Origin of the sequence: Pseudomonas sp. MPFS, assembly GCF_022537035.1 — a bacterium.
GTDB lineage: Bacteria > Pseudomonadota > Gammaproteobacteria > Pseudomonadales > Pseudomonadaceae > Aquipseudomonas > Aquipseudomonas sessilinigenes.
On sequence record NZ_CP066123.1, the window covers coordinates 343,021 to 454,966 of the forward strand.

The 111,946-nt window shown below is 63.2% G+C and carries 107 protein-coding genes and 2 tRNA genes (2 of these 109 running past the window's edge); 46 read left to right on the forward strand and 63 right to left on the reverse strand.

What is annotated here, in order from left to right:
• Nucleotides 1–1,000, reverse strand: the beginning of a protein-coding gene (locus I9018_RS01455; RefSeq protein WP_241108570.1) for a Tex family protein. The gene continues 1,325 nt to the left of window position 1, outside the view; only the first 1,000 of its 2,325 coding nucleotides appear in the window; its start codon is at nt 998–1,000; its stop codon lies off the left edge, out of view.
• A 348-nt stretch (nt 1,001–1,348) separates the two neighbouring features.
• On the opposite strand from I9018_RS01455, the gene ompR reads away from it, so the two are divergent.
• Both ompR and I9018_RS01465 read left to right on the forward strand, forming a co-directional pair.
• On the forward strand, nt 1,349–2,089 hold the full coding sequence (gene ompR / locus I9018_RS01460) for a two-component system response regulator OmpR (RefSeq protein WP_022644207.1): 741 nt from the start codon (nt 1,349–1,351) through the stop codon (nt 2,087–2,089).
• 101 nt (nt 2,090–2,190) lie between these two features.
• Nucleotides 2,191–3,504 carry an ATP-binding protein gene (locus I9018_RS01465; protein WP_068580175.1) on the forward strand — a complete coding sequence of 438 codons (1,314 nt, stop codon included), beginning with the start codon at nt 2,191–2,193 and terminating at the stop codon, nt 3,502–3,504.
• Nucleotides 3,505–3,572: 68 nt separating this feature from the next.
• On the opposite strand, the gene rimK is transcribed toward I9018_RS01465, so the two are convergent.
• Both rimK and I9018_RS01475 read right to left on the reverse strand, forming a co-directional pair.
• Nucleotides 3,573–4,478 carry a 30S ribosomal protein S6--L-glutamate ligase gene (gene rimK / locus I9018_RS01470; RefSeq protein WP_007931744.1) on the reverse strand — a complete coding sequence of 302 codons (906 nt, stop codon included), beginning with the start codon at nt 4,476–4,478 and terminating at the stop codon, nt 3,573–3,575.
• The gene (locus I9018_RS01475; protein ID WP_068580177.1) at nt 4,475–4,957 is read right to left on the reverse strand and encodes an ATP-dependent zinc protease; all 483 of its coding nucleotides are present in this window, start codon (nt 4,955–4,957) and stop codon (nt 4,475–4,477) included. The genes rimK and I9018_RS01475 overlap by 4 nt, the downstream gene beginning before the upstream one ends.
• A 390-nt stretch (nt 4,958–5,347) precedes the next feature.
• On the opposite strand from I9018_RS01475, the gene I9018_RS01480 reads away from it, so the two are divergent.
• Nucleotides 5,348–5,758, forward strand: a complete 411-nt coding sequence (locus I9018_RS01480; RefSeq protein WP_068580178.1) for a S4 domain-containing protein — start codon at nt 5,348–5,350, stop codon at nt 5,756–5,758.
• A 58-nt stretch (nt 5,759–5,816) separates the two neighbouring features.
• Here the strand turns inward: I9018_RS01480 and I9018_RS01485 are convergent, their stop codons facing one another.
• Complete coding sequence (locus tag I9018_RS01485) at nt 5,817–6,629, reverse strand: phosphatase PAP2 family protein (RefSeq protein ID WP_241108571.1); 813 nt, start codon at nt 6,627–6,629, stop codon at nt 5,817–5,819.
• A 101-nt stretch (nt 6,630–6,730) separates the two neighbouring features.
• Here I9018_RS01485 and hslO point away from each other — a divergent pair, with 101 nt between their 5' ends.
• Both hslO and I9018_RS01495 read left to right on the forward strand, forming a co-directional pair.
• Nucleotides 6,731–7,633 carry an Hsp33 family molecular chaperone HslO gene (gene hslO / locus I9018_RS01490; protein ID WP_068580182.1) on the forward strand — a complete coding sequence of 301 codons (903 nt, stop codon included), beginning with the start codon at nt 6,731–6,733 and terminating at the stop codon, nt 7,631–7,633.
• A 179-nt stretch (nt 7,634–7,812) separates the two neighbouring features.
• On the forward strand, nt 7,813–9,354 hold the full coding sequence (locus I9018_RS01495) for a phosphoenolpyruvate carboxykinase (protein ID WP_068580183.1): 1,542 nt from the start codon (nt 7,813–7,815) through the stop codon (nt 9,352–9,354).
• Nucleotides 9,355–9,487: 133 nt separating this feature from the next.
• Here the strand turns inward: I9018_RS01495 and I9018_RS01500 are convergent, their stop codons facing one another.
• Nucleotides 9,488–10,342, reverse strand: a complete 855-nt coding sequence (locus tag I9018_RS01500) for a DMT family transporter (protein WP_176719718.1) — start codon at nt 10,340–10,342, stop codon at nt 9,488–9,490.
• A gap of 41 nt (nt 10,343–10,383) precedes the next feature.
• On the reverse strand, nt 10,384–10,737 hold the full coding sequence (locus I9018_RS01505; protein ID WP_241108572.1) for a DUF1493 family protein: 354 nt from the start codon (nt 10,735–10,737) through the stop codon (nt 10,384–10,386).
• A 209-nt stretch (nt 10,738–10,946) separates the two neighbouring features.
• Between I9018_RS01505 and I9018_RS01510 the strand changes: the two genes are divergently transcribed.
• From I9018_RS01510 to I9018_RS01530, 5 genes are all read left to right on the forward strand, one after another.
• Nucleotides 10,947–12,119, forward strand: a complete 1,173-nt coding sequence (locus tag I9018_RS01510) for a tetratricopeptide repeat protein (RefSeq protein WP_241108573.1) — start codon at nt 10,947–10,949, stop codon at nt 12,117–12,119.
• A 64-nt stretch (nt 12,120–12,183) separates the two neighbouring features.
• A complete protein-coding gene (locus I9018_RS01515; protein ID WP_124345500.1) occupies nt 12,184–13,314 on the forward strand; it encodes a polysaccharide deacetylase family protein in 1,131 nt (376 codons plus the stop codon).
• Nucleotides 13,315–13,451: 137 nt separating this feature from the next.
• Nucleotides 13,452–15,386 (forward strand): ATP-dependent DNA helicase RecQ, encoded by a 1,935-nt coding sequence (locus I9018_RS01520; RefSeq protein WP_241108574.1) that lies wholly within the window; start codon nt 13,452–13,454, stop codon nt 15,384–15,386.
• A gap of 103 nt (nt 15,387–15,489) precedes the next feature.
• Nucleotides 15,490–16,716 (forward strand): 3-hydroxyacyl-CoA dehydrogenase, encoded by a 1,227-nt coding sequence (locus I9018_RS01525; protein ID WP_241108575.1) that lies wholly within the window; start codon nt 15,490–15,492, stop codon nt 16,714–16,716.
• A 56-nt stretch (nt 16,717–16,772) separates the two neighbouring features.
• Nucleotides 16,773–17,207 (forward strand): thioesterase family protein, encoded by a 435-nt coding sequence (locus I9018_RS01530; RefSeq protein ID WP_241108576.1) that lies wholly within the window; start codon nt 16,773–16,775, stop codon nt 17,205–17,207.
• Nucleotides 17,208–17,256: 49 nt separating this feature from the next.
• On the opposite strand, the gene I9018_RS01535 is transcribed toward I9018_RS01530, so the two are convergent.
• The 4 genes from I9018_RS01535 to I9018_RS01550 form a co-directional block, all read right to left on the reverse strand.
• Nucleotides 17,257–18,231 carry a transposase gene (locus tag I9018_RS01535; RefSeq protein WP_241107265.1) on the reverse strand — a complete coding sequence of 325 codons (975 nt, stop codon included), beginning with the start codon at nt 18,229–18,231 and terminating at the stop codon, nt 17,257–17,259.
• Between the two features lie 379 nt (nt 18,232–18,610).
• Nucleotides 18,611–19,084, reverse strand: coding sequence for a YMGG-like glycine zipper-containing protein (locus tag I9018_RS01540; protein WP_124345504.1), 474 nt, complete (start codon nt 19,082–19,084; stop codon nt 18,611–18,613).
• Nucleotides 19,085–19,288: 204 nt separating this feature from the next.
• Nucleotides 19,289–21,637, reverse strand: a complete 2,349-nt coding sequence (locus tag I9018_RS01545; RefSeq protein WP_068580200.1) for an FdhF/YdeP family oxidoreductase — start codon at nt 21,635–21,637, stop codon at nt 19,289–19,291.
• Between the two features lie 267 nt (nt 21,638–21,904).
• A complete protein-coding gene (locus tag I9018_RS01550) occupies nt 21,905–22,792 on the reverse strand; it encodes a LysR family transcriptional regulator (RefSeq protein WP_241108577.1) in 888 nt (295 codons plus the stop codon).
• 135 nt (nt 22,793–22,927) lie between these two features.
• Here I9018_RS01550 and lysM point away from each other — a divergent pair, with 135 nt between their 5' ends.
• Nucleotides 22,928–23,368 carry a peptidoglycan-binding protein LysM gene (lysM, locus tag I9018_RS01555; RefSeq protein ID WP_068580204.1) on the forward strand — a complete coding sequence of 147 codons (441 nt, stop codon included), beginning with the start codon at nt 22,928–22,930 and terminating at the stop codon, nt 23,366–23,368.
• Nucleotides 23,369–23,420: 52 nt separating this feature from the next.
• Here lysM and yrfG read toward each other — a convergent pair whose 3' ends face one another.
• Entirely contained in the window at nt 23,421–24,089 is a 669-nt protein-coding gene (gene yrfG, locus I9018_RS01560) for a GMP/IMP nucleotidase (protein ID WP_068580205.1), read from the reverse strand.
• Nucleotides 24,090–24,241: 152 nt separating this feature from the next.
• Here yrfG and nudE point away from each other — a divergent pair, with 152 nt between their 5' ends.
• Together nudE and cysQ are read left to right on the forward strand one after the other, a co-directional pair.
• Nucleotides 24,242–24,808, forward strand: coding sequence for an ADP compounds hydrolase NudE (nudE, locus tag I9018_RS01565; protein ID WP_124345505.1), 567 nt, complete (start codon nt 24,242–24,244; stop codon nt 24,806–24,808).
• A gap of 8 nt (nt 24,809–24,816) precedes the next feature.
• Nucleotides 24,817–25,644 carry a 3'(2'),5'-bisphosphate nucleotidase CysQ gene (gene cysQ, locus I9018_RS01570; RefSeq protein WP_241110100.1) on the forward strand — a complete coding sequence of 276 codons (828 nt, stop codon included), beginning with the start codon at nt 24,817–24,819 and terminating at the stop codon, nt 25,642–25,644.
• Nucleotides 25,645–25,680: 36 nt separating this feature from the next.
• Here the strand turns inward: cysQ and I9018_RS01575 are convergent, their stop codons facing one another.
• The 7 genes from I9018_RS01575 to rfbB form a co-directional block, all read right to left on the reverse strand.
• On the reverse strand, nt 25,681–26,136 hold the full coding sequence (locus I9018_RS01575) for a YiiD C-terminal domain-containing protein (RefSeq protein ID WP_241108578.1): 456 nt from the start codon (nt 26,134–26,136) through the stop codon (nt 25,681–25,683).
• Nucleotides 26,137–26,176: 40 nt separating this feature from the next.
• The gene (locus tag I9018_RS01580) at nt 26,177–27,583 is read right to left on the reverse strand and encodes a sigma-54 dependent transcriptional regulator (RefSeq protein WP_241108579.1); all 1,407 of its coding nucleotides are present in this window, start codon (nt 27,581–27,583) and stop codon (nt 26,177–26,179) included.
• Nucleotides 27,584–27,662: 79 nt separating this feature from the next.
• The gene (locus tag I9018_RS01585; RefSeq protein WP_124345508.1) at nt 27,663–29,471 is read right to left on the reverse strand and encodes an ATP-binding protein; all 1,809 of its coding nucleotides are present in this window, start codon (nt 29,469–29,471) and stop codon (nt 27,663–27,665) included.
• 92 nt (nt 29,472–29,563) lie between these two features.
• Entirely contained in the window at nt 29,564–30,445 is an 882-nt protein-coding gene (gene rfbD / locus I9018_RS01590; protein ID WP_241108580.1) for a dTDP-4-dehydrorhamnose reductase, read from the reverse strand.
• Nucleotides 30,442–30,987, reverse strand: coding sequence for a dTDP-4-dehydrorhamnose 3,5-epimerase (gene rfbC, locus I9018_RS01595; RefSeq protein WP_068580221.1), 546 nt, complete (start codon nt 30,985–30,987; stop codon nt 30,442–30,444). The genes rfbD and rfbC overlap by 4 nt, the downstream gene beginning before the upstream one ends.
• A complete protein-coding gene (rfbA, locus tag I9018_RS01600; RefSeq protein WP_241108581.1) occupies nt 30,984–31,859 on the reverse strand; it encodes a glucose-1-phosphate thymidylyltransferase RfbA in 876 nt (291 codons plus the stop codon). Before rfbA ends, rfbC begins: the two co-directional genes overlap by 4 nt.
• On the reverse strand, nt 31,856–32,938 hold the full coding sequence (rfbB, locus tag I9018_RS01605; protein WP_068580226.1) for a dTDP-glucose 4,6-dehydratase: 1,083 nt from the start codon (nt 32,936–32,938) through the stop codon (nt 31,856–31,858). Before rfbB ends, rfbA begins: the two co-directional genes overlap by 4 nt.
• A 238-nt stretch (nt 32,939–33,176) precedes the next feature.
• On the opposite strand from rfbB, the gene I9018_RS01610 reads away from it, so the two are divergent.
• The 4 genes from I9018_RS01610 (at nt 33,177) to I9018_RS01625 (ending at nt 38,792) form a co-directional block, all read left to right on the forward strand.
• On the forward strand, nt 33,177–36,095 hold the full coding sequence (locus I9018_RS01610; protein WP_241108582.1) for an aminotransferase: 2,919 nt from the start codon (nt 33,177–33,179) through the stop codon (nt 36,093–36,095).
• 259 nt (nt 36,096–36,354) lie between these two features.
• Complete coding sequence (gene aguB, locus I9018_RS01615; protein WP_124345513.1) at nt 36,355–37,233, forward strand: N-carbamoylputrescine amidase; 879 nt, start codon at nt 36,355–36,357, stop codon at nt 37,231–37,233.
• 5 nt (nt 37,234–37,238) lie between these two features.
• Nucleotides 37,239–38,345, forward strand: a complete 1,107-nt coding sequence (aguA, locus tag I9018_RS01620; protein ID WP_068580233.1) for an agmatine deiminase — start codon at nt 37,239–37,241, stop codon at nt 38,343–38,345.
• Between the two features lie 246 nt (nt 38,346–38,591).
• Nucleotides 38,592–38,792, forward strand: a complete 201-nt coding sequence (locus tag I9018_RS01625; RefSeq protein ID WP_068580235.1) for a hypothetical protein — start codon at nt 38,592–38,594, stop codon at nt 38,790–38,792.
• Nucleotides 38,793–38,861: 69 nt separating this feature from the next.
• Here the strand turns inward: I9018_RS01625 and I9018_RS01630 are convergent, their stop codons facing one another.
• The gene (locus I9018_RS01630; RefSeq protein ID WP_241108583.1) at nt 38,862–40,952 is read right to left on the reverse strand and encodes a TonB-dependent siderophore receptor; all 2,091 of its coding nucleotides are present in this window, start codon (nt 40,950–40,952) and stop codon (nt 38,862–38,864) included.
• Nucleotides 40,953–41,236: 284 nt separating this feature from the next.
• On the opposite strand from I9018_RS01630, the gene I9018_RS01635 reads away from it, so the two are divergent.
• The 5 genes from I9018_RS01635 to I9018_RS01655 all read left to right on the forward strand — a co-directional run bounded on the left by I9018_RS01635 (nt 41,237) and on the right by I9018_RS01655 (nt 45,400).
• The gene (locus tag I9018_RS01635; RefSeq protein ID WP_241108584.1) at nt 41,237–41,932 is read left to right on the forward strand and encodes a DsbA family protein; all 696 of its coding nucleotides are present in this window, start codon (nt 41,237–41,239) and stop codon (nt 41,930–41,932) included.
• A gap of 27 nt (nt 41,933–41,959) precedes the next feature.
• Nucleotides 41,960–42,349, forward strand: coding sequence for a nuclear transport factor 2 family protein (locus I9018_RS01640; RefSeq protein WP_241108585.1), 390 nt, complete (start codon nt 41,960–41,962; stop codon nt 42,347–42,349).
• Nucleotides 42,350–42,587: 238 nt separating this feature from the next.
• Entirely contained in the window at nt 42,588–43,877 is a 1,290-nt protein-coding gene (locus I9018_RS01645; protein ID WP_241108586.1) for an OprD family porin, read from the forward strand.
• A gap of 156 nt (nt 43,878–44,033) precedes the next feature.
• Nucleotides 44,034–44,699: a hypothetical protein gene (locus tag I9018_RS01650; RefSeq protein ID WP_225926552.1), complete on the forward strand. Its 666-nt coding sequence runs from the start codon at nt 44,034–44,036 to the stop codon at nt 44,697–44,699.
• 5 nt (nt 44,700–44,704) lie between these two features.
• The gene (locus I9018_RS01655) at nt 44,705–45,400 is read left to right on the forward strand and encodes a tetratricopeptide repeat protein (RefSeq protein WP_241108587.1); all 696 of its coding nucleotides are present in this window, start codon (nt 44,705–44,707) and stop codon (nt 45,398–45,400) included.
• 70 nt (nt 45,401–45,470) lie between these two features.
• Here I9018_RS01655 and I9018_RS01660 read toward each other — a convergent pair whose 3' ends face one another.
• The 8 genes from I9018_RS01660 to I9018_RS01695 all read right to left on the reverse strand — a co-directional run bounded on the left by I9018_RS01660 (nt 45,471) and on the right by I9018_RS01695 (nt 51,457).
• The gene (locus I9018_RS01660) at nt 45,471–46,601 is read right to left on the reverse strand and encodes a hypothetical protein (RefSeq protein ID WP_241108588.1); all 1,131 of its coding nucleotides are present in this window, start codon (nt 46,599–46,601) and stop codon (nt 45,471–45,473) included.
• A gap of 31 nt (nt 46,602–46,632) precedes the next feature.
• Nucleotides 46,633–47,019 carry a cytochrome c family protein gene (locus I9018_RS01665; RefSeq protein ID WP_068580251.1) on the reverse strand — a complete coding sequence of 129 codons (387 nt, stop codon included), beginning with the start codon at nt 47,017–47,019 and terminating at the stop codon, nt 46,633–46,635.
• A 389-nt stretch (nt 47,020–47,408) separates the two neighbouring features.
• Nucleotides 47,409–48,008: a hypothetical protein gene (locus tag I9018_RS01670; RefSeq protein WP_241108589.1), complete on the reverse strand. Its 600-nt coding sequence runs from the start codon at nt 48,006–48,008 to the stop codon at nt 47,409–47,411.
• Nucleotides 47,977–48,537, reverse strand: a complete 561-nt coding sequence (locus I9018_RS01675; RefSeq protein WP_241108590.1) for a hypothetical protein — start codon at nt 48,535–48,537, stop codon at nt 47,977–47,979. The genes I9018_RS01670 and I9018_RS01675 overlap by 32 nt, the downstream gene beginning before the upstream one ends.
• Nucleotides 48,538–48,701: 164 nt before the next feature.
• Nucleotides 48,702–49,034 carry a hypothetical protein gene (locus I9018_RS01680; protein WP_241108591.1) on the reverse strand — a complete coding sequence of 111 codons (333 nt, stop codon included), beginning with the start codon at nt 49,032–49,034 and terminating at the stop codon, nt 48,702–48,704.
• A 136-nt stretch (nt 49,035–49,170) separates the two neighbouring features.
• A complete protein-coding gene (locus I9018_RS01685) occupies nt 49,171–50,154 on the reverse strand; it encodes an AraC family transcriptional regulator (RefSeq protein ID WP_241108592.1) in 984 nt (327 codons plus the stop codon).
• Nucleotides 50,155–50,459: 305 nt separating this feature from the next.
• Nucleotides 50,460–50,535 (reverse strand) — tRNA-Thr (locus I9018_RS01690).
• A gap of 130 nt (nt 50,536–50,665) precedes the next feature.
• Nucleotides 50,666–51,457: an SDR family oxidoreductase gene (locus I9018_RS01695; RefSeq protein ID WP_022639205.1), complete on the reverse strand. Its 792-nt coding sequence runs from the start codon at nt 51,455–51,457 to the stop codon at nt 50,666–50,668.
• A 128-nt stretch (nt 51,458–51,585) separates the two neighbouring features.
• Here I9018_RS01695 and I9018_RS01700 point away from each other — a divergent pair, with 128 nt between their 5' ends.
• The 3 genes from I9018_RS01700 to I9018_RS01710 all read left to right on the forward strand — a co-directional run bounded on the left by I9018_RS01700 (nt 51,586) and on the right by I9018_RS01710 (nt 54,147).
• Entirely contained in the window at nt 51,586–52,482 is an 897-nt protein-coding gene (locus tag I9018_RS01700; RefSeq protein ID WP_068589583.1) for a LysR substrate-binding domain-containing protein, read from the forward strand.
• 159 nt (nt 52,483–52,641) lie between these two features.
• Complete coding sequence (locus tag I9018_RS01705) at nt 52,642–53,652, forward strand: aldo/keto reductase (RefSeq protein ID WP_103324651.1); 1,011 nt, start codon at nt 52,642–52,644, stop codon at nt 53,650–53,652.
• An 84-nt stretch (nt 53,653–53,736) separates the two neighbouring features.
• On the forward strand, nt 53,737–54,147 hold the full coding sequence (locus I9018_RS01710) for an SRPBCC family protein (protein ID WP_022639208.1): 411 nt from the start codon (nt 53,737–53,739) through the stop codon (nt 54,145–54,147).
• Nucleotides 54,148–54,213: 66 nt separating this feature from the next.
• On the opposite strand, the gene I9018_RS01715 is transcribed toward I9018_RS01710, so the two are convergent.
• From I9018_RS01715 to I9018_RS01745, 7 genes are all read right to left on the reverse strand, one after another.
• A complete protein-coding gene (locus I9018_RS01715; protein WP_068589574.1) occupies nt 54,214–55,686 on the reverse strand; it encodes an aldehyde dehydrogenase family protein in 1,473 nt (490 codons plus the stop codon).
• Nucleotides 55,687–55,733: 47 nt separating this feature from the next.
• Nucleotides 55,734–56,777 carry a zinc-dependent alcohol dehydrogenase gene (locus tag I9018_RS01720; RefSeq protein WP_068589571.1) on the reverse strand — a complete coding sequence of 348 codons (1,044 nt, stop codon included), beginning with the start codon at nt 56,775–56,777 and terminating at the stop codon, nt 55,734–55,736.
• A gap of 105 nt (nt 56,778–56,882) precedes the next feature.
• A complete protein-coding gene (locus tag I9018_RS01725) occupies nt 56,883–57,476 on the reverse strand; it encodes a DUF3156 family protein (protein WP_068589568.1) in 594 nt (197 codons plus the stop codon).
• Between the two features lie 15 nt (nt 57,477–57,491).
• On the reverse strand, nt 57,492–58,919 hold the full coding sequence (locus tag I9018_RS01730) for an APC family permease (protein WP_241108593.1): 1,428 nt from the start codon (nt 58,917–58,919) through the stop codon (nt 57,492–57,494).
• A 167-nt stretch (nt 58,920–59,086) separates the two neighbouring features.
• Nucleotides 59,087–59,878 (reverse strand): helix-turn-helix transcriptional regulator, encoded by a 792-nt coding sequence (locus tag I9018_RS01735; RefSeq protein WP_241108594.1) that lies wholly within the window; start codon nt 59,876–59,878, stop codon nt 59,087–59,089.
• 106 nt (nt 59,879–59,984) lie between these two features.
• On the reverse strand, nt 59,985–60,941 hold the full coding sequence (gene speB, locus I9018_RS01740; RefSeq protein WP_068589559.1) for an agmatinase: 957 nt from the start codon (nt 60,939–60,941) through the stop codon (nt 59,985–59,987).
• A gap of 28 nt (nt 60,942–60,969) precedes the next feature.
• Nucleotides 60,970–62,355: a sodium:solute symporter gene (locus I9018_RS01745; RefSeq protein WP_241108595.1), complete on the reverse strand. Its 1,386-nt coding sequence runs from the start codon at nt 62,353–62,355 to the stop codon at nt 60,970–60,972.
• A gap of 217 nt (nt 62,356–62,572) precedes the next feature.
• Between I9018_RS01745 and I9018_RS01750 the strand changes: the two genes are divergently transcribed.
• Entirely contained in the window at nt 62,573–63,217 is a 645-nt protein-coding gene (locus tag I9018_RS01750; protein WP_124345523.1) for an amidase, read from the forward strand.
• A 49-nt stretch (nt 63,218–63,266) separates the two neighbouring features.
• On the opposite strand, the gene I9018_RS01755 is transcribed toward I9018_RS01750, so the two are convergent.
• From I9018_RS01755 to I9018_RS01795, 9 genes are all read right to left on the reverse strand, one after another.
• Nucleotides 63,267–63,488 carry a formate dehydrogenase subunit delta gene (locus tag I9018_RS01755; RefSeq protein ID WP_124345524.1) on the reverse strand — a complete coding sequence of 74 codons (222 nt, stop codon included), beginning with the start codon at nt 63,486–63,488 and terminating at the stop codon, nt 63,267–63,269.
• The gene (fdhF, locus tag I9018_RS01760) at nt 63,485–66,382 is read right to left on the reverse strand and encodes a formate dehydrogenase subunit alpha (protein ID WP_241108596.1); all 2,898 of its coding nucleotides are present in this window, start codon (nt 66,380–66,382) and stop codon (nt 63,485–63,487) included. The genes I9018_RS01755 and fdhF overlap by 4 nt, the downstream gene beginning before the upstream one ends.
• Nucleotides 66,379–67,932: a formate dehydrogenase beta subunit gene (locus tag I9018_RS01765; protein WP_241108597.1), complete on the reverse strand. Its 1,554-nt coding sequence runs from the start codon at nt 67,930–67,932 to the stop codon at nt 66,379–66,381. The genes fdhF and I9018_RS01765 overlap by 4 nt, the downstream gene beginning before the upstream one ends.
• The gene (locus I9018_RS01770) at nt 67,929–68,405 is read right to left on the reverse strand and encodes a formate dehydrogenase subunit gamma (protein WP_022639215.1); all 477 of its coding nucleotides are present in this window, start codon (nt 68,403–68,405) and stop codon (nt 67,929–67,931) included. Before I9018_RS01770 ends, I9018_RS01765 begins: the two co-directional genes overlap by 4 nt.
• Before the next feature lie 371 nt (nt 68,406–68,776).
• A complete protein-coding gene (locus I9018_RS01775; protein ID WP_241108598.1) occupies nt 68,777–69,595 on the reverse strand; it encodes an ABC transporter permease in 819 nt (272 codons plus the stop codon).
• A 7-nt stretch (nt 69,596–69,602) separates the two neighbouring features.
• Nucleotides 69,603–70,439, reverse strand: a complete 837-nt coding sequence (locus I9018_RS01780; RefSeq protein ID WP_068589540.1) for an ABC transporter permease — start codon at nt 70,437–70,439, stop codon at nt 69,603–69,605.
• 10 nt (nt 70,440–70,449) lie between these two features.
• Nucleotides 70,450–71,562 carry an ABC transporter substrate-binding protein gene (locus tag I9018_RS01785; protein WP_068589537.1) on the reverse strand — a complete coding sequence of 371 codons (1,113 nt, stop codon included), beginning with the start codon at nt 71,560–71,562 and terminating at the stop codon, nt 70,450–70,452.
• Nucleotides 71,563–71,760: 198 nt separating this feature from the next.
• Nucleotides 71,761–72,852, reverse strand: coding sequence for an ABC transporter ATP-binding protein (locus I9018_RS01790; RefSeq protein WP_241108599.1), 1,092 nt, complete (start codon nt 72,850–72,852; stop codon nt 71,761–71,763).
• Nucleotides 72,853–73,023: 171 nt separating this feature from the next.
• Nucleotides 73,024–73,941 carry a LysR substrate-binding domain-containing protein gene (locus tag I9018_RS01795; RefSeq protein ID WP_241108600.1) on the reverse strand — a complete coding sequence of 306 codons (918 nt, stop codon included), beginning with the start codon at nt 73,939–73,941 and terminating at the stop codon, nt 73,024–73,026.
• Nucleotides 73,942–74,244: 303 nt separating this feature from the next.
• Between I9018_RS01795 and I9018_RS01800 the strand changes: the two genes are divergently transcribed.
• Complete coding sequence (locus I9018_RS01800) at nt 74,245–75,828, forward strand: amidohydrolase (protein ID WP_241108601.1); 1,584 nt, start codon at nt 74,245–74,247, stop codon at nt 75,826–75,828.
• Between the two features lie 353 nt (nt 75,829–76,181).
• Here the strand turns inward: I9018_RS01800 and I9018_RS01805 are convergent, their stop codons facing one another.
• From I9018_RS01805 to I9018_RS01830, 6 genes are all read right to left on the reverse strand, one after another.
• Complete coding sequence (locus I9018_RS01805; RefSeq protein ID WP_241108602.1) at nt 76,182–77,813, reverse strand: BBE domain-containing protein; 1,632 nt, start codon at nt 77,811–77,813, stop codon at nt 76,182–76,184.
• Between the two features lie 192 nt (nt 77,814–78,005).
• A complete protein-coding gene (locus tag I9018_RS01810) occupies nt 78,006–79,217 on the reverse strand; it encodes a methyltransferase (protein ID WP_241108603.1) in 1,212 nt (403 codons plus the stop codon).
• 48 nt (nt 79,218–79,265) lie between these two features.
• The gene (locus I9018_RS01815; RefSeq protein ID WP_068589516.1) at nt 79,266–79,955 is read right to left on the reverse strand and encodes an ABC transporter permease; all 690 of its coding nucleotides are present in this window, start codon (nt 79,953–79,955) and stop codon (nt 79,266–79,268) included.
• Nucleotides 79,952–80,647 (reverse strand): ABC transporter permease, encoded by a 696-nt coding sequence (locus I9018_RS01820; RefSeq protein WP_068589513.1) that lies wholly within the window; start codon nt 80,645–80,647, stop codon nt 79,952–79,954. The genes I9018_RS01815 and I9018_RS01820 overlap by 4 nt, the downstream gene beginning before the upstream one ends.
• Nucleotides 80,648–80,720: 73 nt before the next feature.
• A complete protein-coding gene (locus tag I9018_RS01825; protein ID WP_068589510.1) occupies nt 80,721–81,482 on the reverse strand; it encodes an ABC transporter substrate-binding protein in 762 nt (253 codons plus the stop codon).
• 13 nt (nt 81,483–81,495) lie between these two features.
• Nucleotides 81,496–82,269 carry an ABC transporter ATP-binding protein gene (locus tag I9018_RS01830; RefSeq protein WP_068589507.1) on the reverse strand — a complete coding sequence of 258 codons (774 nt, stop codon included), beginning with the start codon at nt 82,267–82,269 and terminating at the stop codon, nt 81,496–81,498.
• Nucleotides 82,270–82,824: 555 nt separating this feature from the next.
• Here I9018_RS01830 and gabP point away from each other — a divergent pair.
• Complete coding sequence (gene gabP / locus I9018_RS01835) at nt 82,825–84,216, forward strand: GABA permease (RefSeq protein ID WP_068589504.1); 1,392 nt, start codon at nt 82,825–82,827, stop codon at nt 84,214–84,216.
• 381 nt (nt 84,217–84,597) lie between these two features.
• A complete protein-coding gene (locus I9018_RS01840) occupies nt 84,598–84,918 on the forward strand; it encodes a hypothetical protein (protein ID WP_068589502.1) in 321 nt (106 codons plus the stop codon).
• An 80-nt stretch (nt 84,919–84,998) separates the two neighbouring features.
• Here I9018_RS01840 and I9018_RS01845 read toward each other — a convergent pair whose 3' ends face one another.
• The 3 genes from I9018_RS01845 to I9018_RS01855 form a co-directional block, all read right to left on the reverse strand.
• The gene (locus I9018_RS01845; RefSeq protein ID WP_068589499.1) at nt 84,999–85,409 is read right to left on the reverse strand and encodes a hypothetical protein; all 411 of its coding nucleotides are present in this window, start codon (nt 85,407–85,409) and stop codon (nt 84,999–85,001) included.
• Between the two features lie 134 nt (nt 85,410–85,543).
• Nucleotides 85,544–86,518 carry an alpha/beta fold hydrolase gene (locus I9018_RS01850; protein WP_241108604.1) on the reverse strand — a complete coding sequence of 325 codons (975 nt, stop codon included), beginning with the start codon at nt 86,516–86,518 and terminating at the stop codon, nt 85,544–85,546.
• A gap of 40 nt (nt 86,519–86,558) precedes the next feature.
• Nucleotides 86,559–86,888 (reverse strand): hypothetical protein, encoded by a 330-nt coding sequence (locus I9018_RS01855; RefSeq protein WP_241108605.1) that lies wholly within the window; start codon nt 86,886–86,888, stop codon nt 86,559–86,561.
• A 120-nt stretch (nt 86,889–87,008) separates the two neighbouring features.
• On the opposite strand from I9018_RS01855, the gene I9018_RS01860 reads away from it, so the two are divergent.
• The 5 genes from I9018_RS01860 to I9018_RS01880 all read left to right on the forward strand — a co-directional run bounded on the left by I9018_RS01860 (nt 87,009) and on the right by I9018_RS01880 (nt 90,379).
• Nucleotides 87,009–87,329 carry an isochorismate lyase gene (locus I9018_RS01860; RefSeq protein WP_241108606.1) on the forward strand — a complete coding sequence of 107 codons (321 nt, stop codon included), beginning with the start codon at nt 87,009–87,011 and terminating at the stop codon, nt 87,327–87,329.
• Between the two features lie 115 nt (nt 87,330–87,444).
• On the forward strand, nt 87,445–88,026 hold the full coding sequence (locus I9018_RS01865; protein WP_241108607.1) for a hypothetical protein: 582 nt from the start codon (nt 87,445–87,447) through the stop codon (nt 88,024–88,026).
• Nucleotides 88,027–88,258: 232 nt separating this feature from the next.
• Complete coding sequence (locus I9018_RS01870) at nt 88,259–88,714, forward strand: carboxypeptidase regulatory-like domain-containing protein (RefSeq protein ID WP_241108608.1); 456 nt, start codon at nt 88,259–88,261, stop codon at nt 88,712–88,714.
• A gap of 86 nt (nt 88,715–88,800) precedes the next feature.
• Nucleotides 88,801–89,820, forward strand: coding sequence for a MerR family transcriptional regulator (locus tag I9018_RS01875; protein ID WP_124345537.1), 1,020 nt, complete (start codon nt 88,801–88,803; stop codon nt 89,818–89,820).
• Between the two features lie 34 nt (nt 89,821–89,854).
• The gene (locus tag I9018_RS01880) at nt 89,855–90,379 is read left to right on the forward strand and encodes an ATP-binding protein (protein ID WP_068589481.1); all 525 of its coding nucleotides are present in this window, start codon (nt 89,855–89,857) and stop codon (nt 90,377–90,379) included.
• 194 nt (nt 90,380–90,573) lie between these two features.
• On the opposite strand, the gene I9018_RS01885 is transcribed toward I9018_RS01880, so the two are convergent.
• The 4 genes from I9018_RS01885 to I9018_RS01900 form a co-directional block, all read right to left on the reverse strand.
• A tRNA-Phe gene (locus I9018_RS01885) sits at nt 90,574–90,649 on the reverse strand.
• 106 nt (nt 90,650–90,755) lie between these two features.
• Nucleotides 90,756–91,028: an oxidative damage protection protein gene (locus I9018_RS01890; RefSeq protein WP_068589478.1), complete on the reverse strand. Its 273-nt coding sequence runs from the start codon at nt 91,026–91,028 to the stop codon at nt 90,756–90,758.
• Entirely contained in the window at nt 91,025–92,092 is a 1,068-nt protein-coding gene (mutY, locus tag I9018_RS01895; RefSeq protein ID WP_068589475.1) for an A/G-specific adenine glycosylase, read from the reverse strand. The genes I9018_RS01890 and mutY overlap by 4 nt, the downstream gene beginning before the upstream one ends.
• Nucleotides 92,089–94,314, reverse strand: coding sequence for an AsmA family protein (locus I9018_RS01900; protein ID WP_068589472.1), 2,226 nt, complete (start codon nt 94,312–94,314; stop codon nt 92,089–92,091). The genes mutY and I9018_RS01900 overlap by 4 nt, the downstream gene beginning before the upstream one ends.
• 493 nt (nt 94,315–94,807) lie before the next feature.
• On the opposite strand from I9018_RS01900, the gene I9018_RS01905 reads away from it, so the two are divergent.
• The 7 genes from I9018_RS01905 to I9018_RS01935 all read left to right on the forward strand — a co-directional run bounded on the left by I9018_RS01905 (nt 94,808) and on the right by I9018_RS01935 (nt 100,661).
• Complete coding sequence (locus tag I9018_RS01905) at nt 94,808–96,469, forward strand: OFA family MFS transporter (RefSeq protein ID WP_068589470.1); 1,662 nt, start codon at nt 94,808–94,810, stop codon at nt 96,467–96,469.
• Between the two features lie 182 nt (nt 96,470–96,651).
• On the forward strand, nt 96,652–97,245 hold the full coding sequence (hisB, locus tag I9018_RS01910; RefSeq protein WP_010453482.1) for an imidazoleglycerol-phosphate dehydratase HisB: 594 nt from the start codon (nt 96,652–96,654) through the stop codon (nt 97,243–97,245).
• A complete protein-coding gene (gene hisH / locus I9018_RS01915; RefSeq protein ID WP_068589465.1) occupies nt 97,245–97,883 on the forward strand; it encodes an imidazole glycerol phosphate synthase subunit HisH in 639 nt (212 codons plus the stop codon). Before hisB ends, hisH begins: the two co-directional genes overlap by 1 nt.
• Nucleotides 97,884–98,144, forward strand: a complete 261-nt coding sequence (locus I9018_RS01920) for a DUF2164 domain-containing protein (RefSeq protein WP_068589463.1) — start codon at nt 97,884–97,886, stop codon at nt 98,142–98,144.
• 102 nt (nt 98,145–98,246) lie between these two features.
• A complete protein-coding gene (gene hisA / locus I9018_RS01925) occupies nt 98,247–98,984 on the forward strand; it encodes a 1-(5-phosphoribosyl)-5-[(5-phosphoribosylamino)methylideneamino]imidazole-4-carboxamide isomerase (RefSeq protein ID WP_241108609.1) in 738 nt (245 codons plus the stop codon).
• 87 nt (nt 98,985–99,071) lie between these two features.
• Nucleotides 99,072–99,842 (forward strand): imidazole glycerol phosphate synthase subunit HisF, encoded by a 771-nt coding sequence (gene hisF / locus I9018_RS01930; protein WP_068589458.1) that lies wholly within the window; start codon nt 99,072–99,074, stop codon nt 99,840–99,842.
• A gap of 63 nt (nt 99,843–99,905) precedes the next feature.
• On the forward strand, nt 99,906–100,661 hold the full coding sequence (locus I9018_RS01935; protein WP_241108610.1) for an ABC transporter substrate-binding protein: 756 nt from the start codon (nt 99,906–99,908) through the stop codon (nt 100,659–100,661).
• Nucleotides 100,662–100,738: 77 nt separating this feature from the next.
• Here I9018_RS01935 and I9018_RS01940 read toward each other — a convergent pair whose 3' ends face one another.
• From I9018_RS01940 to gpmI, 4 genes are all read right to left on the reverse strand, one after another.
• The gene (locus tag I9018_RS01940; protein WP_176719738.1) at nt 100,739–101,503 is read right to left on the reverse strand and encodes a divergent polysaccharide deacetylase family protein; all 765 of its coding nucleotides are present in this window, start codon (nt 101,501–101,503) and stop codon (nt 100,739–100,741) included.
• 143 nt (nt 101,504–101,646) lie between these two features.
• Nucleotides 101,647–102,957, reverse strand: a complete 1,311-nt coding sequence (locus I9018_RS01945; RefSeq protein WP_124345538.1) for a S41 family peptidase — start codon at nt 102,955–102,957, stop codon at nt 101,647–101,649.
• Nucleotides 102,958–102,988: 31 nt separating this feature from the next.
• Nucleotides 102,989–104,275 (reverse strand): murein hydrolase activator EnvC, encoded by a 1,287-nt coding sequence (locus I9018_RS01950; protein ID WP_068589445.1) that lies wholly within the window; start codon nt 104,273–104,275, stop codon nt 102,989–102,991.
• Between the two features lie 135 nt (nt 104,276–104,410).
• Nucleotides 104,411–105,940: a 2,3-bisphosphoglycerate-independent phosphoglycerate mutase gene (gpmI, locus tag I9018_RS01955; protein WP_241108611.1), complete on the reverse strand. Its 1,530-nt coding sequence runs from the start codon at nt 105,938–105,940 to the stop codon at nt 104,411–104,413.
• A gap of 150 nt (nt 105,941–106,090) precedes the next feature.
• Between gpmI and I9018_RS01960 the strand changes: the two genes are divergently transcribed.
• The 3 genes from I9018_RS01960 to secB are packed head-to-tail and all read left to right on the forward strand — an operon-like array spanning nt 106,091 to nt 107,282.
• Nucleotides 106,091–106,504, forward strand: coding sequence for a rhodanese-like domain-containing protein (locus I9018_RS01960; RefSeq protein ID WP_068589440.1), 414 nt, complete (start codon nt 106,091–106,093; stop codon nt 106,502–106,504).
• Entirely contained in the window at nt 106,504–106,758 is a 255-nt protein-coding gene (gene grxC, locus I9018_RS01965; RefSeq protein WP_068589437.1) for a glutaredoxin 3, read from the forward strand. Before I9018_RS01960 ends, grxC begins: the two co-directional genes overlap by 1 nt.
• A gap of 41 nt (nt 106,759–106,799) precedes the next feature.
• A complete protein-coding gene (gene secB / locus I9018_RS01970) occupies nt 106,800–107,282 on the forward strand; it encodes a protein-export chaperone SecB (RefSeq protein ID WP_241108612.1) in 483 nt (160 codons plus the stop codon).
• Nucleotides 107,283–107,449: 167 nt separating this feature from the next.
• Here the strand turns inward: secB and trmL are convergent, their stop codons facing one another.
• Nucleotides 107,450–107,905: a tRNA (uridine(34)/cytosine(34)/5-carboxymethylaminomethyluridine(34)-2'-O)-methyltransferase TrmL gene (gene trmL / locus I9018_RS01975; protein ID WP_068589431.1), complete on the reverse strand. Its 456-nt coding sequence runs from the start codon at nt 107,903–107,905 to the stop codon at nt 107,450–107,452.
• Between trmL and I9018_RS01980 the strand changes: the two genes are divergently transcribed.
• The gene (locus I9018_RS01980; RefSeq protein WP_241108613.1) at nt 107,904–108,344 is read left to right on the forward strand and encodes a hypothetical protein; all 441 of its coding nucleotides are present in this window, start codon (nt 107,904–107,906) and stop codon (nt 108,342–108,344) included. The genes trmL and I9018_RS01980 overlap by 2 nt on opposite strands.
• A gap of 508 nt (nt 108,345–108,852) precedes the next feature.
• On the opposite strand, the gene ntrC is transcribed toward I9018_RS01980, so the two are convergent.
• Both ntrC and glnL read right to left on the reverse strand, forming a co-directional pair.
• Nucleotides 108,853–110,289 carry a nitrogen regulation protein NR(I) gene (ntrC, locus tag I9018_RS01985; protein ID WP_068589425.1) on the reverse strand — a complete coding sequence of 479 codons (1,437 nt, stop codon included), beginning with the start codon at nt 110,287–110,289 and terminating at the stop codon, nt 108,853–108,855.
• Nucleotides 110,286–111,371 (reverse strand): nitrogen regulation protein NR(II), encoded by a 1,086-nt coding sequence (glnL, locus tag I9018_RS01990; protein WP_241108614.1) that lies wholly within the window; start codon nt 111,369–111,371, stop codon nt 110,286–110,288. The genes ntrC and glnL overlap by 4 nt, the downstream gene beginning before the upstream one ends.
• A gap of 363 nt (nt 111,372–111,734) precedes the next feature.
• On the opposite strand from glnL, the gene I9018_RS01995 reads away from it, so the two are divergent.
• Nucleotides 111,735–111,946, forward strand: the 5' end (the start) of a protein-coding gene (locus I9018_RS01995) for a trifunctional transcriptional activator/DNA repair protein Ada/methylated-DNA--[protein]-cysteine S-methyltransferase (protein ID WP_241108615.1). It continues 922 nt past the right edge of the window; only the first 212 of its 1,134 coding nucleotides appear in the window; its start codon is at nt 111,735–111,737; its stop codon lies off the right edge, out of view.

Genomic DNA, 111,946 nt, shown 5'->3' on the forward strand with positions numbered 1-111,946 from the left:
TGCGCAGGCCCGGGTCCAGGCCCAGGGTGGCGCGCGGGCCGGCCGGGGCGGCCAGCAGCAAGTCGTGCAGGTTGTGGGCGAAGACGTTGATCGCCTCGGTCTCGGCGCCGTCGCGCAGCTCGCCCAAGAGGTCGGTCTCCAGGTGGGTGTAGAGCTTGACCTTCCAGGTCCAGCGCACCACTTCGCCGAGCCACTTGTCGGCCGGGCGGTTCTGGTTCTGGATGCCCACGTGCTGGCCGATCATGCCTTCGCAGGGGTGCATGGTGCCTGGTAGCTCGTCGCCGACCTTCAGCGCGGAGCTGAGGATGCCTTCGTTGCGCCCGCGGAAGATCGCCAGGGCGCGGTGCGACGGCATGCTCTTGAGCGGTTCGTCGTGTTCGAAGTAGTCGCGGAACTTCGCGCCTTCTTCTTCCTTGCCAGCCACCACGCGGGCGCTGAGGGTGGCTTCCTGCTTGAGGAAGGTGCGCAGCTTGTCCAGCAGGCTGGCGTCTTCGGCAAAGCGCTCCATGAGGATGTACTTGGCGCCTTCCAGGGCGGCCTTGATGTCGGCCACGCCTTTTTCCCCATCGACGAAGCGCGCGGCTTCGGCTTCCGGAGCCAGGCTCGGGTCGTTGAACAGGCCGTCGGCCAGTTCGCCCAGGCCGGCTTCCAGGGCAATCTGGCCCTTGGTGCGGCGTTTTTGCTTGTACGGCAGGTAGAGGTCTTCGAGGCGGGTCTTGGTGTCGGCCAGCTTGATCTCGCGGGCCAGTTCCGGAGTCAGTTTGCCCTGCTCCTCGATGCTGGCCAGGATGCTGGTGCGGCGATCGTCCAGCTCGCGCAGGTAGCGCAGGCGCTCTTCCAGATGACGCAGTTGGGTGTCATCGAGGCTGCCGGTGACTTCTTTACGGTAACGGGCGATGAAGGGCACGGTGGAGCCTTCATCCAATAGGGCTACGGCCGCTTCGACCTGTTGTGGGCGTACACCGAGTTCCTCGGCAATGCGGCTGTTGATGCTGTCCATAAAACCACCTGACAAATATGTGAAAGCAGGCTCGCGGGAACGAAAAAAGACCCGGCGAGTCTGGTTGAGCGGCTTGGTTCGCGCCGCCACCTGGATCAAAAGGCTGCCTGTTGACCCCTGTAATCGTGGAAATACTGCCGGCCGGGGCAAATAAACAAGCCGACGCAGGGTACCGATCAGAGACTGCCCAACACAAAAGGCGGCGCATTATACCCACCTGCGGGACGATCGCCGACCTCAGGCCGACAGCGGGTTTGCTGGCGATAGAGGAAAAATCTGCTAACAATGCACACGGTGCGTATAACGGCAGCTACGCCATAATGCGCACCGAGATTAGAGGAGCATCCAATGAGCAGCACTGCACAAACTGCTGAAGGCGAAAAAATTCTTATTGTTGACGATGACCCAGGGTTGAGCAGCCTGCTGGAGCGTTTCTTCGTCAGCAAGGGCTACCGTGCCCGCGCAGTCCCGAACACTGAGCAAATGGACCGCCTGCTGGGTCGCGAAGTGTTCAACCTGGTCGTCCTGGACCTGATGTTGCCTGGCGAGGATGGCCTCACCGCCTGCCGCCGCCTGCGCGGCGCGAACAACCAGATCCCGATCATCATGCTGACTGCCAAGGGCGACGAGCTGAGCCGTATCAAGGGCCTGGAACTGGGCGCCGACGACTACCTGGCCAAGCCGTTCAACCCCGACGAGCTGATGGCCCGGGTCAAGGCCGTGCTGCGTCGCCAGTCGGCCCCTGTCCCCGGTGCCCCCGGCAGCGAAGACGAAAGCGTGACCTTCGGTGATTACGAGCTGTCCCTGGCTACCCGTGAGCTCAAGCGCGGCGACGAGGTGCACATGCTCACCACCGGTGAGTTCGCGGTACTCAAGGCGCTGGTGATGAATGCCCGCCAGCCGCTGACCCGCGACAAGCTGATGAACCTGGCCCGTGGCCGCGAGTGGGACGCCCTGGAGCGCTCCATCGACGTGCAGATCTCCCGCCTGCGCCGGATGATCGAGCCCGATCCTTCCAAGCCACGTTATATCCAGACCGTCTGGGGCGTGGGTTATGTGTTCGTGCCGGATGGCACAGCGACCAAGTGATCGGTGATTTGTAGGAGCGAGCGCCCGGGCCCTGGTCCGGGCGTTCGCATTCCGCAACGCTGCGAGCGCGACTCGCTCCTGCAAAGTGTGTATTGGCTGTCATGAAAACTCCGCTGTGGTTCCCCCAGAGTTTCTTCTCCCGCACCCTGTGGCTGGTGCTGATCGTGGTGCTGTTCTCCAAGGCATTGACTCTGGTTTATCTGCTGATGAACGAGGACGTGCTGGTGGACCGGCAGTACAGCCATGGCGTGGCCCTGACCTTGCGTGCCTACTGGGCCGCGGATGAATCCAACCGCGACCAGATCGCTGAAGCCGCCGGCCTGATCAAGGTGATCGGCAGCGGCGTGCCGGCCGGTGAACAGCATTGGCCGTACAGTGAGATCTACCAGCGGCAGATGCAGGCGGAGCTGGGGGCCGACACCGAGGTACGGCTACGCATGCACGCTCCGCCGGCACTCTGGGTCCGGGCACCGAGCCTGGGCGATGGTTGGCTCAAGGTGCCGCTGTACCCACACCCGTTGCGCGGCCAGAAGATCTGGAGCGTGCTGGGCTGGTTCCTGGCCATCGGCCTGCTGTCCACCGCATCGGCGTGGATCTTCGTCAGCCAGCTCAATCAGCCGCTCAAGCGCCTGGTCTACGCCGCCCGGCAACTGGGCCAGGGGCGTAGCGTGCGCTTGCCCATCAGCGACACCCCGAGCGAGATGACCGAGGTGTATCGCGCCTTCAACCAGATGGCCGAGGATGTGGAGCAGGCCGGTCGCGAGCGCGAGCTGATGCTCGCCGGGGTCTCCCACGACTTGCGCACGCCATTGACCCGCTTGCGCCTGTCATTGGAGCTGATGGGCGATCACACCGAACTGACCGATGACATGGTGCGTGACATCGAGGACATGGACGCCATTCTCGACCAGTTCCTGGCGTTCATCCGCGATGGCCGCGACGAGTCGGTGGAAGAGGTGGACCTGAACGAGCTGGTGCGGGAAGTGGCGGCGCCCTACAACCAGAGTCAGGAGCGAGTGCGCCTGCGACTGGAGCCGATCCAGCCGTTCCCCCTGCGTCGGGTATCGATGAAGCGCCTGCTCAACAACCTGATCGGCAACGCCCTGAACCATGCCGGGACGGACGTGGAAGTCGCCGCCCACTTGTCGGGCGACGTCAGCGCGCCCTATGTGGTGCTGAGCGTGATGGACCGTGGCGCGGGGATCGACCCTTCGGAGTTGGAGGCGATCTTCAACCCCTTCACCCGTGGCGACCGTGCCCGGGGTGGCAAGGGCACGGGCCTGGGGCTGGCTATCGTCAAGCGAATCGCCGCCATGCATGGCGGTAACGTCGAGCTGCGCAACCGCCCGGACGGCGGGCTGGAAGCGCGGGTAAGGCTGCCGCTGGGCCTGCTGCTGCCACGTGATGCGGATTAGCAACAGTGACCAGTTTCAAGCGGCAAGCTCTTACCTTGCCGCTTGAAGCTCGCCGCTTGTAGCTGTCTTTAGCCTTTGCCCTTGGTGCGGGTCATGTTCGGCCCGCCGTTCTTCTCGATGTGCTCGATGATGATCCCCGCCACGTTCTTGCCCGTGGTGGTCTCGATGCCTTCCAGGCCTGGGGAGGAGTTGACCTCCATCACCAGCGGCCCGTGATTGGAGCGCAGGATATCCACCCCGGCCACGCTCAGGCCCATGACCTTGGCCGCCCGCAGTGCGGTCATGCGTTCTTCCGGGGTGATCTTGATCAGGCTGGCGCTGCCACCGCGATGGAGGTTGGAACGGAACTCGCCCGGCTTGGCCTGGCGTTTCATCGCGGCGATTACCTTGTCGCCTACCACGAAGCAGCGGATATCGGCTCCACCGGCTTCCTTGATGTACTCCTGGACCATGATGTTCTGCTTCAGGCCCATGAACGCCTCGATCACCGACTCCGCCGCAGTGGCGGTTTCGCACAGCACCACGCCGATGCCCTGGGTGCCTTCCAGCACCTTGATCACCAGTGGCGCGCCGTTGACCATCTCGATCAGGTCGGGAATGTCGTCCGGGGAGTGGGCGAAGCCGGTCACGGGCAGGCCGATGCCACGCCGCGACAGCAGTTGCAGCGAGCGCAGCTTGTCCCGGGAGCGGGCGATGGCCACCGACTCGTTGAGGGGAAACACCCCCATCATCTCGAACTGGCGCAGGACCGCGCAGCCATAGAAGGTCACCGAGGCGCCGATCCGCGGGATCACTGCGTCGAAGCCCTCCAGGGGCTTGCCGCGATAGTGGATCTGCGGCTTGTGGCTGGCGATGTTCATGTAGGCGCGCAGGGTGTCGACCACTACCATTTCATGGCCGCGCTCGGTGCCGGCTTCGACCAGGCGGCGAGTGGAATACAGACGCGGGTTACGCGACAGCACAGCGATCTTCATGCAGCACCTGTGGCAGAGGTAGTGGATACCGGGAACACCGGTTTGTCTTGTACGTATTTGTTGCCCGGATTGACCACCAGTTGGCCGTCGATCAGGGCCTTGGAGCCCAGCAGCAGGCGGTAGCGCATGGCCTTGCGGCAGGCGAGGGTGAACTCCACTCGCCATACATGATCGCCCAGGGCCAGGGTGGTGCTGATCACATAGCGGACCTGGGCCTGGCCGTTGGAACTCTTGATGGTCTTCATCGCCACCAGCGGTGCCTCGCAACGTCGATGGCGCAATTGCACCACGCTGCCCAGGTGGGCATTGAAGCGGACCCACTGTTCACCATCGCGCTCGAATGGCTCGATTTCAGTGGCATGCAGGCTTGAGGTGCTGGCCCCGGTGTCGATCTTGGCGCGCAGTCCGGCGACTCCCAGATCGGGAAGCGCCACCCACTCGCGCAGGCCGACAACGGTCAAATGGTCAAAGGTCTTCAATAAGGAACGTCCATAGTTGGCCGGTACTGGCCCAGGTCGCAACCTGGGCCAGGGTTCTGAAACAGCTCCGGCGCAGTACCGATACTGCGCCGGATGAATCCATGCTTGCCGGGAGCGCCCGGCTCGATAGCGCTGGCGGGCATCTTCGGCGATGACTTTAGCTGCCGACTCCGCATAGATTGTGACAGTCGTGCAGCATGTCCTCGGGCGCCGAGCCGGTGCCATCGGCCGAGTTCGCGGTATTCACGCAGAATCGGCGGTAAATGGCGACCGTTATCTCGGTGCCGGTTCCCAAGGGGCAACCTGAGGTATTTTAGGTGAGCGGCAAGGTTTATGAGAGCCCTCGTTCGGGCTGTACCGTTGCGATTTTTTTCACCAAGAGGAACTCCAGTGGCACACAAGCAGGAACAGCAAGAAGAGGACAAGGTCCGTCTGGACAAATGGCTCTGGGCAGCACGCTTCTACAAGACCCGTGCCTTGGCCAAGGCGGCCATCGAGAGTGGCAAGGTGCATCACCGTGGCGAGCGTTGCAAACCGGGCAAGGAGCCGCGTATCGGTGATGAGTACGAGATTCGTACCGGCTTCGACGAACGCACGGTACAAGTCCTGGCCTTGTCCATCGTGCGTCGCGGAGCACCCGAAGCGCAGGCGCTCTATGCCGAGACCGAGGCCAGTATCGCCAAGCGCGAAACGGCCGCGGCCCAGCGCAAGGCGGGCGCCTTGGGTGTGAGTACCGATGGCAAGCCGACCAAGAAACAGCGCCGGGACTTGTTCAAGTTCCACGGCAGCGCTCACGACTGATGCATGGCGCGGCCGCTTGCCCGCGCTGTCCTCTGCGGCCGTTACCCGTTCGGCCTGCTCAGCGCAGCAGGCTGCTGGCGCGGACCACGCTCATGCTCGACAGCAGCGGTATCCGGTTCAGCAGGTTGAACAATGGTTGGGTCAGGCGCAGCAGGACGTTCGACATTCGCGCCGCATACGGGGTGTAGTAGCCCCAGCCCAGTGCCAGTACGGCGAGCAAGACGCCCCCGATGTAGTCGTCCTGGCCCCAATGGGCACCCGCTACCAGGCGCGGCAGCATGAACAGCAGGGTCAAGCCCCAGACCACCAGGAACTGGGTGATGCTGCGGCTGAAGACTCCCATGAACAGGCCCCAGATCAACAACACCGAGGCGTGGTCACCCGGGAAACTCTGGCTGGAGCGGTCCTTGAGTTCCCAGGTCTTTTCCCAGTTCGGGAAGTAGTCGCTCATGTGCACGGCCCCCTCCAGCACCATGGATGGGCTGTTGTGCTGCCAGTTCATGGCTGCCACCAACTTGGAAAACAGCGCGCGAATCACCACCATGAGAATCAGGATCGACAGGAAGCCGAAGAACGCACGGCGCACGTCCACGGCCTTGAATACCCAGTCACCGCGAATCAGCAGGCCGAGCATGATCAGGCCGACGACCACGTCGAACGGACGCAGGCTGGCCACGGCCCAGATGTGCAGCCAGGTGGAGTGGGTGGCAAGGGGAGTATTGAGGAGGCGGAACAGCCATTCGTCGAACATTACACAGAGCATCTGCCCGGTGGGCCATAACCAGAAACCCAGCAGGGCCAAAGGGAGTAGATTGCACAGGACCAGCTTGCCGAGGTTCCACCTTGCTTGGAACAAACCCGGATTGTTCATAAAATATCTCCAATCACCGCAAAAACTGCACCGTAATGGTGCGCAAAAATGCAATTTTCGGTGCTTGTAACCTTTTTGTCACCATTCAGATACCCAGACCTATGACTGATTTGCCGGATACCGACTTCACCCAACGCTTCATCTTTGATGAGAGCGATGCCCGTGGCGAACTGGTGGCGCTGGAGCGCAGTTACGCTGAAGTCCTCGCCAAACACCCCTATCCCGAGCCGGTGGCGCAACTGTTGGGCGAGCTGATGGCGGCGGCATCGTTGCTGGTCGGCACCTTGAAGTTCGACGGCTTGCTGATTCTCCAGGCCCGTTCCGAAGGTCCGGTACCCCTGCTGATGATCGAGTGCTCCAGCGAGCGTGAGATCCGCGGCCTGGCTCGTTATGACGCGGCGCAGATCGCCCCGGACGCGACACTGGCCGACCTGATGCCCAATGGTGTCCTGGCATTGACCGTGGACCCGACGCAAGGCCAGCGCTACCAGGGCATCGTCGACCTGGATGGGGCCACCCTGGCGGAATGCTTCACCAACTACTTCGTCATGTCCCAGCAAACCGGTACTCGGTTCTGGTTGTACGCCGACGGTCGCAATGCCCGGGGCCTGCTCCTGCAGCAGCTGCCGGCCGATCGCCTGCGTGACCCTGAAGAGCGCGAAGCCAATTGGCAGCACCTCACGGCACTGGCCAGCACCTTGACCGCCGATGAGCTGTTGAGCCTGGACAACGAAACCGTGCTCCACCGCCTGTACCACGAGGAGGCCGTGCGCCTGTTCGACGTGCAGCCCCTGCGGTTTCGCTGCAGCTGCTCGCGGGAGCGCTCGGGTAATGCCCTGGTCAGCCTGGGGCTGGAGGATGCCCAGAAGCTGGTGGTGGAGCATGGCGGCAGCATCGAGATCGATTGCCAGTTCTGCAACGAGCGTTATCTGTTCGATGCTGCTGATATTGCGCAATTGTTCGCTGGGGCAGGCGTCGAGTCACCGTCAGATACTCGTCACTAAAACGTTTCAGCTCAGGTAAATCACCTGGGGAACGCCGGAATTACGCCGTGCTGACGGGAGGACCCTACTATTTTTGGGCTTTTCTGGCATAATCCGGCGCACTTTTTTCGCGGTAGTAGTGCGCGAGTTTCTACTACAAAACGTTTGGAGCACTCGGCCATTGGCCGACGGGGAACCTCATGACGCAAGCCAAAAACACCGTGTACGCCGACCTGAGCGTCGATGAGCTGGTAAAAGAAGCGCTGTCCCGCGGTGAAGGCGAGCTGGCCGATACCGGCGCGCTGGTGGTCAAGACTGGTCATCGCACCGGCCGTTCGCCAGCTGACCGTTTCATCGTCGAAGAACCTTCCACCCAGGACCAGATTGGCTGGGGCCCGATCAACCGCAAGTTCCCGGCCGACAAGTTCGATGCCCTGTGGGCTCGCGTCGAGGCGTTCAACAACGCTCAGGAACACTTCGTTTCCCACGTTCACGTAGGGGCTGCCGCCGAGCACTACCTGCCGGTGAAAATGACCACCCAGACTGCATGGCAGAACCTGTTCGGTCGTTGCCTGTTCATCAACCCGGCCCAGTACAACCCGGCCGATCGCGGTGAGTGGCAGATCCTCAACGTTGCTAACTTCGAGTGCGTGCCAGAGCGTGACGGCACCAACTCCGATGGCTGCGTCATCCTCAACTTCGCCCAGAAGAAGGTGCTGATCGCCGGCATGCGCTACGCCGGTGAAATGAAGAAGGCCATGTTCTCGGTGCAGAACTTCCTGCTGCCGGCTGCCGACGTGCTGCCGATGCACTGCGCTGCCAACATTGGCGAAGACGGCGACGTGACCCTGTTCTTCGGCCTGTCCGGTACTGGCAAGACCACCCTGTCGGCCGACGAAAGCCGTTACCTGATCGGTGACGACGAGCACGGCTGGGGCGAGGGTGTTGTCTTCAACATCGAAGGCGGCTGCTACGCCAAGTGCATCGACCTGTCCGAGAAGAACGAGCCGGTGATCTGGAAAGCCATCAAGCATGGTGCAGTGCTGGAAAACGTCGTCCTGGACGCCAACAAGCATGCCGACTACGCCGATGGCAGCCTGACCCAGAACAGCCGTGCCGCCTACCCGCTGGAGCACGTCGAGAAGGTCTCCGAGAACAACCTGGGCGGCGAGCCGAACGCGGTCATCTTCCTGACCTGCGACCTGACCGGCGTACTGCCTCCAGTGTCGATCCTGAACAACGAGCAGGCGGCCTACCACTTCCTGTCCGGCTACACCGCGCTGGTCGGCTCCACCGAAATGGGCTCTGGCGGCGGCATCAAGTCGACCTTCTCCACCTGCTTCGGCGCACCGTTCTTCCCGCGTCCGGCCGGCGTTTATGCCGAGCTGCTGATCAAGCGCATCAAGTCGTTCGGTTCCAAGGTCTACCTGGTCAACACTGGCTGGACCGGCGGTGGCTACGGCGTTGGCAAGCGCTTCAGCATCCCGACCACCCGTGGCGTGATCGCCGCGATCCAGAGCGGCGCGCTGGTCGGTGCCGAGACCGAGCACCTGGACATCATCAACCTGGACGTGCCGAAGGCCGTTCCGGGCGTCGAGACCGAGCTGCTCAACCCACGCAACACCTGGGCTGACAAGGCTGCCTACGACGAAGCTGCCAAGGGCCTGGCTGGCCTGTTCATCGAGAACTTCAAGAAGTTCGAAGTGAGCGACGCCATCAAGGCTGCCGGTCCGAAGCTGTAAGCCTCGACCTGCCATGAAAAAGCCGCCCTTCGGGGCGGCTTTTTTGTGGCTGGCGAACTGTCCTGTCGTGGCCTGTGGCAACAGCCATTCCTGGATTTAACCTGATGGAAACCTCGATTCCACCGCCACCGGCTCAGCCCTTCAGATGCAGAGCCAGTGCACCCAGAAGTACCAGTGCCACGCCCATCACCTGCACCCTCGACAGGCGTTCCTTGAAGAACAGGTAGCTGAGCACCGCAGCGATACCGCCGGACAAGGTGCTGATCACAGTTACTACCGATACCGAGCCGTGCATGGCGCCCCAGGAGAAGGCGAAGAATGCGCCGAGGTTCATCAGGCTGGAGCTGGCCAGGGTGCCGCAGCTCTTCAGGGGTGGCAGCTTCAAGCCGTCCTGGACCTTGAGCATCATCAGCAGCGATACGCTCGATCCCACCACGTAACCCAACCAGAGCATGCTGACCGGGCCCAGTTGCGGCAGGGTGTAGCGGCCTTGCAGCCAGAAACTGGTGCCGTACAGGCAGGCCGACAGCAGGGCATAGACGATCGAGCGGCTGGCATCCGTGCTATGGGGCAGCTTGGGGTCAGAATGAATGCTGGAGAGAATCACCCCCACCACGCAGACCAGGATGCACAGCAGTTGGACCAGGCTGATATGTTCGCCGCTGGCCCAGGACAGCAGGGTCGTCACCACGCCATAGGAGGTGACCAGCGGGGCGATGATGGCAGCCTTGCCCAGGGCGAAAGCCTTGCCCAGGGCCAGGGCGCCGGAGAGGGTGAAGCAGGCGGCTAGCACCCCCATCAGCCAGACATCCAGCGGTGCGGCCAACGCCTTGAACAGAAAGGCAGGGAAGACCGCCAGCAGCAGGCTCATCAGGACGACGCCCAGCGTCTGGCTGAAGAACACTGCGCGCTTGGCGCCTACGGCGCGGACATTCAAGCCCACGAGAAAATCGGTACCACCCCAGAGCACGGCGGCAAGCAGTCCCATCAGTACATCCACGGTTTCTTCCTTGTTTATTGTTGTAGGTTTTAGAGGTTTTCCAGCTCCTGGGTATCCCAGCGGCGGAGCCTGATCGCCTGGTAGAGCATGCCGATGGTCAGTGGCAGCTTGGTGCCACGGCCTTTTGCACGGCGCTTGAGCGACGGGTCGAAGCCTTCGGGCTGGAAGTAGCGGTAGCTGTCGAAGTCGGCAAGATCCAGCTCGAACCATTCCTCTAGGGCCTGCAGCAAGTGCCGGGCATCGCTACCGTCGCAACCCAGGTCGAGGTTGATGGCGGTCTCAAGACGCAGGGTCTTGCGCTCGGGCAGGCCGATTTCCTCATGCAGCAATTGCATCAGCTGGCGCATGCTCGCGTCATCGGGAAATCCGGGGGCCAGGTACATGCTGGTGATTCGCCTGCGGCTCTTGGGGAGGAGGAGTGTACGGTGATTCGGTGGTTGTTTTTCAAGTCCCGAATGCAGTGCGACCTGGCCGTGGATGACGGTCGCGCATGGCATTGCTGAGCTTGGGGCCAAGCATTGGCGGATAAAACTGTGTATGGTTCGCCGCGGGCCGAAGGGCTGGGACAATCTTCGTTTACAGGGATTTGGTTATGGCTTTTTTTCGCCTGCTGGCGATGGTGTGGCTGGGGTTGGCGATGAGCCCTGTGCAGGCTCAGGCGTTGTCGATCCAGGTAGTGGATGCCGTGGGCAAGGGCGCGGTGCTGGCTGATGCCCAGGTGCAGTTGCAGCAGGGGACGAGTCGCGTCACGGGTCATACCGATGCCCAGGGGCGAGTGAGCCTGGCCACTGAGGTCGCCGACAGTGCGGCCAGTGAATTGCTGGTCCGCAAGCCGGGTTACGCCGACCTGCGTAGCCAATGCCCCTGCCAGGGACAGCTCTATGCCTTGAGCCCGATCCTGCCAAACCCCGAGAGCCTGCGCATGGTGTTGAGCTGGAGTGCGCCGGGGCAGGACCTGGATGCACACCTGAGCTATCCCCACAAATTGTTGTACTTCGCCACTGGCAAGGGACCAGGTGCCCGCCTGGAGGCAGACAGCGCCGATAGCCAAGCCCCGGAAACCATTACCATCGATGAGCGAGTGCCTGGCGACGCCTATGTCTTTGCCGTCCACGACTTCACGAATGGCAACAACCCGGAGTCGTTGCACCTGGGGCGCAGCCAGGCGCGGGTCGATGTCTATAAAGGCTCGTCGCTGATTCGCAGCTACCGGGTGCCGAAGAATCGCCAGGGCAATTTGTGGGTGGTGTTTCGCCTGACCGCCGATGGCCGATTGCAGGACATCGATCGAGTATTGCAAGGCAATCATGAGCCGGAGTCGGCCATGAGCGATCTCGATCCATTGCTGGAAAACACCAAGTCCATCGACGAGGTCGCGGGCAAGGATCTGGGGCCGGTGGATGCCAAGAGCCTCAACCAGAAGGGCGAGGAGTACTACCGCAGGGGGGACTTCGGTGGAGCGAGCATTTTCTACAGCGACGCCATCGCGCTGGACCCTGGTTATGCCCAGGTCTACAGCAATCTTGCGCTGACCTATCGCAAGAACAGGCGTGCGGACGAGGCCGTGGTTGCCGATCGCCAGGCCATTGCCCTGGCCAGTGGTGCTTCGGCACCGACCATACGTGCCAGTGCCTATTACGACATGGGGCGTATCTACGAGGACGCCGGGCAATTCGCTACGGCCCTGGAGCATTACCGCAAGGCCCGTGAGCAAAAGGCCAATCCGGTGTATGACAAGGCGATAGAGCGGTTGCAGGGCCGTTGAGCCGGCCGCAGTAGTTTTCCACAACGCGCCGGCAGCGGCGCGTTGTGCATTTATGGAGGTTGGTATGCGGATTCGTGTTTTCCCCTGGTTGCTGGCGCTGTGCTTGTCCAGCAGTGTGGTTCAGGCGGCCGGGCCGCTAGTCTTCGCGACCATCGACCGCAGTGGTTGGCCGAATCCTTTGGACAGCGCGGCTGATTTCGATACAGCGTCACGGGGCGAGATCCTGATGTTCGGCAAGGCTTTGCTGGCCAGCGAGGCCCTGGACGAGAAGGCCTTGAAACAGCGCCTCGGCGTGCGCCAGCTGGATCTCAAGTCACTCAACACCGTGCGCGAGCAGTTCTGGGCGCGGCTCCTGGAGAATTACCAACGGGCCAGCCAGGATTGCGATGCCGCCCCCTTTTGCCAGCCAGTACGTAACCTTGGGGAGTTGCGCCAGCTGATAGCCGGCTTCACCGGTGCCAGCAAAGCCACCTACGGTGCCTGGGCCGAGGCCAGCAAGCGCTTCCACCTGCAATACCTGGATGAACAATTGCGCCTGGCCGCGCTGTTCCCCACGGTCAGCAGCGAGATCCTGCGGATGGACCCAGCGGAAAAGCTGGGCGACGAGCTGGCGGATCGACAGTTCCTGCTGACGTTCGATGACGGCCCGAGCCTGAAGGGTGGCTACACCGAGGCGTTGGCCGAGCTGTTGCGTGCCCATGAGGTGCATGGCCTGTTCTTTGTCCTGGGAGAGTCGCTGCAGTCGCGCCTGAATCGTTCTTCGCCGGGACAATTGCGCGAGACCTATGATGGCCAGTGCGTAGGGATACATGGGTGGGAGCACAAGTCCCATTCCTCCTGGGGCGCCTGGCAAAAGTCCGTGCTCGACAGCGCCAACCTGGCCAGTCGTACCCTGGAGGGCGATTACCTACCGCTGTTTCGACCGCCCTACGGACAGCGTCGCAGTGACAGTGCCGGATTCTTCAAGGCCAATGGCCTGCAACTGATGCTGTGGAACATCGACTCCCAGGACTGGAGCAAGAAGCTCGACGCCGAGGCAACGACCCAGCGGGTGCAAACGCTGATGCTGTTGTGGCGGCGCGGGATCGTCCTGTTCCATGACGTCCACCCCAAGGCGGCCCAGGCCGTGCCGACGTTGATCCGGGATAACCAGCACAACGGCGTGCAATGGCTCGATTGCCGAACCCTGCGCTAGGCCCGCGTGCCTTCAGCCACGCGCCGGCCCCGTTGTCCGGTAGCATCCGGTAGCCCTTTTCCCAAGGCCTTTTCTCGACCCGCTGTCCCGTCCCGCTAGTCTTCAGGGAACGGTCAGCGGTCAAAGGAGTGACCCTCATGCACAGTACCCTTGAACAGGTCTTCGGTTATCCACAGTTTCGCCCGGGCCAGGAGGCCACGGTCAGCGCGGTCCTGGCTGGGCGCTCGGCGGCGGCGATCTTCCCCACCGGCTCCGGCAAGTCCCTGTGCTACCAACTGCCCGCACTGCTGTTGCCGCACCTGACCCTGGTGGTATCGCCGCTGTTGGCGCTGATGCAGGACCAACTGGCGTTTCTCCAGGGGCATGGCATCGCCGCTGCGAGCATCGATTCGGCCCAGGGGCGGGAGGAGGCCAACGAAGTGATGGCCCGGGCCCGTTCCGGGGAGCTGAAGATCCTGATGATCTCGGTCGAGCGCCTGAAGAACGAACGTTTCCGCAACTTTTTGCAGCAGGTGCCCATCTCCCTGCTGGTGGTGGACGAAGCGCACTGCATTTCCGAATGGGGCCACAACTTTCGGCCGGACTACCTGAAACTGCCGGACTACCAGCGCCAGTTCAAGATTCCCCAGGCCCTGCTGTTGACGGCCACGGCGACCCCGAAGGTGATCGCCGACATGCAGGCGCGTTTCGCCATCGCTGCGGGCGATGTGGTCACTACCGGTTTCTACCGGCCCAACCTCAACCTGCTGGTGGAGCCGGTACGCGGTGCCGACAAGCGCAAGCGCCTGGTGCAGTGGCTGGGTGAACGGGCCGGGCAACCGAGCATCGTCTACGTGACCTTGCAGAAGACTGCCGAGCAGATCGCCGAGTACCTGGGCCAGCAGGGGATTGCCGCCCAGGCTTACCACGCCGGTTTGCCACACGAGGAGCGCGAGTCGATCCAGCGGCGCTTCATGGCAGGGAACAGCCAGTGCATCGTTGCCACCATTGCCTTCGGCATGGGTATCGACAAGAGCGATATTCGCAATGTGGTGCACTTCGACCTGCCCAAGTCCATCGAGAACTACAGCCAGGAAATCGGGCGTGCCGGGCGCGATGGCCAGCCCTCCGACTGCCTGGTGCTGGCCAACCGCGACAGCCTCAACGTCTTGGAGAACTTCGTCTACGGGGATACTCCCGAGTTGAGCGGAATCCGCTACGTGCTGGACGATTTGCAGGCCTGTGCACCGCAAGGGCAGTGGGAGTTCATGCTGGGACCACTGGCCGACCAGAGCAATATCCGCCAATTGCCACTCAAGACCTTGCTGGTGCAATTGGAGCTGCGTGGCCTGATTGCCCCGCGCTATGCCTATTTCGCCGAGTACCGCTTCAAGCTGTTGCTTGAGCCCTCGACCTTGCTGGAGCGTTTCGAAGGGGAGAGGCGTGATTTCGTCGATGCCATCATCCAGACCTCGAGCCGTGCCCGGACCTGGGCCACCGTGAATTTCGATGCGCTCTACCAGCAGCACCAGGCACCGCGCCAACGGGTGGTCAAGGCGCTGGACTATCTCCAGGAAAAAGGCTGGGTAGAAGTGGAAAGCAAGCAGATGACCGAGGTCTACAGCCTGTTGCAGGACAATTTCGATCCGGCTGCCCTGGGCACTGAGTTGCATGCCTATTTCGCGCGCCATGAGGGCAGCGAGATTGCCCGGATCCACGGGATGCTCGAGTTGTTCGCCAGTGAGCAGTGCCTGGGGTATCGCCTGGCGCAGTACTTTGGCGACCAGCAGGCGCCGCAACAATGTGGGCATTGTTCGGTTTGCCAGGGACGAGTCGCGTGCTTGCCGACACCGCCGGCCTTGCCCGCACTTGTGGATAAGAATTTTGCCGAGCTGTGCGGCAATTTTATCCACAGGCACCAGCAGCACACGGGCCAGGTGCCTGGAGCGGAACGGCTGGCACGTTTTCTGTGCGGCCTGAGCGTGCCGTTGTTCACCAAGCTCAAGGCACGGAGCATTTCCGGCTTCGCGACCTTGGAGGATTACCCCTACAGCGCAGTGCGAGAGTGGTGCGTCACTCAGCTGCCTGAGTGAAATCCATCTGCTGAATGCTGTGCATCACAGGAATAAATTTCAAAAATGATGCTCGCCTGACTATGGTGGTGACTGTCCTTGGAACACCCACGGGAGAGTCCATATGAGCCAGGCAGCATTCGATATCCGGCAGGCCGCAGTGATCGGCGCCGGTACCATGGGACGCGGCATCGTCATGTGCCTGGCCAGCGCCGGCCTGCCGGTCCTGTGGCTGGACAACAATCCACAGATGCTCCAGCAAGCCCTGGCGGCAGTGGCCGATACCTATGCCCATAACGTTCGCCAAGGGCGTATCGAGCAGGCTGAAGCCGATGCACGCCTGGCGCGGATCGGCGTCGCCCAAGGTTATCCACAGCTGGCTGACGTGGACCTGGTGATCGAGGCGGTGTACGAGAACCTGGAGCTCAAGCAGCAGATCTTTCGTCAGCTGGATGCTGCACTCAAGCCGGGAGCGATCCTCGCCAGTAATACCTCGGCACTGGATATCGACGCCATTGCCGCAGTTACCCGACGGGCGCCCCAGGTCCTGGGCCTGCACTTCTTCAGCCCGGCACACATCATGAAACTGCTCGAGGTGGTGCGGGCCGCCAAGACCTCGCCTGAGGTGCTGGACGCTGCCTTGGCCCTGGGCCAGCGCATGGGCAAGGTCAGTGTGGTGGCGGGTAACTGCTTCGGCTTCATTGGCAACCGCATGCTCAATACCTATGTGCTCGAGGCCCGCAAGATGCTCCTGGAAGGCGCGTTTCCCTATCAGGTGGATGCTGCCTTGCAGGCGTTTGGCTTTGCCATGGGACCGTTTCGCATGTACGACGTGGTGGGCATCGACCTGGGCTGGCGTGCCCGGCAACTGAGCGGCGTCGGCCAGGATGCGCCAGAGATCCAGGTCGACAACCGCTTGTGTGAGCTGGGGCGGTTTGGCCAGAAAAGCGGTGACGGCTATTACCACTATGAGCCAGGCAGCCGCCAGGCCGAGCACGATCTGGAGGTCGATGCCCTGGTACTGCAGGTCAGTGAGGGGCTGGGCTACCGGAGGCGCGATATTGGTCCCGAGGAGATCCTGGAGCGCTGCCTGCTGGCCCTGGTCAACGAAGGGGCGAAGATCCTCCAGGAAGGCATTGCTCGCTCGGCCGGTGATATCGACCTGGTCTACCTCAATGGCTACGGCTTTCCCAGGGAGCAGGGCGGGCCGATGAGCTGGGCCGATACCCAGGGGCTGGCAGAGGTCCGGCGGCGGCTGACGATCCTGCAAGCTGAATTGGGTGAGCATTGGCGGCCGGCGAAGTTGATCGAGGCACTGGCGGTCGCTGGAAAAGGGTTTGCCCAGGCTTAGTCGCCTGGGGTGAAATGCCGGGCGATCAATCGCTCAATCCAAGGGAGACCGCCCTGATGTCCGAGTCCATGCCGCAACGCGGCGACTACCGCCATTTCCAGCCGATCATCACGCGTTGGCATGACAATGACGTCTATGGCCATGTGAACAACGTCACCTACTACAGCTTTTTCGACACGGCGGTGAATACCTACCTGATCGAGCAGGGCGGCCTGGATATCCATGACGGTGAGGTGGTGGGGTTCGTGGTCAGCTCGGCTTGCGACTACTTTGCCTCCATCGCATTTCCTGAGCGTATCGAGGTGGGACTGCGGGTCGGCAAGTTGGGCAACAGCTCGGTGCAATACGAGTTGGCGGTGTTCAAGTCGGGACAGCAGGAGCCTTGCGCGGCGGGGCGCGTCGTCCATGTGTTCGTGAACCGGGCATCGAACCAGCCGGTGCCGATTCCAGTGGTCCTGCGCGCAGCCCTGGAACAGCTGCTGGTGACCTGAGCTTCGAGACTTGATCGACCTGTGGACACTGTAGATACCGTCTTGCCCGTTACCGGGCAAGCGCCAATTTCGGGTCATAAGGATGACCCGACTTGAGCACGCCAAATACGATGTGCAGCATCTTGCGCATCACTGCACAGACGATCTGCTTGCCCGCTTTACCCTTGGCGCGCAGCCGCTCTTTCATCGCCATGAGGGGCTCACTCATGTTCATGGCGGTGATGCTGGGTAGGTACAACGCTCGGCGGATACGCCCCGAACCAGCCTTGCTGATCAGCGTGCGGCCCTTGAATTTGCCGGATTCGGCCAGCTGCGGATTCAACCCCGCAAACGAGACTACGGCCCGGGCGCTACGAAACTCCTTGAGATCGCCCAGTTCGGCCAGGATCACTGACGCGGTCTTCTCGCCGATACCGTCGATGCTCAACAGCAGATCCCGTTTGCCCCGCAAGTCGGGATCATCGTCGACATGCTGCTTGATCATCTGGCGGGTCTGGACGATGTCTTTTTCGATGTGGCTGATGTGCGACTGGATCGATTCCTGAACCACCGTATCCGCCACTTCCTGGCGATTACGTTCCATCTGCAGCATCTCCTGCAGGTCGTCCAGGCGTCGCAGCAGGACCCGTAGCCGGCGGATCGCCACAGGCTCCGGCGCCCAGGGCGTCAAGGGTGACTCGTGCTTGGCCTGGGCAAAGGCGGCCAGCAACTTGGCGTCCACCTTGTCGGTCTTGTAGTTGATTCCTTCGCTTTTCTTGAAGTAATGGACCCGGGCCGGGTTGACCACGATGACTTTGTAACCCTGGTGGTAGAGGTGCTCTGCCAGGGCTTCGTGATAAACGCTGGTGGCTTCCATGACGACCCTGGCGTCGGGCTGCGCATGCAACTTGAGCCACTGGTCGAGCTGGGCGAAGCCCTCGGCATTGTTGGGAATCTTGCCGCGTGTGCGGTACTTGCCGTTGGGCAGAGGCGTGGCGACATCGAATGTGTTCTTGGCGATATCGATCCCGATGACGTTAGACATATTCTCTTCCTCGTATGCGCGGGTTGAGGATCATCCATCACTCGGTCTCAGCCTTGTTGATGCGAGCTACCGTGCGATGCAGGGCTCAGGATACCGTTCGGACTTAGCGAGTGAGGTTGAAGAGGAGGAGCTCAATCTACAGTGCAGGCTCAAGGCCTTAGCCGCTGCCCGGCTTCATTCCTCTTCCTCGATGATCAGTCGAGAACTATCGCGTGTGTAAACGCGATAGTCGAGATACAAGCCGCTGCCGCAGGTTGCGATCGGCGCCAGTAGGTGAGGCCTGACCTCGATCCTTGGGGCCAGTACCGCAGCCTCTGGTCTGGCGAGGCCCTTGGCCTCGCGTCCAGTGTGCGGTAGCGGCTACAGGGGGCCGGGTCGATCAGTCGTCGTAGTGACGATGCTTGCGATGGCCGTAGGCGTGACCACGGCCACGGTGGCCGTCGCGGTAGTAGCGGCGGTCGCGATCGCGGCGATAGTCGCGGTCTTCCCGGGCGCTTTCGTTGCCCATGTAGTTACCCAGTGCGCCGCCGGCACCACCGCCTGCCGCTGCACCGATCAGGCTGCCGGTGCTGCCGCCCATGCTGCGGCCCACGACGTTGCCGCCAGCCGCGCCCAAGGCGCCGCCGATGGCCGCCTGGCCACGACTGCGCTTGTCGGCGCCGACTGCACTGCCGCCTGCGCCGCCGATGGCTGCGCCAATGGCCGAACCGGTATTGCCGCCCAGTTGCTGGCCGACCACCGAACCTAGAACCCCGCCCAATGCGCCGCCCACACCTGCTTCAGTGGTGCCACCGGCAGAGGCGACGCCGCTGACCAGGCCAAGGGACAACAAGAGAATCGAGGAGAACTTCATACATGAGCCTCAAAGGGATGACGGCGCGATCCTGAGGCTGTACCACGGCGCTTACAAACGAAATCCGACGAATAGCACGAGTTGTACACAATATCGTAACTTATTGTTTTTGATGGGGAACTTAAACGACTTTCAACGGTCTACAGTTACTTGAAGACGGCCGCCCTGCATGCAGGAGCGGCCTTTTTTGTGCCCGCGATTCCGTCAAGCCGAGCGTGCCATGATCAGGCCGTTGTCGCTGGCAGCCTCCAGGCGGATGGCGATGAACTTGGAGGTCGGGGTATGGCTGCCGTCACCGGTGCTTTCCAGCGGCACCAACGGGTTGACCTCAGGGTAGTAGGCCGCGGCCTGGCCGGCCGGGATGTCGAAAGCCAACAGGGTGAAGCCCTTGACCCGGCGTTCGCGGCCATCGTTCCACAGCGACACGATATCGGCCTTCTGCCCTGGCTTGAACCCCAGGCGGATGATGTCCGCTTCGTTGACGAACAGCACATCACGTTGGCCCTTCACCCCGCGGTAGCGGTCATCGAGGCCGTAGATGGTGGTGTTGTACTGATCGTGGGAGCGCATCGACTGCAGGATCAGGTCCGGCTGCTTGCCGCTGGCCCGGGTGCGTTCATCGATCAGGTCCTTGGGCAGCAGGTTGGCGCGGAAGTTGGCGCGCCCCGAGGAGGTGTTCCACTGGCGAGCACCGGCGGCGTTGCCCAGGTAGAAGCCGCCTGGGTGCTTGAGGCGCTCGTTGAACTCCTTGAAGCCTGGGATGGTGTCGGCGATCAGGTCGCGGATGCGCCCATAGTCGGCGGCCAGCCAGTTCCAGTCCACCGGGCGGTTGCCCAGGGTGGCCGCGGCGATGCCCGCCAGGATCCAGGGCTCGGAGCGCATGTGCGCCGACAGCGGCTGCAACTGGCCGTTGGAGGCGTGGACCATGCTGAAGGAGTCTTCCACGGTGACCGCTTGTGGGCCGCCAGCCTGCAGGTCGATGTCGGTGCGTCCCAGGCACGGCAGGATCAGTGCATCCTTGCCGTGGGCCAGGTGGCTGCGATTGAGCTTGGTGCTGATCTGCACGGTGAGGTCGCAGTTGCGCAGGGCCTGGAACGTCCGCTCGCTGTCCGGAGTGGCCTGGGCGAAGTTGCCCCCAAGGCCGATGAATACCTTGGAACGGCCTTCGAGCATGGCGTGGATCGCCTCGACCACGTTATGGCCGTTGTCCCTGGGCACCTTGAACTGGAAGCGCCGCTCCAGGGAGTCGAGGAAGGCCACCGGCGGCCGCTCGTTGATGCCCATGGTGCGGTCACCCTGGACGTTACTGTGGCCGCGGACCGGGCACAGGCCGGCGCCGGGCCTGCCGACGTTGCCGCGCAGCAGCATCAGGTTGGCGATTTCCTGGATGGTCGCCACCGAATGGCGATGCTGGGTAATGCCCATGGCCCAGCACATGATGACGTTCTTGCCCTTGGCGTACATACGCGCCGCCTGCTCGATCTCCACCAGGGTCAGGCCCGACTGCTCGACGATCTGCTCCCATGGGGTGTCGTCGATGGTGCCCAGGTATTCCAGCACCTGGGCGGTGTGGGTGTTGAGGAAGTCGTGGTCGAACACGGCCGCGGTCCCGGCCTTCTGCGCGTCGCGTTCCCATTGCAGGAGGAACTTGGCCATGCCGCGCAGCAACGCCATGTCACCACCCAGGGCCGGGCGGAAATACGCGGTATTGGTCGGGCGATTGCCGTTGGTGAGCATCTCCAGGGGATTCTGCGGGTGCTGGAAGCGTTCCAGGCCGCGCTCCTTCAACGGATTGACGCACACCACCTGGGCACCGCGCTTCACCGCCTCGCGCAGGGGTTCGAGCATCCGCGGATGGTTGGTGCCGGGGTTCTGGCCCCAGACGAAGATCGCGTCGGAGTGTTCGAAATCGTCGAAGGTTACCGTGCCCTTGCCCACCCCGACGCTCTGCGCCAGGGCCACGCCACTGGCTTCGTGGCACATGTTCGAACAGTCGGGGAAGTTGTTGGTGCCGTAGGCCCGCACGAACAACTGGTAGAGATAGGCCGCCTCGTTACTGGCCCGGCCCGAGGTGTAGAACTCGGCCATGTCCGGGCTCGGCAGGTTCAGCAGGTGGCGGGCGATCAGGCTGAAGGCGTCTTCCCAGCTGATGGGGCGGTAGCGATCGGTCTCGGCGTCATAGCTCATCGGCTCGGTCAGCCGGCCCTGGTACTCGAGCCAGTAGTCGCTCTGTTCCAGCAGGGCACTGACGCTGTGCTTGGCGAAGAAGGCGCCGTCCACCCGGCGCTTGGTGGCTTCCCAGTTCACCGCCTTGGCGCCGTTCTCGCAGAACTTGACCATGCCGCTTTCCGGCGAGTCGCCCCAGGCGCAGCCCGGGCAGTCGAAGCCGCCGTTCTGGTTGGTCTTGAGCATCATGCGGATGTTCTTCAGGGCGTTGTCGCTGGTCAGCCAGGCCTGGGCCACGCTGATCAGGGCACCCCAACCACCGGCCGGCCCCTTGTAGGGCTTGTAGCGGGCTACGGGTTTCTGGTCGGCTTGGTTATGTGTACTCACGGGCGACTCTCCATCGCGGGGTTGTCGGGCCGCAGTGCGCTTCGATGCGGCAGGTGGACAAGGTAGTGGCTGTGATGACGCGACCCTCACCGGGCCTGGCGGAAGCTCGAGAAGCGAGCACGGGGGCGGGCCTCGCAGGAGCTGGCGCTGCGCAGGGCGGGCGTTTGGCGGTCATCGGGGGATCAGCGGCGTACTGGGAGGCAAGCCTAAGCGCGGCATTGTGTCGCGTCTAATTGCTAGTACTGATCCTTTGATAGATGGCGTCGATCAAGCGCCATCGAGCAGTTTCTGGTAGAGGGCGAAGCAGGCTTCGGCCAGGGCCGAGCGCGGTGCGCTGCGACGCATGATCAGGCCCAGGCGAGCCAGGGTCTGGGCGTCTTCTATGGGTTGCAGGCGCAGATGCTCGGTCATGGCCTCCAGGCCGCTGTCCAGGGGCATCACCGCGCAGCACAGGCCGCCATGGACCATCTGCACCAACTGATGGACGGCATCGGTCTGCAGGACGGGGCGTGGGTGCAGTCCGCGGATATGGAAGTTGTGATCGATGGACTGGCGAAAATGCATGCCGCTGGTCAGCAGGCCCAGGGGCAGTTCGGTCAGCGCTTCCCAGCTCAGCGGTTGCTCGCCGAAGCTGAAGTGCCGTTGGTCGTACAGCAGTCCCATATGCGTCTGGGCCAGGGTCAGGGAGTCGAAGTGCTCGCCGTCCAGGCGTTCCAAGTAGGACACCCCGAGGTCCAGGCAATTACTCGCCAACTGCTCGAGGATCTGTTCCGAACTCAGGGACGAGAGTTCGAAGCGCAGGTGTGGGTGTTCGGCGTGCAGGCGCTGCATCAGTGGCTGCGGGTCGAAGCTCGACAGTGGGACCACTCCCAAGCGCAGGGTGCCCACCAGGTTGCCACGGCAGGCAGCGGCTTCGGCCAGCAAACCGTCACAGGCGGTGAGTACGGTACGGGCCCAGGCCAGGACCCGCTCGCCGGGCGCGGTGAAACCTTCGAAGCGCTGGCCACGGTTGACCAGCGGCAGCTCAAGCTCCTCCTCGAGGTTGCGCAGGCGCATCGACAGGGTCGGCTGGGTGATGTGGCAACGGGCGGCGGCTTGGCCGAAGTGGCGGGTTTCGTCCAGGGCGATGAGGAATTTCAGCTGCTTGATGTCCATCTTCGCTCCGGCGCGACAAAAGGCCGGGATTCTACCGTGCCGGCGTGGCCTTGGTCAGTGGTCGGCCGGGAACCTCGATCGGCCGGGCTGGTCTAGTCTTTCGCATCTGGATCTATCAACCAAGGAGTGTGCGACATGAGCATTTTCAGCTTTGTGAAGGAAGCCGGTGAGAAACTGATCGACTTGCTGACCCCGGGTAACGCCAACGCCAGCGAGCAGCTCAAGGAACACATCGCCAAGGTCGGCCTGGGCAACCCCAACGTCCAGGCGACGGTGGAAGGCGACAAGGTCATCGTCAAGGGTGAAGTGGCGAGCCAGGAAGAGAAGGAAAAGATCCTTCTGGCCCTGGGCAACATCGCCGGTGTCGGCAGTGTCGAGGACCAGGTCACCGTCACTGGTCCAACCGTGGTGTCGGCCGTATTCGTCACCGTGAAGAAGGGCGATACCCTGAGCGCCATCGCCAAGGTCCAATACGGCGACGCCAACAAGTACAACAAGATCTTCGAGGCCAACAAGCCCCTGCTGTCCCATCCGGACAAGATCTATCCGGGGCAGGTCCTGCGCATCCCCGAGTGATCGGATAGCAGCTTTCTCAGCCAGGCCTGCCCCTTTCGGGGGGTAGGCCTGGCTAGTCCAGCAGGCCCTTGATCAGTTCCCGATAATCCCCCACTGCCGCGAACTCCGCGGTGTCCTTCGGCCCTTTGCGGCTGTCCGGCTGGCTCACCGCAAGCAGTTGCCCTACTCCGAAGTCCCGTGCGCTGCGCAGAATTGGCAAGGTGTCGTCGATGAACAGGCTGCGCTTGGGGTCGAAGTGGATATCGGCCTGCAAGGCGTCCCAGAACTGCAGGTTCTCCTTGGGGAACCCATAGTCGTGGGAACTGATCAGGCGCTCGAAGTACGGCGCCAACTCGATCCGCTCCAGTTTCAGCGAAAGCGAATCGCGGTGTGCGTTGGTGATCAGGATCACCCGCTTGCCGGCCTGCTTGAGCGCCGCGAGGAATGTATCGGCGTCCGGGCGCAGGGCGATCAGGTGGGCGGTCTCCAGCTTCAGTTCACGTACTGGCAACCTGAGTTCGGTGCTCCAGAAGTCCAGGCAATACCACTGCAACTGTCCGGCGTTACGCTCGAACAAGGGCTGCAGCTCCAGTTCGGCCATGGCCCGGCTGACCCCATGCAGCTCGGCATAGCGACGGGGCAGGTGCTCCAGCCAGAAATGGTTGTCGTAGTGCAGGTCCAGCAAGGTGCCGTCCATGTCCAGCAGGACGGTATCGATATCGCGCCAGGGCATCAGGGTCATTGACTACTTCTCCAACGGAAAACAATCGACCGGCAAGGGCGATCACATGCAGTAAACAATAGGTCCGGCAGCGGCCGCGCGCCGCTGCAATCTGCAACCCAGTCACTTTCAAACAGGCTGTATAGTAACCCGCTATCGCCAAGGAGCCCGCCATGCGTCAGAAACCCACCGTACTTGCCCGAGAGATTGTCGCTACCAGTCGCCTGTTTTGTGTCGAGCAGGTTCAACTGCGCTTCGCCAATGGTGCCGAGCGTACCTACGAGCGGCTGGTGGGGCGGGGCGCAGGCTATGGCGCGGTGATGGTCGTGGCCATGCTCGATAGCGAGCATGCCGTGCTGGTGGAAGAGTATTGCGGTGGTACCGATGCCTATGAATTGTCGCTGCCCAAGGGCCTGATCGAGCCCGGCGAAGACGTGCTGGCGGCGGCCGAGCGCGAGCTCAAGGAGGAGGCCGGGTTTGGCGCGCGGCAGCTGGAACACCTGACCGAGTTGTCGCTGTCCCCGGGCTACATGAGCCAGAAGATCCAGGTGGTGCTGGCCACCGATCTGTATGAAGAGCGCCTGGAGGGCGATGAGCCCGAGCCGATGCGGGTCGACAAGATCAACCTGCGGGAGCTGGCCGGGCTGGCGCAGAATCCGCAGTTCAGTGAAGGCCGTGCCCTGGCAGCGTTGTACCTGGCCCGCGATCTTTTGAGCCAGCGTGGAGTCTTTCAAGCATGAACGAGATGATGAACTTTCCCCATCCCCTGCTGGCGCCCGTGGTCGACCTGGCACTGCGTGCCGGTGACGCGATCCTGCCGTTCTGGCGCGCCGATGTAGCGGTCGAGCGCAAGGCCGATGAGTCGCCGGTGACGGCCGCCGACCTGGCCGCCCATCACTTGATCGTGGCGGGCCTGCAAGCCCTGGCCCCGGAGATCCCGGTACTTTCCGAAGAAGATGCCGACATTCCCCAGGCTACCCGTGCCGGTTGGCAACGTTGGTGGCTGGTGGACCCGCTGGATGGCACCAAGGAGTTCATCGCCGGGAGCGAGGAGTTCACCGTCAATATCGCTCTCATCGAACAGGGACGGGTGGTCTTTGGCGTGGTGGCGATGCCCACCAGCGGGCGCTGCTACCTTGGCGGCGCGGGGTTTGGTGCCTGGCGCCTCGATCGGGGCGAGGCGCCTCAGGCGATTGCGGTACGTGAGCAGCCGGGAGCGGGCGAAGCCTTTACCGTGGTGGCCAGCCGGCGTCATTCCAGCCCCGATCAAGAGCGCCTGCTGGCTGGCTTGGGTGCGGCCGTGGGCGAGTTGCAACTGGCCAATATCGGCAGCTCGCTGAAGTTCTGCCTGCTGGCCGAAGGGACGGCGGATTGCTATCCGCGCCTGGCGCCCACTTCGCAGTGGGATACCGCTGCCGCCCAGGGCGTGCTCGAAGGTGCCGGTGGCGAGGTGCTGGATCTGGCCGGTGCACCGTTTTGCTATCCGCCCCGGGAGTCGTTGCTCAATGGCTTCTTCCTCGCGCTGCCGGCCAAGGCGCCCTGGCGCGCCAAGCTACTGGAACTGTGCGGTAAATAGCCGATAGCCGCAGGTCCTGCCCTCGGTGAGCACGATTCAGCGGTGCAGCACGTACTGTCCGGCGAAGAGCACGGCATCGTCGCTGCTGCCGGCATTCACCACTCGGGTGTGCAGGGTCAGGCGGGCCCGTCCATAGCGCCGGTACATCGTGAGGAATTTCTTCCAGACCTTGTCCTCGGGGGCTGCGCAGATCGCCTGGGCATCCCCGGTGACCGGCAACGGGTAGCTGATCTGCCCCTCCTGGATGACGATGTGCCCATCTTCGATTCCTTCCTCCCGAAGCCGCAAGTGCAACCATCCCCAGCCGGCCAGTACGGCGCCGCAATAGAGACTGCCGCCGAACATGGTGCTCTTGTGGTTCACGTTGGCATCCAGGGGGAGTTGCAGGCGCAGTTGCTGCGCTTGCCAGTCGAGTACCTTCAGGCCCATGTCCCGAGTCAGGGGAATGTCGTGGTGGAGGATGGATTCCAGGTAGCGACTGTCGCGGTTCATGCACGGGCCTCAAGGGTCATTGGGGAGTGGGAGCGATGGCTTATTCGGACTCGTCGCTGGGATGGCTGGCACCGCTGTCGGCGAAGTTAAGGCCATGCTTGCGCAACTTGTCATGCAGGGTCTTGCGGGGAATGCCCAGGGCCTCGGCGAGGCTACGCATCGAGCCATGAGGTTGGGCCATCTCCGCGGCGATCAGGGATTTCTCGAAATGCTCCACCTGTTCGCTCAAGCCGCCACTGATCAGGGGCGGCGTAGCAGTCGGGGCATGGCCCGGGTCGCCATTGTCCAGGGCCAGCTCTAGGCCCAGGGCGAAGCGTTCGGCAACGTTCTGCAGTTCCCGTACGTTGCCCGGCCAGTCGTGGCGCAGCAACAGGGCTCGATGCCCGGGTTGCAGCTCCTGGGCGGGAAGGCCGTGGCGGGTGCTGGCTTCATCGGCAAAATGCTGGAACAGCATCAGCACGTCCTCGCCGCGCTCGCGCAACGGTGGAATTCGCAGCGGAGCCACGTTCAGGCGGTAATAGAGGTCGGCGCGAAAGCGCCCCTGGTCGGCCGCTTGGCGCAAGTCTTCCTTGGTGGCGGCAATGATGCGGATATCCAGCGGGATCAGCTGGTTGCCCCCCAGGCGCTCCACAACACGCTCCTGGAGCAGGCGCAGCAGCTTGACCTGGACATCCAGGCTCATGCTTTCGATTTCATCGAGGAACAGGGTGCCGCCATTGGCGAACTCGAACTTGCCGATGCGACGTTTCTGCGCCCCGGTGAACGCCCCTGGTTCGTGGCCGAACAGTTCGCTCTCCACTACCGATTCCGCCAGCGCCCCGGCGTTGATCGCCACGAACGGCCCGTTGCGGCGGCCCGACAGGTCGTGCAGGGCCCGCGCCACCACCTCCTTGCCGGCCCCGGTCTCGCCGAGGATCAGCACGTCGGCGCGAGTCGCAGCGAGGGCGCCGATCTGTTGGCGCAGGCGCAGCATGGACGCCGATTGACCCACCAGTCGTGCGCTCAGTTCCTGGCGGTCGCTCAGGGCCAGGCGCAGGCTGCGGTTGTCCAGGACCAACCGGCGCCAGGCCAGGGCGCGACGCACGCTGTCCAGCAGGGCGTCGCTGGCAAAGGGTTTCTCCAGGAAGTCGTAGGCCCCGGCGCGCATCGCCTGCACGGCCAGCGGTACGTCGCCATGGCCGGTGATCAGCAGCACCGGCAGCTCCGGGTCCTGGGCATGCAATTGGCTGAGCAGTTCCATGCCGTCGATGCCCGGCATGCGGATGTCACTGACCACCACCCCCGGCCAATCCCGTTCCAGGCGTTCGGCCAGGCCCTGGGCTTCTCCCAGGGACAGGACCTTGAGCCCGGCCAGGTCCAGGGTCTGGCTCAGGGCCTGGCGCAAGTGTGGGTCGTCATCGATCAACACCACTTGCAACTGGGGGTCGAGGCTGTCGGGACGGGTCATTGGTCACTTTCCAGGTCGTGTCGTGGCCGGCCCTGCAAGGTCGGCCCATGGCTTGTTCGCGTGTGGCGCGCGTCGCGTTTCATACCCCGCGGTCCTCGGATGGCTGTGGGCTGACTCCCGGAGCCCCGGCCCGCAAACGCAGGGTGATCAGGGCACCGCCTTCGCGATGGTTGGCGAACGCCAGCTCACCGCCGAAGGCTCGCATCAGGGTGTCGCAGATCGCCAGCCCCAGGCCCAGGCCCTGGGTTCGCGTCTTGGTGGTGTAGAACGGCTCTCCGGCGCGTCCCAGGGCTTCCATGCAGAAACCCGGGCCATTGTCGCGGATGTACAGGTTGACGCCCGTGGCGGTGGATTCGGCACTCAGCCACAGCTTGCGTGGCGGGCCTTTTTCGGTGAGGGCATCCAGGGCGTTGGCCAGCAAGTTGCCCAGGACTTGGCGCAAGCGGGTTTCCCCGGCCTCGACCCACAGGGTAGCGGCCGGCAGGTCGCGGATCAGCTCCACGTCCATGGCTCGACGGCGCTTGGCCAACAGGGCCAGGGCATCGTCCAGGGCCGGCTGCAGGGCGACGCTCTCCGGTGCGTGGTGATCGCGCCGGGCAAACGCCCGCAAGTGGGTGATGATCGAGGCCATGCGCCCGGTCAATTCGCTGATCAGCTTGAGGTTGCCCCGGGCGTCGTCGGTGCGTTGATGGTCCAGCAGCACCTCAGCGTTTTCAGCGTAGCTGCGGATCGCCGCCAGTGGCTGGTTGAGCTCGTGGCTGATACTGGCGGACATGGTGCCCAATGCCGAAAGCTTGCCAGCCTGGACCAGGTCGTCCTGGGCACGTACCAGTTCCTGCTGGGCGGTCTCGCGTTCCAGCACTTCCTGCTTCAGGCGTCGGTTGAGGTTCTCCAGGTCGCTGGTGCGCTCGGCCACGCGCATCTCCAGCTCCCGCCGGGCCTTGCCTTCGAAAGCGATCCGTTCCATGTAGTGCTGGCGGCGTTGCATCATCAGTCCGAGCAGCAGCATCAGCACCAATAGAGCTGCGGCGCCAATGGCCAGGACGGTGCGTACTGGGCGGTCGATCAGGGTGCGCGGGGCGAGGATGCTGACGCTCCAGCCGGTTTCCTCGATCTGCTGGGTCTGCACCAGCCAGGCCTTGGAATTGAGATCCAGAGGACGTGGAGTGCGGGTTGGATAGGGTTGGATGGCGACGATCGCCTGGCGTTCTTCCTCGTTTAGCGGGCGAGTCGCGCGAAAGCGCCATTCCGGGCGCGAGGTGAGAATCACCACACCGTTGTGATCGGTCACCAGAAGCTGTTCCGGTGTCTTGCCCCACAAGCGTTCGGTGTGGTCCAGGTCGACCTTGACCACGAGGACCCCGAGCATCCGCTCGCCTTCGCGTACCGCAGCGGCGAAGAAATAGCCGCGCTTGGCCGAGGTGGTCCCCAGGCCGAAGAAGCGCCCGAGGCGGCCGGCCATGGCCTCGCTGAAGTACGGGCGGAAGGCGAAGTTACGGCCCACGAAGCTGTCGTGCTTGTCCCAGTTGGAGGCCGCCAGGGTCTTGCCGCTGGTGTCCATCAGGTACATGACTTCGGCGCCGGTCTGGGCGCTGATGTTCTTGAGCAGGCGGTTGGCGTTGCCCTGGGTGACGCCATCGTCCGGGGCCCCTAGCAGCGCCCGCAGTGCTGGCAAGTCGCCAAGGATCTGCGGCAGTACTTCGTAGCGATGCAGGGTGCCCAGCAGGTTGGCTACGTAGAGGTCCAGGGTCTGGCTGTTCTGGCTGGTCAGCTCATTGCGGTAGTAACGTTCCGCCAGGTGCTCCAGTGGCCACAGCAGCGGTGCCAGGCACAGGGCCAGCAAGGCCAGGCTGCGCCAGCGGGGACGACGGGGGAGGGCTGTGGTCATGGAAAGGGCGCCTGTGGACAGAGGCGCATTATGCCCAGGGTCGGCCGACGTTTGGTAACGGGCCGCGGTGCCCGGCCAAACGTCGACAGGCTTTAGCCCTGTTCGGCAAGGCACTCGCGCAGAGCGGTGTGCCAGTCCGGCTGGATCACGCCCCATTCCCGAGCCAGGCGGGTGCAGTCCAGGCGCGAGTTCAGCGGCCGTGATGCCGGGGTCGGATAGGCGCTGGACGCAATGGCCTCCAGCACCGCGCAAGGCTTGTTCATGGCCAGCAATTGCTCGCCGATAGCCTGGGCGAAGCCGAACCAGGAGGTTTCACCATGGGCGGTGAGATGGTAGGTGCCCCAGGCCCCCGGAGTACCTGCCCGCCAGCGCTCGATCAGGGCCCGGGTGCTGTTGGCGATGGTGCCGGCCCAGGTCGGGGCGCCGACCTGATCGGCCACCACCCGCAGTTCCGGCCGCTCCTGTAACAGGCGTTGCATGGTCAGCAAGAAGTTCTTGCCGTGGCTGGAATAGACCCAGCTGGTACGCAGGATCAGGTGCTGGCCCTCGACCAGGTTGATCGCCCGTTCGCCTGCCAGCTTGCTCTGGCCGTAGACGCTCAGCGGATTGGGCTCGTCCTCTTCCACGTAGGGCGTGTCCTTGCTGCCGTCGAACACGTAGTCGGTGGAGTAGTGGATCAAGGGGATGCCCAGGTCGAAGGCTTCCTGGGCGAAGATCCCGGGCGCGGTGGCGTTGATCGCGTAGGCCAGTTCCGCCTCGCTTTCGGCCTGGTCGACCGCGGTGTGGGCCGCGGCATTGATGATCAGGTCCGGGCGCAGTGCCCGGACCTGTTGGCGGATCTGATCCGGATGGCTCAGGTCCAGCCGGTCGCGCCCCAGGACCAGCAGTTCGCCCAGGTCCCCGAGCCGCTGTTGCAACTCGCGGGAGACCTGGCCGTGCTGGCCGCTGATAAGGATCTTCAAGGGCGTGTTCATTGGAACAGCTCGGCTTCGTTCAGGCTTTTGCCATTCTGGTCCTTGGCCGAGAGTATTGGAGCTCCTTGCAACTGCCAGTCGATCGCTAAGGTCGGATCATCCCAGCGAATGCAGCGTTCGGCGGACGGTGTGTAGTAATCGGTCGTTTTATAGAGAAATTCGGCAAAGTCGCTCAGGACTACAAAACCGTGAGCGAAGCCTTCTGGAATCCATAACTGCCGATTGTTTTCTGCGGACAGGAGAATGCTGGTCCAGCGTCCAAAGCTGGGTGAGTGGCGTCGAAGGTCGACGGCCACGTCCAATACCTTTCCTGCAATCACTCGGACGAGCTTTCCCTGGGAGTGCTCGATCTGATAATGCAGGCCACGCAAGACATTCTTCGCCGAGCGCGAATGATTGTCCTGAACGAATTCTTTGTTTAGTCCTGTGGCTTCCTTGAATGCTTTGGCATTGAAGCTTTCGTAGAAAAAGCCACGATCGTCGCCAAACATCTTGGGTTCGATGATTAGTACGTCGGAGAGGTCGGTCGAAGTGACCTTCATTGTGTTTCTCCCGCGAGAGTGAACAAGTACTGGCCATAGCCGGTCTTGCCGAAATACGCGGCGCGTTCCAGCAGGTGTTCACGGCTGATCCAGTGATTCTCGTAGGCAATCTCTTCCAGACAAGCGACTTTCAGGCCCTGGCGGTGTTCGATGGTCTGCACGTACTGCGAGGCTTCCAGCAGGCTATCGTGGGTGCCAGTGTCGAGCCAGGCAAAGCCCCGGCCAAAGCGCTCCACATGTAGATCGCCACGCTTGAGGTAGGCATTGTTGACGTCAGTAATTTCCAGCTCGCCACGGGGCGAAGGTTTGACTGCCTTGGCGATCTGCACCACGTCATTGTCGTAGAAGTACAGGCCGGTGACGGCATAGCTGGATTTGGGGTGCTTGGGTTTTTCTTCGATGGACAGTGCGCGGCCTTCATTGTCGAAGTCGATGACGCCAAAGCGCTCTGGATCCTTGACCCAGTAGCCAAATACCGTGGCGCCGTTAGTACGTTTGGCAGCATCGCGCAACTGCTCGCCAAAGTATTGGCCGTGAAAGATGTTGTCGCCCAGGATCAGGCAGACCGGATCGTTGCCGATGAATTCCTCACCGATCAGGAATGCCTGGGCCAGGCCATCCGGCGAAGGTTGTTCGGCGTAGCTGAAACGCACCCCGAACTGGCTTCCATCACCCAGCAGATTGCGGTACTGCGGCAAGTCCTGGGGAGTGGAGATGATCAGGATGTCCTGGATACCGGCCAGCATCAGAACCGATATCGGGTAATAGATCATCGGTTTGTCATAGATCGGCAACAGCTGCTTTGAAACGCCGAGAGTGATGGGGTGCAGACGAGTACCGGAACCGCCCGCCAGAACAATGCCCTTGATCATGCAATCAGATCCTTGATGTTGGTGGAACCCAGGCGTTCGCCCTGGTAGCTGCCGTCCTGTACCCGACGACACCATTCGAGATTGTCCAGGTACCACTGCACGGTCTTGCGCAGCCCGCTGGCAAAGGTTTCTTCTGGCACCCATCCCAGTTCGTGCTCGATCTTGCTGGCATCGATGGCATAGCGCTGGTCGTGGCCAGGACGGTCCTGGACGAAGGTGATCAGGTCGGTGTAATGGGCCACGCCTGCTGGTTTTTCCGGGGCCAGCTCTTCCAGCAGGCCGCAGATACCGCGCACCACATCGATGTTCTTTTGTTCGTTATGGCCGCCGATGTTGTAGGTCTCGCCTACCACGCCTTCGGTCACGACCTTGAACAGGGCTCGTGCGTGGTCCTCCACATACAGCCAGTCACGTACTTGCAGGCCGTTGCCGTAGACCGGCAGAGGCTTGCCCGCGAGGGCATTGAGGATCACCAATGGGATCAGCTTCTCGGGGAAGTGGAATGGACCGTAGTTATTGGAGCAGTTGGTGATCAGCACCGGCAGGCCATAGGTACGCTGCCAGGCGCGGACCAGGTGGTCGGATGCAGCCTTGCTCGCGGAGTAAGGCGAGCTGGGAGCGTAGGGCGTGGTCTCGGTGAACAGGTCGTCGACGCCATGCAGGTCGCCATAGACCTCGTCAGTGGAGATATGGTGGAAGCGGAAGGCGGCTTTTTCCGCCTCGGGCAGCTGCTGCCAGTAAGCGCGCGTCGCTTCCAGCAGGCTGTAGGTGCCAACGATATTGGTCTGGATGAAGTCCGATGGCCCATCGATGGAGCGATCTACATGGGATTCGGCCGCCAGGTGCATGATCGCATGGGGCTGGAAGCGTGCCAGGACTGCGCTGACGGTGGCCTGGTCGATGATATCGGCCTTGACGAATTCGTAGCGGCTGTTGCTGGCGATGCTATGCAGCGACTCCAGGTTGCCTGCGTAGGTCAGTTTGTCCAGGTTCAGCACCTCGTGTTCCGTGTGCTGAATCAGGTGACGGACCAAAGCCGAGCCGATAAAACCGGCTCCGCCGGTGACGAGAATGCGCATGTGAGGTGGCCTGTGTCCTTTGAAAGAGATCATTTACTGCAAAAATGCAGCATAGCTTGTCGGCACGAAGCTCGCGGTGCAATAGGCACTGCTCATCGTTTGTGCCATGAGGGATCGAATACCGTCTGGTAAGGCCGTGTGGCAGCCTGGGTGGAGGCTGTTCAGGAGCGCGAGCACTTGCGTATCGCCCTGGCCAATGGCGATATAAGCGACCAATAACAATTACCGGGGTCGTTGTATGTTGCTCGCCACCTTGATCCACCGTGCCAGCCTGCCCAGTCCACAGGTCACCGAGCAGCAAGCGCTGGAGCTGTTGCAGACCCACTACGGCCTGCAAGGTTCCTTGCAGTCGCTGGGCAGCCAGCAGGATCTCAATTACCGCCTCGACAGCCCGCAAGGCCGCTTTGTGCTGAAGATCTGCCGTGGCGACTACTCCACCCTGGAGTTGCAGGCGCAGCATGAAGGCCTCGGGCATTTGCGACAGCATCCCGAATTGCGGGTGCCTCGGGTCGTTCCGGCCAAGAACGGTGCGGACCTGCTGACCCTGGAGCTTGCCGGACAGACCCTGCATGTACGCGTGCTCGACTATATAGAAGGCCGCTCCCTGACCCATCTGCCACACCTGGGCATCGAGCTGGTCGCGGGCCTGGGGCGGCTCTGCGGGCAGATGGACCTGGCCCTGGCGGACTTCCAGCATCCCGGGCTCGAGCGCACCCTGCAGTGGGATGCCCGGCATGCCCAGGCATTGATCGAGCACTTGCTGCCAGTGATCGAGGATCCCCGGCAACGCGCCTTGATCGCGGCGGCAGCACAGCGCACCGAGCGTCACCTGCGACCGTTGGTCGAGCAGTTGCCGGTACAGGCGATCCATATGGACATCACCGACGACAACGTCGTCTGGCGCCGAGACGCGGCACGGCATTGGCAGTTGCAGGGGGTGATCGATTTCGGTGATCTGGTTCGCACCTGGCGCATCACCGACCTGTCGGTGACTTGCGCGTCGCTGTTGCATCACGCCGAGGGCGATCCGTTGCGCATCCTGCCGGCAATCCAGGCCTACCACCAGGTCAATCCGCTGCAGCGCTCGGAGTTGCTGGCGCTGTGGCCTCTGATCGTTGCCCGGGCCGCGGTGCTGGTACTCAGCGGTGAGCAGCAGGTCGGTATCGATCCGGGCAACGAATACAGCCGCGCCAACCTGAATCACGAGTGGGAAATCTTCCGGGTCGCTTCTTCCGTGCCTTTCGAACTGATGGAGGCGGCGATTCTGGGGGCTGTCGGCCAGTCGCTGCCGGCCATCGCCAGCGAGGGCTTTGCTCCGCTGTTGCCAAGCCTGGTAGGGCGTGAGTTCGCCCTGATCGACCTGGGGGTGTTGAGCCCGCACTTCGAGGCCGGTAACTGGGAACAACCGGGAATCGACGATCGCCTGCTGGCCGAAGCGGGGGTTGCTCATGGCCTGGCCGCCAGTCGCTATGGCCAATACCGCCTGTCGCAGACCCGTCCCGACAGCGCGCTGGAGCCGCAAACCTGTCCTGTGCATGTCCAATTGCAAGTGCCTTCGGGCACCACGGTGGAAGCCCCGTTCGCCGGTGTCCTGCACACGGCCGCTGGCGGCCTGTTGCGCCTTGATGGGCCAGGGCTGAGCTTGCGCCTGTGGGGTGTCGAGGCGGCGCTGCAACCAGGAGCCGCCTTGGTCAAGGGCCAGGTATTGGGGGCCGTGGCGGCCGACGGTCGGCTCAAGGTGCAATTGTGCCGGGGCGCCGAGCTCGATCCACCGCTGTTCTGCACCCCGACCCGGGCCATGGCCTGGCAGGCCCTGTGCCCCTCGCCGGCGGCACTGCTGGGGCTGGCCTGCGATGCTGAGCCAGAGGTGGATGCCCAGGCCCTGCTGGCCCGGCGCGATGCCAGTTTCGCCCGCACCCAGAAGCACTATTACGTCGATCCACCACGGATCGAGCGCGGCTGGCGCAACCACCTGATCGACATGCAGGGGCGCTCCTACCTGGACATGCTCAACAATGTCGCGGTGCTCGGCCATGGCCACCCGCGGATGGCCGCCGAAGCTGCGCGCCAGTGGTCGCTGCTCAACACCAACTCGCGCTTTCACTATGCGGCCATCGCCGAGTTCTCCGAGCAATTGCTGGCGCTGGCGCCGGACTCCATGGACCGGGTGTTCCTGGTCAACAGTGGTACCGAGGCCAACGACCTGGCGATCCGCCTGGCCTGGGCCTACAGCGGTGGACGCGACATGCTCAGCGTGCTGGAGGCCTACCACGGCTGGTCGGTGGCTGCCGATGCGGTTTCCACCTCGATCGCCGATAACCCCCAGGCCCTCACCAGCCGCCCGGACTGGGTCCACCCGGTAACCGCCCCCAACACTTATCGTGGCGAGTTCCGGGGCCCGGACACCACCGCGCAGTACTTGCGCAGCGTCGACCAGCAACTGGCCAAGCTCGACGAAACAGGGCGCCAGTTGGCCGGTTTCATCTGCGAGCCGGTGTATGGCAACGCCGGTGGGATCTCGCTGCCCAAGGGCTACCTGGGTGAGGTCTACCAGCGGGTCCGGGAGCGGGGTGGGGTGTGCATCGCCGACGAGGTCCAGGTGGGGTATGGCCGCATGGGCGAATTCTTCTGGGGATTCCAGGAGCAAGGCGTGGTGCCGGACATCATCACCATGGCCAAGGGCATGGGCAACGGCCAGCCCCTGGGGGCAGTGATCACCCGGCGTGAGATCGCCGAGGCGCTGGAGGCCGAAGGGTACTTCTTCTCCTCGTCCGGTGGCAGCCCGGTCAGTTGCCGCATTGGCATCGCGGTATTGGATGTCATGCGTGAAGAGGGGCTCTGGGACAACGCCCGGGTCGTGGGACGGCACTTCCGGCAGCGCCTGGAGGCACTCAAGGCCCTGCATCCGCTGGTGGGGGCGGTGCATGGTTCGGGTTTCTACCTGGGCCTGGAGCTGATTCGCGATCACCAGACCCTGGAACCGGCTACCGAGGAAACCGCCCTGCTGTGCGAGCGCCTGCGCGAGCTGGGCATCTTCATGCAGCCCACCGGTGACTACCTGAATATTCTCAAGATCAAGCCACCGATGGTCACCACCCGGCAGAGCGTCGATTTCTTCGTCGACATGCTGTCCAAGGTGTTGGGCGAAGAACTCTAGGCCTGGCCCCTCATGGGCCGGCGCCGCATGTCCAGGTTGCTGGGGCGGGTGCCGGCCATGGGGACAGCCTAGGTATTGAAATGGCTTAAATCGATTATTATCGGATTTATTTCGATATTTGTTGATTAATTGGATTTTATTAGCTTCTAAAGTCGATTTTTATCGGATATAAAGTGGCCGTCGTCGGGCAGAAAATTGCCCTGCCCGCACGCTTTCATCCGTTGTCTTCGACTGCGTCCATTCGCCCAGGAGTTGATCCATGAGCCGTACCGTTACCGTCGCCGCTACCCAGATGGCCTGTTCCTGGGACCTTGAGGCCAACCTCGACACCGCTGAAAAGCTGGTGCGCGAAGCCGCCGCCAAGGGCGCGCAGATCATCCTGATCCAGGAGCTGTTCGAGACTCCGTACTTCTGCCAGAAACCCAATCCGGACTACCTGCAACTGGCCACGCCGACCGAGGCCAATGCGGCCATCGCGCACTTCCAGAAGCTTGCCCGGGAGCTGCAAGTGGTGCTGCCCATCAGCTTCTTCGAACTGGCTGGCCGGGCGCGCTTCAACAGCATCGCGATCATCGATGCCGATGGCAGCAACCTCGGGATTTATCGTAAAAGCCATATCCCGGACGGCCCCGGTTACCACGAGAAGTACTACTTCAATCCGGGGGATACCGGCTTCAAGGTGTGGAACACCCGCTACGCCAAGATTGGCGTGGGCATCTGCTGGGACCAGTGGTTCCCCGAGTGCGCGCGCAGCATGGCCCTGCAGGGGGCAGAGATCCTGTTCTACCCCACCGCCATCGGCAGCGAGCCCCACGATTCGAGCATTTCCTCGCGCGACCATTGGCAGCGGGTGCAACAGGGCCATGCCGGCGCCAATCTGATGCCGCTGGTGGCCAGCAACCGCATCGGCAACGAGGAGCAGGACGGCTACGACATCACCTTCTACGGTTCGTCCTTTATCGCCAACCCGTTCGGCGAGAAGGTCCAGGAGCTCAACCAGACCGAAGAAGGTATCCTTGTGCACAGTTTCGACCTCGACGAGCTCGAGCACATCCGCAGCGCCTGGGGCAGTTTCCGTGACCGCCGTCCGAACCTCTATGGCGCCCTGAAAACCCTCGACGGTTCCCTGGAGTCCTGAACACTATGAGTACTTTGCACAGCACGCCGCGCGCCGACGGTTTCTACATGCCGGCCGAATGGGCCACCCAGACCCAGGCCTGGATGATCTGGCCCGAGCGTCCGGATAACTGGCGCCTGGGCGGCAAGCCAGCCCAGGCGGCCCATGCCGCAGTGGCCAAGGCCATTGCCCGCTTCGAACCGGTGACCGTGGCGGTGTCCGCGGCCCAGTATGAAAACGCCCGGGCACGCCTGGACGTACCCAATATCCGCGTGGTGGAGATGTCCAGCGATGACGCCTGGGTCCGCGACACCGGCCCGACCTTCGTCATCAACGACACCGGCGAAGTACGTGGCGTGCACTGGGGCTTCAACTCCTGGGGCGGCTTCGAGGGCGGCCTGTACGCGCCGTGGAATCGTGACGAGCAGGTGGCCAGCAAGGTGCTGGAGATAGAGCGTTGCCAGGAATACCGCACCGAGGGCTTCGTGCTCGAGGGCGGTTCGATCCACGTCGATGGCGAAGGCACCCTGATCACCACCGAGGAATGCCTGCTCAACCACAACCGCAATCCGCACCTGTCTCGCGAGCAGATCGAGGCGGTGCTGCGTGATCACCTGGCGGTGGAACAGATCGTCTGGCTGCCGGACGGCCTGTACAACGACGAAACCGACGGCCATGTGGATAACTTCTGCTGCTACGTGCGTCCGGGCGAAGTGCTGCTGGCCTGGACCGACGACCCGCAGGACCCGAACTACCCTCGTTGCCAGGCCGCCATGCAGGTGCTGGAAAACACCCGCGACGCCAAGGGCCGCGCGTTCAAGGTGCACAAGATGCCGATCCCCGGGCCGCTGTATGCCACCGAGGAAGAGTGCGCCGGAGTCGATGCGGTAGAAGGCAGCCAGGAGCGCAACCCATCGGTGCGCCTGGCCGGCTCCTACGTGAACTTCCTGATCGTCAATGGCGGGATCATCGCCCCGAGTTTCGATGATCCGATGGACGCACCCGCCAAGGCGATCCTGCAGCAATTGTTCCCTGAGCACGAAGTGGTGATGGTACCTGGGCGCGAACTGTTACTGGGCGGTGGCAACATCCACTGCCTTACCCAACAGCAGCCCGCCCCCCACCGGATTTGAGTGCCGTTGTAACAGAAGTTGTCGACTGCGTGACGGTCAACAAACCCGGCCCATCCTGAGATTCTTCATAGCGCCCGCAGCCCAGATGGGTTGCGGGCTTTTTCATGGCCGCATGCCCGTATGCCGGGCACATTGGCACAGCTCTTGTATCGGACCTGTGGTGATTCTGAGACATGTGGAACTCTGATGTTCTGTCATAAACCTTGGATAAGTTAGGCCGCTCAGATACCGGGAGAGAGCGCTGGAATGAACATGGTCAGCGAGCGGGCATCGCATCCCTTGGCAATGAGTAATGAGTCACTGCAGGTTCTGGTGCAATGGTTGAAATCCAATGGCACGCGTCAGATGAGGGAACCTGATCCGCGCCGGATCATCATCGAGCGTTACCCCGCTGGATTGCTCAGCGAGGCGGAGCTGCAAGCACTGTGGGATGTGGTGAAAGGATAGAACGACAATGGATTGTAAAAAGCGCTGCCAGGATGGCAGCGCTTTTTTTTCGCCTGCGATTCGCACGGATCAGAAGCTGTAGGTCCCGCTGACCACCAGGCTGCGGGGGTCGCCCGGCTGGATCTGGTAGGCGCTGGTGGCGGAGCTGTAGTAGTCGCGGTTGGCGATGTTGTTCAGCGCCGCGCGCACATCCCAGTCCTTGTGGCGGTAGCCGGCCAGGGCGTCCCAGCGGCCGTAGCCGGGTAGCGCCACGGTATTGGCGTTGTCGGCGAAACGATCGCCCACCAGGGTCAGGCCGGTCTCGGCATACCAGCCCAGCTCGGGTTTCCAGGTCACGAACAGGCTGGCGTTACGCTTGGCCACATCGTTGATGCGCTTGCCCTCGTTACCGTTGTCGTCCTTGACGATGGTGGCGTCCTGCAGGCCGATGCCTCCTCGTACATACCAATTGCCGACCACATTGCCGGTGGCGGTCAGTTCGAGGCCGCGTGAACGCTGCAGCCCCGTCAGCAGGTAGGTTCCCTTGTTCAGCGGGTCTTCTGTACGGCGGTTGTACAGTTCGATTTCGTACAGCGCGAGGGTGGTGCTCAAGCGCTCGTCGAGCCACTCGCTCTTGACCCCGATTTCCTTCTGTCGGGTCAGCTCGGGAGCGGTCTGGTTGGTATTGCCCTTGGCTCCCGGAGAGATGCCGATAAGACCGCCGCCAACCGGGGCGAAGGACTTGCTCCAGGAGGCGTAGAACGAGTGATCTTTCCACGGCGTGTAGACCAGCCCCACACGTGGGCTGGTGCTGGTGCTGTCCTGCTTTTCCTGCAGGCCTGAAAGCTTGCTGGTGGTTTCCACTTCGAAGCGGTCGAAGCGTACGCCGGCCAGCAACTGCCACTCGTCGTTCAGGCGGATCTGGTCCTGCAGGTATAGGCCGGCACTGTCGACGTTGGTCAGGTTGTTGCTGAATACCTTCATCGCACCGTTGTGTTGCTGGCGTGCGGTGGCGCCGCTCAGGGGAGCGCCGGGCACGCCGACGCCTTGATTGAGCAGCGAGTGGCGGCGTTGCTCGCCTACTTCCAGGCCCGCCAGCAATGTGTGCTCGATGCCGTAGGTTGGCACATGGCCTTCGAGCTCGACGGTGTTGTACAGGTTGCGGGTACTCAGGTCCTGCTGCCAGCGCTGGCGGTCTACCAGGCCTGTCGCCGGTTTGTAGCCTGTGAGGTAGGTGTTGTCGAAATCGCTCTCCAGCTTGAACAGGCTGAAGCTGTGACGCAGTTGCCACTGGTCGTTGAGGTCATAGCTCAGGCGCGAGCGCAGCGATTGGGCGCGGTCGTTGATGTAGTCGCGCTGGGTGTCGCCATAGGTGGTCTTGCGGCTGACATCGGCCGGGCGTCCGGTCAGCGGGTTACCCGGGATACCACGGTCGGGAGTGCGGTCGTAGCGGCTGTACTCGTATTGCACCAGCCAGTTCAGGTCCGGGCTCAGTTGCCAGCTCATGGAGGGGGCGAACAGTTGGCGATGATTGCCGTCGATACCATCGCGGAAGCTGTTCCTGTCCTCGTTGCCCAGGTTCAGGCGCAAGCTGATGTTGTCCGTCGGGTCGGCGCTGAGGTCGGCGTACAGGCTACGCAGGTCCTGGCTGCCACCCTGGACCTCGACGCTGGAACGGCGCCCGGCTTCGGGCAGTTTGCTCACCCGGTTGACGATGCCACCCTGGCTGCCACGGCCATAGAGCACCGCTGCCGGGCCCTTGAGGACCTCGATCCGCTCGATGTTGTGCAGGTCGCGCACATACTGGCTGTCGTCGCGGATGCCATCCAGGTAGAAGTCGTTGCTGGCGTCGAAGCCACGAATCCGGATGCTGTCAAAGCGTGTGTCGGCGCTACTGCTGACGTTGGGAATACCGCCCAGGGCGCTGCCCAGGTCGTTGGTACCGTAATCGCGCAGGTTGCTGGTCTTCACCGTATCGATGGCCTGGGGTACGTAGCGCGCAGGCGTCGAGGTGCGGGTCGCGGTGCTCACTTCCTTGACCCGGGGGTCGTCGGGGCTGCTCCCTGCCTCGGCACGAATGGAGGTGGTGGGCAGGGTGGTGCCGGCGGCGCAGGCGAAACCGCTGGCCAGCAGGGTGCAGAGCCCTAGGGACAAAGGGGTGAGGCGGAAATGGGCAGGCATTATGAAGCGCATCCGAGAGGAGGAAATTCGAAGGGTGCGAATGGTAATGCTTGCTATTTACGTATGTTAATTATTTGCTAAGACGCGATCGAGTCTATTGTTTCAAATTATTTCAAAGCGCTATCAATTCAATTCCAGCCAATGATTCGTCCGCTGGCGCTACTCAAATGGAAAGATTCGACCGGTTACGGCAACAGACTAAAAGCCATTTCGAGGTTTTTCCGTTGGCCCGCGGGGCATAGTCTGGGCCCTGTCGAATTCCCAAGATCCTGCTGGAGCCTCGTATGTCCTCGGCCACTCTTCATTACATCTACGATCCGCTGTGCGGCTGGTGCTATGGCGCCAAACCGCTGGTGCAGGCTGCCCAGGCAGTGGTACCGGTGGTGGCCCATGCCGGCGGCATGATGACCGGCCGCAACCGCCAGCCGGTATCGCCACAATTGCGTGACTACGTCATGCCTCACGATCGGCGTATTGCCGAGTACACCGGGCAGCCGTTCGGCCAGGCCTATTTCGAGGGGTTGCTGCGCGACCACTCGGCGGTGTTCGACTCGGCGCCGCCCATCGCTGCCGTGCTGACGGCCCAAGCCTTGGCAGGCCGGGGCCTGGAGCTGCTGGGACGGTTGCAGACCGCGCACTATCTTGAAGGGCGGCGAATCGCCGATCGCGAGGTGCTGCTGGAACTGGCACAAGAACTGGGCTTTGCTCCGCAGGCCTTCGCCGAAGGCCTCGACCGGGTCGTGGCGCAGGAGCTTGACGAGCATATAAAAGCCAGCCGTGCGCTGCTGGCCCAGGTTGGCGGGCAAGGCTTCCCGACCCTGGCACTGGAGCGCGACGGGCACTTCCAGTTGCTTGACCTCAGCCCCTGGCTGGGTAAACCCGAGGCCTTCGCCCAGTGGCTGAAGACCTCCCTGGGCGCCGGTAGCGGCCCTTATGATGGCGTTGCCCCAAGCTGTGGCCTGGACGGTTGCACGCCCTGATCTCACCTGAACCCAGTGGAGTCACCCATGGATAACCTTGCGTTGATCAAAAGCACCTACGAAGGCGCCAACTCCCAGGAAAACGCGCGTAACACCGCGGCGGCCCTGGCTCCCGATGCACGCTGGACCGAAGCGGCGGGCTTTCCCTATGCCGGCACCTATGTCGGCTTCGACGAAGTGCTGGAGCATGTCTTCAAGCGCCTGGGCTCGGAGTGGCAGGACTTCACGTTCAAGGTCGACAGCTACGTGGCCGAGGGTGACAAAGTGGTCGCCTATGGCAATTACCAGGGCATCTATAAGGCCTCGGGCAAACCTATTGATGTGCGGGTAGCCCATCTGTGGACGCTCAAGGATGGCAAGGTGACTCATTTCGAGCAGTTCGTGGACAGTCACAGCGTGCAGCTGGCAATGCTCTAGCCCGCAGTTCTTAGAATATTTTCAGCTATTTTAAGAAGATTCACGAAATTGACACGTTGTTAAGGCCACGGATAGGATTTGTCTTAACGCCTGTGGCTAAGAGCCATATTTCAGAGTGATAAAAGGCCCGCCACCATCCCATGTGGGCGGGCTTTTTGTTTCGACGGTAGAAGAGCGTTCAAACGCCATAGCCGCAAGAGCTCACAGCGCGTCATCAAACCGTAATAAGGAAAATAAAATGTTTAAACAGCGGATCTGCTTGATTGCACTGGGGATTTTGAGCGCTACACAAGCCATGGCCGACGGCCAGGCCGACGCCAAGGGCTTCGTCGAAGACAGCAGCCTGAAAGTGCTGCTGCGCAATGCTTACATCAACCGTGACAAGAAAGATGGTAACGACGACCAGCGTGAGTGGGGTCAGGCAGCCATCGGTACGTTCTCGTCGGGCTTCACTCAGGGCACCGTGGGCGTGGGCGTCGATGCCTTTGGCCTGTACGCGCTGCGCCTGGACAAGGGCAGCCACAGCGGCGGCCAGGGCATCGACTTCTTCAAGCGCAGTGAACACGGTAACAAGACCCCTGCGGGCGACCTGGCCAAGGCTGGCGCCGCAGTCAAGTTCCGTTTCTCCAACACTGTGCTGGCTTACGGCGACCAGATGCCGGCCCTGCCGGTGCTGAACTACGACAACGCGCGCCTGCTGCCGGAAAGCTACACCGGTACCCTGATCACCTCCAAGGAGATCAAGGGCCTGGAGCTGAACGCCGGGCGCTTCACCGCCGAATCGCGCAAGAGCGCTGAAGGTCGTGACAGCGGTGGCCTGAAGTCGATCAACGTCCTGGGCGGTAGCTACCAGTTCACCGAGCAGTTCAAGGGCGCCCTGTACGCTTCCGACGTCGAAGACGTGCTGAAGAAGCAGTACGTGAACCTGAACTATGTGTTCCCGCTGGCCACCGACCAGTCCCTGACCCTGGACTTCAACGGCTACCGCACCAAGCTGGACAAGTCCTATGCCGAGTTCAAGAACGCCGGCGGCCAGGACAACAAGATCTGGAGCCTGGCAGCCACCTACGCCACCGGCCCGCACTCCTTCACCCTGGCGCACCAGCGCAGCACCGGCGACAGCCACCTGGGTTATGCCTATGGCGGTTACCAGCGTGAGCAGCGTCGCGTGGGCGATGGCGGCAACACCATCTACCTGGCCAACTCCTACTGGTCCGACTTCAACGCCGAAGACGAGCGCAGCTGGCAGCTGGGCTACGGTCTGGACTTCGGCGCCTTCGGCGTACCGGGCCTGACCTACAACGTGGCCTACGTGCGCGGTGACAACATCACCACTTCGACGTCCTCTGGCGGTACTGAGCGGGAAATCTTCAACCAGCTCAAATACGTGGTGCAGAGCGGCCCAGCCAAGGACCTGAGCGTGAAGGTTCGCAGCTCGATCCTGCGCGTATCGCAGAAGTCCAGCGAGTACAACGACAGCGGCAACGAGCTGCGCGTATTCGTCGACTACCCGATCAACGTGTTCTGATGAACGCCTGATCACCGCCTGGTTGCAGGTGGCGCAATGCAAAAAAGCCCCGACTGGTTCGGGGCTTTTTCATGCCGGGCAGTTGCCCGCTGCTGTGTAGCTGGGTGATATCAATCTTGCTACAGTCCGTCCCCTTTTTCGTCACGGATGATCTCGATGTTCCGTTCCCTATTGCCCGGCCTGTGCCTGCTGGGTGTCGCCAGCATCGCCCAGGGCCAGCAAGCGATCTCGCCCGAGCAATTGCTCAGCGATTTTTCCCGCTGCGATGCGCAGTTCTTTCAGAGCCTGAACACCGCGCGGCTGCCGGCTGGCACCCTGGACCTTGCCCAGTACGGCACGGTCAAGGCGCCCCGTATCCTGAATCCGTTGCAGGAAGGTGGTCGCTACCAGGCGTTCGAACAGCCTCTGGTGGTCAACGGTGTGCGCCTGGTGGGCTACTACAACGAAGCCATGTCGCTGAAGTCGGCGGGCAACCTCCTGTTCTGGGGCTTTGTCGCCGAAGGCGAACCCCGCGAGGTGGTGGCAAGCCTCAAGCCGCTGCTGGTGGACAACGCCCGCCTGAAGGACGATCGCAGTGCGCTCAGCCGTGTGGACATCAGGCGGATCGGCGACCCGATCCTGCAATGGCGGACCCAGGGCCTGGCCGGGGGCGGCGTGGCTACGCCGTTCGGTTTCGTCGAGCGCGTCCTGAGCATCGACAAGGGTATCGAGCGCGGGCCTATCGCCGGTCGTACCACCCTCTTCTGCAGCCTGCAGGGCACGGTCACCGCACCGCTGCTGCAGGTTTATCGTCCCGACCTCAACGCTCACCTGCTGGATTGAACAACATGCCTACATCGATGGTTCGTGGAGCGCTCCTGCTCCTGGGTTCCCTGCTCCTCGCCGGGTGTGCCGGCCTGCAGAGCCAGGATCAGATCAACTACGCTCACTGCCGCCTGGTGGGCCAGGCCGCCAAGGCCGAGAAGTTCGACGTGGTGCTGCAAGAGGCCGACCTGTGCCTTGAGAAGAACCAGTTGTCCAAGCCCATGCAGAGCCTGGTCTACTGGCTCAAGTCCGATGCCTACGCCAATTTCAAGCGCTACCGGCAAGCCATCGCGGCCAAGGAAAAGTCCATCGAGCTGGACGGCACGCCCAATGCCCGTGCGGTGCTGGACCTGAGCCGCCTGTATCGTGAGGCCGGCAATCCGCAAAAGGCCCTGGAACTGGTGCAGTCCAACCTCGATGCCAACCTGGGCGAAGCCGGCAAGGGCGCCGGCTTCAACATGCCGACCTATTACCACCTGGGCCAGGCGCTCTACGACCTGGGGCAATACCGCGAGGCCGCCGAGGCCTACAGCGCTGGCCTGCAACGCCAGCCTGACTATGCCTGGGCGTTCTATCACCGGGGCCTTGCCTACGAAAAACTGGGCCTGGCCGACGATGCCCGCGGCGACTTCAGCACGTTCGCCAAGCTGGTGGACCAGCAATACGTCGAACCCCAGCACCAGGCCAAGCTGGCCGAGTACAAGATCAGCCTGCCTTGAGGTGGATGCGGATCGCGCCATGAAAAAAGGCTCGTCATTGACGAGCCTTTTTTTGCCCTGGCACCTGCCCTCAGTCGTCGTACTTGAAGGCGAACTTCAGCTGGTCCCCTTCCAGGTACACCACCGCCTCGCGGCCATGGATATCCACCGGGCGTGCCGAGACGGCATCGTGTTCGGGCACGATCTTGAACAGGGTCTTGTACTGCGTGTCGACTCGCCAGATACAGGCCCGCGGTCCTTCGTTATCGAAGTACATGATCGGGCGGGTAGCGCTCCAGGTCGGGTTGACGATGCTCCAGCCATCCTCGGTGTCGTTGTGCGCGGTGACATTCTCGCTGTAGGTATTGTGGCTCTGCTGGTCGTAGTCCAGGGACAGGCTGTAGTTATCCACATTCAGGTCCTGGCCCACCCGCGCCCGGGCATGGCGCAGGGTATTGGAGGGCGTCTGGTACGACTTCAGGCTGGCCTCGGGCGCGCTGCGTGAACCCAGGCGGTAGGTCATGCTTTGCTGCAGGTCGCCACCGATACGCTGGCGGTAGTACAGCAGCCCATTGTCGAACCCGGCGAAGCGCAGGCCCTGGTCATTGTTGCCCTGGGCGGCCCAGCCGGTGAAGGCGATGTCCCGGGCGATGGGATACAGGCCCGGCTGGTCATCGGCATATTCATACAAGGTCCCGACAAAGCCGCCCTGGTCCCGCTGGTACAGGCCGGTGAACAGCACCACGCGCAACACGCCATCGATCACCTGGGCGTCGACGATCTGCTTGTCACCCCGAGGGGGGACGGCAGGGAAGGCCGCCAACGGGAAGCGCTGCCAGTGCTCGGCTTCATCCAGACGGTACTGGCGCGTCGGGTCCATGGGCAGCAACTCCTTCTTGCTCGGAACCGGGGGGATCGGCAGCGGCGCGAGCATCTTCAACTGGGCGCGGTAGGCCCCCTCCAGGCAGTCGTCCGATGTGCAGGTATCGCGGACCTCGCGCAGCCAGCTCACTTGCAGCAGGCGAAACACCTGCAGGTGCTTGAGCCCGTTGTAGCGACGATTCAATTCATCGTCCTGGGCGGAGAGCTTAGGCGCGTTGCAAACCGCCTTCTCGACCGAGGTCGAGGCCTTGGCACAGTCGAAACCGGCGGCGCCCGCTTGCGGCGCGAGCACGGCCAGGGCCAGGCCGGCGGTCGCCAGGGACAGCAGGGAAAGCTTCATCGAAACATCCTTGTAGGGAAGCGAAACGGGATCAGGGATTGGGGAAGGTCTGTAGATAGGCCAGCAGGTTGTCGATTTTCTCTTCGTCGCTCAAGCCCCAGAAAATCATCCGGGTGCCGGGCACCACGCCCTTGGGATCTTGCAGGTACTGGGTGAGCTTGTCCCGGGTCCAGACGATGCCCGAGGACTTCATCGCTGTCGAATACTGGTAGTCCTGGGCGCTGCCGGCCGGGCGGTCGATGATGCCGTTGAGCTCTGGACCGAACGAACTGCGCACCGAGGGCCCGATATTGTGGCAACCACTGCACAGGCGCTTGAACAGCTTGGCGCCGACTTCGGCATCGCCGGCCACAGCCGGGGCGCTGAACAGCATGGAGTGGAGCAACAGGGCGAGGATGGATGCTGCGATGGGTTTCATGGGGGGCCTGCGTGCAACTGGAATCGGCGGCTATTGGAGCATGAAGCGCATGCCTGGGGGGAGCCTGGCCCTGTAGGCACTCCCAACTCTTGGGTGTTTAGGTTTTATGTGGATACAGCCCGTTAGAGTTTCACTGAGAAATACTGGCCTTATTGATCACTCGCGTTATTTGGTCTGGTAAGCGCAGCAGCGCTCGGTCGCTGGGATAGAGTCGGTGCGGGCATGGCTGTCTTTGTGATGCAGCAAGAAGGGGGATGCGCTCATCACCCATTCCTGCATTGGAATGCGGTTTTGATCTTGCCTGTAATGCAGCACGCTCGGCCGTTAAAACGCTAACCAAATAATTTAAAAAGCGGCGATGCGCATTTTATGCGCATCGCCTGTCAACATTAAGCAGCAGCCACTACAAAAGCGTTCAATTGATAATCCGCCACTACTTGCGCAAAGGCGGTGCGCGGCTTTTGGGTTGCGGTGCCTAGATTCGAATCATAAACCTGCATTTGTGTGGCGCTGATGATGTAGATGCCGATGACATGCCTATCATTTCCCGCCCAGATTTTAGTGCCGGTGTTGTATGTCGAAAAGTCCTGGGTAACCTGGTCCTTCGACTTGGACTTGCCGTGTATCGCCTGTTCCGCCGCTTTTACTTGTGAGGCCAAACTATTGGATGCATCAATCACTTGCTGAGCCAACTGGATTTTGCCCGGATCGTCAAAATTGCAAATGTCGAACTTTGCCGGATGTTTTGCATCATTGAGCCAGGCGCTGGATAGCACAGCGCAGAACTGCCCTACATCTACCCAGTCGCCTTTGGGAGCATTTGATTGAATGACGTAGACGACATCGGGCAGGCCCAATGTGTCCGGATTCAACCAAAGAAAAGGGTTAGGGGTTGTAATGCTGCCTATCGTAATAATATTAGCCATGATTTTTTCCTGCGCGTCATGATGAATGAGATCAAGGTTTCCAGCATGGCTGGCCTGCGGCATCCGCGATGTCATGCGCTGCCATGGTCAGGAAATACTCCTTTTTTTCTGCAGGGGTCGCTGCCGGATCTTTCCAGTCAGCAAAAATAACGGTATAGGCCGCATCGTGGTTAACAACTTTCAGGCAGTTATAGGCAACCTGATCAAACTTGCTACCGGGGTCATCTGGGCGAGTATTGGTTCCCACGACCAGGTTCCCCTGAGTCCAGGCCAGTAATGATTGCCAGACTTCTACGGCCTCGGGGTTTTGCGGCGTATGCAGTCCGGCGACCAACTGCGGTACATTGTTCTGGAATGAGCCGAGATTGACAGTACGGGTACCGATAATGGCATTGATCAAGTCCGTTCTGTCTGCATCGCTGGTGAAGTTGTCGGTACCAAACTTGACCAGTTCTTCCCACGGAATAATATGGTGGCGCGACAAGCCACTGGCGATTTTATCATTAAAGGGATAGCTGGGACGGTCTGCTGCCATAGCAAAACTGCATGTAAAGCTAAATAACAAGGCGAAACAAAGCATTACTTTCTTCATGGTGAACTCCTTTCGTTATTAACACCGATGGCCGTGGCCTATCGATCAGGCAAACTCACTTTTGCTCGAATAGTCAAACTTATAAATCGACGGGTTCTGGTTTGGGAAACCTCCTTTGCCGCGCAGTAGTTCGTTGTTTGGTAGATAGAGTCTGGCGCTATAGTTCAGCCGGGTGTCGTAACCAGACAATTAACGACCTTTGCGTCGCAACCACCGAGCAGGTGGCGGATCGGATCGACCCTGCCTTTAGGGCCAAAGGCCTGGTTGTAGTCGGGAGGGGACGAACCCAGAACAGCCAGGGAATCACGCACTTGTATCTGGCTCGCCTGAGCCCGCCCCATATAAAGATCGGACTCGGCACGAGCAAAGTTATCGCCATCTACCCGCACCGTCGCGTCAGCGGATGACTGAGCGTGTGCATTGATAAAAGTGGCCAGCGTCAGGGCGACGATACAGGCCGTTGATAAATCGGGCATGTAGACCTCTAGCTCTTTCAAGTGGGCATTTCCTTTCAGACTTTATAAGAGCCCCCCTCTGGAAACTTGCCATTTGATGCCAAAAGCACAACCAGCAAGTACCGCGAAGTGCGCCATTGCAAGGTGCCCGATAGTGGGAGAGGGCCAGGCGAAGAGGTTAACGATCATCTTTCAAAAGCGCGCTGTAGCGCGATGGTGAACTTCCGGTCCAGCGTTTGAAGGCTCGGGTAAAGTGCGCTTGGTCACTGTAGCCAACCATGTAGGCAATCTCGGTTGCGCTGTACTTGCCGCTGGCAATCAGTTGTAGCGCTTCGCTGCGACGGGTTTTGTCCCGCAGCTCTTCGAAGTCGATGCCGCAGTATTTGAGGCGACGCTGTAGCGTGCGGGAAGACAAGCCGAGGTTTCTTGCTATGGCGGCAAGTGTGGATCGATCCTGATCCCCGATCCGTTCGATAAGCATGCCGGCGGCTTTCGCGGTCGACTTCAAGGCCTCGGTGACTTTCCAGGCGTCATCCCGGCCGAGCGGTAGAGAGATGTCGAGCAGCTCGCGATCGAATTCGATCATGTTGTGCTGCGCGTTCATGTGCAGATTCGGCCCCAGGTATTTCTCCAGCGCCTCATTTCCTCGTCGCCTCGGGTTTTGCAAATGCACACGGACGGCGCTTGGCTCACCGGACATGAGCGGTACTTTTCTTAGCAGCGCCAGAGTGCCGAGAATGACCTGCTTCGGATTCGCCCCGTGCTGTCCGGTGGATTGCCGGATCAGTTTCAGCGTACGGCCTTCGGTGACGATTCTTACGTCGCTTCCTTGATGCAGTAAGTTCGTATGGATCGCCGCCACTGCGCACGTCTGAGCGAGATTGGACGAACCCAGGATCAACTCGCCCCAGGCCCCGAGCGAGCGTACCTCGATCAAATGCCCCACCGTTGCACCTGCGAAGGGGTCCTGTGTGAGCGCGGCCATTTCACTGGCTATATGAAAGCAGGTCGCTCGCGGCACCCAGGCATCCGGGTATTGAAAAACCTGCGGGGAAATACCGTAACGTCGAAAGAACTCCAGCGGCGATACCCCGTGCAGGCTCAAGTAGGGCGCGAGTTGCTGGAGAGTGCTGAGTTTGATGGAGGGCGTTGGGTGGGCCATGAGCGTTTGCACCTGCGTCAAAGGACCGTCCTGGTCCGCAGGGAAACACTAGCGCAAAACGTTTGACACAGCCGTACCGACGACCGCGCAGCAACCACAAGGGGCGAACCAGCAACAGTATCCGCGTGGTTTCAGACAGGGCGCGGCTTCACAGGTGAAGCCAGAGGCTGGCGTGGCGTGGGGGCAGGGGCGGGGCTGAAGCTCTCGGGCACCGAGATCAAAACCGTGCTCAAGGCATTGGGACAGGATTTCTTGATCCTGGAAACGACAAAGCCCTCGCATCGCTGCGAGGGCTTTGTCTTATATGGTGCCGGCACCAGGAGTCGAACCCGGGACCTACTGATTACAAGTCAGTTGCTCTACCAACTGAGCTATACCGGCGTGTTAGGGCGACGATTATAGCGATTGGCGGGGTTCTGTAAACCCCTGAAATCTGACTATTTTTGCGTAGGTCCCAGGGGAGGGCAGGGACCTGCGCTCCAGGATCGAGCGCGGATGCCCTGCCGCCCGGTCAGATCGCCAGGCTGTCCACTACGCCGCCGTCCACGCGCAGGGCCGCGCCGGTGGTAGCCGAGGAGAATGGCGAGGCGATGTAGGTCACCAGGGAGGCCACCTCCTCGACTTCGGCCACGCGCTGGATGATCGAGCTGGGGCGCTCGCGGCGTACGAAGGCGTCGGCTTCTTCCCGCGGGCTGCGGCCGGACTGGCGCACCGCGTCGGCCACCAGGTTGGCCACGCCTTCGGTGAAGGTCGGGCCCGGCAGGATCGCGTTTACGGTCACGCCGGTGCCGGCCAGGCGCTTGGCCAGGCCATGGGAGACGGCCAGGTTGGCGGCCTTGGTGACGCCGTAGTTGATCATCTGCGCCGGGATGGCGACGCCCGATTCCGAGGACAGGAAGATCACCCGGCCCCAGCCGCGCTCGACCATGCCCGGGGTGTAGTGGCGGGACAGGCGCACGCCGGAGAGCACATTGATTTCGTAGAAATCCATCCATTGCTGGTCGTCGGTGTCGAAGAAGTCGACATCGTTGTAGATGCCCAGGTTGTTCACCAGGATGTCGGCCTGGGGCTCGGCGGCGAACAGGATATCGGCGCCGGCCGCGGTGCCGAGGTCCGCGACTACGCCGCGGGCGCTGCCGTTGCTGGCGTGGATGCCGGCGACGGCTTCTGCCACCGAGGCCGCGTTGCGGCCGACGATGACCACGCTGGCGCCGGAGGCCGCCAGGCTACGGGCGATGCCCAGGCCGATGCCGCCGGTGGAGCCACTGATGATGGCGGTCTTGCCGCCCAGATCGATTTGCATGTTCGGATTCCTCATCTTGGGGGGCACAAGACCTGTGCCGGTGATCGATTCGAGATGGCGCCATCCTATTGAACGCCAGTAAGATCGTATATGACTTAATTGGTCATACTTGAGTCCCTGAGGGTCATATGCTGGATCTTAGACAATTGCGTTATTTCGTTGCCGTCGCCGAAGTCGAGCACGTCGGCAAGGCGGCCGAGCAACTGCACATCTCCCAATCGCCGCTGAGCCGGCAGATCGCCCAGCTGGAAGAGCGCCTCGGCCTGCAACTGTTCGAGCGTAGCCAACAACGCCTGCGCCTGACGTCCGACGGTCGCACCTTCCTCCACGAGACCCGGGCCCTGCTCAAGCATGCCGAGCGCCTGGAGTCCCTGGGCCGGCGCCTGGGGCGTGGCGAGACGGGTGGGTTGTGCATCGGCTACGTCAGCCATGCGATCCATGCCGGAGTGCTACCCGGTGCCTTGCGCCATGTGCGCGAGGAGCGCCCGGGTATCCATATCGCGCTGTACAACCTGTCGGCCCAGGAGCAGTTCGAAGGGCTGCGCCAACGCAGCCTGGACATCGCCCTGGTCTGCGAACCGCCGGCCACCGACGATCCGGAGCTTTTGGCCGCCCGGGTGTTCGACGACCCGTTGCGCCTGGCCTTGCCCTTGGGGCATCCCCTGGCGGACAAGCCCAGCATCGAACCGGCCGACCTGCACGAGCAGGACTGGATCATGGTCGAGGGCCAGTTGCAGCCCAGCCGGCGCGAGCGCTTCCTGGCCAGTTGCGTGGCCGCGGGCTTCACCCCGCAGATCCGCCTGGAAGCCGCCGAGCCGCTGAGCGCCCTGGGCCTGGTATCCGCCGGCCTGGGCCTGGCGCTGATCCAGCAGAGCATCAATGGTGAAGGCAACCCGAACGTGGTCCTGCGCGAGCTGCCCTGGTTGCAGCAGAGCACCGGCCTGTGGGCGGCCTGGCACCGTGTCGACCTGCGGCCGATCGTTGGGGATTTCCGCGAGATGGTGCTGGCGGGGGCGGCAAGCTGAAATTGGAGGGACCTGGATGGGGGCGGGAAGCGGTCCTAGAGCGATTTGACCTGTTTGGTCTTAAGTCTGTCGAATTATGACTTGGACGGTCTCGGTTGGCCGGTTTTAGGATGCGCTCACTGGAGTTCACAAGCGACTCCCCCCAACCAGGAGCAATCCATGAGCCTCAAATCCTTGATCCCAACCCGCCTGGGTTTCGGCAGCGCCCCACTGGGCAACATGTTCCGCGCCGTATCCGCCGAAGAAGTACAGTCCACCGTCGATGCCGCCTGGAACAACGGCGTGCGTTACTTCGACACCGCACCCTTCTACGGTGCCGGCCTCTCCGAAAGCCGCCTGGGTGCCGCACTGGCCAAGCGCCCACGCAACGAATACGTACTGAGCAGCAAGGTCGGCCGCATCATCCTCGACGAACTGGAAGACCCTGCCGCCCGTGAACTGGGTGAGAAGAGCGGCCTGTTCGAACACGGCAACCGCAACCGCATCGTCAACGACTACAGCGCCGATGCCACCCTGCGCTCCATCGAAGACAGCCTCAAGCGCATGGGCACCGACCATCTGGACATCGTCTGGATCCACGACATCGCCCAGGACTTCTACGGCGACGAATGGCTGACCCAGTTCGAAATCGCCCGTACCGGCGCCTTCCGCGTGCTTTCCCGCCTGCGTGAGGAAGGTGTGATCAAGGCCTGGGGCCTGGGCGTCAACCGCGTCGAGCCGATCGAGCTGACCCTGGACCTGGACGAACCACGTCCCGATGGCTTCCTGCTGGCCGGCCGCTACTCGCTGCTGGACCACGACCGCGCCCTGCAACGGGTCATGCCGCAAGCGGTGGAGCAAGGTGTCGGCATCGTCGTCGGCGGTCCGTACAGCTCGGGTGTCACCGCCGGTGGCGAGCACTTCGAGTACCAGAAGGCCAACCAGCAAGTGCTGGCCAAGCTGGAGCGCATCCGCGCCGTTGCCCGTGCCCACGATGTGGACGTCAAGGCCGCTGCCCTGCAGTTCGCCCTGGCTCACCCGGCGGTGGTTTCGGTGATCCCCGGTTCGACCCGCCCACTGCACGCCAATGAAGACCACGCCGCCATGAGCGCGGTGATCCCGGCCGCCTTCTGGCAGAACCTGCGCGAGCAGGGCCTGATCAACCCAGTGGCGCCTGTTCCAGCCCAGTGATCCTACCCGCGCGGGGCCGCCTGGCGGCCCTGTCGCAAGCGTTTACGACCTTATTGAGGGGCTGTTGCCCCAGGAGAAATCATCATGGCCCAGGCCAAAGCTTCCATCGAACTGAACATCGACGCTGCGCGCGTCTGGCAACTGATCGGCGGTTTCGACTCGCTGCCCGACTGGCTGCCCTTCATCCCCCAGAGCGCCCTGAGCGAAGGCGGCCGGGTCCGCAGCCTCAAGAGCGCCGAAGGCGACACCATCATCGAGCGCCTGCTGGACTTCAACGAAGCCGGGCGCAGCTACAGCTACACCATCCTCCAGGGGCCAGCCCCCGTACGTGACTACCAGTCGACCCTGCGCGTGGTAGAGAACGGCAAGGGCTCGCGCGTCGAGTGGTCCGGCTCGTTCGTGCCAGCCGGCATCAGCGACGAACAAGCCATCGAGCTGTTCACCACCATCTACGCCGATGGCCTGGCAGCGCTCAAGCAAGCCCTGCAAGGTTGATCGCAGCACCCAAGGCGCCTTGCCCGGCGGCGATCACTCGTCGCCGGGCAAGGCGCTTTTTTGGGGTTATGGCTTGAGATACCAGCCCCAGGGTTCCTGGCTGCGGTACTCGGTCACCTGCTTGATCTCCAGGTAGTTCTCCAGCCCCCAGCGCCCCAGTTCGCGCCCGATGCCGCTCTGCTTCATCCCGCCCCAAGGCGCCTGGGTGAAGGTGGGTTGTGAGCAGTTGACCCAGACGATGCCGGCTCGCAAGCCATTGGCTACCCGGGCGCTGCGCTCCAGGTCGGCGGACATCACTGCCGCGGCCAGGCCGAAGCGGCTGTCGTTGGCCAGTTGCAAGGCTTCGGCTTCGGTCTTGAAGCGTTTCAGGCATAGCACCGGACCGAAGATCTCGTCACGCCACAGGCTGCTATCGGTGGCGGGCTCGGCAAAGATCGTCGGCTCCACGAAGAAACCTGCGGGCAGGTGCCCCGGGCGCTTGCCTCCGCTGAGCAGACGGGCGTCCCGGGTACCTTGTTCGATCATCGCCATGACCTTGCGATACTGGCCGGCACTGACCAGCGGGCCCAGTTGCACGCCAGGTTGCAGGCCCGGGCCGATGTGGATGTCGCGGGCTGCTTCCACCAGGCGTTCGGTCAGCCGGGCGGCGATGCCTTCCTGGACCAGCAGGCGCGAAGTAGCGCTGCACACCTGTCCCTGGTTCCAGAAGATGCCGAACATGATCCATTCCACCGCAGCTTCCACATCGGCATCGTCGAAGACGATGAATGCCGACTTACCACCCAGTTCCAGGCTGATGTTCTTGATCTCGGCCGCCGCCGCCGACATGATTTTCGCCCCAGTGGGAACGCTGCCAGTGAAGGCCATCTTGTCCACCTGTGGGTGGGCACTCAGCGCCGCTCCGGCCTGATGGCCAAGGCCGGTCACCACATTGAGGACGCCGGCGGGCAGGCCAATGTCGTTGGCTGCCACGGCGAGCTCCACGGCGGTCAGTGAGGTCAGCTCCGAGGGCTTGAGTACGCAGGTGGCACCGGCCGCCAGGGCCGGGCCGACTTTCCAGGCGGCCATCAGCAACGGATAGTTCCAGGGAATGATCTGTCCGGCCACGCCTACCGGTTCATGGCGGATGCGGCAACTGAAGCGCGGATCGGGCAGCTCCAGTGGCTGGTCCTGGCGCTGGTCCAGCTCCCTGGCCAGGCCGGCGTAGTAGCGCAGGCAATCGATACTGTCGCTGATATCCAGTCGGGCCTCGGGCAATGGCTTGCCGTTGTCGCAGGTTTCGAGAATGGCCAATGCCTCGTGTTTGCGCGCCAACTCGTCCGCCAGGGCCTCGAGCCAACCGGCGCGTTCGGCGCCGCTGGTCTGGCCCCAGCCTTGGTCGAAGGCCCGGCGCGCGGCCTGCGCCGCCAGGTCGACGTCCTCTGCGGTGGCAGCGGCCACCTGCTGCAGGGTTTCCTCCGTGGCCGGGTCGATGGCCGGAAAATGGCCACCTTGGGCCGGGGTTACCCACTGCCCGTCGATGTAGAGCTGCTTGAGCATGGAAGACTCCTTGTGTGCTGCTGCGGGGAAGTACCCAATGCTTGGGTTCAGGCGATCTTCAGCACTTTGCGTCCAACCACCGCGCCGCTGCGGATCTGCCCGAACACCTGATTGATTTCCCCCAGGTGTGTCATGGTCACGGTGGCCTTGACCAGGCCGTTGGTGGCGAATTCAACCGCTTCATGCAGGTCCTGGCGGGTGCCGACATTGGAGCCTCGAATCGTCAGCTCCCAATTGACCACCCGGTCGATGGAGTTGCGTACCAGATCGGCCTTGCCTCCGGGTTGGCCGATGTAGATCGCCGTGCCACCCTGGCGCAGCAGTTCCACCGCCAGCTCGAAAGCCTGATTGGCCACTGCCGTCACCAGCACCGCGTGCACGCCGCCCAGCTGCGCCTGGATCGCTTCCTGGGGATTGCGACTGGCGTCATACAGGCGCTCGGCGCCCAGGCTGCGGGCCAGTTCGAGTTTCTCCGGTGAGACATCCACCGCCGCGACGCGCAGGCCCATGGCCTTGGCGTATTGCACCGCCACGTGGCCCAGGCCGCCGATGCCGATGATCGCCACCCACTGTCCGGGGCGTGCCCCAGAGCGCTTGAGGCCGCGGTAGGTCGTCACCCCGGCGCAGAGGATCGGCGCCAGGGCGTAGAGGTCGGCAGCCGGGTCGACCCTGGCGACGAAGGCCGCGGGCGCCACCATGTACTCGGCATAGCCGCCGGGTTTGCTGTAGCCGGTGGCTTCGCCATGCTTGCAGATGGTCTCCATCCCTGCGCGGCAGTATTCACAGGCACCGCAGGCGCTGAACATCCAGGGGACGCCCACTGCGTCCCCGACCTCCAGACCCTGCACCGCCTCGCCCAGCTGCACCACGTGGCCGGTCACTTCGTGGCCGGGGATCAATGGCAGGACCGGCGGGCTGGGCCAGTCGCCATCGCAGGCGTGCACATCGCTGTGGCAGACGCCGCAGGCGACCACCTTGATCAGCACCTCGCCGGCGCCAGGTTGCGGGATCGCCACCTGCTCAAGGTGCAACTGGCCGCCCAGTTCGCGCAGCACGGCGGCTTGCATGGTTTTGGATTGCAGGTCGTTCATGGTGGTACTCCTGGTTATTGTGGTGTTGTGCAGGGGCAGCAGGCCGCCTCGGTAGCCGAGGGCCCGGCAGCCGGTTGTCATGGATTCATGGAGCGAAGGAGCGAATCAGCCGCACTCGGCGCAAGGCGGTTCCAGGTGGTGGCGCAACAGGGTCGAGAGCTCATGGATCAGCAGCATGGTGCTGTCGACTTCGGCTTGCGATGGCTGGCGGATGTACTTCAGCGGCGGCATCAGCAGCCAGACGAAGTCGCCGTAGTTTGGCCGCAGCAACACATCGCAACGGCGCTCCTGGGCGCGGTAGTGAATCTCCAGCCCGCCCAGTTCCATGGCCAGGCACAGCGGCAACAGCACCGGACTGCGATTGAGGGCGGCGAGCAACGACGCCGGACAGTCCTTGCCGACAAACGCGGCCTGGCGGTTGCGTTGGCGCCAGCCTCGGTAGTTCAGGCGGATGTGCATGGAACGTCGGCCCAGCTCCATGGGCACGTGCCACTGCCAACTGAGGCTGTAGATGCGTCCGAACAGTTTGCTGGCCAACTGCTGTTGCAGGCTCAGGTCGTCTGCCGCCAGCTTGTGTCCGTGGCTTTCCAGGCAGTAGGGGCGGTTCGAGTCACGAGGCTGGAGATAGGCGCTGAAGCGCTGGGCTGTCCCTTTAAGAGCCAGCTGGGCATGACGGTCGATAGCGGCATACAGGTTCATGGCGATGATCCCCGGCTACTGCAGTTTCAGTTGGGCGCAGTTGTTGCCGTGGCTGCCCACGGATGACGACTCGGCGCGTTCCTCGATACGCCGCAGCACCTCTTCCAGGGACGGCGGGGAAAACAAGGCTTGCCCGGTACTTTTCAGGTACAGGACGGCGAACAGGATGATCAGGCTCGCGCACAGGGTGGCGATGAACAGCACCTGTGGATCGCTGACCAGGGTAGTGATCATGTACAGGCAGGCGCCGATACCGATCACCTGGGGCAGGGGATAGAACGGTGTCTTGAATGGGCGTCGCGCCTGTGGATAACGCCTGCGCAGCACTAGCACATCGATCTGGGCGATCACGTAGCTGAGCAGCCAGGTCGTGCAGGCCACGCTGATCATCATGGTGATCAGGGCAATGTCCGCATGATTGGCCATGGCATACAGGAGCACGATCATGATCAGCCCCACCACGAAGAAGATACCGAACCATGGCGTGCGCGCCGTCGGATGCAACCAGCACAAGATCTTTGGCAGCAGGCCTTCCCGGGACAGGCCGTAGAGCATGCGTGGTACTGCCACCAGGTAGGTATCGCAGGTGGTGACCGCGGCCAGGATGGAGATCCCGCCCATGATGATCAGGCCCGGGGTGCCGAGCATGGCCGCTGCGCCATCGACGTGGGGAATGGTCGAGGCCGCCAGGGCGTCTAGGCCGATGTAGCGGGTGATGCTCAGGCCGAACAACAGGTCGACGAACCAGATGCTGGCGCAACCGACGATCATCGCCAGGGGAATGGTGCGTCCCGGGTTCTTCACTTCCTCGGCCAGGGGAGCGACGAACTCCATGCCGATGAACAGCCAGATGGCCAGGCTCAAGTGGCTGAACTGCTGGCTCACCGGCACCGGGGAAAAAGCCGGTTGCTGCTCCAGCGGTTCCAGGGTGCCGAAGCCCGTCAGGCCCCAGGCACCGACGGCCCCGAGCAGCAGCATCATGGTAATCGCCAGAGTGGTCTGGACCCGGCCGAAGACCTCGATGCCCTTAAGGTTGATCGCTACCAGCAAGGCCAGGATGCCCAGGGAGAACAGGTACCAGGGAGCGCCGGTCAAGCGCTCCAGGGACTGCCCGCCGATGATCATGTTGGTCCCGCCATCGGTGCCCACCAGGACGATGTAGCCGGCCAGCACCGCGAACAGGGCCGGCAGCTTGCCCAGGGCGGGCAGGGTGTATTCACCGATCATGCCGGCCCCGGGCAGCATGGCCGCCAGCTCCGAATAGGACAGCGCGACGCAGAGGATCACCAACAGTGCGCCGAGGGCTACGATGCTGAATGCCGGCCCCGAGACGCCGTAGCCGTTGGCCAGCGCCACCATCGCAGTGCCGGAGACCACCAGTCCGACGGAGGTCGAGTAGGCCGCCCAGAAACCCAGGCTGCGGTTCAGTTTCAAGTTGCTCATGTGCCTACCTCAGTGGATGTTTCTTGTTGTTCTTGGTAACGACCCAACTGCAGTTGCAAGCCCGGGGCTACTGGCGCGACGGGATGTAGGGACGCTATCAGCAGGGCTTTCGGGCTGTACATATCCCGATAGGGATAGATTGCCCAGGGCGGCGCGGGAAGCAGGGATCAGCAGGCTGTGAGCTTGTCGAGGAACAGTCCCAGCAGCTCCGACTGGCTGCCGATCTCGAGCTTGGTGTAGAGGTTCTTGCGATGGATCTTCACCGTACCGCTGCTGATGAACAGCTGCTGGGCGATGGAGTCGTTGGAGTGGCCACGCAGCAAGAGCCTGGCGATTTCACATTCGCGCAGGGTGAGCAGGCCTTCGCCGAAGCGTTCGAAGGCCTGGCGAATGGCATGGTCCATTTCCAGGGCCGGACGTGGATTGGACAACCGATGCTGGCTCCAGGCGCTGCGCACCACCAGCCTCACCACCTGCTCGGCGCATTCGAGCAACTGGCGCTCCTGATCATTGAAGTCGCTGTGCTCGCTGCTGCGCATCAGCGACAGCACCCCGGTGCTGCTGTCATCCAGGTCGACGAAGAAGGCTATCTCCTCGGTCAGTCCCAGGCGGTGGTAGTAGCTCAGGAAATATTCGCTGAGATAGAAGTGGTCCGGCGCCAGCTCCTTGAGGCTGTGCAGGCCCTGATGCAGCTGGTTGCTGCAGGCCAGGTAGAGCGGGTCCAGCAGATAGGGGCCGGTCTGGTAGTCGTCGACGAAGCACTGTCGCTTGTGCGCGGTGAAGGTGTCGAACAGCGACAGCGGGCGGTAGTTGCCCTGGTAGATGAACAGCACGAAATGGTCCACCTGGCACAGTCGCTGCAACCATTGGCTGGTTGCCAGCAACTGTGCCGGGCCGGGGTTCTGGCCCAGGACCTGGGTGATTTCCTGGGTCCATGCCTTGAGTTCGTCGTACTGCATGGCGCGTACCTGGGGACCTGGCGGTCCTGCCGGGAAGATACCCGGCAGTGTGCACAGGAACTTGGCCCCCGGGTATCGGGTGCGAGCAAAAAAACCTGGATCCGGCTCAACCCCGGTTCGCCACCGACTCGGCCAGGATGCACAGCAGCTCGAACATCAGGGTCGCGCCGGCCAGGGCGGTGGCGCCGCCGAGGTCGAAGGGCGGCGAGACTTCCACCACGTCGGCGCCTACCAGGTTCAGGCCGCGCAGGCCGCGGATCAGCTGCTGGGCCTGCAGGGTGGTCATGCCGCCGATCTCCGGGGTACCGGTGCCCGGGGCGAAGGCCGGGTCGAGCACATCGATGTCGAAGCTGATGTAGGTCGGCTCGGCACCCACCACCCGCCGGGCTTCGGCCAGGGTCGCCTCGACGCCCAGGTCGGCGAATTCCTCCATGTGGATCACGCGGATCCCGCAGTCCTTGGCGAAGTCTTCGTCGTCGGCCGAGTAGATCGAGCCGCGGATGCCGATCTGCACCGTGCGCCTGGGGTCCAGCAGGCCCTCTTCGATGGCCCGGCGAAAGGGCGTGCCGTGGGTGTAGAGGTTGTCGCCGAAGTAGCGGTCGTTGGTATCGGAATGGGCATCGAAGTGCACCATGCCGATCGGCCGCTGGCGGGCCAGGGCCCGGAAGATCGGCAGGGTCACCAGGTGATCGCCACCCACCGACAGCGGCACCGCGCCGGCCTGGTGCAGCTGGCTGAAGAACCCCTCGATCTGTTTCAACGAATCCAACAGGTCGATGGGGTTGACCGGGGCATCGCCCAGGTCGCCGACCCGCACCAGGTCATAGGGGGCGATGCGGCTGACGTGGTGCACCTTGCGCATCAGGCTCGACTGGTTGCGCACCTCCCGCGGGCCATGGCGGGCCCCGGCGCGGTTGGTGGTGCCGCCATCCCAGGGTACCCCCACCAGGGCGATCTGTACCTGCGCCGGGTCGTCGAACAGCGGCAAGCGCATGAAGCTTGGAATACCGGCGAAGCGCGGGACCAGGGCAGCGTCTACCGGCTGCGGGAAAGACTGGGACATGGGCGATTCCTCGTTGTGGATTCAGGGATCAATCGGCGGTGCTGCGCAGGGCCGGTGCCGGCTGGCTCATCAGGCTGACGGCGACGAAGGTCAGCAGGCTGACGCCCAGGCCGTAGTAGATCGGGGTGTTGGCCAGGATGCCGTCGCGGGCCATGCAGCCGATCACCGTCAGGCTGCCGCTGACCATGCAGGCGATGGCCCCGGCCGCCGAGGCCCGGCGCCACAGCAAGGCGCCGATGATCGGCACCAGCAGGCTGCCCACCAGCAGGTTGTAGGCGATGCTCAGGCCGGCGATCACGTCGTTGACCAGGCAGGCCATCAGCAGCATCGCCACCCCCAGGCCGAGGGTGATCCAGCGGCTGCTGGCCAGGTGGTTTTCCTGGCCACGGGTCAGGAAGCGGCTGTAGATGTCTTCCTTGAGCACCGTGGCCGAGGCCAGCAGGCAGGCACTGGCGGTGGACATGATGGCGGCCAGGGCCGCCGCCACCACCAGCCCGCGCAGTCCGGCCGGCAATACGTTGCGGGTGACTTCGGCGAAGGCGTTCTCGGCCACCGCCAGGTCCGGTAGCAGCAGTTTGGCAGCGGCCCCCACCAGGGCACAGGCGGCGCCGTAGAACATGCAGTAGATCCCGGCGCCGAGGCCGGCGTAGCGCACCACCCGTTCGCTGCGGGCGGTGAACAATCGCTGCCAGATGTCCTGGCCGATCAGCGCGCCGAAGAAGTACAGCAGGAAGTAGGCGAGGAGGGTGTCCAGGCCGATGTTGCCCCACTCGAAGAACCCCGCCGGCAACCTCGCCTGCATGGCTTCGAGGCCGCCGGCCTGGCCGACGCTCATGGGCAGCAGGACGCAGAAGATGCCCAGGGTCATGATCACGAACTGGATGATGTCGGTGAGGGTCAGCGACCACATGCCGCCGATCACCGAGTAGAAGATCACCAGTGCGCCGCCGCAGAGAATCGCCGGGATGCGTGGGATGTCGAACACCACCTCGGTGATCGAGCCGATGGCGATGGTCGCGGTGACCGCCACCATCAGGTCGTAGGCCACCATCACGCAGCCGCCGATCAGGCGTGACGACGCCTGGTACCTTTGTTCGAGGATCTGGGTCACGGTGAACACCCGCAACTGGGCGATCTGCCGGGACAGCACCAGGCTCAGGACGATGATCCCCAGGCCCAGCATGAACACCAGCCATAACCCGGAGATTCCGTAGCTGTAGCCCAGGCGTACCGAGCCGATGGTGGAGGCGCCGCCGAGCATCACCGCCGACAGGGTGCCCAGGTACAGCGCCGGGCCCAGGCGTCGCCCGGCCACCAGGAAATCGTCCTGGTTACGCACTTTGCGCATGCCCCACCAGCCAAGGCCGGCCATCAACAGGACGTAGACCAACATGACCGCATAATCGAGTGCCATAACGGGTGCTCCCTGGTTGTTCTTGTTGTGCAGGCAGGTGAGCGCAGGGTAGATCGTGGATTGGCCGGGATACATCCCGGCAGGCGCAAGCTGGCTTGTGTTTTCACGCAAGTGGCCCGGTGGCGTGGTTTTGCCCGGGCCGCCATGAAGTCTGTGCCATCCCTGCCGATAGCCTGCCCGGGCCACGAGGCGCAATCAGTCAAAGGAAGCAGTAGCGATGAATGTCAGAAGTCTGGCCCTGGTGGCGTTGTTGGGCTCGCTTGGCGCGTGCAGCGTCAAGCCGGTGGAGCCCTATTCGGAGCCGCCCCTGGGCGCATCGGTCGCGCAGTTGCGGGTGATCACCAACGGTGAAGTGCGTGGTGGGGCCTATGCCGGCTGCATCGGCGACAACCAGCGCCTGGCCAAGGCTGGGCGCTTTGGCAGCGAGCACCGGGCGAACGTCAACTATCCACAGTTTCCCGAGGCCCCGCGGCAGATCGACATGCTGCCGCGATTCGCCCCGAAGCTGCCGGACTACCCCGGAGCCATTCGCCGCGGTGAAGGCGAATACTCCGAGATCGCCACCGAATACCGCGTGCCCGCCGGACGTCCGTTCCTGCTGGAGGGCGGCGGGGTGGCGGCCGGGGGAACCAGCAATGCCTACCGCACCTGCCCGCAGGTACAGAAGGTGGTGGTGTTCGAGCCGGGCAAGAGCTACGAGGTCTATGCCGGCCTGAACTACATTCCGGTGGCCGGCGGCGAGGTGGAGGCGCTGTGCGTATTCACCGTGTACCAGCTGCTGCCCCTGAGCAAGCCGGGGGCCAGCATGCCTTTGGCGTTGCACACCAGCGCGCCGACGCAGCAGCGCTGTTCCGGCCGGTGAGGGGATGCCGCCCGGGCCTGCCGCGATGGCAGGCCCGGGCGCGGCTGGGCTAGGTGGCCTTGCCGGGGGCGTCGATGGCTTGGCACACCAAAGGATGCAGCTCGCTTTGCCGTTGCTGCTGGTGCCAGGCCAATAGCTCCTGGCGCATGGCTGGGGTCCAGAACAGCTGCATGTGATTGCGCACGCTGCTTACCGCCTGGGTCTGGTCCGGCTCGTTGGCAAAGTACGAAGCGATCTGGTTGGCCATCTTGACCAGGTTGGCGGTGCTCATCGGCGCACCTCCGCCTTGTGGCCCCGGGACCGGTTGCGGGCTTGCAGCAGGCGCTGCTGCTCGTCACTGAAGGCCTGGTAGCGCTTCTGCCACTCGGACGGATGGTAGACCCGGCTGACCTCCACCGCCGTGACCTTGTACTCCGGACAGTTGGTGGCCCAGTCGGAGTTGTCGGTGGTGATCACGTTGGCGCCCGACTCGGGGAAGTGGAAGGTGGTGTAGACCACCCCCGGCGCTACCCGCTCGGTCACTCGGGCACGTAGCACGGTCTGCCCGGCGCGGCTGCCGATGCCGACCCAGTCGCCTTCGCTGATGCCCCGGCTCTCGGCATCGGTGGGGTGGATCTCCAGGCGGTCCTCGGCGTGCCAGGCGACGTTGTCGGTGCGCCGGGTCTGGGCGCCGACGTTGTACTGGCTGAGGATGCGACCGGTGGTCAGCAGCAGCGGATAGCGGCTGTTGACCTTCTCGTCGGTGGGCACGTAGCCGGTGAGCATGAAGCGCCCCTTGCCGCGCACGAATTCATCGATGTGCATGGTCGGCGTACCGTCCGGGGCCTGGGCGTTGCACGGCCATTGCAGGCTGCCGTGACGGTCCAGGCTGGCATAGCTGACGCCGGTGAAGGTCGGGGTCAGGCGGGCGATCTCGTCCATGATCTGCGATGGGTGCTCGTAATGCATCGGATACCCCAGGGCCGCCGCCAGGGCCAGGGTGCCTTCCCAGTCGGCCTTGCCGCCCAGCGGCTCCATGACCTTGCGCACCCGCGAAATGCGGCGCTCGGCGTTGGTGAAGGTGCCGTCCTTTTCCAGGAACGAGGCCCCAGGCAGGAACACATGGGCGAACTTGGCGGTTTCGTTGAGGAAGATGTCTTGCACCACCACGCATTCCATGGCCGACAGGGCGGCGGTCACGTGCTGGGTGTTGGGGTCGCTCTGGGCGATATCCTCGCCCTGGCAGTACAGGCCCTTGAAGCTGCCGCCCAGGGCCGCCTCGAACATGTTGGGAATGCGCAGGCCCGGATCGGGTTGCAGGCTGACGTTCCACGCCTGCTCGAACTCCTGGCGCACGGTCTGGTTGGAGATGTGCCGGTAGCCTGGTAGCTCGTGGGGGAAGGAACCCATGTCGCAGGAACCCTGGACGTTGTTCTGACCCCGCAGCGGGTTGACCCCGACCCCTTCGCGGCCGATGTTGCCGGTGGCCATGGCCAGGTTGGCGATGCCCATCACCGAGGTGCTGCCCTGGCTGTGCTCGGTAACGCCCAGGCCGTAGTAGATCGCCGCGTTGCCGCCAGTGGCGTAGACCCGGGCCGCGGCGCGGATGTCAGCCGCCGGGACCCCGCAGATGGTGCCCAGTACCTCCGGCGAGTTGTCCGCACGGCTGACGAAGGCGCTCCACAGGGCGAAGGCCTCGGGCTCGCAGCGGGCCTCGACGAACGCCTGGTCCACCAGGCCCTCGGTGACGATCACGTGGGCCAGGGCGTTGAGCATGGCCACGTTGGTTCCCGGGCGCAGGGCCAGGTGCAGCTCGGCGCGGGCGTGGACCGAGTCCACCAGGTCGATGCGCCGGGGATCGATGACGATCAGCCGCGCCCCTTCACGCAGGCGGCGCTTGAGCTGGGAGCCGAATACCGGGTGGGCATCGCTGGGGTTGGCGCCCATCACCAGGATCACGTCGGCCTGCATCACCGAATCGAAGCTCTGGGTCCCGGCGGATTCCCCCAGGGTCTGCTTGAGGCCGTAGCCGGTGGGCGAATGGCAGACCCGGGCGCAGGTGTCGACGTTGTTGTTGCCGAAGGCCGCCCGCACCAGTTTCTGCACCAGGTAGGTTTCCTCGTTGGTGCAGCGGCTGGACGTGATGCCGCCGATGGAGTCGCGACCGTACTTGAGCTGGATGCGCCGCAGCTCGCTGGCGGCGTACTGCACGGCTTCATCCCAGCTGACCTCCTGCCACGGGTCGCTGATGTGCTTGCGGATCATCGGTTTGGTGATGCGGTCCGGGTGGGTGGCGTAGCCCCAGGCGAAGCGGCCCTTGACGCAGGAGTGGCCATGGTTGGCCTGGCCGTTCTTGTCCGGGACCATACGTACCAGTTGCTCGCCCTTCATCTCGGCGCGGAACGAACAGCCCACGCCGCAGTAGGCGCAGGTGGTGATCACCGCCCGCTCGGGCTGGCCCATTTCCACCACGCTCTTTTCCATCAGGGTCGCGGTGGGGCAGGCCTGCACGCAGGCGCCGCAGGACACGCATTCGGAGTCCAGGAAGTTGTCGCCGCCGGCCGCCGCCACCCGGGATTCGAAGCCCCGGCCGCTGATGGTCAGGGCGAAGGTGCCCTGGGTTTCCTCACAGGCGCGCACGCAGCGGTTGCAGACGATGCACTTGCTCGGGTCGTAGTCGAAGTAGGGGTTGGAGCGGTCTTTCTGGTCACTCAGGTGGTTGGCGCCGTCGTAGCCATAGCGCACTTCGCGCAGGCCCACCTGGCCGGCCACGGTCTGCAGTTCGCAGTTGCCATTGGCCGAGCAGGTCAGACAGTCCAGCGGGTGGTCGGAGATGTACAGCTCCATCACATTGCGGCGCAGGCTCGAGAGCTTCGGCGTCTGGGTATGCACCACCATGCCCTCGCTGACCGGGGTGGTGCAGGAGGCCGGGTAGCCGCGCATGCCGTCGATTTCCACCAGGCACATGCGGCAGGAACCGAAGGCCTCCAGGCTGTCGGTGGCGCATAGCTTGGGAATGCTGGTGCCCAGCAGCGCGGCGGCGCGCATCACCGAGGTGCCCTGGGGCACGCTGATGCTGCGGCCGTCGATGCTCAGGCTGACCTGTACCTGGCTGTCGCGGGCGGGGGTACCCAGGTCCACGGCGTTGAGGTCGATGTCCTTGGCGGGGTCGAAGAGCGTGATCATTGGTCGGCCTCCGTGGTGTGCAGACCGAAGTCGGCAGGGAAGTGCTTGAGGGCGCTGGCCACCGGGTAGGACGTCATGCCGCCCAGGGCGCACAGCGAGCCGTATTGCAGGGTGTCGCACAGGTCCTTGAGGATCAGCGCCTGGTGCTGGCGCTCCTCGGGGCCGGGAGCCGCCAGCAGGCGGTCGATGACTTCCACGCCACGGGTCGAGCCGATGCGGCACGGGGTGCACTTGCCGCAGGACTCCTCGGCGCAGAACTGCATGGCGAAGCGCGCCATGTGGGCCAGGTCGAGGCTGTCGTCGGCCACGACCACGCCACCGTGGCCGAGCATCGCGCCCATGGCGGCGAAGGCCTCGTAGTCCAGCGGTGTGTCGAACTGCGTGGGCGGGACCCAGGCGCCGAGGGGGCCGCCGACCTGGGCCGCCTTCAGTGGCCGGCCACTGGCGGTACCGCCACCGTAGTCATGCAGCAGCTCGCCCAGGGTCAGGCCGAAGGCCCGTTCCACCAGGCCGCCATGGCGGACATTGCCCGCCAGTTGGAAGGGCATGGTGCCCAGGGAGCGGCCCATGCCGTAGTCGCGATAGAACGGCGCGCCCTTGGCCAGGATCAGCGGCACCGAGGCCAGGGTCAGCACGTTGTGTACCAGGGTCGGCTGGCCGAACAAGCCTTGGAGGGCCGGGATCGGCGGCTTGGCGCGGACGATCCCGCGCTTGCCTTCCAGGGAGTCGAGCAGCGCGGTTTCCTCGCCGCAGATGTAGGCTCCGGCGCCGACCCGCACTTCCAGGTCGAAGGGCTGGCCGCTCCCGCCGGCATCGGCCCCCAGGTAGCCGGCGTCCCGGGCCAGGTCCAGGGCCGCGCGCAGGGTGGCCACTGCCTGGGGATACTCCGAGCGCACATAGATATAGCCCTGGCTGGCACCGACGGCGATGCCGGCGATGGCCATGCCCTCGATCAGCAGGAAGGGGTCGCCCTCCATCAGCATGCGGTCGGCGAAGGTCCCGGAGTCGCCCTCGTCGGCGTTGCACACCACGTACTTCTGCTGCGGCGAGGTCTCGCGCACCGTGCGCCACTTGATCCCCGCGGGGAAGGCCGCGCCGCCCCGGCCACGCAGGCCGGAGTCGAGCACCGCAGCCACGGTCTGCTCGCCGCCCAGGGCGATGGCGCGCTCCAGGCCGGCGAAACCGCCGTGGGCCCGATAGTCCTCCATGGACAGCGGCCGGGTGATGCCGGCGCGGGCGAACAGCAGGCGCTGCTGGCTCTTGAGGTAGGGAATCTGTTCCACCAGGCCCAGGGCCAAGGGGTGGCTGGCCGGATCGGCTTGCAGGGCGTCCAGCAGCGCTGGCACGTCGGCCACGCTCAGCGGACCGAAGCCCAGGCGGCCCTCGGGGGTATCGACTTCCAGCAGCGGTTCCAGCCAGTACAGGCCACGGGAACTGGTACGTTGCAGTTGCAGTTGGCGCTGGCTGGCCTGGGCCAGCAGGGCGTCGGCCACCTGGTCGGCGCCCACGGCGCGGGCCAGGGAGTCACAGGACAGGTAGAGGTTCATCACGCATCCTCCCGGCAGCTGTCGAGCAACGCGTCCAGGCGTTCGGCGCTGAGCCGGGCATGCAGCTGGCCGTCCAGCTCCAGGGCCGGCGAGCAGGCGCAGGCCCCCAGGCAGTACACCGGCCGCAGGCTGATGCGGCCATCGGCGCTACTGCCATGGTCGTCCAGTTGCAGGCGCTCGCGCAGTTGCGCCGCCAGTTGCTCGGCGCCCCGGCTCTGGCAGGATTCGGCGCGGCACAGGCGCAGGATGTGCCGCGCGGGCGGCGCGGTGCGAAAGTCGTGGTAGAAGCTGATCACGCCGCGCACTTCGGCCTGGCTCTGGTTGAGCCCATGGGCGATGGCGGGGATGGCCACGTCGGGGATGTAGCCCAGCTCTTCCTGGATCTGGTGGAGCAGCGGCAGCAGCGCCCCGGGAACATCCTTGTAGCGCTCCAGCAGGGTATGGATCACAGGCAGGTGCAGCGATTCATCAGGCATACAGCATTCCTCACGGTCACGGACACACCTGGTGGTTGTCGGTTGTCCGAAAGTCTCGGCTGCGGCCCTGGCTGCCACGTCACGGTAGCGCGGCGATCCGGCCGGTAGCCATGCACCCTGAATGGGTATCTTGTTGTACCCGGTGCGGTCGTCGCCGCACCTGTTCAGGACATAAAGGGCAGCTTGACACGCTGCCTCTGATTGATCCGCACCAAAGCGACTTGCTCAGTTCCGAATACGACCATTTACTGAGTCTAGAAGAGGCTGGGAAAGCCGGTGGGATGGGGCGCGCACTATGGAACGAAACCGGAGGGTCCCGAAGTGACTTCGGTCAGTGTTTGTGGCGGGGAGCCTACCCCCGCCACCCACGATCAGGAGGAACGCGCGCGGCGCTGGGCGTAGTGCTGCACGACCAGGCGCCCGATCAGCGCCAGCAGGGTCAGGCTGATCAGCAGCACCGAAATGGCCGCCACGCTGGGGTCGACGTTGTCCCGCAACCCGCTCCAGATCCGTCGGGGCAGGGTGTTGACGTCGACGCTGGTGATGAACAGGGTCACTGCCACCTCTTCCCAGGACAGGGCGAAGCTCAGCAGCGCGGTGGAGAAGATCCCCAGCTTCAGGTTCGGCAGGATCACCAGGAAGGTGGTCTGCATCAGGCTGGCCCCCAGGTTGCGCGAGGCCAGTTCGATGCGCCGGTCTACCTGGCTCAGCGCCACCAGCATGGTCACCACGCCGTAGGGCACCACCATCACCACGTGGGCGATCACCACCCCGGGCAGGGTGTCGTAGCCCCAGCCCGGGGCGATGCTGCCCAGCTTGGTTTCCATGAAGTACAGCACCAGGGCCGAGATCACCGGCGGGATCGCCATGGGCAGCAGCACCAGGCCGATCAACAGGGTCGCCAGGCGTGAGCGCAGGTACCAGATGCCCAGGCTGAAACTGACCGCCAGCAAGGTGGCGATCAGGCTGGTGGCCGTGGCGATGGCCAGGCTCTGGCCGGTGCTCGACAGCCAGTCGGGGGTGCTCAGCAGGGCCTCGTAGTGACGCAGCGACCAGTTGCCCTCGGGCATCGACAGGTAGCGCTTGGCGGTGAAGGACACCGGGATCACCGTCAGCAACGGGAACAGCATGAAGGCCATGGCGATCACGGCGATCAGCCGGGTACTCAAGGCAGTGCGATGTGTATTCATAGTGACCTCAACCCACCAGTCGATTGACACGGGTGATGCGCATCAGCAGCCAGATCAGCGCGCTGACCAGGGCCAGCAGCACCAGGCTCAGGGCCGCGCCCAAGCCCCAGTTGCTGGTCTGGAACATCTGCAGGAACACGTACTCGGCGATCATCACCGTCTGTCCGCCACCCAGCAGCACCGGGGTGATGAAGAAGCCCAGGCAGAACACGAAGACCATGATGAAGGCCCCCAGCAGCCCCGGCAGGGTCTGCGGCAGCAGCACTTGCCAGAAGGTGCGCAAGGCCCCGGCGCCCAGCCCGCGGGAGGCCAAGAGGACCCGCTGGTCCAGCTGGCGCATGCTCGACAGCAGCGGGAACAAGGCATAGGGGATCATGAAGTGGAGCATGCCGATCACCACCCCCAATTCGTTGCGGGTCAGTTGCAGGGGGTGTTCGATCCAGCCCAGGGACAGCAGGCTGTCGTTGACCACACCGTTGCTGCGCAGGGCGATCAGCCAGCCGAAGGCCCGCACCAGCACTGAGATCCAGAACGGGATGAACACGCAGATCTCCACCATGCGCTGCCAGAACGGCGGGCTGAAGACCCAGCAGTAGGCCAGCAGGTAGCCGATCGCCAGGGCCAGCAGGCTGACGGTCAGGCACAGGCGCAGGGTGCGCAGCAGCATGTCGTGGATTGCCGGGTCGCTGGCGATGCGCTGGTACTGCTCGATGCCGGGTTCGGGCAGGGTGAAGCTCCAGCTCACTACGCCGACGAAGGGCAATAAGTAGAACAGCACCAGCAACAGCGGCAGCGGTACCAGCAGCAGGCTGCGTTCCAGGCGCGCGGTTTGGGTCGCACTCATGGTCGGCGCCTCACTTGGACAGGTGGGTCAGGTACTGCTCCAGGGTGCTGGAGTAGTGATCGGCGTACCACTGGGTGTCCAGCAGGATCTGCTTCTTCATGTTGGCTTCGGACGCGCAGTTGAGCTCCAGCTGCTCGGGGCTCATCAGCTTCTGGGTGGCCGGGTTGGATGGGCCGTTGCCGAGGATCTCGAACAGCTTGAACTGGCCCGCCGGCTGCAGGGCATGCTGGATGAACTGCATGGCCGGGGCAGTACCTGCCGGGTTGTCGCTGAGCACGGCCCAGCTGCTGTTGGTGAGGAAGGCGTTGTCATAGCCCCATTTGATCCGGCCACCGCTGTCCTCGCGCAACAAGGTGGCGCGGGTGTGCCAGAGCACGCCCATGGAGGCTTCGCCTTCGATCATCAGTTGCTGGCTTTCCGCGCCCGAGCCCCAGAACGACAGGACGTGGGGCTTGAGTTCGTCGATCTTGCGCAGGGCCCGTGGTACGTCCAGCGGATACAACTTGTCGACGGGTACGCCGTCGGCCAGCAGGGCGGCCTCGAGCATGCCGTTCATCCACTTGTAGAGGGTGCGCTTGCCGGGGAATTTCTCCACGTTCCAGAAATCCGCCCAGTCCCTGGGGCCGTTGTCGCCGTATTTCTCGCTGTCCCAGGCCAGCACGTAGCTGAGCATGTAGCCGGCAATCCCGTAGTCATGGCTCATCCCCGGGGCTACCTGGTCGCGCTGCACCACGCTGTAGTCCAGGGGTTGCAGGATCTTCTCGCGGCCCAGGTTCAGGGCGCTGTAGCCCTCCATGTCCACCACGTCCCAGCTGGGCCGGCCGCTGGCCAGTTGCGAGCGTACCGCGCCTTCAGTGGGGCCGGCGCCGTCGATGCGCACCGGGATGCCGGTGCTCTTGGTGAAGCTGTCGGTCCAGGCCGTGCGGAAGGCATTCAGTGCATCGCCGCCCCAGTTGACCAGCACCAGGGGCTTGTCGGCCGACCAGCTGATCCCGCTGCGCAGGGCCAGGGGCACGGCCGCCAGCAGGCCCATGGCCTGGACGAATGTGCGGCGGCTGATCTGTCCGCCACGGGCTTTTTCGATGAGGATTTCGATGCAGTCGCGCTGGTGGTGCTGGCTCATGGGGGCAAGTCCTCGCAAGGCCGGTGCCCGAGGCGCCAGCCGTTGATTGTTGTTGTTCTGTACGAAAACCGGGGTGGTGGTCCTTTGTAGGAGCCAAGCGTGCTCGCGATGGTCGTGAACGTTACGGGGTCAACGCAGCGCTCTGCAGTCCTTCGCGGGCAAGCCTCGCTCCTACAATTGCCTGACTGATCGCGGGGCTCAGGCTTCCAGCAGGAAGCTGTGGCGTACCGGCCAGCTCAGCCACACCGGGGTGCCGCTGGGCAATCGGGCGCCGGGGTGATCGCCGGGTACCGAGAGGTTCACCGGTGCCAGCTCCGGGGCGATGTCCAGTGCCAGATGCGTGCTGGAGCCCTGGTAGACCCGTTCGCCCAGGTGCGCCGGCAGCACGTTGTGCTCACCTGCTTGCGGTCGTTCGGTGTGCAGCGTCATGTGCTCGGGGCGTACCGCCAGCAACTGTGGCTGGCTGCTCAGTTCCCCGGGAAGCGCGGCATGCAGGGCGACGTCGCCACAGCGGCCACTGGCGTGGCTGCCATTGCGGGCAATGTCGCGCAGCGGGAACAGGTTCATCTTGCCCAGGAACTCGGCGACGAAGCGGTTGCTGGGGCGGTCGTAGATGTCTTGGGGCGAGTCGATCTGCGCCAGGCGTCCCTGGTTGAAGATGGCGATGCGGGTCGACAGGGCCAGGGCTTCGCCCTGGTCGTGGGTGACGAACACGAAGCTGGTGCCCACCTGGCGATGGATGCGCTGCAGCTCGGCTTGCAGTTGTTCGCGCAGGTTCTTGTCCAGGGCCGAGAGCGGTTCGTCGAGCAGCAGCATGTCCGGCTCGAACACCAGGGCCCGGGCGATGGCCACCCGCTGCTGCTGGCCACCGGAAAGCTCGGACGGTTTCTTGTGCAGGTGTGCGCCCAGGCCCACCACTTCGAGGATGTGCTTGACCCGGCGCTGGCGTTCCTCGGCCTTGACCCCGCGGATGCGCAATGGGTAGGCGACGTTGTCGGCCACGCTCATGTGCGGGAACAGCGCGTAGCCCTGGAACACCATGCCGTAGTTGCGTTTTTCCGCCGGGCGCCGGCTGATGTCGACACCACGCTCCATGAGCTTGCCGGCGCTGGGGGAAAGGAAGCCTGCGAGGATCATCAGCAGGGTGGTCTTGCCTGAGCCGGAGGGGCCCAGGAGGGTGAGGAATTCGCCTTGGCGAACGTCGAGGTCAATGCCGTCCAGGGCAGTGAAATTGCCGTAATACTGGCTGATTCCTTGGGCACTGAGTTGAGTCGAAGGACTGCTGGACACTACAGAGTTCTCCTGCGGAAACCGACCTGCGCTGTGGAGTTTTTATTGTTGGAACAGCAGGCGGTCGGCTCATTATTGGCAAAAGCAACGGCACATCAATGGAATAATTTTTGCCTCATTGGTGAGTGAAATTATCCATTGGCCAGGGGCCGCTGCTGCCTTCTCCCAGGTTCAAGGCTTGATCAGCAAACTGTCGGTGATGCCTTGGGTGGTGTTTTGCAGCTGGTATTTAAGCCACGTCGAAAAGGCCCGTACCGCCGGCCTTTCAGCCTTGGCCGGATCGATCGCCAGGAAGTAGCCGCGCCGGGCGCTGATGGCGATATCGAAGGGTCGTACCAGCAGGCCCCGGGCCAGGGCATTGCCACTGAGCAGGCTGTCGCCGATGGCCACGCCCTGGGCGGCGATGCACGCCGACTGCGCACAGTGGGCGTCGGAGAAGGTGATGCCGCTGTCCGCGTCGATCTGCTCGACCCCGGCAGCGGCCAGCCAGGCGCGCCAGTCACTGGTGTCGTTCATGTGGATCAAGGGCAGGCCGGCCAGGTCCTGGGGCGTCTTCAAGCCGCCGATGGCGTTGATCAGGCGCGGGCTGCATACCGGTGAAAAATGCAGGGTGAAGATCGGCTCCACCTGCAGCCCGGGCCAGTCGCCGATGCCGTAGGTGATGAACAGGTCGGCCTCGGGATCGCTGGTATCGTCCCAGGAGCGCGGGTTGACCACATGCAGCCGTACCTCGGGGTATTGGCGCTGGAAGCTGTTGATGTGGTTGCACAGCCAGAAGCTGGTAAACCCCGGGTTGCAACTGATGCGCAACTTGCCGGACACCGCGGGCCCATCGAAGAGCCGGCCGGCGTCCTGGATGTCGGCGAGGATGCGCCGTACCTCGCGGGCATAGCACTGGCCCTGGTGGGTCAGGCCGATGCCGCGCCCGACCCGTTCGGTCAGGGCGAAGCCCAGGCTCTGTTCCAGGCTGATGATCTGGTGGCTGATGGCGCTGCGGGTCAGGCTCAACTGCTGGGCGGCGGCGGTCACGCTGCCCAGCCGGGCGACCGCATCGAGGGCGCGCAAGGCGCTGATCGTGGGAAAACGCATACAACCTCCGGAGCGGGTGGAACGGGTCTTCGAATGCGTCCGGCCTGGTGTGTCCAGGCGCTTGCGGCGCATCAGGTCGCGCCGAAGTATGGGTCGCGCCAGCGTGGCATTGGTTAGTTTTTTTGACCATTGCTGGCGAAATAATTTGATTGATGTAGCCAGCGCTTCACCAATACTGGCCCTCGATCCGGGCTGAGCCGACCGGACCATTCCCATGACAACAACAGGTCCGGCTGGCCCGGGCGGGCGCCGAGGCGCCCAGCGCGCGACTGGCCGGGACCTGGATAACCAGGAGTGCCGAGGATGTCCCGCTACAAAGAATTCGCGCTGGATTGGGTCGAACGCCACCGCCAGCAATTGTCGGACTGGCACCAGGTGATCTGGCACTACGCCGAGCCGGCGTTTCGCGAGTACAAGTCCAGTGCCTGGTACGTGGCGTTGCTGGAGGCCGAGGGCTTCACTGTCGAGCGTGGCAGCGGTGGCATGCCCACGGCCTTCTGCGCCACCTTCACCCAAGGCCAGGGGCCGCTGCTGGCCACCTATGGCGAGTACGACGCAGTGCCAGGCAACTGCCAGGCGGCCACTACCCGCAAACAACCGCGCGACGGTCTGTCGCGCTTCGCCCCGGGGCACACCGACCCGCACTCGGCCCTGGGCATCAGCGCCCTGGGCGGGGCCCTGGCGGCCAAGGCGACCATGGTGGAATTCGGCCTGCAGGGCAGCATCCGCTTCTTCGGCGAGCCGGCGGAAAAGCTCCGTGCCTCCAAGCCGGTACACGCGGCCAAGGGGTATTACGACGACCTGGATGCGGCCATCAGCTTCCACCCCACCTACATGCTGCCACTGAACAACACCACCACCTGGGACACTCACTGCGGCATTGCCTACGCCTACATCTACAGCTTCACCTGCGAAGAGCCGGAGCAGTGGATCGCCGCCGATCGCTACAGCCCGATCCCGCAGAACCATCTGGCGGCCCGGGCCCCGGGGGCCAACGATGCCCTGGTGCATTTCTATACCCTGAACGAAAGCCTGCGCCGCTCGACCCTGCCGTTCACCGGGTTGTGGAGCTACAACGAGGCGATCCTCACCGCAGGCCAAGCCACGGCCGACAACCTGCCGCCGCACTTGTCGCAGATCCAGTACCTGCTGCGTTGCGACTCCATCGAGCAGGCCGAGACCATTTCCCAGGTCATGGACAACAACGCCGCCGCGGCGGCCATGGCCACCGGCTGCCGCTGGAAGAAGACCTGGGTGTGCAAGTCCCGCGGTGGCCTGCCCAACCATGTCATGGCCCAGGCCACCTACGACAACCTGGCGGCGGTGGGTGCCCCGCAGTGGAACGAAGAAGCCTGTGAGATCGCCCGCCAGATCCAGCGCAATCTGGGCCTTGAGGCCATGGAGCGGCCCTTCCTGCCGGCCACCGAAGCCTTGATCGAACCCCAGGAGTGCGAGCGCCAACTGCGCCTGCAAATGCCGGCCTGGCAGAACTACCTGACCTCCGACGACTACCCGGAATACACCTGGCACTGCCCGACCGTACGCTTGCTGGTGGCCCGGCCGATGCTCAGCGCGCCGCCGGGGACGGTCTATCCGGACTGGGTCTCCAACGCCCTGGGCGGGATTCGCCAGACCATCGACCCGATGATCGAAGTGGCGGCCAAGACCATTGCCGCGACTCTGGTGGACTTGCTCACCGACGAGGCATTGCTGGCGGCGGCCAAGGCCGAGTTCGTCGAGCGCACGGGTGGCGGGATCGGTGGCAGTCGCTGGCAGGCACCGCTGCTGCCCAAGGACTTCCAGGTGCCCCACGACTTCCGCTGGCCGGAGTACATCAGCACGGCGCGGGGTGAGGAATGGTGGATTCCGGCGCGGGCCGACGAGTAGCCGCCGGTGCCAGGGCGAGGGGGCGTTATGCCGCTTCGCTCGGGCGCTTATGCACAATGGATGGGTTTTTTGGCCAGGCAGATGACGAATCTGTGGAGCCATTCTCATCTTTTTGCAACTGGCTGTTTTTTCGGGATTTTATTTTATGAACAAAAAATGACCAACTGCGGATTGCGCTTGCGCATCCCGTAATCACGGGCATTCTCAAGATTCCATCAACAGACTTATCCACAGGTAGCGACGTCCTGTCGCAGAGGCATGCAGCCTGCTCGTCTAGCCGATGGCGCTGGGCCGCCGGGAGGCTAGATCGAGCACGCTGTGGTCATGCCGGTGTGATGTGTCCAGGCCGGCACCTACTCGGTCCTTGTGGCCGGAATGGACAGTTCATTACGAAACAGGTTGTGTGGGTCAACGGCGGCTTTGAGGTTGGAAAGCTTGGTGATGAGCTCGGTATTCCAGCCGTAGTACAGGTTCAGCCAGTTGGGGTCTAGCGCGCCGGTGTCGGTGTACTTCATGTCGACATCGGGGTAGTTGATGTAGCAGCCATCGTAGGCAGGTCTTTGCGGCTTGCCGCCGTGCACGGCGGTGAAGATGTTGCGAATCCAGGCCAACTGCACCGTGTCATCGGCGGCATGGGTCCAATAGGTCTGGTATTGGGCCTTAAGCAGCGAGCTGCGTTGAGGAACAGCAGTGGTGCCCATGCCCTTTTTGTTGATCGCCCCGCCGTAGGAATCAATCTGCACCAGCGACTGGCTGAAGCGTTTGTCTGGCGTGGCTTCGGTCAAGTGCGTCAACAACGCGTTGCAGGCCTGCTCGGAGAACTGTTCGACCTGATAGTCGGACTTGTATTTACCCCGTTGATTGTTGCCTGAGCCGTTGATCATTTGAGTGACGTACAGCCAGTCCATCGCCGTGTGTTGAGCGGCTGCTCCTTTGAATTTCCTGCCCGCATGGGGGTGCCTGAGCGGGGCAATGTTCGGCTCGATGAAGCCGTCATGCAGGGTCGGCGTCAGGCCCGCCGCGGCATTCATCTTGTTGATGAAATCGTTGAGCGGTATGTCGTTGGCGCCACCGACCTGGCCATTGGGGCCGGTGTACTGGATTGCCAGCACCACATGGTCGGAGGTGTCCACGTGGTTGAGTTTCAACAGGGTGAACAAGCCACCGTTGCCAATGCCTTCCACCGTGCTGGTTGCGGCGGCGTCGTTATCGGCGAACCACTGCCAATAAGCTCGCAGGAAGTTCGAGAAGTTGGGGATCAGCTCTTTCCACGGGTAGGCCAGGGGAATCCAATAGGCTTTTTGTGGGGCTTGGGGCAGTTGGTCGAAGTAGTAGCCGATGATGATGCCGAAGTTGCCGCCGCCGGCTCCGCAACAGGCAGTGAACAATGCCTTGTCGTTGTTCGATGGGCTGTCCGCGCGAACATGCCGGAACTCCAGTTGCCGCGAGTTTTCCACAGGTACAAGAATGTCGACGCCAGTGACCCAGTCCACGGTCAATCCCTGCAGGCGCGATAACAACCCATAACCGCCACCGCTGATATGGCCGCCCACGCCGACCGAATAACATGAGCCGCCAGGAATGGTGCGCCCGGCCTGCTTGTACAGCGACAGGTAGCCGTCCCAGTTCTGGTTGCCGGTCAAGATCATGAATCGATACTTCTTGTTCCGGCTGTCCCAGGGAGAAGTGATGGATTGGCTTTCATCGTATTTCAGGCCTTTCATTTCCCCCACGTCGATAATCGCCAGGTTTTCTGTCTCGCCGTTTAACTTGTTGGAAACAAAGCCCTCGTAGCAGTGGCCGCCACTGCGTGCCGTGATGCGATAGCCCTCACTCAGTGCGGTATTGGCTGCGGCCAGAACTTCATCGGGTGTCGTACACACATAAATCCGCTGTGCGCCCTGTTCGATGCTGGGCGGCCAGCGCAGGTTGAAACCCTTCTGCAGGGTTTCATAAGTGTGCGCCAGGTGGTCTATGACGTTCATGGATAACTCCCTGTAGGTGATGGTGAACCTGGCGACTTCCTGTCGAAAATGACCGCCCTGGTTGCGTCGGATCGGTTGCCCGAGCGCTGCTTGTGGCCAGCACGCCTAGAGACTAGTAGCTGCAACGAACTTGGTTTTTCTTTCGTGGGGGCAAGTGCAACCAGCAAGGCTCGGGGCAGGCCCAGCGGCGGGTTATCGGTGTTCTGCCAGCAACAGCAGATTGCGCGGGGTCAAGGAGGCCTGGCAGAAGGTTCCCAGGCGTACGGCATACCCCTGCTCTTGCAGGAACAGCGCCCGGTCCAGCACCAGCCACAACTCCAGGGGGCGGCGGAACAAGCCGCGCAGCAGTTCCAGGTTGCGTACCTGGGCCAGGCGTTGCCAGCCAGCGGCCTCCAGTGCCGGCCAGTCCTGCTCGCCCACTGTGGATAATTCTTTCAGCCTTGCCAGGTCGCGGCAGTAGTCGGCGAACGGCTTGTCCAGCCAGTGACTGGGCAGCGAGGGGGTGGGCAGGTAGTCATCGACGCCACGCAGCTGGCGTTGCAGCAGGTCGAAGGCCAGGCGGCGGGCCATGGAGGTGTCGCGCTGGCGACGCACGCGGGCGCCGGCGGTCACGGTTTCGCTCATGGGCAGGGCCAGGTCATCCACGGACAATGCCAGCGCAGAGGCCTGGGCGGCTGTGGATAAACCCTGGTAGTGGCTGGCGCTGGTGCGGTTGTAGCAGCACGGGGCGATGGCCAGCTGTGGACAACCCTGCTGGCTGGCCAACTGGATCAGGCGCACATGCAGATCGCCGCAGGCGTGCAGGGCCACCGGGGCGCATTGCGGGTTCAGGTGCGATGCGGCGCCTGCCGCCAGCACATCCTGCTGGAGATGACGGGCGGACAGGGCATGGTGTTGGCTCAGTTGTTCGCCGCTGGCCACCAGCGCTGGGTCGTATTCCAGGCAAGTCAATTGCTGCCCGGGCTGGAGCAGGCGTCGGCCGAGGTGGCCCTTGCCGGCGCACCAGTCGAGCCAGTGAGTAGGTGTGCGGTCGAATTGCAGGCGGGCGGCGAAGGCCTCGATCTGCTGCCATTTGCGCCCGGGCACATCGACGCTCAGGCGCTGGCGCATGGCTGGCAAGCCTGCACCAGGCAGTTCTGCCACGTTGCCCAAGGCCTGGGACTGGGTGGCGAGTTCGGCGAAGGGCGCAGGTGCGTCCAGCTGTTCAGGGTGGTTGTGGGCCGCCTCGGCGTCCTCGAGGGAGCGTTGCCGCAGCCATTGGGCAAGCCCGGGATGCCGGGCTTCCCAGGGCAGTTGCAGGTGGTGGAAGGGGCGCGGGCGCCACAGGTCCTGGTGCTCCAGGAGAAAGCTGTCCAGGGCCTGGAAGCGAGTCAGCAGGGCGGGGCCTTGGAGAGTCGGGGGCATGGCGTGGCGTCCGGGACAGGCCCGCTTCCAGGTGGAAGCGGGAGGGACTCAGCGTCCCTGGCAGGCCTCGACCCGCAACCAGCGCTCCAGCAGCTTGAAGCCGCGCACCAGGATGTAGGCCATCAGCAGGTAGAACAGCCCGGCGGCGAAGAAGATCTCCACCGGCAGGTAGGTCCGGGCAATGATGGTCCGGGCCATGCCGGTCAGTTCCAGCAGGGTCACGGTACTGGCCAGGGCACTGGCCTTGAGCATCAGGATCACTTCGTTGCTGTAGGCCGGCAGGCCGATGCGCGTTGCTCGCGGCAGGATGATGTAGAACAGGGTCTTGGGCCGGGACATGCCCAGGGCCCGTGCCGCTTCGATTTCTCCAGGTGGAATGGCCTGGATCGCGCCCCGCAGGATTTCGGCGATATAGGCCGCGGTGTGCAGGGTCATGGTGGCGGTGGCGCACCAGAACGGGTCCCGCAGGTAGGGCCACAGGGAGCTTTCGCGCACGCTGTCGAACTGCGCGAGGCCGTAGTACACCAGGAACAGTTGCACCAGCAGCGGCGTACCGCGGAAGAAGAAAATGTAGGCATAGGGCAGGGCGCGCACGTACCACAGGCGCGACGAGCGGGCGATGCCCAGGGGGATCGCCAGCAGCAGGCCGGCGATGACGGCGATGGCTACCAGCTCCAGGGTCAGGGTTGCACCCTGGGCCAGCTTCGGCAGCCACTTGATGATCACTTCCCAGTTCATTGGGCGCTCCTTGCGAAGCCGCGAGCGGCGCGTTTTTCCAGGAAGTGCATGCCGATCATGGCCAGGATGGTCAGGCCCAGGTACATGAAGGCGGCGACCATATAGAAGGTGAACGGTTGCTTGGTGACGGTCACGCCGATCTGCGCATGGCGCATGATTTCTTCAAGGCCGATCACCGAGACCAGTGCGGTGTCCTTCATCAGGATCATGAACAAGTTGCCCAGGCCCGGCAGGGCCACGCGCCACATCTGCGGCATGATCAGCCGGGTGAAGATCCGCCATTTCGACAGGCCCAGGGCCAGGCCGGCCTCACGATGGCCCTTGGGAATGGCCAGCAGCGCGCCACGGAACACCTCCGTGGCATAGGCGCCAAAGCACAGGCCGAGGGCGATGACCCCGGCGGAGAAAGCGTTGAGTTCGAGGTCGGGGTTGCCGAGAAACTCCCCCAGGGCACGCATGCCGTTGACCGTGCCGAAATAGATCAGCAGGACCCAGAGCAGCTCCGGAACGCCACGCACTACGGTCGAATAGGCGCCGCCCAGCCATTGCAGGGGCCTGTAGGGCGAAGTCTTGGCCAGGGCACCGGCCAGGCCGAGCACCAGCCCCAGGCACAGCGCCGAGAGTGCCAGTTTGACGGTCATCAGCGCGCCAGCGGCGAGCGCCGGGCCGAATCCGTAAAGGTCGAGATTCATGGTCTAGTCATATCGCAAGGCGTTGCAGAGGAGCGGCGCACTCAGGGGAGTGCGCCGGCCAGGCAGTTCAGGATCATTCGATGCTGAAAGGGAAGTACTTGTCGTTGATCTTCTTGTAGGTGCCGTCGGCCTTGATCTCGGCCAGGGCCTTGTTCAGGCGCTCGCGCAGTGGGTCGCCCTTGCGCACGGCGATACCGATCTTGTCGCTTTCCACCACAGGCTCGCCCTTGAACTCGAAGTTCTGGCCGTCCTTGCTCTTGAGCCATTCGTACTGCACGTACTTGTCGGCGAGGATGCCGTCCAGGCGACCGGAGAGCAGGTCGAGGTAGGCGTTTTCCTGGGTGTCGTAGAGCTTGATGCTGACGCCGTAGTCGTCTTCCATGTTGCGGTCGTCCAGCCAGGTGCCAGCCAGGGTCGCGCGCTGGGCACCGATCACCTTGCCCTTGAGGTAGGACTTCTCGACCTTGAAGTCGACCTTCTTCGGTGCGATGAACTGCAGCTTGTTGGAGTAGTACGGATCGGTGAAATCCACCGCCTGCTTGCGCTCGTCGGTGATCGACAGCGAGGACACCAGGAAGTCGAACTTCTTGGCGTTCAGGGCCGGGATGATGCCGTCCCAGTCGGAGGTGACCACTTCGCACTTCTCGACTTTCATCTTGGCGCACAGGGCGTCGCCGATGTCCTTGTCGAAACCGACGACCTGGCCACTGGCGTCCTTGTTGTTGAACGGTGGGTAGGCTGCCTCGATGCCCATCTTCAGGGTCTCGGCGGCAGCGCTGGCGCTGAAGGCCAGGGTGACGGCAGCGGCCAGGAGGATTTTCTTATAGCTCTGCATGCGTTTAGCTCCGTTAGCGGTTGCTGGACATGAATTGTTTGCAGCGTGCCGAAAGCGGGTTCTCGAAGACCTGCTGCGGCGAACCTTGCTCTTCTACCAGACCCTGGTGCAGGAACACCACTTCGCTGGAGACCTGGCGGGCAAAACTCATTTCATGGGTGACCAGCAACATGGTGCGGCCTTCTTCGGCCAGGGCGCGGATCACATTGAGGACTTCCTGGACCATTTCCGGGTCCAGGGCCGAGGTCGGCTCGTCGAACAGGATGACCTTGGGTTGCATCGCCAGGGTCCGGGCGATGGCGGCACGCTGCTGCTGGCCGCCGGACAGTTGGGCCGGGTAGGCGTGGCGCTTGTCGGCAATGCCGACCTTGGCCAAAAGGGCCTCGGCGCTCTCGATGGCCTCGGCCTTGCTCTGGCCCAGCACTCGGCGTGGCGCTTCGATGATGTTGTCGAGCACCGTCATGTGCGGCCAGAGATTGAAGTTCTGGAATACGAAACCGATCTCGCTGCGCAAGCGGTTGATCTGCTTGCCATCGGCGGCTATCAGCTCGCCGTTCTTCGCGGCCTTGAGCTTGAGCTCTTCACCGGCCACCAGGATCTGGCCCTGGTGCGGGTTTTCCAGCAGGTTGATGCAGCGTAGGAAAGTGGACTTGCCGGAACCGGAGGAACCCAGGATCGATATCACGTCACCGTCGCGTGCGGTCAGCGAGATACCCTTTAGTACCTCCTGGGAGCCGTAGCGTTTGTGCAAGTTGCGGATTTCAAGCGCGGGCGTGGCCTCAGCCATGTGCGGTCCTCATAGAGTTCATTGTGCTCCTGCTGTTGGGCTGCCTTCCTGGCGAGGCGCCAAGCTAGCATAGGGTTCGAATCGCAGCCAACAGCACTGCCGGAGGTAAACGGGGGGCATGTGACAGGTTGTCGCATCGGCACAGCTGACTGTCGCCCCATCAACAACCGAACGCCCGTTTGAACCCTGAATCCGGCGGGTGTCGCGTAAAAAAAGGCGCGATGGTGCCAGCTTTGGCCGGGTGTTGGAAGGGTTAACGGGCCAAAGGTCATCGATCCGCTTCTTAATTGGGCATTCGCTACTTTCCGGGTGTGTTTCTGGTGCGCGATTTCGCTCTGCAATTGGGTTGCCTGGTAACGCCGTGGCGAAATGCCATTGTTCTCAAGTACTTGCGAATCTCCGCCGGTCGGTTGGCCAACCCGCGATGCCTGGGGCTCTGTAACATTTTGGCGCAAATCTTGCGTATGAAATAAAGCACGCCCTGTTGATTTCTTTTTACGAGAACGAATGCAAGCCGGGTGGAGTTAGTCTTTTTTCGTTGCAAAGGTGCTTTCCATGAGCGGTACGCAACTCTCCAATGACCTCGAACAGGGGCTCAAACCACGGCATGTGACGATGCTGTCGATCGCTGGCGTCATCGGTGCCGGTCTCTTCGTCGGTTCCGGCCATGCCATTGCCGAGGCCGGTCCGGCCGTACTCCTGGCCTATGCCGCCGCCGGTACCCTGGTGGTGCTGGTCATGCGCATGCTGGCGGAAATGGCGGTTGCCTCGCCGGACACGGGTTCGTTCTCGACCTATGCCGACCGTGCCATCGGGCACTGGGCCGGTTTCACCATCGGTTGGCTGTACTGGTGGTTCTGGGTGTTGGTGATCCCATTGGAAGCCAATGCCGCCGCCACCATCCTGCATGCCTGGTTCCCTGGTGTGGCGATCTGGGTCTTTACCCTGGTGATCACCCTGCTGCTGACTGCCACCAACCTGTTCAGCGTGAAGAACTACGGTGAGTTCGAGTTCTGGTTCGCCCTGATCAAGGTGGTGGCCATCATCGGTTTCGTGATCCTGGGCCTGGCGGCCATCTGTGGCCTGTTGCCCAATAGCCAGGTCAGTGGCGTCGCGCATCTGGTCGATACCCAGGGCTTCATGCCCAACGGTCTGGGCGCGGTGCTGGCGGCAATGCTGACCACCATGTTCTCGTTCATGGGGACCGAGATCGTCACCATCGCCGCGGCCGAGTCCCACAACCCGGGCAAGCAGATCACCAAGGCCACCAATTCGGTGATCTGGCGGATCGGCCTGTTCTACCTGGTGTCGATCTTTATCGTCGTGGCCCTGGTGCCATGGAACGACCCAAGCCTGGCCCAGGTCGGTTCCTACCAGACTGTGCTGGAGCGCATGGGGATTCCCAATGCCAAGCTGATCGTCGACCTGGTGGTGCTGGTGGCTGTGACCAGTTGCCTGAACTCGGCGCTCTACACGGCCTCGCGCATGCTCTTCTCCCTGGGCAAGCGTGGTGATGCGCCGGCTGCCGCCAAGCGCACCAATGCCAGCGGTACGCCTTATTGGGCGGTGATCCTGTCCACTGCCGCAGCCTTTCTCGCGGTATTCGCCAACTATGTAGCGCCGGCTGCGGTGTTCGAGTTCCTGCTGGCCAGTTCCGGTGCCATTGCGCTGCTGGTGTACCTGGTGATCGCGGTATCGCAATTGCGCATGCGCCAAAAACGCATGGCCGCCGGCGAGAAAATTGCCTTTCGCATGTGGCTGTTTCCCGGCCTGACCTATGCGGTGATCGTATTCATTGTGGCGATCCTGGGCATCATGCTGTGCCAGCCGGAGCACCAGACCGAGATCCTCGCCACCGGCTTGCTGAGCATCATCGTGGTGGTTGCCGGGCTTCTGGTGGCGCGTCGACGCAAGCTGGAGCGCAACGGTGCCCTGGCCTTGAGTTGACAGGTTGAACGCTTGAGAGCAGGAAAAGGCCGCTGCCAGCATTGACAGCGGCCTTTTTTATTGGATTTGAGACTTGTTACATGGCGTTTCGTGGACAGCATGCAGGCGAAATAGTAGCCTGCGCGCTCTTCGATAAGAGCTCTTGCGTGCCAGCGTGAGAGGAGCTAAGGAATAGCGCTGTAGTACAAGGGATTGAACGCTTGTCGGAACTTCGGATCCGTTGCCACCTACCTTGCACCTGCTTCGCCTTTCCTGCTCCTGACTTGTCTGCGCCTGTCTTTGGCGTGGCCGATGGTCCCATCTCGAAGAACTGAGCATTCAGGTTCCAATGGTGATCGCCCGGTCATTGGTTCCTCAATATGGGGCGGCAAGGAGACGCGCATGGCGTTCACTAAAATCATCTTCAAAAACCCGAACACCGGAGCCATCAAGGAAGCGCCAGTTGGTTTTTCCTGGACCGTGTTCTTCTTCGGCTTTATCCCGGCTCTGTTCCGCGCCGACTGGAAATGGGCAGCCATCATGTTCCTGCTGTCCATGTTCACCTTTGGCCTGAGCAACCTGGTGTTCATGTTCATTTACAACAAGCTGTTCGTCCGTGACCTGATCGGTGCCGGCTTCAAGGCCCAGTCCATTGCCAGCGGCGACCTGAACTTCGCCAGCTCGCGCATCGGCATGGAAATCCCGCGGCTGGAAGCGGCCTGAGTATCGGGCAGCTCTCGTAGCTGAAATGCAAAAGGGCGCATCCACTGGATGCGCCCTTTTTTCATGCCTGCCGGCAGCCCTCAGCCTTTGTCGCTGAACAGTGCCTGGGAAGCGGCGACATAGTCGGCCTGGAAGGATTCGGACTCGATCCAGGCCAGCGCCGTGGCTTCGTCGGCCTCGGTGGACCAGTTCCGGTATTCGATCAGTGCCGCGAGGATGAAGTCGGTGGCGCCTTCTTCGCCTTCCTGTTCGTACACCAACTCCAGCAGCGGGTCCGCCAGGAATGTCGCGCACATGGCTTGCTGGCTGGTTTTCTCGGCTTCGCGCATTTTCACGAACAGCTCGGTCAGGTCCACCGACTCGAAATCGATGCGGCTGTCGTTGGGGTCCAGGTCCAGCTCCGAGGTCGGTGCAGTGCGCTTGGCGCGGTTTTGCTTGGCCTTGGTTTTCGCCCGCTGGGCCCTTTTCTGTTGCTTGTTCGCAGATGCCATGGGCGTCTTACCTTGTTGCCTGAAGGTGTATCGCATGGGGCGCCGCAGGGTGGCGCCCGGTCAGGCGGGCAAGGATGCCAGTAAATCGAGGGCGGGGCACCTGCCATCGGCCGGGAGGTGCCGTCCTGGGCCGCTCAGGGGCGAGGGACGATGCGCCCAGGGCTGCGGCTGTCCAGCTCGCCGTGGCGCAGCCAACCCAGCATGATCGGCCAGAGCCGGGTTTCGAAACGGCTGTGGAAGAACGCGAAGTGGCCGACCTCGGTTTCGCCGATGTCTTGCGGGGAAATGCGCAGGTGAGTGCGTGGGCTGTTGTGGAAATAGCCCAGCAAGCGCTCGATGGCGGCCACGGTGCCGAACGGGTCGTCGCTGAGGCTGATGGCCAGGATCGGTGCCGTGACGTGGGCGAAGGGCTGACCATTGCGCTCGGCGGCGATCCTGCGGCCGCTGGGGCGTCCCTCGTAACGAGGGTGGGGAGTGCTCCAGTCGCTGACCACCCCGGCCGGCGTATCCTCCATCCAGCCCAGGCGTTTGCCGGGGAAGTAACCGTAGAGGCGTGTCAGCAGGGGCATTGCCAGGTGCCATTTGCCCAGCATGCGCCAGCGCACTTGTGGGGCGTAATCGCGCCAGTAGGCGAATTGCGCCCCCATGGTGGCTATGCGGCGGATTTGTCCAGCCGACTCGCCAAGGCCTGCCGCGCAGCCGCCGAAGCTGTGGCCCACAATGTCGATCGGTTGCCCGGGAAACTCTCGCTGGGCGCGTTTGAGCATGGCCTCGAAGTCCAGGGCGCCCCAATCCGACCAGGAGGCCTTGAAGCCCTTGAGGGCCGCTGGGCGGGATTCACCGATGCCGCGGTAGTCATAGGTCATGACGTCGAAGCCGTGGGCGAACAGGTAGTCGGCGAAGCGGAAGTAATAACGGCAGCGCACCGAGGTGGCGGCGCTGATGATCACTACCGGGCGCTGCGGATCAGGCTGGGCGTGGCGCCAGGCAAAGCCGCCAATCAGGAAACCGTCTGCGGCCGGTTCGTTGAAACTCTCGCTGGGGCCGCTGGCAGGCTCGACCTTGGCGGGGTCCGAGACGGGCTGTTCGGGGGGTGACAGCAGGGACATGGGAGGTTGTTCCTGGATGGCCGGAGTGAGGGGTTCAGGTTCAGCGGCGGCGTTTGTCGGTGCTCATTAATAACCGGCCAACCCACAGCGCGGCAACTGCCAGTGCGCCCAGTAGCACAGTGGTGGTGCCCTGCCAGAGCAGTTCGGCGTAGAACTGGGTGGGCTGCAGCTCCAGGCTATAGGCGAGCTTCGGGCCGGCGCGGTTGCTGGTGACAATCACGCCCTGGCGCACCGCGCTCCCCAGGGTCCAGCCCAGCAGTGCAGTGAGTGCCAACAGCACGCTACCGATCAGCAGGAATACCCAGGCCCCCCTGCCAGTCTTGCCGGGCTTGGGGTGGGGCAGGGGGATTCGGGTTCTCTTCTGGTTCACGCGAGCAGTTCCTTGGCGGTCGGATGGGCGCGAGCCACAACTTTACTCCCATGCGCCGCCATGGGAATAATCCGGGCCGGCCAAGGCCGGGTATCCCTAGACGTCAATGGAGCCTTGAGCATGGAAGTGAAGCACCAGATGAGCCCGGAACAATGCCAGGGCATGGACGATATCCGCCGGGAAATCGACACCCTGGATCGGGCGGTCATTGCGTTGCTGGGCGCGCGTTTCAAGTACGTGCTGGCCGCGTCGAAGTTCAAGACTTCGGCGGCCACCGTACGGGCCGAGGAGCGCTTCAAGGCGATGCTCGCCACCCGCCGCGGATGGGCCGAGGCCGAAGGCCTGAGCGCGGACGCGATCGAGAAGCTGTACAGCGACTTGGTGCAGCATTTCATTGCCGAGGAGATGAAGCATTGGCAGGCGGCGCAGGCGCCTGCTTGAGGTGGTAGGTCGGTGCCCGGTGTTGAGCGGATCGTGTTGCGCCCAGACGCGCGCTTGATCTGTATCGGTGCGGGTATGCTGGCGGCTTTTTCTTGATCGATCAGGAACGACAACGATGCAATTTCGCTCATGGACAGGGCTGGCGCTGGCGGCGCTATTGGTGGTGACCGGGCAGGCGCAGGCCAGCGAGCCCTCCTCGGTGTACTTGCGTTGCACCATGACTCCCGAGCAATACGCCAACGCCATGGCGGCGGCGCCACGCCCGGCGATCTCCTATGGCGATTGGCAGAAGTGGTTCGACAGCAAGGACATGTACGGCTCGGCGCGGGTCGATGCTCAGTGGTTGCAGGATTCCGGTGCGCGCAGCCTGCAGGAGGTGGTGCAGATCTGGGCGGGGCAGGGTAGCGCTTCGCACTATGATCCGCGCACCGGCCGCTGGCAGTTCGCGTTGCTGGAGTTCACCGACAACTACGGCGAGATGATCCAGCTGCTGGCGCCCTTGCGTGGCGTCGCCGCCTTCTGCCAGCCCGACTCCGACAGCTTCCTGTTCATCTACTCCTACATCTGGGGCGATGGCGACAACGCCTACCTGGCCCTGGACCAGGGGCGCAGCCGGTTCGCCGGCGGACCGACCCCGGCGCAGCGGGCCGAGGCCGATGCCGCGCTCGAGGGGCTGATGGCGTCTGGGGCGGACTGAGTCGGCCTTAGGCGCCTTTGCTCAAGCCATGGTGCCGAATCGGTCTAAAACCGCCGATCTCGGGGCGTACACTGACATTTGGGAGCTTGAGGCGGGCCGGCTGTGCAAGGCTGCCGTGGCTTGGCCATTCGAGATGCAATAGGGGAGGCCCGGGCGCTACCGATCCTGGGGCTGGAGGCTTGATGGTGGCGTCCCATTGCAGTGGTTCGAAGCGAACCCGGGAGTGGTCATCATGAAATGCTCTTCCATCGGTGTCATGTCGGCGCTAGCCGTGTTGCTGCTTGCGTTGGCATCGCCCAGTGCACTGGGCGCCGTCGCCAGCAGCGAGCCGATCGATCCGGCCGGCGTCCAGCTGGTGCCGCAACAGCAGAACGGTATCGCCTATCTCAGTGGCGGGATCGGCCTGGACGAGTCGCGGGCTATCCAGCAGGTCAGGGGCTACAACCTGCACCTGACGTTTTCCGTCGGCCCGCAGAACCAGTACACCTCGGATGTGGACGTGGCGATCGAGAATGCCCAGGGGCATTCCCTGCTGAACCTGGCCGGGGTAGGGCCGATCGTCTATGTGCAACTGCCCCCCGGCAAGTTCCAGGTCGTCACTACCCGCAAGGGCCTCGAACGGCGTAGCACGATCGATGTCGCCGCTAGCGCCCGGCGCGATCTCAACGTCCATTGGGATAGCTTTTGAGCGCGGCCCTGGGGGCTTGAACCTGACGTAGCGTGAGGATTTATGCTGTCTTCAATCATTGCTCGGCATGGATAGGCAGGTGAGGAATGTTGAAGATCGGTGAACTGGCTCTCAGGGCTGGCGTTACAGTGCGCACCTTGCATCATTACGATGGGCTGGGACTGCTTTCTCCATCCGCACGCTCCAATGGCGGTAGTCGGCTGTATTCACCAGCCGACGCCGCTCGTTTGGGGCGTATCCAGTTGCTCAAGCAGGGCGGGCATTCGCTGGACCAGATCAAGCAGATGCTGCAAGCGGACAGCCTGTCTCCCGCAGAGCTCATTTCCCGGCAACTCGAATCCCTGGCTGTGCAGCAACGCCAGATCGAGAAGCTGCGCGTGCGCCTGCTGAGGCTGAACCAGACGGTGTGCAAAGGTGCTGTGCTCCTCGGCGTCGACTGGATCGACAGGCTGGAGATGCTGGTGCTGCAAGAGGAGGTCTTGTCCGAGAGCGAGATCGCTGCCTTGCTGGCTGTAGAGGAGCGGCTGGACGATCTTGAGCGGGACTGGGAAGTGCTGGTGGCCGATGTCCAGTCAGCCATGGCGGCGCAGATGCCAGATCACTGTGCGCATGCGCAGGCACTGGCATGGCGCTGGATGCGCCTGGTGCACTTGACCGTCGCAGAGGATACCGGGCTGGCCTTCAAGCTGACGGCGCTCCAGCGCAACTCCCGGCGAGCGCAGCAACTCAATGGCATTCATGACGCCATGCTGGATTGGGTCATGACGGCATTCACACATGCTCGAGTAGCGCTATTGGGCAACTACCTGACCCCCACCGAGCAGAGAGACCTGACCCGGCGCCAACTCGAGCATCTCTGGCAGTGGCAGCCCTTGATCGCGCTGGCCCGCGAGCATCAGCGCAACGGCCTCGAAGCCGCATCCCCTGGCATGCAGGAACTGGCTCGACAGTGGTGGGGGTTGTTTCGGGCCTCCCATTACGGTGACGACCCGGAGCTTGAGCGCAAGGTGCGCCATGCCTATGAGCAAGAACCTGGCCTGAGTCGATACACGGGCCTGGACGACTCGCTGTCGCAATTCATCCGCCGCGCTCTGGCGCTGATCTAAATCGTGTTGCCGAACTTTCAATAGGGAATTGATCATGGAACACAATGCTGTCCACCTGGTTTGCGGGCCCGTGGGAGCGGGCAAGTCCACTTATGCCCATGAACTCTCGAGCGGCGGTAGCGCCGTGGTTTTCTCGATGGATGCGTGGATGGCCAAGTTGTTTGCGCCGGACATTGCGCCGGGCACCACTGTCCAGGCAATGAACCCTGCCTGGTTCGCCGAGCGAGTGGATCGTTGCGAGGCAGTCATCTACTCGATGGCTGGCGAGGTGTTGCGCTGCGGCGGTTCCGTCATCCTCGACCTGGGCTTTCTTCGCCGCCAGCGACGCGATACGGCTTATGCCTTTGCTGCTCGGCATGCCAGCCCGGCCGTACTTCACTACGTCACCGCGGAGCCGGAAGTGCGGCGCAGTCGAGTGGCACGCCGCAATGAACAGCGGGGGCAAACCTACGTCATGGAGATCACTCCGCCGATGTTCGATTTTGCTGAAAGCGTGTTCGAGGCTCCGGAGGCGGAGGAGCTGGCCAGCGCGCGGGTGGTATTCACCGATCGTGAATAGGTGCCAGGTGCGGCGCGCCACTCAAGCGCTCTGCTTGCGCGCTGCCTGATGCTGGCAGTGGGGCGTATCGCGGCCTTGCTGGGAGCGGGGCTCCAGGCCGAATCGGCTGGCAAACCATAGAAAGCAAAAAGCCCGCACTAGGCGGGCTTTCTGTGTGTCTTCAGGTGTGCTTGGCACCACCTGAAAACTTAAGGTGGTGCCCAGAGACGGAATCGAACCGCCGACACGGGGATTTTCAATCCCCTGCTCTACCGACTGAGCTATCTGGGCAACGGGGCGCATTAAACGGGTTTTTCAGGGGGGCGTCAAGCAAGTTTTGAAAAAAAGTTTAATTATTACCGCCGCTTACGATCCGCCCCCCGGATTTGCAGCGGTTTTACTCCGCTGGCGGCACGTAACCTTCGGCCTTGGCGTATTCCTCGCCGGAGAAGTACTTGTCCATTTCCGCCTGGATGAACTTGCGATCCTCGGCGTTCATCATGTTCAGGCGCTTTTCGTTGATCAGCAGGGTCTGGTGTTTCTGCCAGTCGCCCCAGGCCTTGGCCGAGACATGCTCGTAGATATCCTGGCCCTTGGCGCCCGGGTACGGAGGGCGTTCCAGGCCTGGCAGTTCTTCTTGGTACTTGCGGCACATTACGGTGCGGGTCATGACGACTCTCCTGCATTCAATACTTCAGCCGCGCGTTTGAGCAGTGTCTTCACCGGGGCGGCAAGGCCCAGGCGCGGCGGGGTGGCGAGGTTATACCAGAGCCAGTCGGCCTCGGCGACGTGCAGGGCCGACTCTTCGACCCGGATCAGCCAGGGCTCGATGGCCAGCTGGAAGTGGCTGAAGGTGTGTACCAGAGCGGGCATCTGCTGTTGTTGACCCAGCTCCAGGGAATGTTGCAGGGCCAGGTGCCGGATGTCGTCCAGGTCATCGAGCTCCGGCAGGCTCCAGAGCCCACCCCAGAGGCCGCTGGAGGGGCGGCGGTAGAGCAGGATGGCGCCTTCGCGGTTGGCCAGCATCGGCATCAGGGTGCGCTTCTGGGGGACTTCCTTGCGCGGCTTGGGCACTGGGTAGCGGGTTTCCAGGCCGAGCATGTGCGCTTCGCAATGTCGTTCCAGGGGGCACAGCAGGCAGCTGGGCTTGCTGCGGGTGCACAGGGTCGCCCCCAGGTCCATCATCGCCTGGGTGTAGTGGTTGGCCCGTGCGTGGGGGGTGAAGCGTTCGGCGGTCGCCCACAACTGCTTGGCCACCTTGGGCTCGCCCGGATAGCCCTCCTGGGCCGTGAAGCGCGCCAGGACCCGCTTGACGTTGCCGTCGAGGATTGGCGCCCGCAGGCCCATGCTGATGCTGGCGATGGCCCCGGCGGTGGACAGGCCGATGCCTGGCAGCTCGGTGAGTTTCTCCACGTCGCGGGGGAACTCGCCGCCGTATTCGGCCACCACGATCTTCGCGGTCTTTTGCAGGTTGCGCGCCCGGGTGTAGTAGCCCAGGCCGGTCCACAGGTGCAGCACTTCGTCTTCCGGCGCTTCGGCCAGGGCTTGCACCGTGGGCAGGGAGGCCATGAAGCGATCGAAGTAATTGAGCACCGTGCTGACCTGGGTCTGTTGCAGCATGATCTCCGAGACCCAGACTCGGTACGGGTTGATGTCCTGTTGCCAGGGCAGGTCGTGGCGCCCGTGACGGTCGTACCAGTCCAGCACCGCGCTGGAAAAAGCCTCGGCTCTCATCGCTTGAACAGCCCCTTGATCGCGTTCTTCAGTTCCGGGCTGACCTTGTCGCCGAGTTTCTCGTCGATCTTCTCCTTGAGGCGGTCGCCCGCCAGCTTGGCGGCCACCTGGCCCAGGCCGTCCTTGTCCAGGCGGCAGGCCTTGGCGCCCAGTTCCAGCGGGCCACGGCAGCGCAGCGGCAGCTCGATGCCACGGAAACGCTCGCCCACCTGGCAGGCCGGGTCCGGGTTATCGCTCAGGTCGCCCTCGACGATGATGCCCACGCGGTAGTCCATGCCCAGTACGCGCAGGTCGATATCACCGTTGCCGTTGACGCTCATGCCGGGGATGCGCACTTTCAGGTCCGGGTTGCTGGCCACGCCGTTGCGCAGGGTCAGGTTGCCCTTGAGTTCCTGGAACGCAGTGTCCTTGCCACGCGGGGTGCTGGTCAGGTTCTTGCGATTGAGCACCGCGATGCCCTGGCACAGTTGCTGCTCGATGTTGGCGTTGAGCAGCACGCCGTTGTTGATGCTGAAGCCGACATTGCCGTTGAGGCTGTCGACCAGGGCCTTCTGGCTGTTGCCGCTGCCGGTGAGATTGCTGTTCAGGGTCACCAGGCCCTTGACCGGTGGGGTCTGGCCCTGGCTCTCCAGGATGCGCTCCACCGGCACCCGGCTGATTCGGGTTTGCAGGCCCAGTTGTGGCGTGCTCTGGCGCACGTCCAGGGTACCGCTGGCCTCGAAGTTGCCGTTGTACAGCTCGCCCCGCAGGTTCTCGAGCTTCAGCAGGCCACCCTGGCCGGACGCCTTGAGGGCGGCGTTCTGGATCGGCAGCTTGTCCAGGGTCAACTTGCCGAAGTTCAGGTCGGCGTCCACGTCGAGCTTGGCCAGGCGCTCCACCGGCAACAACCGGTCAGTGCTCCAGGCGCCCTTGGTCGGAGCGTTGGGCAGGGGGGTGGTGCCGGCGCCTGCCATCGCATCGGCCTCGCTGCTCTGTACTTCGGCCTTGCGCGCCGAGGCGGCGCTGTTGGCTGCCGCGGACTTGGGCGGCAGATAGCGGTCGACATTGAAGGTATCGGCCTTGAGCTGGGCGCGCAGGGATTGCTTGGCGAAGTCCTCGACGGCCAGGCGGCCGCTGAAGGTGCTGTCGTCCAGCTTCAGGTTCAGGTCCTCCAGGGCCAGGCTGGTGGGCGTGGCTTGCAGGCGGCTGGCCAGCTCGACCTTGCTCAGGCTGCCTTCGGCCATGGCCGGCAGGGTCTGGCCGATACTGTCGACGAACTTCGCCAGGTCGAACTGGGCGATGGAGATTCCACCGCTGACCTGGGGCACCTTGTCCAGGTCGTTGACCTTGAGTTCACCCAGGGCGCGCAGTTGGTTGAGAGAGACTTTCAGGCCCGTCCATTGGCCGACGTTGGCGGCCTTGTCCAGCAGCAACTGGCCTTGGGCGGAGAAGGTCACGGTCTTGCCTTGCAAGGGGTCGCCGGCCACTTCGCCGGACAGGCGCATGTCCTCGAACTGGTAGCGCTGCAGGGCGCGGTCGAAGCGCAGTTCGCCATTGAGTTCGGTGCGCACGCGTACCGCTGGCTGGTTGCTGGCCAGGAAGGCCGTGAGCTTGACCGGGGTGTTGGTGGCTTCGTGGATCGGCCCGGTGCTGAGCTGGATGCTCTCGGCGGTGAACTGCTTGCCAGTCTGCTCGTCGTTGTATTCGACCCGGGCGTTGTTCACCGTCAGGCTGTCGATATCCAGGCGGATCGGCTGCGCGGGTTTTTCCGCGCTAGCCGCAGCCTCGCCGGTTTCACCGGTGCTGGTGGCAGGCGTCTCGGCCTGACGGTCGGCCGGCGCGGCCTTGCCGATGTCCTGCCAGTTGCCGTGGCCGTCCTTGTCGCGGTTCAGGCGCAGGTTCAGGCCCTCGACCCGGACATCGCTCATCTGTACTTCGCGACGCAGCAATGGCAACACGCGCACCGACAGGCCAAGCATCTGCAGGTCGGCAAAGGGTTGGGTCGGGTTGGCCAGGGTGGCTACCGCGGCATCGTGCAGTTCCAGGCCGAGCCAGGGGAACAGGCTCCAGCCGATGTCGCCGTTGAGAGTCAGCTCGATATGGGCCTTGTCGCGGGCAATCTGGCGGATTTCGTCTTTGTAGTCGTTGGGATCGAACAGGTGGGTCAGGGCGAAGCCCAGAGCCACGACGATCAATAACAGCCCGAGGATTACCAGACCCAGGATTTTGCCGAACGCTTTCATGGGCGAGTCCTTGTATGTCGAATTCAAAATTTAGCGGGGCAGTATAACGCTCCGGCCCCTGTGACTGTGGACCCAAACCGCTTGTGGGCGTTTGCGTTGCAGCTGCCGGCATATCGGCACCCGGGGCTTGTGCCTGTGTGTGGTGGCCATGGCGCCAGGCATAGTTCTGGGACAGGTACCCGGCGCTCGAGTGCCATTGCCCGCTCTGGATGGGGCGCCGATCCTGCGCGCTGAGTTTTTGTTGGCAGGTGCAGGAGGAGAGTGGCTGGAGGTTTTCCGGTGCTGGCCGATGAGGGCGTCGCTAAAAAGCTCCTGCTGGTTTGGTTTCTTAATGTTTCACAGATGGTAATCTCTCGCAGTTCGTCCGCCCTTCTGCGACTTAATGTCGCGCTTTCCCAAAGGAAGCTTTACTCAACAGAACGACCGCGCCTGCGTGCCAAGGTCGTCGCAGGGGAGTGGCCGATGAACAATTCTAATAATTGGGGGAACATCCATGAGCTCTAGCATCGCGGCCGCCAACCCGGCCGCCCAGCCAGCGTTCTTGTCCAAAGAACGCATCATCGCCAAGCCCGGTTTCAACCGTTGGCTGGTTCCACCGGCCGCCCTGGCCATCCACCTGTGCATCGGCATGGCCTATGGCTTCTCGGTGTTCTGGCTGCCGTTGTCCAAGGCGCTGGGTATCAGCGCGCCCGTGGCTTGCGAGCCGGGCATGGGCTTCATCGCCCAGGTCTTTTCGTCCCAGTGCGACTGGCCGATCTCCATGCTCGGCTGGATCTACACCCTGTTCTTCATCTTCCTGGGTTGCTCGGCGGCGATCTGGGGCGGCTGGCTGGAGCATGCCGGGCCGCGCAAGGCTGGGGTGGTGTCCGCCCTGTGCTGGTGCGGCGGCCTGCTGATTTCCGCCCTGGGGGTTTATACCCACCAGATCTGGCTGATGTGGATCGGCTCCGGGGTGATCGGCGGGATCGGCCTGGGCCTGGGCTACATCTCCCCGGTATCGACCCTGATCAAGTGGTTCCCGGACAAGCGTGGCATGGCCACCGGCATGGCGATCATGGGCTTCGGGGGTGGCGCTATGGTCGGTGCGCCCCTGGCCGCCGCATTGATGAGCCACTTCGCCACCCCGACCAGCGTCGGTGTCTGGCAGAGCTTCCTGGTGATGGCCGCGATCTACTTCGTGTTCATGATCGGCGGCGCCCTGGCGTATCGCGTACCGCCCACCGGTTGGAAGCCCGAGGGCTGGAGCGCGCCGGTGAAGAAAGCCGCCAACGCCATGATCACCCACCGCCATGTGCACGTGAACGTGGCCTGGAAGACCCCACAGTTCCGCCTGGTGTGGCTGGTGCTGTGCCTGAACGTATCGGCCGGTATCGGCATCCTTGGCATGGCCTCGCCACTGCTGCAGGAAGTGTTCGCCGGCAAGCTGCTGGGCAACGGCCTGAGCTTCAGCCAACTGGACGCCGGGCAACTGGCGCAGATTGCCGCCATCGCCGCCGGTTTCACCGGCCTGTTGAGCCTGTTCAACATCGGTGGCCGGTTCTTCTGGGCGTCGTTCTCCGACTACCTGGGCCGCAAGAACACCTACTTCGTGTTCTTCGCCCTGGGCTTTGCCCTGTATGCGCTGATTCCGAACCTTGGCCACCTGGGCAACGTCGCCCTGTTCGTGGCGGCGTTCTGCATCATCCTGTCGATGTATGGCGGTGGGTTCGCTACGGTCCCAGCCTACCTGGCGGACCTGTTCGGCACCCAGATGGTGGGCGCGATCCACGGTCGCCTGCTGACAGCCTGGGCGGCTGCCGGCGTGCTGGGCCCGGTGCTGGTGAACTACCTGCGCGAGTACCAGCTGAGCATCGGCGTCGAGCGTGCCGCGGCCTATGACATCACCCTGTACATCCTCGCCGGCCTGCTGGTGCTGGGCTTCCTGTGCAACCTGATGGTGCGCCCGGTGGCCGACAAGTACTTCATGACCGACGAGCAACTGGCGGCCGAGCAGGCCCTGGGCCACGACAAGGGCGCCGACAGCAGCGTCGTCCTGGAATGGAAGGCCTCGCCTGCCAGCAAGCCGCTGGTGATCGCCGCCTGGCTGGCGGTGGGCATTCCCCTGGCATGGGGCGTGTGGGTGACCTTGCAGAAGACTGCCGTGCTGTTCCACTAGGAACCTGCCTGGCGCGGGAGCGAGGTCACTCGCTTTCGCGCGCGGGGTTGCTTGTCATGACAGGTACAACCCCGCAGCCACTGGTTCGCGCCCGTCAGGATGTCGTTCGACGTGTTCCTGTTTGGCCCTCCTCGGGCCTATACTGCTCGCCTTTTTCGCCCAATGATTTTGCGGAGCTGGTGATGGCCGAACGTAAGGCATCTGTCGAGCGCGATACCCTGGAAACCCAGATCAAAGCCTCGATCAACCTGGATGGCACTGGAAAGGCCCGATTCGATATCGGCGTGCCGTTCCTCGAGCACATGCTGGACCAGATCGCCCGGCATGGGCTGATCGACCTGGATATCGAAAGCAAGGGCGACCTGCATATCGACGACCACCACACCGTGGAAGACGTCGGCATCACCCTGGGCCAGGCGTTCAGCAAGGCCATCGGCGACAAGAAAGGCATCCGCCGCTATGGCCATGCCTATGTGCCATTGGATGAAGCCCTGTCCCGCGTGGTGATCGATTTCTCCGGCCGTCCCGGCCTGCAGATGCACGTGCCCTTCACCCGCGCCACCGTTGGTGGCTTCGATGTCGACCTGTTCCAGGAATTCTTCCAGGGCTTCGTCAACCATGCCAACGTGACCCTGCACATCGATACCCTGCGTGGCCACAACACCCACCACCAGATCGAGACCGTGTTCAAGGCCTTCGGCCGTGCGCTGCGCATGGCGGTTGAGCTGGACGAGCGCATGGCCGGGCAGATGCCTTCCACCAAGGGCGTGCTGTAATGCAGACGGTAGCCGTCATCGACTACGGCATGGGCAACCTGCACTCCGTGGCCAAGGCCCTGGAGCACGTGGGCGCCGGCAAGGTGCTGATCACCAGCGACGCCAGCGTGATCCGCGAAGCCGATCGGGTGGTGTTTCCCGGCGTGGGCGCGATCCGCGACTGCATGGCCGAAATCCGCCGCCTGGGCTTCGACGCCCTGGTGCGTGAAGTCAGCCAGGACCGTCCATTCCTGGGGATCTGCGTGGGCATGCAAGCCCTGCTGGAGCACAGCGAAGAGAACGACGGCGTCGATTGCATCGGCCTGTTTCCCGGCCAGGTGAAGTTCTTCGGCAAGGGCCTGGTGGAAGAGGGCGAGCACCTCAAGGTGCCGCACATGGGCTGGAACGAAGTGAAGCAGGCGGTGGACCATCCGCTGTGGCACAGCATCCCGGACCTGGCGCGCTTCTACTTCGTGCACAGCTACTACATCACCGCCGGCAATGCCCGGCAGGTGGTGGGCAGCGGCCACTACGGCGTGGACTTCGCCGCGGCGCTGGCCGAAGGCTCGCGCTTTGCCGTGCAGTTCCACCCGGAGAAGAGCCATACCCATGGCCTGCAGCTGCTGCAGAACTTCGCGGCCTGGGACGGTCGCTGGTAAATGAACAGGTCGCGGACCAAGGCGCCGATACTGACGCTGACCCCCGAGCAGGAGCGCGAGGCGCTCGACAAGCTCAAGCGCTTGCTCGAAGACCGCTTCGACCTGCAGTTGGGGTCGTTCGAGGTGGCCGAGGTCCTCGAGTTGTTCAGCAAGGACATTGCACCCCACTACTACAACAGGGCGATTGCCGATGTTCAGCTGCTCCTCAAGGAGCGGTTCGAGGGCATTGAAAGCGACCTGTGGGCACTCGAAAAGAATTAAGGCAGCGGCAAGCTTCAAGCTGCAGGCTGCAAGAAGTAGACACGCGTGCGCGCTTGCAGCTTATGGCTTGCAGCTTGCAGCTCTTTTGACGAAGGAAAAAGCATGCTGATCATTCCCGCAATCGACCTCAAAGACGGTGCCTGCGTGCGCCTGCGCCAGGGTCGCATGGAAGACTCCACCGTATTCTCCGACGACCCGGTGAGCATGGCCGCCAAATGGGTCGAGGGTGGCTGCTGTCGCCTGCACCTGGTTGACCTCAACGGTGCCTTCGAGGGTCAGCCGGTCAATGGTGAAGTGGTTACCGCCATCGCCAAGCGCTACCCGACCCTGCCGATCCAGATCGGCGGTGGCATCCGTTCGCTGGAAACCATCGAGCACTACGTCAAGGCTGGCGTCAGCTACGTGATCATCGGCACCAAGGCGGTGAAGGAGCCGGAGTTCGTCGCCGAGGCCTGCCGCGCGTTCCCGGGCAAGGTCATCGTCGGCCTGGACGCCAAGGACGGTTTCGTCGCCACCGATGGCTGGGCCGAAGTCAGCTCGGTACAGGTCATCGACCTGGCCAGGCGCTTCGAGGCCGATGGCGTCTCGGCGATCGTCTACACCGACATCGCCAAGGACGGCATGATGCAGGGCTGCAACGTGCCCTTCACCAAGGCCCTGGCCGAAGCCACCTCGATCCCGGTGATCGCCTCCGGCGGCATCCACAACCTGGGCGACATCCAGGCCCTGCTGGACGCCAAGGCCCCCGGCATCATCGGCGCCATCACCGGCCGTGCGATCTACGAGGGCACGCTGGATGTGGCAGAGGCTCAGGCGTTCTGCGACAGCTACAAGCCGTAAGCTGCAAGCTGCAAGTTAAAAGCGCGGTCTCGGCCTGCTCTTACTTGCAGCTTGAAGCTTGAAGCTTCTTAATCGGAGATTAAGTCTATGGCGCTAGCCAAGCGCATCATCCCTTGCCTGGACGTGGACAACGGCCGGGTAGTGAAGGGCGTCAAGTTCGAGAACATCCGCGATGCCGGTGATCCGGTGGAGATCGCCCGGCGCTACGATGAACAGGGTGCCGACGAGATCACTTTCCTGGACATCACCGCCAGCGTCGATGGCCGTGATACCACCTTGCATACCGTCGAGCGCATGGCCAGCCAGGTGTTCATCCCGCTGACCGTGGGCGGTGGCGTGCGTACCGTGCAGGACATCCGCAACCTGCTCAATGCCGGTGCGGACAAGGTCTCGATCAATACCGCCGCGGTCTTCAACCCGGAGTTCGTGGGCGAGGCCGCACAGCACTTCGGTTCCCAGTGCATCGTGGTCGCCATCGATGCGAAGAAGGTTTCCGGCCCGGGCGAAGTGCCGCGCTGGGAGATCTTCACCCATGGCGGGCGCAAGCCCACCGGGCTGGATGCGGTGGAGTGGGCGAAGAAGATGGAAGGCCTGGGGGCCGGCGAGATCCTGCTGACCAGCATGGACCAGGACGGCATGAAGAACGGCTTCGACCTGGGCGTGACCCGGGCCATCAGCGATGCCCTGGGTATCCCGGTGATCGCCTCCGGCGGTGTCGGCAACCTGCAGCACTTGGCCGATGGCATCCTCGAGGGCCACGCCAGCGCGGTGCTGGCGGCCAGCATCTTCCACTTCGGCGAGTACACCGTTCCCGAGGCCAAGGCCTACATGGCCCAGCGCGGGATCGTGGTGCGATAGCCACTGGACAGCATGGCGGGCTCACGGCACTCTTGAGTTCGCCATGGATTCGGGTAGCCCGTCATGTTCAAACGTCTTCTTGTGGTTGTCGCCAGCGCCGGTTTTCTGCTCGGTGGCCTCGCCCGCGCCGCTGAACCCGCCGACACCTCCCTGGTGTTGCTGACGGAAAACTTCCCTCCCTACAACATGGCCATCAACGGCAAGAACTTCGCCCAGGGCGAGAATATCAACGGCATCGCCGTGGATATCGTCCGTGAGATGTGCAAGCGCGCCGGCATCAACTACAGCCTGACCCTGCGCTTTCCCTGGGAACGCATCTACAAGATGGCCCTGGAGCAACCGGGTTATGGCGTGTTCGTCACGGCCCGGCTGCCGGACCGCGAGTCGTTGTTCAAGTGGGTCGGCCCCATCGGCCCGGACGACTGGATCATGTTGGCCAAGGCCGGCAGCAAGATCACCCTCGAGTCCCTGGAGCAGGCGCGCAAGTACAAGATCGGCGCCTACAAGGGCGATGCCATCGCCGAGACCCTGGCCAAGCAGGGCCTGGCCCCGCAGGTGGTGCTACGGGACCAGGACAACGCCAGGAAGCTGGTGGCGGGGCAGATCGACCTCTGGGCCACCGGTGATCCGGCCGGGCGCTACCTGGCCAAGCAGGAAGGTATCACCGGCCTCAAGACGGTGCTGCGCTTCAACAGCGCCGAGCTGTACCTGGCGCTGAACAAGGATGTGTCCGATGAAGTGGTGGCCAAGCTCCAGGCCGCCCTGGACGAGATGCGCAAGGAAGGCCTGGTGGAAGAGATCATGGGCCGCTATCTCTAGATCAGCGGCAAGCTATAAGTAACAGCAGGTTGGCGGCGCTTTGGCTTGCAGCTTGAGGCTTGTCGCTTAGCGCTGCCCTATCTGTACTTGCCGTTCTTGCCATGGCCGCTCATGGCCTGGTTGCTGCGCAGGCTGATCATCGACTTGATATCGATCCACTCGATGCCCTGGGCCTTGAGCTTGGGCAGTTCGCGTTCCAGCACTGCCAGGGTCTGCGGATACGGGTGGCCGATCATCACCGCCGAGCCCTGCTTGCGGGCCAGGTCGATGGCTGTCTGCAACTGCCGGGCGATCGCCGGCTCGGTACGCTCATCGTCGAGGAATACATCCCGGGAAACGCTGGCCAGGCCGATTTTCTGTGCCTCGGCGGCGGCCACGGTCTGGGCGCTGGTGCGGCTGTCGACGAAGAACTTGTTGCGCCGTTGCAGCTCGCCCATGAGCCAGGCCATGGCCGGTCGCTGGGACGTCATGCGGCTACCCATGTGGTTGTTGATGCCGCTGGTGTAGGGCACGGCCTGGAACGCTGCATCCAGGCGCTTGTGCAGTTCTTCCTGCGGCAGGTCCGGGTGCCAGGCGAAGGGCCCGGTGGCCGGGTCCATGGGCATGTGCAGGATAACGATCTTGCCCGCCCGGTGGGCTTCCCGGGCGAACTCGGCGGCGTGGGGCGTATCGGGCATGATCGCCGTGGTCACCGGGCCGGGCAGTCCCAGCACACGGCGATCGCGAGGCAGGTTCTGGCCCAGGTCGTCGATGATCAGGCTCAGGTAGGCCTTGGGCGCCTGCGGGGCGGCGGCCTGGACGGGCAGGCAGCAGAGCAGGGCCAGCAGCAAGCCGCCTAGCAGCCGGGAGAGCGGCTGGCGGCTGTGCGTCGAAGGAAAGTGCAGCATGGGAATCAGCAATGGCCTTGGCAGTGGGACGCCCTGGCGGACGCTTCGCCGGCTAGCCGGCTCCCTGCTTGGGAGTCGGCGGGCCGGCGAGGGTTCAATCATTTACCGCGAGTGATGCTCAGCCCCTTGAGCAGGCTCAGGGCCTGGGCCAGCTGGTAGTCGTCGTCCTGTGGCATCGGCTTGGCCTTGCCGGCAGAGCCGCTTGGCTTGTCGGCGCCGCCGTTGCCATTGCCCAGGTGACCCTGCAGGTCGGCTTCCTTGAAGTACTCGCCGTCCTGGGATTCGCTGGTGATCTTGGCGCGACGCACCTCGATGTCCGGGACGATGCCCTGGGCCTGGATCGAGCGACCGTTGGGGGTGAAGTACAGCGCAGTGGTGATCTTCAGGGCGCGTTCGTTGTTCAGCGGCAACACGGTCTGTACCGAGCCCTTGCCGAAGCTGGTGGTGCCCATCAGCACGGCGCGCTTCTGGTCCTGCAGGGCGCCGGCGACGATTTCCGAGGCCGAGGCGCTGCCGCCGTTGATCAGCACCACCATCGGCACGGCTTCGCTCTCGTCCTTGCCGGTGGCGGAGAAACGCAGTTCGGAGTTGGCGATACGGCCCTTGGTGTAGACGATCAGGCCCTTGGTGATGAAGTGGTCGACCACTTCCACCGCGGCCTGCAGTACGCCGCCCGGGTTGTTGCGCAGGTCGAGGATGATGCCGTTGAGCTTCTTGCCGTTGTCCTTGCGCAGCTTGGCCAGGGCCTTGGAGACTTCCTCGCCGGTCTTGACCTGGAACTGGGTGATGCGGATGTAGCCATAGCCGGACTCCAGCAACTGGCTCTTCACGCTCTTGACCTGGATGGTGGCGCGGGCCAGGGTCACGTCGAATGGCGTGCCGCCGTCGCGGACCAGGGTCAGGGTGATCTTCTGGCCGATCTTGCCGCGCATCTTGTCCACGGCTTCGGTCATGGTCTGGCCACGGGTCGGCTGGCCGTTGATCTTGACGATCAGGTCGCCGGCCTGGATGCCGGCCTTGGAAGCCGGGGTGTCGTCGATCGGCGACACCACCTTGATGAAGCCGTCTTCGGCGCCGACCTCGATGCCCAGGCCGCCGAATTCGCCGCTGGTGCTTTCCTGCAGCTCGGCGAAGTCTTCCGGCCCCAGGTAGGCCGAGTGCGGGTCGAGGTTGCTGAGCATGCCCTTGATGGCGTTTTCCAGCAGGGTCTTGTCATCGACAGGTTCGACATAGGCGGCCTTGATGCGATCCATCACCTCGGCAAAGGTACGCAGCTCTTCCAGCGGCAAAGGCGCCTTGGTCGTCGCGGCGGTTGCCGATTGAGCGGTTTCGGCGGCAAACGCCAGAGGCGCGCCGATCACCAGGGCGATCGTCAGGGCCAGCGAGGTAAGGCGGGACAAATGCAGCATGTCGAACGAACTCCTAATTTAGATGCAGCGCTTATCCTTGCGCGTGGCACCACTGTGCCGGGTCGCTGGGGCGACCCTGCTGACGAATTGCAAAGTACAGCGCAGGAGTGTCCTGTCCGCCACTATTGCCCACTGTGGAGATGGACTCTCCGGCCTTGACCACGTCGCCGGCTTCCTTGAGCAGCGTCTGGTTGTGCCCGTAGAGGCTCAGGTAGCCGTTGCCATGATCGAGGATCACCAGCAGCCCGGCACCGCGCAGCCAATCGGCGAACACCACCCGGCCGCCGTGTACGGCATGCACCTGGCTGCCTGCGGCAGCGCTGATCATCACGCCGTCCCACTTGGAGCGGGAGTCGTCGCCACGGGTTTCGCCGAAGCGCGCCAATAGTCGACCATCGACTGGCCATGGAAGTTTGCCCCGGGCCGAAGCGAATGCTCCGCCAAAGGAGGGGCCGTTACTGGAGACCAGGGCCCCGGGAGTGGAATGGACCGGCTTGCGCGGCGCATCGCTGGTCTCGGCCTGGGCTTCACGCAAACGCTTTTTTTCGGCTTCCTGCTGGGCGATCAGCGCTCTCTGGCGCGCCTCTTCGGCCTCGCGAGCCTGGCGTGCCAGGGTCTCTTCGATGGTCTTGAGGACCTTGGCCAGGTCGGCCTGGTCCTGTTCGCGCTGTTGCAGCTTCTGGTCCCGGGCCTTGACGTCGTCGTTGAGCTTGGCCAGGGCCAGCTGGCGCTCCTTGCGGACCTTGGCCAGCTCCTCGCGCTGGGTGTCGAGGCTGCTTTTCTGCACCAGCAACTGGGCCTGCTGCAGGGAAATATCCTTTTCCACATTGGCCAGCTGGCGCAGGGTCTCGTTGAAGTTCTTCAACTGCTCCAGGCGGGCCTGGCTCAGGTAGTCGTAATAGGTGAGGGTGCGGGCGAATTTTTCAGGATTCTGCTGGTTCAGCAGCAGCTTGAGGTACTCCTGGCGCCCATTCTGATAGGCGGCCCGGGCCTGGATGGCGATCAGTCGTTGCTGTTCAGTGCGCGCGCTCTGGAGTTTTTTTTTCTCCTCATCGAGTCGCTGCAGCTCGGATTCGCTTTTCTTCAGCTCTTTCTGCAGGGCCTCGACCTGCTTCTCCAGCTTGCCCATCTCGGTCTCGGTGCCGCGCAGCTCTTTCTGTACTCCGGACTTTTCTTCCTGCAGTTTGCCCAGCAGCTTTTTCAGCTCGGTGATGTCCTGACGCGTGGCGTCCAACTGTTGTTGGGTTTGCGCACGCTCGTCGGCAAAAACCGGTTGGAGCAGGCAGGTCAGAGCAAGGGCAATCAGGGCGCGAAGCATAGAGGCGGGCGACACCAGGGAAAGGGACGGCCTAGTATGCCCGCCCATCGCTGCAAAAAAAACGCCTCAAAGCCAACTGCTTTGAGGCGTTCGTCATAAAAAGTCGTTTCCGGCCCATTATTGGGCCTTTTGCTATCAGATCAGGATCGACTTGCCGGTCATTTCCGCGGGCTGTGGCAGGTCCAGCAGCTTGAGCATGGTAGGGGCCACATCTGCCAGGACACCGCCTTCACGGACCTTCAATGGGCGCTTGCCGACATAGATGAAGGGCACCGGCTCGGTGGTGTGGGCGGTGTGGGCCTGGCCGGTGGTTTCGTCGGACATCTGCTCGACGTTGCCGTGGTCGGCGGTGATCAGCGCTTCGCCGCCGACTTTTTCCAGGGCATCGACGATGCGCCCGACGCACAGGTCCAGGCATTCCACGGCCTTGACGGCAGCCTCGAACACGCCGCTGTGGCCAACCATGTCACCGTTGGCGTAGTTGACGATGATCACGTCGTAGCGCTGGTGTTCGATGGCGTCGACGATCTTGTCGGTGACTTCCGGGGCGCTCATTTCCGGCTGCAGGTCGTAGGTAGCGACCTTCGGCGACGGGATCAGGATGCGTTCTTCACCCGGGAACGGCTCTTCGCGCCCGCCGGAGAAGAAGAAGGTCACGTGGGCGTATTTCTCGGTCTCGGCGATGCGCAGCTGGGTCTTGCCGTTCTTGGCCAGGTAGTCGCCCAGCACGTTTTCCAGGCTGCTGGGGGCGAAGGCCGCCGGTGCCGGGATGCTGGCCGCGTACTGGGTGAGCATGACGAAACCGGCCAGTTTCGGCTGGCGTGCGCGCTCGAACTCCTTGAAATCGTTCTCGACGAAGACCCGGCTCAGCTCGCGGGCCCGGTCGGCGCGGAAGTTCATGAACACCACGGCATCGCCATCCTCGACCTTGACCGGTTCGCCGATGGTGGTGGCCTTGACGAATTCGTCGCTTTCATCGCGCGCGTAGGCCGCTTGCAGGCCTTGCTGGGCGGTGGCGGCGCTGAACTGGCCCTGGCCCTCGACGATCAGGTTGTAGGCCTGGGCCACGCGGTCCCAGCGGTTGTCGCGGTCCATGGCGAAGTAGCGACCGATCAGGCTGGCGATGCGGCCCTTGCCCAGGGTCTTGAAGGTTTCGTCCAGCAGTTCGATGGACGACTGGGCGCTCTTGGGCGGGGTGTCGCGACCGTCGAGGAAGGCGTGCAGGTAGATTTTCTCGGCGCCACGCTTGAAGGCCAGTTCGGCCATGGCCACCAGGTGGTCCTGGTGGCTGTGCACGCCGCCATCGGACAGCAGGCCGAGGATGTGCACGGCCTTGCCGGCGGCCACGGCCTTGTCCACGGCGGCGCAGAGGGTCGGATTCTCGAAGAATTCGCCGTCACGGATGGCCTTGGTCACCCGAGTGAAGTCCTGGTACACCACGCGGCCGGCCCCGAGGTTCATGTGGCCGACTTCGGAGTTGCCCATCTGGCCGTCCGGCAGGCCGACGTCCATGCCCGAACCCGAAATCAGACCGTTGGGCACGCTGGCGCACAGGCGATCCAGGACAGGCTTGTTGGCGGCATAGACAGCGTTGGATTCGTGGCTCTCGCTGTGACCGAAGCCATCCAGAATCATCAGGACCAAAGGTTTAGGCGTGGTAGTCATGGCGTCCACTCGTGGCTGGATAAGGAGGTGTTGAAAAAGGGAGTGGCAGTTTAAAGGCAAGTTCAATCGGCGTCACCGCCGGGCGGGGTTTGGCCGACCTTGAGGGCTGTGTATACTGGCCGGCATTTTCACGCCCTGGAACCTCCTTAGATGGTTGCTCACCTGATTCAATTCGCTACTGAACACTACCTGCTCGTCGGCGCCTTCGTCATTCTTCTGGCCCTGCTGATCGCTCACGAACTGAGCCGCGGTGGCCGCAGCCTCAGCACCGGCGAACTGACCGCGCTGGTCAACAGCGAGCAGGGCGTGGTGATCGATATCCGCCCATCCAAGGAATACGCCGCTGGCCACATCGTCGGTGCGCTGAACATTCCCCAGGACAAGCTGGCCGCGCGCATCGGCGAGCTGGAGAAGCACAAGGCCAAGACCATCATCCTGGTGGACGCCCAGGGCCAGCACGCCGGCACCCAGGCCCGCGAGCTGATGAAGTCCGGCTTCACCGCGGCCAAGCTGTCCGGTGGTGTCTCCAGCTGGAAGGCCGATAACCTGCCATTGGTGAAGTAATGTCCCAGGTCATCGTCTATTCCAGTGATTACTGCCCTTATTGCTCGCGGGCCAAGCATCTGCTCGCCAGCAAAGGCGTAGCCTTCGAAGAGATCAAGGTCGATGGCAAGCCGCAGGTGCGCGCCGAGATGAGCCAGAAAGCCGGACGCACGTCCGTGCCGCAGATCTGGATCGGTGCCACCCACGTAGGTGGTTGTGATGATTTGTTTGCCCTGGAACGCGCCGGCAAGCTCGACGCGTTGCTGGCGGCCTGAAATTCCTAACCTTATAGACCCAAGATCAAGAAGGATCTGAGATGACTGACCAACAGAACACTGCTGCTGCCGACGACGAAAGCGCACCGCAATTCTCCCTGCAGCGCATCTACGTGCGTGACCTGTCCTTCGAAGCGCCGAAAAGCCCGGCGATCTTCCGCCAGCAGTGGGAGCCCAGCGTCGCCCTGGACCTGAACACTCGTCAGAAAGCCCTGGAAGCCGATTTCCACGAAGTGGTACTGACCCTGTCCGTGACCGTGAAGAATGGCGACGAAGTGGCCTTCATCGCTGAAGTCCAGCAGGCCGGCATCTTCCTGATCAAGAACCTGGACGAGGCTTCCATGAGCCACACCCTGGGTGCCTTCTGCCCGAACATCCTGTTCCCGTACGCTCGCGAAGCGCTGGACAGCCTGGTGACCCGCGGCTCGTTCCCTGCCCTGATGCTGGCTCCGGTGAACTTCGACGCGCTGTACGCCCAGGAGCTGCAACGCGTGCAGTCCGCTGGCGAGAACACCGTTCAATAAGTGCTTCACCCAGCCATGAAAAAAGCGCCTTTGACGGCGCTTTTTTCATGGCTGGGTGAAACCTCCAGGTAGGCGCGAGGCTGGCCTGCGACAAGGGCGACGCGAAACGCCTGAGCACCGCGTTACCGGTCATCGCGAGCGAGCTTGGCTCCTGCACAAGCAGGCGCTTATTTGAAGCCCAATTGGCGCCAGCCTTCGTAGACCGCCACCGCCACGGTGTTGGACAGGTTAAGGCTGCGGCAGCCTTCGCGCATGGGCAGGCGCAGGCGCTGCTCGCCGGGCAGGGCGTCCAGTACCTCTGCTGGCAGGCCACGGCTTTCCGGGCCGAACAGGAAGGCATCGCCCTCCTGGAAGCTGGCGTCGTGGAAGGGGCGCGAGCCCTTGGTGGTGAAGGCGAACAGGCGTGGATGGCCGAGGCTCTCCAGGCAGCTGGCGAGGTCGGCATGGCGTTGCAGGGTGGCGTACTCGTGATAGTCGAGGCCGGCACGGCGCAAGCGCTTGTCGTCCATTTCGAAACCCAGCGGCTCGATCAAGTGCAGGTGGCAGCCGCTGTTGGCGCAGAGCCTGATAACGTTGCCGGTATTCGGCGGAATTTCTGGTTGGAAGAGGATGACGTGAAACATGCACGGCTCCGAAGAGAAAGACAGGCAGCATTCTACGCCTGAAGAAGACTCGCGGCCGAAGCTAATGCTGCGGGTATTCGGCTCCCTGGCCATTGTCGGGGTGATGATCGGCCTGATGATCGGTCGCCTGACCCAGCCCGAGCCGGTGCAGTTGCAAGAGGTGCAGACCGTGCCCGATGGCCTGGTGATCTGGTTCAACCATGAGCCCAAGGTGCATGGCGAGCATGTCGAAGGGGCCGTGGCGCTGCTGTTCGATGCTTCGGGCCGGGCGCAGCAGGGCCAGTTGCAGGTCAATCAGCGAATGGTGAATTGGCGGATACGCCTGGCGGACCAGGGCTTGTTGCTGAACCTGGTGGCCGCGCGCCCCCTGCGGGGCGAATGGAGCGGGGGCGAGGTGGACGGGCGCTGGCGCCTGGAGATCCACTTGCGAGAGCAATAAAAGAGGGAAACCCCGGCCTGCCTGTACCAGGGCCCCCAAAACCGTGGCCTGCTCGCTTGACGCGGCGGGCCGAGTGTTAAAGAGGGGAGTCCTGGCCTGCCTGTACCAGGGTCCCCGAAACCGTGGCCTGCTCGCTTGGCGCGAGTGGGCCGGGTGTTAAAGAGGGGAATCCTCGGCCTGCCTGTACCAAGGTCCCCAAAACGGGTGAGCGGTGGCGCTCGTGATCTTGTTATTGCAGGGGACGTGCCAATTCAGGCTTAAACGGTTCAGTTAATTGCAGGGTCAAGCTGGAGGCCCCGTTTTTCGGGGCTTTCGCCGTTTTGTTGAGTTTTTCTTGCCCGGCCTGGTGCGGCCGTTCGCAAGCGAGTCTTGCGTCTGGCCGAGCCTTTTGGCGGTGCAGGCTCACCATTTCGGTGCACGAAAAACATCGCGGGCAAGCCTCGCTCCTACGAAACACAAGGTCCGTGGGAGCGAGGCTTGCCCGCGCTAGGGGTTGCAGAACAGCCGCTCAAGCCTCGTCGCTGTCCTCCTCGTCGCCACCGTCGACCTTCATCCCCAGCTCCTTGATCTTGCGGGTCAGGGTATTGCGCCCCCAGCCCAGCAAGACTGCAGCATCACGACGCCGACCGGCGGTGTGCTTGAGGGCGGTCTCGATCATGATCCGCTCGAAACTCGGGACCGCGCTGTCCAGCAGGTTGGACTGGCCGCGGGCCAGGGCCTGGTCGGCCCACTGGCGCAGGGCCTGTTCCCAGTTGGTCACCGGTGCCGAGTCCTGGGGCAGGCTCAGCAGTTCCGGCGGCAGGTCGCCGATATGGACTTCGCGCCCGGAGGCCATCACGGTGATCCAGCGGCAGGTGTTCTCCAACTGGCGCACGTTCCCTGGCCACGGCAGGTTCTTCAGGAACTCCTCGGTTTCGTTCTTCAGCAGCTTGGGCTCCACCGCCAGCTCCTGGGCCGCGCGGCCGAGGAAATGCTTGGCCAGGGTCGGGATGTCTTCGCGACGATCCGACAGGCGGGGAATGTGGATGCGGATCACGTTGAGGCGGTGGAACAAGTCTTCGCGGAATTTGCCGGCCTGGACCAGGGTTTCCAGGTTCTGGTGGGTCGCGGCGATGATTCGTACGTCGACCTTGACCGGAGTATGGCCGCCGACCCGATAGAACTCGCCGTCGGCCAGCACCCGCAGCAAGCGAGTCTGGGTGTCGGCCGGCATGTCGCCGATCTCGTCGAGGAACAGGGTGCCACCGTCGGCCTGCTCGAAGCGCCCGCGCCGCAGGTTGGCGGCACCCGTGAAGGCACCTTTCTCATGGCCGAACAGCTCGGACTCCATCAGGTCCTTGGGGATCGCCGCCATGTTCAGGGCGATGAACGGCGAACTCGCACGCGGACTGTGGCGGTGCAAGGCATGGGCCACCAGCTCCTTGCCGGTGCCGGACTCGCCATTGATCAGCACCGTGATATTGGAGTGGCTCAAGCGCCCGATGGCCCTGAAGACCTCCTGCATCGCCGGGGCTTCGCCGATGATCTCCGGCGTACGAGCCAGGCTCGGCGCGACCTCCAGGCCTTGCTGTTCCTGGGCATGCTGGTTGGCGCGCTTGACCAGGGCCACGGCCTCATCGACATCGAACGGCTTGGGCAGGTATTCGAAGGCGCCGCCCTGGTAGGACGCCACCGCACTGTCCAGGTCGGAGTGGGCGGTCATGATGATCACCGGCAGGCGCGGATGTTGTTCGCGGATCCGTGCCAGCAGGTCGAGACCGCTGGCCCCGGGCATGCGGATATCGGAAATGATCACATCCGGAGCCTGGCGGGCCAGGCGGCTCATCACCCCGTCGGCGCTGTCGAAGCTCTGGGTCGTCATGCCTTCCTGTTGCAGGGCTTTTTCCAGGACCCAGCGGATTGAACGGTCGTCATCGACGATCCACACGGTTTCACTTCGGCTCATGTCGATGGGGCTCCTTGTTCCAGAGGCAGAAAGATCGAGAACGTGGTGTGGCCTGGGTGGCTGTCACACTCGATCAGGCCCTGGTGCTGGCTGATGATGTTCTGGGTGATGGCCAGGCCCAGCCCGGTACCGTCCGGGCGGCCGCTGACCATGGGGAAGAAAAGGGTGTCCTGCAGTTCGGCGGGGATTCCCGGACCGTTGTCGATGATCTCGATCTTGGTCACCAGGCGATGGCGCACATGGCCGATGGTGAACTGGCGCATGGTGCGGCTGCGCAGGGTGATGCGGCCCAGGCGCAGCTCGTTCTGGGTGCTGATGGCCTGCATGGCGTTGCGCACGATGTTCAACACCGCCTGGATCATTTGCTCACGATCGATCAATACATCGGGAATGCTCGGGTCGTAATCCCGGACCAGGGTGATGCAACCCTGGCTCTCGGCCTCCACCAGGCTGCAGACCCGCTCCAGCACTTCATGGATATTGGTCAGCGCCAGGGACGGCAGCTTGTTCGAGCCGAGCATGCGATCCACCAGATTGCGCAGGCGGTCGGCCTCTTCGATGATGACGTTGGTGTAGTCCTTGAGGCTTTCCTCGGGCAGTTCCCGGGCCAGCAGCTGGGCGGCGCCGCGAATCCCGCCCAGGGGATTCTTGATTTCGTGGGCCAGGCCGCGCACCAGCATCTTGCTGGTTTCCTGCTTGGACAGCTGGGCCTCTTCCTTGGTGATGCGCAGCAAGCGATCCCGGGGATGGACTTCCAACAGCAGCAAGGTGTCGCCGTTGTTGAGGATCGGCGTCACCGCATAGTCCACGGTCAGGGTCTGGCCGGTCAGGGCGGTGAGCATGGCCTCGCGCTTGGTGAAGGGATGGGCCTGCTCCACCGCCTGGCGCAGGGAGCTCAAGGCTTCGGCCGACTCGGTGAACAGCTCGCTGATGAACTGCCCATGGCTGCGCTGGCCGCTGATGGCCAGGAGCATTTCCGCCGCCGGGTTCATGTACTCAAGGCGCAGTTCGGCATTGAGCAGGATGGTGGCGGTGGTCAGGTTGTCCAGTAACAGGCGATGCAGTGGGTCGCTGATGGTCATTCGGACCTCTTTTGAAGCAGGACAATCCGGAGTCGATCCCGGATCGTGCACGGGTTGAAGCGCTGGTACGGAGAAAATGCAAAAACCAAACCAAGGCTCCGAAAAGAAGCGTTCGTGCCCCTGAAACAGGTGTTTGAACGCCGATTACATGGCGTATTGCCAGTCCTGGCGGGCATTTTCGAACCAAAATGGGCTGCTAATCATCCCTGGGTGCAAGGTGTTGCACCAATATAGTGCATGAGTGCTTGGCCTGCTTGCCTGCTGTCCGATCGTCGAGAATCAACGCCCGTTTTTCAGCGGCAGCCGGGTGCCAGAGCCGGTAGAGTGCGCCGGACTCTTTGCTTGAAGGTCCAGGATCCGGCCATGGAAAACGCCCCTCTGCTGTTCCAGCTTCCCGACGACGACACCTTGTATCGGGCGCTCCTGGAGCGCGACCCGGCCTATGAGGGTTTTGCCTATGTCGGGGTGAAGAGCACCGGGGTGTTCTGTCGGCTGAGCTGTGCCGCACGCAAGCCCAAGCGTCACAACACGGTGTTCTTCGGCTCCATCAGGGAGTGCCTGGAGGGCGGGTTTCG

Coding starts and splice junctions, on each gene's coding strand:
- ompR (WP_022644207.1), top strand. CDS start 1,349: ATGAGCAGCACTGCACAAACTGCTGAAGGCGAAAAAATTCTTATTGTT.
- I9018_RS01465 (WP_068580175.1), top strand. CDS start 2,191: ATGAAAACTCCGCTGTGGTTCCCCCAGAGTTTCTTCTCCCGCACCCTG.
- rimK (WP_007931744.1), bottom strand. CDS start 4,478: ATGAAGATCGCTGTGCTGTCGCGTAACCCGCGTCTGTATTCCACTCGC.
- I9018_RS01485 (WP_241108571.1), bottom strand. CDS start 6,629: ATGAACAATCCGGGTTTGTTCCAAGCAAGGTGGAACCTCGGCAAGCTG.
- hslO (WP_068580182.1), top strand. CDS start 6,731: ATGACTGATTTGCCGGATACCGACTTCACCCAACGCTTCATCTTTGAT.
- I9018_RS01495 (WP_068580183.1), top strand. CDS start 7,813: ATGACGCAAGCCAAAAACACCGTGTACGCCGACCTGAGCGTCGATGAG.
- I9018_RS01500 (WP_176719718.1), bottom strand. CDS start 10,342: ATGGGACTGCTTGCCGCCGTGCTCTGGGGTGGTACCGATTTTCTCGTG.
- I9018_RS01505 (WP_241108572.1), bottom strand. CDS start 10,737: ATGTACCTGGCCCCCGGATTTCCCGATGACGCGAGCATGCGCCAGCTG.
- I9018_RS01510 (WP_241108573.1), top strand. CDS start 10,947: ATGGCTTTTTTTCGCCTGCTGGCGATGGTGTGGCTGGGGTTGGCGATG.
- I9018_RS01515 (WP_124345500.1), top strand. CDS start 12,184: ATGCGGATTCGTGTTTTCCCCTGGTTGCTGGCGCTGTGCTTGTCCAGC.
- I9018_RS01520 (WP_241108574.1), top strand. CDS start 13,452: ATGCACAGTACCCTTGAACAGGTCTTCGGTTATCCACAGTTTCGCCCG.
- I9018_RS01525 (WP_241108575.1), top strand. CDS start 15,490: ATGAGCCAGGCAGCATTCGATATCCGGCAGGCCGCAGTGATCGGCGCC.
- I9018_RS01530 (WP_241108576.1), top strand. CDS start 16,773: ATGTCCGAGTCCATGCCGCAACGCGGCGACTACCGCCATTTCCAGCCG.
- I9018_RS01535 (WP_241107265.1), bottom strand. CDS start 18,231: ATGTCTAACGTCATCGGGATCGATATCGCCAAGAACACATTCGATGTC.
- I9018_RS01540 (WP_124345504.1), bottom strand. CDS start 19,084: ATGAAGTTCTCCTCGATTCTCTTGTTGTCCCTTGGCCTGGTCAGCGGC.
- I9018_RS01550 (WP_241108577.1), bottom strand. CDS start 22,792: ATGGACATCAAGCAGCTGAAATTCCTCATCGCCCTGGACGAAACCCGC.
- lysM (WP_068580204.1), top strand. CDS start 22,928: ATGAGCATTTTCAGCTTTGTGAAGGAAGCCGGTGAGAAACTGATCGAC.
- yrfG (WP_068580205.1), bottom strand. CDS start 24,089: ATGACCCTGATGCCCTGGCGCGATATCGATACCGTCCTGCTGGACATG.
- nudE (WP_124345505.1), top strand. CDS start 24,242: ATGCGTCAGAAACCCACCGTACTTGCCCGAGAGATTGTCGCTACCAGT.
- cysQ (WP_241110100.1), top strand. CDS start 24,817: ATGAACTTTCCCCATCCCCTGCTGGCGCCCGTGGTCGACCTGGCACTG.
- I9018_RS01575 (WP_241108578.1), bottom strand. CDS start 26,136: ATGAACCGCGACAGTCGCTACCTGGAATCCATCCTCCACCACGACATT.
- I9018_RS01580 (WP_241108579.1), bottom strand. CDS start 27,583: ATGACCCGTCCCGACAGCCTCGACCCCCAGTTGCAAGTGGTGTTGATC.
- I9018_RS01585 (WP_124345508.1), bottom strand. CDS start 29,471: ATGACCACAGCCCTCCCCCGTCGTCCCCGCTGGCGCAGCCTGGCCTTG.
- rfbD (WP_241108580.1), bottom strand. CDS start 30,445: ATGAACACGCCCTTGAAGATCCTTATCAGCGGCCAGCACGGCCAGGTC.
- rfbC (WP_068580221.1), bottom strand. CDS start 30,987: ATGAAGGTCACTTCGACCGACCTCTCCGACGTACTAATCATCGAACCC.
- rfbA (WP_241108581.1), bottom strand. CDS start 31,859: ATGATCAAGGGCATTGTTCTGGCGGGCGGTTCCGGTACTCGTCTGCAC.
- rfbB (WP_068580226.1), bottom strand. CDS start 32,938: ATGCGCATTCTCGTCACCGGCGGAGCCGGTTTTATCGGCTCGGCTTTG.
- I9018_RS01610 (WP_241108582.1), top strand. CDS start 33,177: ATGTTGCTCGCCACCTTGATCCACCGTGCCAGCCTGCCCAGTCCACAG.
- aguB (WP_124345513.1), top strand. CDS start 36,355: ATGAGCCGTACCGTTACCGTCGCCGCTACCCAGATGGCCTGTTCCTGG.
- aguA (WP_068580233.1), top strand. CDS start 37,239: ATGAGTACTTTGCACAGCACGCCGCGCGCCGACGGTTTCTACATGCCG.
- I9018_RS01625 (WP_068580235.1), top strand. CDS start 38,592: ATGAACATGGTCAGCGAGCGGGCATCGCATCCCTTGGCAATGAGTAAT.
- I9018_RS01630 (WP_241108583.1), bottom strand. CDS start 40,952: ATGCCTGCCCATTTCCGCCTCACCCCTTTGTCCCTAGGGCTCTGCACC.
- I9018_RS01635 (WP_241108584.1), top strand. CDS start 41,237: ATGTCCTCGGCCACTCTTCATTACATCTACGATCCGCTGTGCGGCTGG.
- I9018_RS01640 (WP_241108585.1), top strand. CDS start 41,960: ATGGATAACCTTGCGTTGATCAAAAGCACCTACGAAGGCGCCAACTCC.
- I9018_RS01645 (WP_241108586.1), top strand. CDS start 42,588: ATGTTTAAACAGCGGATCTGCTTGATTGCACTGGGGATTTTGAGCGCT.
- I9018_RS01650 (WP_225926552.1), top strand. CDS start 44,034: ATGTTCCGTTCCCTATTGCCCGGCCTGTGCCTGCTGGGTGTCGCCAGC.
- I9018_RS01655 (WP_241108587.1), top strand. CDS start 44,705: ATGCCTACATCGATGGTTCGTGGAGCGCTCCTGCTCCTGGGTTCCCTG.
- I9018_RS01660 (WP_241108588.1), bottom strand. CDS start 46,601: ATGAAGCTTTCCCTGCTGTCCCTGGCGACCGCCGGCCTGGCCCTGGCC.
- I9018_RS01665 (WP_068580251.1), bottom strand. CDS start 47,019: ATGAAACCCATCGCAGCATCCATCCTCGCCCTGTTGCTCCACTCCATG.
- I9018_RS01670 (WP_241108589.1), bottom strand. CDS start 48,008: ATGCCGCAGGCCAGCCATGCTGGAAACCTTGATCTCATTCATCATGAC.
- I9018_RS01675 (WP_241108590.1), bottom strand. CDS start 48,537: ATGAAGAAAGTAATGCTTTGTTTCGCCTTGTTATTTAGCTTTACATGC.
- I9018_RS01685 (WP_241108592.1), bottom strand. CDS start 50,154: ATGGCCCACCCAACGCCCTCCATCAAACTCAGCACTCTCCAGCAACTC.
- I9018_RS01695 (WP_022639205.1), bottom strand. CDS start 51,457: ATGCAAATCGATCTGGGCGGCAAGACCGCCATCATCAGTGGCTCCACC.
- I9018_RS01700 (WP_068589583.1), top strand. CDS start 51,586: ATGCTGGATCTTAGACAATTGCGTTATTTCGTTGCCGTCGCCGAAGTC.
- I9018_RS01705 (WP_103324651.1), top strand. CDS start 52,642: ATGAGCCTCAAATCCTTGATCCCAACCCGCCTGGGTTTCGGCAGCGCC.
- I9018_RS01710 (WP_022639208.1), top strand. CDS start 53,737: ATGGCCCAGGCCAAAGCTTCCATCGAACTGAACATCGACGCTGCGCGC.
- I9018_RS01715 (WP_068589574.1), bottom strand. CDS start 55,686: ATGCTCAAGCAGCTCTACATCGACGGGCAGTGGGTAACCCCGGCCCAA.
- I9018_RS01720 (WP_068589571.1), bottom strand. CDS start 56,777: ATGAACGACCTGCAATCCAAAACCATGCAAGCCGCCGTGCTGCGCGAA.
- I9018_RS01725 (WP_068589568.1), bottom strand. CDS start 57,476: ATGAACCTGTATGCCGCTATCGACCGTCATGCCCAGCTGGCTCTTAAA.
- I9018_RS01730 (WP_241108593.1), bottom strand. CDS start 58,919: ATGAGCAACTTGAAACTGAACCGCAGCCTGGGTTTCTGGGCGGCCTAC.
- I9018_RS01735 (WP_241108594.1), bottom strand. CDS start 59,878: ATGCAGTACGACGAACTCAAGGCATGGACCCAGGAAATCACCCAGGTC.
- speB (WP_068589559.1), bottom strand. CDS start 60,941: ATGTCCCAGTCTTTCCCGCAGCCGGTAGACGCTGCCCTGGTCCCGCGC.
- I9018_RS01745 (WP_241108595.1), bottom strand. CDS start 62,355: ATGGCACTCGATTATGCGGTCATGTTGGTCTACGTCCTGTTGATGGCC.
- I9018_RS01750 (WP_124345523.1), top strand. CDS start 62,573: ATGAATGTCAGAAGTCTGGCCCTGGTGGCGTTGTTGGGCTCGCTTGGC.
- I9018_RS01755 (WP_124345524.1), bottom strand. CDS start 63,488: ATGAGCACCGCCAACCTGGTCAAGATGGCCAACCAGATCGCTTCGTAC.
- fdhF (WP_241108596.1), bottom strand. CDS start 66,382: ATGATCACGCTCTTCGACCCCGCCAAGGACATCGACCTCAACGCCGTG.
- I9018_RS01770 (WP_022639215.1), bottom strand. CDS start 68,405: ATGCCTGATGAATCGCTGCACCTGCCTGTGATCCATACCCTGCTGGAG.
- I9018_RS01775 (WP_241108598.1), bottom strand. CDS start 69,595: ATGAATACACATCGCACTGCCTTGAGTACCCGGCTGATCGCCGTGATC.
- I9018_RS01780 (WP_068589540.1), bottom strand. CDS start 70,439: ATGAGTGCGACCCAAACCGCGCGCCTGGAACGCAGCCTGCTGCTGGTA.
- I9018_RS01785 (WP_068589537.1), bottom strand. CDS start 71,562: ATGAGCCAGCACCACCAGCGCGACTGCATCGAAATCCTCATCGAAAAA.
- I9018_RS01795 (WP_241108600.1), bottom strand. CDS start 73,941: ATGCGTTTTCCCACGATCAGCGCCTTGCGCGCCCTCGATGCGGTCGCC.
- I9018_RS01800 (WP_241108601.1), top strand. CDS start 74,245: ATGTCCCGCTACAAAGAATTCGCGCTGGATTGGGTCGAACGCCACCGC.
- I9018_RS01805 (WP_241108602.1), bottom strand. CDS start 77,813: ATGAACGTCATAGACCACCTGGCGCACACTTATGAAACCCTGCAGAAG.
- I9018_RS01810 (WP_241108603.1), bottom strand. CDS start 79,217: ATGCCCCCGACTCTCCAAGGCCCCGCCCTGCTGACTCGCTTCCAGGCC.
- I9018_RS01815 (WP_068589516.1), bottom strand. CDS start 79,955: ATGAACTGGGAAGTGATCATCAAGTGGCTGCCGAAGCTGGCCCAGGGT.
- I9018_RS01820 (WP_068589513.1), bottom strand. CDS start 80,647: ATGAATCTCGACCTTTACGGATTCGGCCCGGCGCTCGCCGCTGGCGCG.
- I9018_RS01825 (WP_068589510.1), bottom strand. CDS start 81,482: ATGCAGAGCTATAAGAAAATCCTCCTGGCCGCTGCCGTCACCCTGGCC.
- I9018_RS01830 (WP_068589507.1), bottom strand. CDS start 82,269: ATGGCTGAGGCCACGCCCGCGCTTGAAATCCGCAACTTGCACAAACGC.
- gabP (WP_068589504.1), top strand. CDS start 82,825: ATGAGCGGTACGCAACTCTCCAATGACCTCGAACAGGGGCTCAAACCA.
- I9018_RS01840 (WP_068589502.1), top strand. CDS start 84,598: ATGGCGTTCACTAAAATCATCTTCAAAAACCCGAACACCGGAGCCATC.
- I9018_RS01845 (WP_068589499.1), bottom strand. CDS start 85,409: ATGGCATCTGCGAACAAGCAACAGAAAAGGGCCCAGCGGGCGAAAACC.
- I9018_RS01850 (WP_241108604.1), bottom strand. CDS start 86,518: ATGTCCCTGCTGTCACCCCCCGAACAGCCCGTCTCGGACCCCGCCAAG.
- I9018_RS01860 (WP_241108606.1), top strand. CDS start 87,009: ATGGAAGTGAAGCACCAGATGAGCCCGGAACAATGCCAGGGCATGGAC.
- I9018_RS01865 (WP_241108607.1), top strand. CDS start 87,445: ATGCAATTTCGCTCATGGACAGGGCTGGCGCTGGCGGCGCTATTGGTG.
- I9018_RS01870 (WP_241108608.1), top strand. CDS start 88,259: ATGAAATGCTCTTCCATCGGTGTCATGTCGGCGCTAGCCGTGTTGCTG.
- I9018_RS01875 (WP_124345537.1), top strand. CDS start 88,801: ATGTTGAAGATCGGTGAACTGGCTCTCAGGGCTGGCGTTACAGTGCGC.
- I9018_RS01880 (WP_068589481.1), top strand. CDS start 89,855: ATGGAACACAATGCTGTCCACCTGGTTTGCGGGCCCGTGGGAGCGGGC.
- I9018_RS01890 (WP_068589478.1), bottom strand. CDS start 91,028: ATGACCCGCACCGTAATGTGCCGCAAGTACCAAGAAGAACTGCCAGGC.
- mutY (WP_068589475.1), bottom strand. CDS start 92,092: ATGAGAGCCGAGGCTTTTTCCAGCGCGGTGCTGGACTGGTACGACCGT.
- I9018_RS01900 (WP_068589472.1), bottom strand. CDS start 94,314: ATGAAAGCGTTCGGCAAAATCCTGGGTCTGGTAATCCTCGGGCTGTTA.
- I9018_RS01905 (WP_068589470.1), top strand. CDS start 94,808: ATGAGCTCTAGCATCGCGGCCGCCAACCCGGCCGCCCAGCCAGCGTTC.
- hisB (WP_010453482.1), top strand. CDS start 96,652: ATGGCCGAACGTAAGGCATCTGTCGAGCGCGATACCCTGGAAACCCAG.
- hisH (WP_068589465.1), top strand. CDS start 97,245: ATGCAGACGGTAGCCGTCATCGACTACGGCATGGGCAACCTGCACTCC.
- I9018_RS01920 (WP_068589463.1), top strand. CDS start 97,884: ATGAACAGGTCGCGGACCAAGGCGCCGATACTGACGCTGACCCCCGAG.
- hisA (WP_241108609.1), top strand. CDS start 98,247: ATGCTGATCATTCCCGCAATCGACCTCAAAGACGGTGCCTGCGTGCGC.
- hisF (WP_068589458.1), top strand. CDS start 99,072: ATGGCGCTAGCCAAGCGCATCATCCCTTGCCTGGACGTGGACAACGGC.
- I9018_RS01935 (WP_241108610.1), top strand. CDS start 99,906: ATGTTCAAACGTCTTCTTGTGGTTGTCGCCAGCGCCGGTTTTCTGCTC.
- I9018_RS01945 (WP_124345538.1), bottom strand. CDS start 102,957: ATGCTGCATTTGTCCCGCCTTACCTCGCTGGCCCTGACGATCGCCCTG.
- I9018_RS01950 (WP_068589445.1), bottom strand. CDS start 104,275: ATGCTTCGCGCCCTGATTGCCCTTGCTCTGACCTGCCTGCTCCAACCG.
- gpmI (WP_241108611.1), bottom strand. CDS start 105,940: ATGACTACCACGCCTAAACCTTTGGTCCTGATGATTCTGGATGGCTTC.
- I9018_RS01960 (WP_068589440.1), top strand. CDS start 106,091: ATGGTTGCTCACCTGATTCAATTCGCTACTGAACACTACCTGCTCGTC.
- grxC (WP_068589437.1), top strand. CDS start 106,504: ATGTCCCAGGTCATCGTCTATTCCAGTGATTACTGCCCTTATTGCTCG.
- secB (WP_241108612.1), top strand. CDS start 106,800: ATGACTGACCAACAGAACACTGCTGCTGCCGACGACGAAAGCGCACCG.
- I9018_RS01980 (WP_241108613.1), top strand. CDS start 107,904: ATGCACGGCTCCGAAGAGAAAGACAGGCAGCATTCTACGCCTGAAGAA.
- trmL (WP_068589431.1), bottom strand. CDS start 107,905: ATGTTTCACGTCATCCTCTTCCAACCAGAAATTCCGCCGAATACCGGC.
- ntrC (WP_068589425.1), bottom strand. CDS start 110,289: ATGAGCCGAAGTGAAACCGTGTGGATCGTCGATGACGACCGTTCAATC.
- glnL (WP_241108614.1), bottom strand. CDS start 111,371: ATGACCATCAGCGACCCACTGCATCGCCTGTTACTGGACAACCTGACC.